Origin of the sequence: Bradyrhizobium sp. WBOS07 (assembly GCF_024585165.1) — a bacterium.
In the GTDB taxonomy this organism is placed as follows: Bacteria; Pseudomonadota; Alphaproteobacteria; order Rhizobiales; family Xanthobacteraceae; genus Bradyrhizobium; species Bradyrhizobium japonicum_B.
Genome location: NZ_CP029008.1, coordinates 1,408,147 through 1,521,519, shown reverse-complemented (window position 1 = coordinate 1,521,519; position 113,373 = coordinate 1,408,147). Strand labels below are relative to the sequence as shown.

Here is a 113,373-nt window from a genome sequence, read left to right as displayed (position 1 = left end):
CGTGGGCGCGGTTGACGGCCTCGTCGGTGTTGCGGGCATAGCGCGGCAGGCTAACCGCGCCGATCGAGGCGGTGACCGAGACCGGACCGGATTTGGTCGGCACCACCTCGTCGCGGATGCCGGCGAGGAATCGCTCGGCGGCGACATTCATGTCGTCGACAGTGCAGTTTTTCAGGATCAGGCCGAACTTGTTGCCGGAAAAACGGCCGAGCACGTCGCCGCCACGCAGCCGTGCGCGGATGCGCCTGGCGACGTCGAGGATCACGGCGTCGGCAACGTCGAACCCGAAAGCGTCGTTGACGCGGGCGAGGTGATCGATGCCGACCAGCATGAAGGCGGCGGTGGAGCGGAAGCGAGTCGTCTCCTCGATCGCCTCGGCCAGTGCCGCGATCAGATGCACTCGGTTGAGCTCGCCGGTCAGCGGATCGAGCCGAGCCAGCTTCGTCAGCTCCTCGTCGCGGGCATGACGCTCGTTGTTGATGCGGACCGAGCCGATCGCGCGCGTGGGGCGGCCGTCGGGGCCGGCGAACCAGCGACCGGTCTCCTCGATCCAGATCACGGGATCGGCGGCGCTCATGCGGACGCCGTACTCGATGCGGTAGGGCGTGCCGTCCGCGCCATGCACGGCGGACGTCTGCGCCAGCGCGGCGGTCCGCAGCGCCGGCCCGGGCTCGATCAGCTTGGCGAATTCGGCGCCGGTCGCCAGCCGCTCGGCAGGAATGCCGGGAAAAACGCTGGCGACCTGGTCACCCCAGACCATGGCATCGCTGGCGATGTCCCAGGCGAACACGGCCTGACCGAGCGCGGCCAGAATGTCGGAGGCTTGCGGCAATGCAGGGGTCAAAATCGCCTCGTTTCGGGACAGCGGGGAGTCCTGAGCCGGCACAGGATAGAGCCAGATTCGCCTCTGACCCTAGGCAAAGTTCATAAACAATTTGGAAACCACGTTCCCAAAGCACCCAGGAACCAATTAAGCTCGACCGGCATAGGCCTTGCGAGACCATCACATGCCCCGGCGCCAATGTCCCAAAACGCGCCAGTTCGAGCAGATGAACGGTGTTGCGATGGTGAACGCGGACGGATTGGAAGAGACGGAGCGGCAAGCCGGCACGGCCCTCGTGCCGCTGATGCCGACCTTGCGCTGGGTCCGCAAGGCGCCGCTGCCACGTCCCGATCCGAGCTTCGTCGCCCAGCTCATCGCCAATGCCGAGCAGCTGCCCCAAACGAGCCGGTTCCGCCGTGCTTCTTCTGAAGACGCGCAGATGGCCTATAGCAGCAAACGCCCGCTGCAAAGCGTCAGCGCACGGACACGTCAGGTGGCCTAAAGGCTGGTCAGCGCGGCGGCGTGTCGGAGGACGGCGGCGTGCCGTTGCCCGGCTGAAGCTGCGGCGAGGCAATTTCCGGCGAAGACGCGCCCTGCACGGGCTTGGGCGCAGGATGATCCATCAGCACGGATTCGGCGACGGATTGCGCCGACGCTGCGGGAGGCTCGACCGGTGCCGGCTGCGATGCAATCACCGGCTCGAACTTGCGCTCGGACGCCACATCCTCCGCCGGCGCGTCGGCCTGGCGCTTGGCCTTGCGCGGCGCCGGCACCGTGGTCTCGGCGACATAGGTGACACGGCGGCGCGTGCGCTGGGCAATGCCAGCGAAGAAGTCCGCCATCGCCAGCAGCACCAGCAGGAAAAAGGTGGAGTTGCCGAATTTGGGCCACATCACGAATTCGGCTGCCGCCGCGCCGAAGACGATCAGCGACAGCAGATGGTCCATCAGGAATTTCGATCCGGGCCGCGCACCCTTGACCACCTCCAGCAGCAGCAGAACCACGCCGAGCGCGAGCAGGAGATCGGCAAGCGTGACCGGCCAGGTCTCGCCCGTGACCATCGGCACCCTGAACAGCACGTCCGTGAAGGACACGGTCGGCATCAGGAAGGCGATGATGTTGTAGACCGCGAGCGGAATCAGAAGCAGCGGGAAACCGACCATCGGCAAAATGCCTCTCGATCATGATATCCGGACAGAACAATGCAGCGGCGAAGCATTCGCTCCGCCGCCGTCACCGTCTATCTCGTGAATGGGCCGAAACCAGGCAAGCCAGATCATCCTGCCCGAAGAAGGATCCTGACCTCAGGACTCTTTCTTCTTCAGGACCTGCCGGCCCTTGTACATACCGGTCTTGAGGTCGAGGTGGTGCGGACGACGGAGCTCGCCGGAGTCCTTGTCTTCCACATAGGTCGGCTTCTTGATGGCGTCTGCCGAGCGGCGCATGCCACGGCGCGACGGCGAGGTTTTTCTTCTCGGAACGGCCATTTCAATATCCTCTAGGGATTGGTGTCATCAGGGCATCGTCCGGAGGGGACGGCTCAGCACCCGCAATACGAGGCGAGCTGAATGCCGATCAAGGCCGGGCTTATAGAGGAAGGCTGGCCGTAAAGCTAGGCTCTTGGGCCGGAAAATACGCCCGGAACGAGCTCAAAATCAGCGATTTTCGCGCCAGCAGGTCGCGAGCGAACTCGCCTGCCCCCGCGCCATATAGGTGGCAGCCAGCCGCCGGACGCCAGGGCCCGGGGTTTTGGCGCTGCGTTTCACTGGATTCGGCAGGATCGAGGCCAGAAGCGCCGCCTCCCGGGGTGAAAGGTCCTCCGACGACTTGCCGAAGGCATGGGCGCTGCCAGCCTCGACGCCAAACTGGCCCTGCGGACCGAGCTCGGCGATGTTGAGGTAAATTTCCAGGATCCGCGGCTTGGGCAGGACGAGGTCGATCCAAAGGGCCAGCGGGAATTCCAGTGCCTTGCGGACGAAATCCCGCCCCTGCCAGAGGAACAGGTTTTTTGCGACCTGCTGGGTGATGGTGGAGGCGCCCCGGAACGGCGTACCGTCCTCCTGCGCATCATCGATCGCCTCGCGCAACGCGCCCCAATCGATCCCGTGATGCTTGCAGAAATGCGCGTCCTCGGCTGCCACCACTGCGCGCGGCAGATAGGGCGACATCGCGGCCAGATCGATCCATTCCCGCTGCATCGGCGCGCCGCGAAGCGAGCGCCAGGCCATCAGCGTCGAGACGGGATGGCCGGTGCGGTAGAATGGCGCGATCACATAGGGCGCGAGCAGCGCAACCGCGAGCACCAGAAGAAGGATTTTGACGACGCGCAAATCGACCTTTCCGGCGCAAGCTGAACCACGGCCACGGGCTGGAGCATTAAGTCTGTGATAATTCGGGCCTTTTCCAGCACTTTTTAGGCCTTCCAAACGATTGACTGAGGCGGGCGCATAAAGGATTGTCCCGCCGAATTTTAGTTCTGGAGCCCTCCTTGATGACCGGCACGTCCCCGTCCGATTTCGCCAAACGTCTGGACAAGACCGCTGATGATACCGAGGCCCTGCTCGGGCGCCTGCTGTCGGACGATATCCTGCACGATGAGATCGCCCGGCCCAAGCGACTGATGGACGCAATGCGCTATTCGAGCCTGAACGGCGGCAAGCGTTTGCGGCCGTTCCTGGTGGTCGAGAGCGCAGCAATATTCGGCGTACCACGCGAAGCGGCCCTGCTCGTGGGCGCGGCGCTCGAATGCATCCACTGCTATTCGCTGATCCATGACGACCTGCCGGCCATGGACAATTCGGACCTGCGCCGCGGCCGCCCCACGCTGCACAAGAAGACCGATGACGCCACCGCGATCCTCGCCGGCGACGGTCTCCTGACGCTCGCCTTCGACATCGTCACCCGCGACGAGATCCATCGCGACGCCAACGTGCGCCTGCTGCTGACGCGCGCGCTGGCGCGCTGCGCCGGCATCGGCGGCATGGTCGGCGGCCAGATCCTCGATCTCGCCGGCGAGGGCCGCTTCGGCGGCAACGAGCCGATCGATGTCGCACGTATCCAGCAAATGAAGACCGGCGCCCTGCTGCGCTACGGCTGCATCGCGGGCGCGATCCTCGGCCAGGCCTCGCAGAAGGAATATCAGGCGCTCGACGATTACGGCCGCGCGCTCGGCGAAGCCTTCCAGATCGCGGACGATCTGCTCGACGTCGAGGGCGATGCGGCAGCGCTCGGCAAGCCGGCGGGCGCCGACGCCGCGCTCGGCAAGACCACGTTCGTCACCCAGCTCGGCATCGAAGGCGCCAAGCAGCGCGTGCGCGAACTGCTCGCGCGGGCCGACAGTGCCGTCTCGATCTTCGGCGACCGCGCCGCCGTGCTGCAGGCGGCGGCACGCTTCGTCGCCGAGCGGAAGAACTAGCAACGCCGGGCTCCTTCACCTCTCCCGCTTGCGGGAGAGGTCGGCGCGAAGCGCCGGGTGAGGGCTCCCTCTTCTTGGGGGTTCTCGGTTGTGGAGACACCCTCTCCCCCGCCCTCCCCCGCAAGCGAGGGAGGGAGCGCACCGCCACTGTGGCGACAACGAGAGTTGAGCGAGAGGGCAGAAGCCATCATGGCCAACGGCAAGGAAGACCCCGCCCTCGCCCGCTTCCGCAAGATGTCGCGGCCGGTGCGGCTGATCTATGCGCGGCCGCGGACCTTCATCGCGGTCGGGGCCGGCATCCTGGTCGGCCTGCTGCTGCCGGGCTCGTACCGGCTGGTGACGCGGCTCCTGTTCGGCTGGGACGCGCTGATCGCGGTCTATCTCGTGCTGGTCTATGCGATGATGCTGTGCAACGACCACCACCACATCCGCCGCGCCGCCGCGATGCAGGACGACGGCCGCTTCGTGATCCTGCTGGTGACGGCGATCGGCGCCTTCGCCAGCATCGCGGCAATCGTCTCCGAACTCGGCACGCCCCATCGCGGCGTGCTGGAGTTGAGTATCGCCATCACCACCATCGCTTTGTCGTGGGCCGCCGTGCACACGACCTTCGCGCTGCATTACGCGCATGATTATTACCGCAGCACCACGCCGGGCGGCCTGCAATTCCCAAGCGGCGACAAGGAAGACCACGCCGACTATTGGGACTTCGTCTATTTCTCGTTTGTGATCGGCATGACCGCGCAGGTCTCCGACGTCGGCATCACCGACAAGACGATCCGCCGCACGGCCACCGCGCACGGGATCGTGTCGTTCATCTACAACACGGCCTTGCTGGCCCTGACGGTGAACATCGCAGCGAGCGCGATCTCGACCTGACATCGTCCGAGCCTTGCCGGACGACGCTCTTGACCACGCGTGCCCCTCAGCGACACACCTCGACATTGGCGTCGACGTGGGGGCCGCCGCCGCCGCGATATTCGAGATGGCAGCCGCGGTTGACGGGACGGCAACCGAGGCTGTTGCAGAATATCTGCCCGCCGCCGGACGGACGGCTGGCACCAGCCGCCGCAGTCATGCCGGCCGCGGCACCATAGCCGCCCGCCGTGCCAGCGGCAGCACCGCCGGCCTGACGACGCTGCCGGGCGGGACGCTCGTCACCGACGTCGCGCTTCGCCGTCGCCGGCTTGGCCGGCTTTGCGGCGCGCTGCTTCTCGCACTCATTGTCGTCGTTGACCGCATAGCCCTCGCGGCAGACGATCTTCGTGCATTTGTCGCCGTCGGCCTTGAAGCCGTGCTCGCAAACCAGCGGACAGACCCGCGCCGGCTTGGCCTTGACCGCATCGAGCGCGTCGGTGCTCGCGACCTTCACGTCGAGCTTGGTGCCGGCATAGCGATTGAACTGCGACAGCGAGCGCTGCGAGGACGTATTCCAGTTGCCGTCGGCCGAGCCCGAGAAGCAGCCGACGCGGCCGAGCTCGGTCTGCACCGACCGGTTGAGATCGGCCGGCGCGGTCGGCGGCGTCAGCGAGGCGACATTGGTGCCGGCCGGGCTCGCCGTGCTGGCCGGCGCGGCGCTCGGGGCCGCGGCGGCGAGGTTGACGCGCTGCTGCTCGGCGGCGGCCGCCTGCTGCTGCGCCTGCTCCTTCGCCTTCTGCGCGGCAAGCTGGGCCTGCTCGGCGGCTTTGGCGTCGGCCGCGGCTCTGGCCTGCGCGTCCTTCTGGGCGCCGAGGGCCGCGAGGCGATCGCGCTCGGCCTCGGCCTGCTTCGCCTTCGCGAGGGCCGCTGCGTGGGCCTGCTCGGCACCGAGCTTTTCGACCTGGAGCTTGGCGAGATTTGCATAGAAGCCATCGGGGTGCTGGGCGAGGAAGGCGTCCCATGCCGCCTTGTTGCCAACCTGCAGCGCGAGCTCATAGTCGCGGCGGATATCGGCCTGCGGGTTCGCCACCGGCGCGACGGGCGCGGCGGCCACCACCTTGACCGGAACCAGCGGCACGTCCTCGCCGCCGAGCGAGCCGTAGACGAACGGCTCCTGCTTGTTGGCGGTCGACTTGAGCACCTCGTCGCGCACGAAACCGAACGCGCGGCGGACATCGAGACCCGGCGTCGTCAGATATTTCGACAGCGCCACCGTAAAGGGGCTATTGGCGCCGTCGCCGTCCTGGGCGGTGAAGCCGGCCTTCGCCGAATAGGCGATCAGCGTGTTGGGGCTGGTCGGCTCGACTTGTGCGAGGCCTCGACCCATGGCGCGCGAGGCAATCGTGCGCTTCATCCTCTTGGCGAACGGATTGTCGCGGCAGGCGTCCAGGATCACCAGGCGGAGCTGCTTGGCGGGCTCGACGGCGACGAGAACGCGGTCGAGCGAGAGCGCCTCGTCATAGACGTCGGTGTCGCGCTCGAGCTTGGCGTCGACCGGGATCAGATAATTCGAGCCCTCGACCTCGATGCCGTGGCCGGCATAGTAGACCACGGCGATGTCGGCCGTGCGGGTCGCGTCGGCAAAATCGCGCAGCACGCGCCGGGTCTCCTGTGCGGACAAATCGTGCCGGGAATCGACGATATCGAAACCGGCCTCCTTCAACGTCTTGGCTATCACCGCACCGTCATTGACGGGGTTGGTGAGCGACGGCGCGTGCTGATACGCCGAATTGGCGAGCACCAGCGCGACGCGCTTTCCGGCGAACGCGGGATCCGCGCCGAATAGCAGCGCGGCGGCGAGGAGAAGCGGGCAGAGTCTGAGCAGATTGCGCATGACACGACTTCCGAAGTTCGGGGCGTCTCGAGCCCCCTTTGGGACCGCTTTAGCAGGATGTGGTGGCGATGCTTGTGATGGAGGTCACGAAGACCGCACCGACCAACTGCCCGAAAGCCCCCCAATGTTTGTCGCGCCAGACCGGCCGGGGTTCGCTGCCAGGCCGGCGTTCCGGCCGAGTTCCCTCAGCCGTCGCCGATATGCCCCCGATATTGCGGCAGATTGTCCGTAATTTCGTGCCAGGGCGCCTTCGAGCCTACGAAAATATGGGCGCTAGGCTGGATCGAAGGGGCATCGACCAGGGCTCCCATGGCGACGTGAACCCATTGTCCGTCGCGCACCCGGGAGTAAAGCAGCGAGCCGCATCGCTGACAATGGGCGTCATGGGCGGTGGCGTCGCCGAAAATGAGGCGCTGGTCGTCACCCCTGACGATGCGGAGCTCGTCCTGCGGGATGCCGGCGAACGGCTTAAAGGCCGAGCCGGTGGTGCGGCGGCAATTGGAACAGTGGCAGTTCATCGCATAGGAGAACGCGTCGGCCACCTCGAAGCGGACGGTGCGGCAGTAGCATTCGCCGATCAAGATACGCGCGTTCGAATTTTTTGATCCGGTCATGGCAAGCCTTGGCGCAAATGGCTGACACACCCATAGCGCATTTTGATGTCTACGACTAAGTTCGCCGCAAGCCATCATGCAAAAGGGTGATCCATGAGCCAGAACCGTTCGAGCGTCGAAGCCGTCGTGCAATCCTATTTTGACGGCCTTTACGAGGGCGACGCCGAAAAGCTCGGCGCCATCTTCCATCCCTCGGCTGATTTGCGCTGGGTCGAGAAGGGCGAGCTGCAGGTGCTGACTGTGCCCGACTGGCTCGATCGCGTGCGCAAGCGCCCCTCCGCCAAGGCCGAGGGCAAGCCGCGCGAGGATTTCATCGTCACCATCGACCGTTCGGACGAGAAGACTGCCTTCATCAAGGTCCGGTGCCAATTGCCGCCGCGCTACTTCACCGATTATTTGGTGGCGATGAAGCTCGCCGACGGCTGGCAGATCGTGTCGAAATCGTATCGCTATGACCTGAGGGAGTGAGGGAGTCTTCCCCCGCCTAACTTGCGAGGCACCCGCCTCCACTGTTCATCCGTACGAGCCCAACTCTCGCCACACGTCATTGCGAGGAGCTCGGCGACAAAATTGCGTGGCAATTTTGCGCAGATGCGACGAAGCAATCCAGAATCCTCCGCGGATAGATTCTGGATTGCTTTGCTTCGCTGCGCTCGCAATGACGACGCGGATGAAGCGTGCGCAATCTCTTCCCTCTCCGCTGACCCGAGAGTCTCCCATGCCGCTCGATCGCCGTTCTCTGCTCGCCTCGCTCTGCTGGATGGCAGCCTCTCCCGCGCTTGCCGCGGAGGCGCCGCCCGAGTTCGGAGCCTACGAGCGCGAGAGCGGCGGGCGGGTCGGGCTCCATGCGGAGAACCTTGCGACCGGCGCAAAGCTCAGCTGGCGCGCCGATGAGCGCTTCGTCATGTGCTCGACCTTCAAGGCCTCGCTCGCCGCGTGCGTGCTGGCGCGGGTCGATCGCGGCGAGGAGCAACTCGCGGCCATGATCCCTTACGGCAAGGCCGACCTGCTGGAATATGCGCCGGTCGCCAAGCAGAATCTCGCGGCCGGCACGATGTCGGTCGCCGACATGTGCAAGGCGATCGTCGAGCTCAGCGACAATACCTGCGCCAATCTGCTGCTGGCACGGATCGGCGGGCCGGCTGCCCTCACCGCATTCTGGCGGTCGATTGGCGATAGCACCTCGCGGCTCGATCATAACGAGCCAGAGCTCAACCGCTCGCTTCCCGGCAATTCCCAGGATACCACGACGCCAGCGGCGATGGCGGGCAATTTGCGCCGCCTGGTGGTCGGCGACGCCTTGTCGCCGGCCTCGCGTGCCCTGCTCACGGAGTGGATGGTGAACTGCAAGACCGGCGCGAACCGGCTGCGCGGCGGCCTGCCCGCAAGCTGGACCATTGGCGACAAGACCGGCAACAACGGCAAGGACGCTGCGGGCGACATCGCGGTCGTCTGGCCCAAACCCGACACGCCGATCCTCATCACGGCCTACGTCCAGGGCGGCGCGCCGAATGCGGCGCAGATCGAGGCCGTGTTCGCGCGGATCGGTCGGATGGTGGCTGAGCGGCTGGCGTAAGCCGCGCATTGACGCAGCGATCGCTTCCGGGTCAAGACAGATTGTCATGGAAGCGAAGTTTCAGATTTTCCTCATCCTGCTTGCCGTATTGGCAGGCGTGGCGTTGGCCGCACGCCGCTTCAACATCGCGCCCGCCATCCTGCTGATGCTGGCAGGCGTCGGCCTCGCCTTCGTGCCTGGCATGCCCCAGGTGGAATTGCCGCCGGAACTGGTGCTGCTGATGGTGCTGCCGCCGCTGATCTACTCGGCGAGCGTCGCCATGAGCTGGCGCGAGTTCAGGAAGAATCTGCGCCCCATCGTGCTGCTCGCGGTCGGCGCCGTGGTCTTCACCGCGGCGATGGTGGCCGCCGCGACGCACTACTTGATCGGCCTGCCCTGGACCATCGGCTTCCTGCTCGGCGCCATCGTCGCACCGCCCGACGTGGTGGCGCCGCTCGCGATCGCGCGCCGGCTCAACATGCCGCGGCGGCTCCTGGTCATCCTCGAGGGTGAAGGGCTCGCCAACGACGCCACCGCGCTGATCCTCTACCGCTTTGCGCTGGCAGCAATCATGGTCGGGCATTTCTCGCTGCCGCTTGCCGCCGGCGAATTCCTCCTCATCGTCGCCAGCGAGATCGCCTTCGGCATCGGCGTCGGCTGGCTCTCCCTTCGCTTCCGCAAATGGTCGGGCGATCCGCAGGTCGAGCTGACGCTTTCCTTGATCACGCCCTACGTCTCCTACTGGCTGCCCGAGCATATCGGCGGCTCCGGCGTGATCGCAACCGTCGCCTGCGGGCTCTATGTAAGCTGGAACGGCCCGCTGCTGATCTCGTCCGCGACGCGGCTGCAAGGCATCTTCTTCTGGGACCTCGTGATCTACCTGATCGAAGGCGTGCTGTTCCTGCTCACCGGCTTCCAGATGCGAGCGCTCTACGAGAAATCGAAGTCATTTCCGCTCGACGACATCCTGATCGCAACCGCATTGGTCCTGATGATCGTCGTGATCGCGCGCTTCGCCTGGCTCTATCCGGCAACCTATCTGCCGCGGATGCTCAGCAAGTCGCTGCGCCAGCGCGATCCATCGCCACCATGGCAATGGCCGTTCGTGCTCGCCTTCACCGGCGTGCGCGGCGCGGTCTCGCTCGCGGCCGCGCTGGCGCTGCCGTTCACGTTGCCGAACGGCGAGGCCTTTCCGTATCGCGACCTGATCCTGTTCGTCGCCTTCGGCGTCATCTTCGTCACGCTGATCGGCATCGGCCTCACGCTGCCGCCGATGGTGCGCTGGCTCGGTGTCGCGCAGGCCGGCCGCAACGAGCATGTCGCCGAGCACGAGGCCGAGATCGCCGCCCGCCGCCAGGCCCTCGATGCCGCATTGAAATCGCTCGAGGCCATGACAGCGGGACAGGAAGTCTCCGAAGAGGTGATGCGGCTGCTGCGTGCACGTCACGAGATCCGCGTCAACCAGCTGCCGGATTCACTCGATCCCGGCCACCACGACGTGTCCGCCGCCGGCACCGCACTGACCCGCGACTTGATCGCCGCCGAACGCAAATTCATTCACAACCTGCTGCGCGACGGCCAGATCACCGACGAAACGCGGCGGCGGATCGAGCGCGACCTGGATCTGGAGGAGGCAAGCCTGGCGAACCGGGAATATCGGGGCGGGCCGCTGTAACTTTTCGTCATTCCGAGCGCGGCGAAGCAATCTGCCGCCTCTCGCAGAACTGCCTCATCGCGGCCGCCACGGCTCCCGCGACGGCCTCGTGCCGCTCCGGCGAATTCAGCTCCATTTCCTCGTCGCGGTTGATGATCGAGCCGGCCTCCAGCAGCACCGCGGCGCTTCGCGTCCGCGACAGCACGACGAGCCCGTCATAGCGGTAGACACCGACATCCTTGTCGAGCAACTGGCGGCGGTAGCGGCCCATCACCGGCAATGTGTACTGGCTGGCATAGTCCAGGCCCTGCTCCTTCAGCTGCCCGCCGATCATCCGGGCCAGCATCAGGCTGGTCGCGAAGTGCGGATTCTGCCGCGACACGAACAGCGAGTGGCCCGAAAAGCGGTCGCTGAAGTAGCTCTTTGCGCCGTCGAACTCCCAGGTCTCGAGCAGCTTGTCCGGCACCGAGTCGTGATGGACCGACAGGAACAGATCGGCCCGGCCGTCATTCGCGGCACTGACCCGCTTGAACAGGCTCGGCCGCGCCTTGCCGTCCGTGACGAGCAGGCGGGTTGCCGCGAAGCCTTCAGACTGGAGCTTCGCTGTGATCAACCTGGCGAGACGGAAGTTGAAGCCGAACTCCGGATCGTTGCGCGCGCTGAGCGCGCCGTAAGAGTCCGGCGTGTGCCCGACATCCACGACGATCCTGAATCTCGGCATCTCGCATCTGGCCGGTGATTGCGGTTGCTTGGGCTTGGGTCTGGCTATCTTTCGCGCGGCAGCAGCCTCGCTGGCGTCGACAAGGGCGAGCGGCGACAGCAGGATCGACGCGACCAGCCCAGCGATGATCCTGCGCGATTGCCCCAAGCCCTGCTCCGCCGCTGCGATCCGCGGGCGGCCAACGAAGCCCGCGATTTGGCTTCGGGAAGATTGGCGCGGGAATCGGGGTGGGTCAACGCAAGATAGCGCTCGTGCCACGAAGAGCGATCAAACCGGCCGCTCGCCCTTCACTGTGACGCGCGTGCCGGAGCGGGTGTGCGGCCAGTAGTCCCACATCGCGCGGTGCTGGGTGCAGCGGTTGTCCCAGAACGCGATCGCGTTCTCGGTCCAGCGGAAGCGGCACTGGAACAGCGGGTTCTCGGCATGCTGGTACAGATAAGCCAGCATCGCATCGCTCTCGTCGCGGGGGATGCCGTTGATGTGGCGGGTGAAGCCGCGGTTGACGTAAAGCGCCTTCTTGCCGGTGACCGGATGCGTGCGCACCACGGGATGCTCGGCATGTGGATAGGAGGGCCGGTCGGCAACGCCGTAATTGGCATAGAGCCCGCGATAGATCGGCTCGCCGTCGTGGAGCGCGGTGAGGCCGTCGAGATAGGCCTTCATACGGTCCGACAAAGCCTCATAGGCGGCGTACATGTTGGCGAACAGCGTGTCGCCGCCGCGGGGCGGGCATTGCTTGATGTAGAGGATCGAGCCCATCGGCGGCTCGAGATCGCAGGACACGTCGGAGTGCCAGCCCTCGCCGTTGGCCCGCGGCGAGTTCTTGTCGGCGTAGATCTTCATCAGGGCCGGGTCTTCGTCCTCATGCGGCGCGGCGGGATGAAAATGCAGCTCGCCGAACTTGCGGCCGAAGGCGAGATGCTGCTGCGGGGTAATGTGCTGGTCGCGGAAGAAGATGACGAGATTTTCGGCCAGCGCGCGGTGGATCTCGTCCATCTGCCGGTTGGACGGCGCTTCGTCCGAGACGAGCTTGCCAATGTCCACGCCCGAGACTTCCGCGCCGATGATGGGCGTGAGCTTTTCGACCGCGATGGTCTCGTAAGGCGCGCCATCCTCGGCCGTGTGGCGATAGCGCGGACCCTGCTTGCCGGCGAGTGAGCTCATGGCGTGTCTCCCGATCATTATTGATTGGGAGCCATCGTAGCGTGCGCGTGCCGATGTGCAATCTGCACCGCAAACACAGCCGTCGTCCCGGGGCGCGCAAAGCGCGAGCCCGGGGACCCATAACCACAGGATTGCGTTTGACGAAGATCGGAGTGACAGCTCACCATAACCACGACGCCCTGTGGTTATGGGCCCCCGCCTTCGCGGGGGCGACGAGCAGAGCGCGGGCGACAGCGGAGTAAAATTACTCCGCCGCGGTCACTGGCAGCTTGGCGCCCTGGCCGTAACGCTGCTCGATATAGTCGATCACCAGCGCCTTGAAGTCGGCGGAGATGGTGGGGCCGCGCAGCGTGCGGAACTTCTTGCCGTCGACGAAGACGGGCGCGGCCGGCGCTTCGCCGGTGCCGGGCAGCGAGATGCCGATATTGGCGTGCTTGGATTCGCCGGGGCCGTTGACGATGCAGCCCATCACCGCGACGTTGAGCTCCTCGACGCCCGGATATTTCGTCTTCCAATTCGGCATCTCGTCGCGGATGAAATCCTGGATCGAGCGGGCCAGCTCCTGGAACGTGGTCGAGGTGGTGCGGCCGCAGCCGGGGCAGGCCGCAACCAGCGGCACGAAGGTGCGGAAGCCCATGGTCTGCAGCAGCTCCTGGCCGACCTGCACCTCGCGAGTGCGGTCGCCGCCGGGCTCAGGCGTCAGCGAGATGCGGATGGTGTCGCCGATGCCCTGCTGCAACAGGATGCCAAGCGCGGCCGAGGACGCCACGATGCCCTTCGAGCCCATGCCGGCTTCGGTCAGGCCGAGATGGATGGCGTAATCGGAACGGCTGGCGAGGTCCTGATAGACCGCGATCAGATCCTGCACCGCCGAAACTTTTGCGGAGAGGATGATGCGGTTCTTGGGCATGCCGAGCTCTTCGGCCCGCGCCGCCGAGAGCAGCGCGGACTGCACCATCGCCTCGCGCGTCACGGCGCGGACGTCGCGCGGATTGGCGGAGGCTGCGTTCTCGTCCATCAGCCTGGTCAAGAGCTCCTGGTCGAGCGAGCCCCAATTGGCGCCGATGCGGACCGGCTTGTTGTTCTTGTTGGCGATCTCGATGATGTCGGCGAACTGGGTGTCGCGCTTGTCCTTGAAGCCGACATTGCCGGGATTGATGCGGTATTTGGCCAGCGCCTCAGCGCAGGCCGGATAGGCCGCGAGCAGCTTGTGGCCGATATAGTGGAAGTCGCCGATCAGCGGCGTATTGATACCGCGCTTGGCGAGGCCGTCGCGAATGTGCGGGACGGCGGCCGCGGCTTCCTCGCGGTCCACGGTGATGCGGACCATCTCGGAGCCGGCGCGCGCGAGCGCTGCGACCTGGGCGATGGTACCGTCGATGTCGGCGGTATCGGTGTTGGTCATCGACTGCACGACGATCGGCGCACCGCCGCCGACGGCGACGTCGCCGACCTTGACCTGGGTGGTACGATGGCGCGGCGCAGGCCCCGCGATGTCGGAATCGATGCTGGTTTCGGGCTTGTTCATGGGGTCCAAATATCAGGTTTTGGTGACGTTCAGCAATGCATCAGCTGGCGCCGCAGCCGTTGAGCTCGGACGGTTAACCAGAAAAAGCCCAGCAATTACAAGGAGGGCAGCCGCCCCGAATGCCAGGCTTAGGGTGTCGTGCATGATGAAATAGCTACCCACCACGCCAAACAAAGGGGTGATGAAGGTAAAAGCCGACAATTTGCTGGCCGAATAGGCCTTCACCAGCGCGAACCAAAGCGTGAACGTGGTTCCAACCACCCAGATCGCCTGAAACGCCATCAGGCCGAGCGACAGCGGCGACGGCGTGTGCGTGATGCTCTCGCCGAACAGCCAGGCCGCGAGCCCCAGGATCGGGATCGAGATGGCGACCTGATAGCCCAGCGCCTTCTCAGGCGCGGCAAACCGCAGCCGCGTGCCCTTGGCCACCAGCGTGGTTGCCGCCCACAGCGCCGCGCCGCCGACGATCATGAGGTCGCCGAGCAGGACATGCGCATCGACATTGGCCTGCGGCACGCCGATCGCAAGCGCGACGCCGGCAAAGCTGATGGCGAGGCCCAGCCATTGCGGGGCACCGAGCCGCTCGCCGAGCACCTGGTAGGAGCCGAGCGCAACGAAGAACGGCGCGGTGTAGAGGAACACCACGGCGCGCGAGGCCGAGGTGAGGCGCAGCCCCTGGAAGATCAGCACGAATTCGATGCCGAACATCAGGCCGGCGATCAGGCCCGGCTTCCAGGTGTGATCGTTCTCGAAGAATTTGACGCCGCGAAACGTGCCGATGATGAACAGAACCGGCAGCGCGCCCGCCGAGCGGATCGTGGCCTGGAGCATCGGCGGGATGTCCGGCAGCACCAGCTTCACCGCGATCTGGTTGAACCCCCAGGTCAGGCACAGCATGAGCATCAGGGCGATGGCGCCGGCACTGAGGGGACGTGCGGCGGAGTGATTGGCTTGTGGTGAGGACATGTCTTCCCGAAAAACCGGCTTTGCGCCGTTGTTGCTCTATGCAGCTTTCTGGCAATGGGTGCAGACGCCCGTGATCTCCACCACGGACAGCTTCGGAGCAAAGCCCGAGCTGCGTGCCGCCGCATTGAGATCCCCGGCGAATGAGGCCGACGGGATCTCGCCGACCAGGCCGCAGCGCTCGCAAATCAGGAACGCGACCGCCGAGGTCGCGTCGTGGTCGTGGGCGGCACAGGCGAGGTAGGCGTTGCGGCTTTCGATACGGTGCACGAGACCGTTGGCCATCAGGAAATCGAGCGCGCGATAGACCGTGATCGGCGCCGGCCGCGACATCGACTTGGCGAGCTCGTCGATCACCTCATAGGCGCCGAGGGGGCGGTGGCTGGAGAGCAGCGCTCCCAGCACCTGGCGGCGGATCGGCGTGAATTTCTGCGCGCGCTGCTCGCAAACTTCCTCGGCATGCGCCAGCGCATCCGCGGTGCAGCGGCCATGATCGTGATCGGGCGCGGGAAATGCCGGCTTGGCGAGGGTCATGCATCGATAATCTTAGCATCCAGGCTCGGGAACCCAAAGCGCGACCATGCGAACGGCTGCCAGCCATGCTGTCGCTGCGGGGCAGCCCCACCGAACGCGCCATGGGAATAATCATAAGCTTGCTTATTATATTCCGAGCTTATTGGAGACCAAGCTCATGAGCCGCGGGTCCGTCGACCAGAACTTCCTGTTCACGCTGGGCGAGCTCTACCGCCTGTTGCGAGTCTATGCCGACAAGGAGGCAAGGCGGTTCGGCATTACCCGCGCGCAATGGGCGGTGCTGGCCAAGGTCGAGCGCAGCGAGGGCATGAAGCAGTCGGAACTCGCCGAGCTGCTCGAGATGCAGCCGATCACGCTGACCCGCATGATTGACAAGCTCTGCGACAATGACTGGATCGAGCGCCGCAGCGACGCTTCGGACCGCCGCGTCAAGCGCCTCTATCTCAAGAAGGCCGGCCGGCAATTGCTGGGTCGGCTGAGCGGGTTGAGGTCCGAGCTGACCGCCAATGCGGTCGACGGCATCACACCGGCGGACGCCCACCGCCTCCTGACCCAGCTCGAGACCATCAAGGAAAACGTGCGCACCGCGATCCAGGCATCCGGCGCTGAGCAAGCGCGCAAGGAGCAGCGCTATGGCTGACCAGGTCCTCAAGTTCCAGCCTGAGCAGAAGACTGACGGCGGCAAGCCCACCAAGAAAGCCGGCACCGACCCGCGCCGCCGCCTGGTGGCAGGCCTGCGCCGCTATCGCCGCTTCCTGCTCCTGGTCGTACTGCCTGTTGCCGCCGCCATCGGCGGCCTCACCTTCTACCTGCATGGCGGCCGCTATGTCGGGACCGACGACGCCTATGTCGGCGCCCAGAAGGTGCTGGTGACGCCCGACATCTCCGGCAAGATTTTGAAGGTGATCGTGAAGGAGGGCCAGTCGGTCAAGCGCGGCGACGAGCTGTTCGAGATCGACCCCGTTCCGTTCCGCCTCGCGGTGGACGAGGCCAAGGCGCAGCTCGCGCAGGCCCGCACGACCTATGACAACCTCGTCGCCAATATCAAGATCTACGGCGACATGCTCGATCTGGCCCAGCAGGGCATCGATCTGAAGAAGCGCGATGTCGAGCGCAAGCAGGCGCTGGTGAAGAACAATTTTGGCTCGCAGCTCGACCTCGACAACGCCTCGACGGCGCTGGTCACCGCCGGCGGGCAGGCGCAATACATCAAGCAGCAACTCTCCAACGCCAAGACGCAATTGCTCGGCAACTCCGAATTGCCGCTGGAGCAATTCCCGCCCTACGCGCAGGCGAAGGCCAAGCTGGACGACGCCCAGCGCAACCTCGACCACACCGTGCTGCGCGCTCCGATGGAAGGCGTGGCGACGCAGGTCGAGCAGATCCAGCTCGGACGCTACGTCGCGGCCGGCACGCCGGTGTTCTCCATCATCGACGTCGCCCACCCCTGGGTCGATGCCAATCCGAAGGAGAGCGACCTCACCCATGTCACCGAAGGGCAGCCCGTCACGCTCGAGGTCGACGCGTTCCCGAACCATGTCTTCAAGGGCAAGATCGGCTCGCTCTCACCCGGCACCGGCGCGCAATTTGCGATCCTGCCGCCGCAGAACGCCACCGGTAATTTCGTCAAGGTTGTGCAGCGCGTGCCGATCCGCATCTATTTCGACGAGACCGACAAATACGTGCGGAAGCTGAAGGCCGGCATGAGCGTCTATGCCACCATCGACACCGGCCATCGGCGCTCGCTCGCCGGCCTCTTCGGCCTGCCGGCGACCGCGAGCCAGGACAAAGACTAAACCAACAGGACAAAGACTGATCCGATGTCCGGTCCCAACGCCAATCTGATGGTCCCCGGCCTGCGCCGGAACATGGTGACGATCTGCGCCATGACCGCGACCATCATGCAGGCGCTGGACACCACCATCGCCAACGTCGCCCTGCCCTACATGCAGGGCACGCTGTCGGCCTCGCAGGACCAGATCAACTGGGTGCTGACCTCCTACATCGTCGCCGCCGCGATCATGACGGCGCCCGTCGGCTGGATCGCCAACCGGTTCGGCCGCAAGCGCATCTTCATCATCTGCTCGGCCGGCTTCACCATGGCGTCGGTGCTGTGCGGCCTCGCGCAGGACATCAACCAGATGGTGCTATTCCGGCTGCTCCAGGGTGTGTTCGGCGCCGCCCTGGTGCCGCTGTCGCAATCGGTCATGCTCGACTATTACACGCTGCAGGAACGCGCCAAGGCGATGTCGATCTGGGGCATGGGCGTGATGATGGGGCCGATCATGGGCCCCTCCCTCGGCGCCTGGCTGACCGAGACCTATTCCTGGCACTGGGTGTTCTTCGTGAACCTGCCGTTCGGCGTCATCACGGTGCTCGGGCTGATCGTCTTCATGGACGAGACCGAGACGAACATCAGCCTCAAATTCGACTGGTTCGGTTTCGCCGCCTTGGCGGTCGCGATCGGCGCGCTGCAGCTCGCCCTCGACCGCGGCGAGCAATTGGGCTGGCTGGAATCGAACGAGATCCTCGCCGAGTTCATCGTGTCGGCCGTCGCGTTCTACTTCTTCCTTGCGCACTCCTTCACGACTTCGACCCCGTTCATTCGCTTCGCACTGTTCCGGGACCGCAACTTCGTCACCGGCTGCATGTTCATGATCGTGATGGGGCTCGTGCTGTTCTCGACCATGGCGCTGGCCTCGCCCTACATGCAGAACGTGATCGGTTATCCCATCATCACCGCCGGCCTGCTGTTGGCGACCCGCGGTATCGGCACCTTCTTCGCCATGATGCTGGTCGGCCGCATGATGCGTTATTTCGAGGCGCGCACGCTGATCATCGCCGGGCTGGCACTGACGGCCGCCTCGCTGTTCCAGATGACCGGCTGGACCGAACTGACCCAGGTGCCGGAAATCGTGACCGTCAGCGTCATCCAGGGATTTGGCTTCGGCCTCGTCTTCGTTCCGCTCTCGACCGTGGCGTTCCTGACACTGTCGAACGAGCTGCGCACCGACGGCACCGCGATGCTGACCCTGATGCGAAACGTCGCCAGTTCGGTCGGCATTTCCATCGTCATCGCGCAATTGACGCAGGGCACGCGATGGACCTACGCGATCCTCTCCGAGCACATCAATCCCTTCAACCACGCGCTGCAGATGCCTGGAGTCAGCGGCCTGATCAATCTGTCGACCGACGCCGGCCGCGCCATGGCTGACCGAATGGTCAGCGTGCAGGCACAGATCATCGCCTTTTCCCATGATTACCAGCTGGTGATGATGTTCGTGCTCTGCACCATCCCGCTCGCGCTCCTGATCGGCTCGACCAAGGCCACGCTGCGCAAGCAGGCGGCCGGGCCGGAACATGCGGTGATGGAGTAATTGGCAGATCTCCTGCCCCGGACGCCATCAGTGCGTTTACGCGCGTCTTCGCCGCGCTATGGCAGCACACAAGTGATGCGCTGCTGAGCCGGGGCCCATGCCACGCGGCATGCTGGGTCCCGGTTCTGCGGCGCACCGCTACGCGCTGCACCGCGCCCGGGACACGAGAGCCTTACAACAATTCCTCGCAGCCCAAATCGTCCACCGCCGCCATCACCCGCTCCAGGTTGTTCCACCAGATCACCGGCGGGATGTCGATGCTCCACTGCCAGACCGGCCGCGTGATCTGCCAGAGCACCGCCCAGCGATAGTCGCGATCGAGCGCGCCGCGCGTGTAGCCGGTGATGCCGCCCTCGATCAGCGTGTCATGGTAGAGATTGAGCAGCGCGCGTTCGAGCGCCTGCCGACGCTCCGGATACCAATGCATCGCCATCATATAGGCGAGGTCGTGGGTTGGAACGTTGATGCTCCACAGATCGAAATCGAAGATCCGCACGGTGTCGGCGACGCCCGCGCGCGGCAGCAGGAAATTCCAGACATGGGCATCGCCATGGGTGATGCTGAGGTGGCGGCGTGAATGGTAGCGCTGGGACAGCCGATCCGATTGATCGATCAGGCGCCGATAGAGCGTGCGCCGCTCCTCGCTGAGGCGATCACCGAGATAATCGGCAAAGCGGTCGTAATGTCCGGCGAACGTCTCCATGCGCTCCGCGCTGTCCTCGGGGCTGGCGAAGGTGCCGATGGCATCGCCGAGGCCCGGATGGTCCCACCACGCCGCGTGCCAGCGTGCGAGCGTCGTCACGATCGCGATCGCCTGCTCGCGCGATGGCGGCAGCGGCCAGGCCGCCGCGATGGCGTGGCTGTCGGTGAGGTCCTCGAGCAGAAGATGCCAGGCGAGGCTGTCCTCGTCGAAATGTCCGTCGAAGCAGCGGGGCACGAGTCCCGGCGGCATGCTCGGCGTCAGCTGCGTGTAGTATTCCACCTCGCGCCGGCCGCCATTGGCAAGTTTCTCGGCGAAGGCGGAATTCGCGGTCTTCAGGATCAGCGATTGCGGGGCGCCGGCGGATTCGCCGACATAGCGCAGGCCAAGCCGGATGATGTGCGACACCAGGGTGTCGCGCTGGTGCAGCACCTTGACCTCGCGCACCGCGCCGGCGTCCAGCACGCCGCCGCGGCGCAGCGCGGCTGTCAGTCGGGCGGGCTCAACGACCGCCGGCAATTGTGGAGATGTCATGAACCACGATGCCCCTGTCCCGCGCCATCCTGCACGATTCGCACTCCCGGGCACCAGCAGCCGAAATGCCGCCGGGCTCAGGCTGCCGCGGTCGAGTCGCGCACGGTCCGCACCACGACCGAGCGCAGCTGTTCGAGATTGGCCGCCATGCCGGCGATCGCCTGCCTGACCTCGGCGGCGCGCTCGTTCACGGAGGCGGCGTCGCGGCTGACATTGCCGATCTTGGCCGAGACCTCCTTCGCCGCAGACGCCGATTCGGAAATCGACCGCGTGATCTCCCGCGTCGCGGCATCCTGCTCTTCCATCGCAGCGGCAACCGAGGTGGCCACGCCGTCGATCTCGACGATGTGACCTCCCATCGTCTCGACGGCATCGACCGCGGCCTGCGTCGAGGCCTGGATCTCGGCAATCAGCCGCGCGATCTCCTCGGTGGATTTGGCGGTCTGGTCCGACAGGGATTTCACCTCGGCGGCGACCACGGCGAAGCCGCGGCCGGCCTCGCCGGCGCGCGCCGCCTCGATCGTGGCGTTGAGCGCCAGCAGATTGGTCTGGCCGGCGATGCCGCCGATGAGGTCGGAGACCTCGGCGATCTTCTTCACCGATCCGGCCAGCGCCTGGATGGTCGAACGCGCCTGCTCGCGGCCGACAACCGCCGATTTCGTGACCGTGCTGGTCCGCGCGACCTGGCTTGCGATCTCGCGGATCGAGGCGCTCAGTTCCTCGGCCGCGGCCGAGACGGTCTGCGAACTTCCGAGGGCCTGGGTGGAGGCTGCGGCGACGGCCTGCGACTGCGCCGAGAGCGAACTTGCAATCTCGGACAGGCTGGTGGCAGCCCGCTCCACGCCTTGGCTCGCCGCGCTGGCGGTGTCGACCGAGCGGCCGGTCTCACGCTCGACGGTCTCCGCCATCTGTTGCAACGCACCACGTTTGGCCAGCGCCGCCTCCTGCTCCTGCCGCAACTGTTCCTCGCGCAGGCGGGAATTCTCGACCGCCGCCTGCTTGAACACCACGAGCGCACCCGCCATCGAGCCGACCTCGTCCTGGCGGTGGGCGAACGGAATGTCGGCGGCGAGATCGCCGGTCGAAAGCTTCTGCATCGTGTCCGTCATGCGCACGATCGGGCGCACCACGCCGACGGCAACGCCGAGCAGGCCGGCGGCAACAAAGGCCAGGACGGCAGCGGCGACGCCGAGGAGGATCCAAAGCATCGAGCTGTCGCGGTCCGCGGCCAGCTTCTCCATGGCGGCATTCTGCTTGTTGGCGCTCTCGACGATGCTGTCGATCACGGCGCGATGCGCGGTATAGGCCTCCTTGACCTGGGCATAGGCGCGCTCGGAGGCAGCCGTGTCCTTGGCCTTGAGGGCCGGCAGGAGTTGCTCGGACGCCTTCCAGAACTTCTGCACTTCGGCGTCGGATTTCGACACCAGCGCCGTCTTCAGGTCGGCCGCGAGGCTGGAGGAGACCCAGAAGGCCTTGCGCTCGTCGTAGTCCTTGCGGAGCTGAACCAGGCGCTCGCCGTGGGCCGCCAGCTGATCCGGCTCGCGCATGGCCAAGGTCGCCTCGAGATAGGCCTCGATGATATATTCCGGCGGCGGCAGGATGTCGGCGATGAGGTCGTTGCCCAGCTTGATGTCGGAATAGAGCGGCCCCCCGACCTTGAGCTCACGGAGCGTATAGAGGCTGGTGGAGACCACCGCCGCAAAGCCAATCGCGAGAACGATTCCGAATGCGAGGATCGCGGAGGACAGCGACAAACGAATTTTCATGAAATAATCCAGGGCGCGCGCCGAAACCGCGTGCAGCCTAGATCAATGTGGTAAATACGGACTTGCACCCCGGGGCGGTGCTGAAAGAAAGGCTCCGCAAGACTACGGAAATTGGTCGCCGGTCAGTCGGTTTTAGGTCAACGGGACTGACGCACCGGCAACCAGAGAGACGCATGCGGCCGGGGACCAAGGCCGCTCGCGCTGGACGAGACATGCGGTGCCGGCGATCTGGCGTCAGCGGCACCGTTGGCCTCACACGTCGAAGAACACCGTCTCGTTGTCGCCCTGAAGCCGGAGGTCGAGCCGGTAGACCGGCTTGCCAACCTCCCGCACGGCAATCAGCGTGGCGCGGCGATCGGCGGGCACCAGCGTCAGCACGGGATCGGCGGCGTTGCCGGACTCGTCGCTGAAATAGATGCGGGTGTAGAGATGCCGCAGCATGCCGCGGCCGAACACCGCGAGCAGGATGTGCGGCGCCTGCGGCTTGCCGTCGGGATCCGGCACCGCGCCCGGCTTGATGGTCTCGAAAGCGTAATTGCCGTCCTTGTCGGTGCCGCAACGGGCGAAGCCACGGAAGCTCGCATTCGGCAGCGCACGCTTGTCCTGCGGGTCGGCGAAGCGGCCTTGCGCGTCCGCCTGCCAGATCTCCAGCATGCAATCCGGCACGGCGACGCCGTCGCCGTCGAACACGCGGCCTTCGATCCGGACGCGATCGCCCGTGACGTCGGGGGTCAGCGTCGAGTTGGTGAACGCGTCGTTCCAGGCGTATTCGCCGTTCGGCGTCAGGCCGTATTTGAAGAACGGACCGATCGTTTGCGATGGCGTGATCCCGTCGGGCTTCACAGAGTCTTGCACTTAATGGTTCTCCATGGGGGTGGCGTTCTTGCCGCGCAGCACGATGTCGAAGCGGTAGCACAGCGCCCATTCGGGCTGGGTGTTCTCGAGATCGAACGAGGAGACCATGCGCGCCCGCGCCTTCTCGTCCGGCACCGAGTTGAAGATCGGGTCGAACGGAAACAGCGGATCGTTCGGAAAGTACATCTGCGTCACGAGGCGCGTGACGAAGGAATGGCCGAACACCGAGAGATGAATGTGGGCCGGCCGCCAGGCGTTGTGGTGATTGCCCCAGGGATAGGCGCCGGGCTTGATGCTGACGAAGCGGTAGTAGCCGCCGGCATCGCTCACGGTGCGGCCTGCGCCGGTGAAGTTCGGATCGAGCGGCGCCGGATGCTGGTCGCGGACGTGAACGTAGCGGCCGCAGGAATTGGCCTGCCAGATCTCGACCAGCGAGTTCGGCACGCCGCGGCCGTCCTCGTCGCGCACGTGGCCGTGGACGATGATGCGCTCACCGAGTGGCTCGCCGCTGTGCTGGCGGGTGAGATCGTTGTCGCCCTCGCGCACGGTCTCATGGCCGTAGACCGGACCGGTGAGCTCCGACAAGGTATGACGCATCGGGATCAGGGGCTTGTTCGGCGCACGCTTGATCGAGCTCTTGTAGTCGGGCGACAGCGGCAGCGGATGCGCCTTGTTGCTGTCGGTGGGATAGATCAACGTCATCGGCGAACTCCTCCCCGGCCATGTTACTCCGGTCGGTCAATGAATACCGCCGATCATTATAGGATATAACTAATTTGGGGAAGCCGGTTTCGCGGGCTTTCCGAAGCTGTCATTCCGGGGCAGCCCGCAGGGGCTGAACCCGGAATCTCGAGATCCCGGGTCGGCGCAAATGCACCGCCCGGGGATGACCGGAAGTTGCGCGTCCGGTCAGTTCAGCTTCTCAATCGCGACCGCGACGCCCTGGCCGACGCCGACGCACATGGTGGCGAGTGCGAGCTTGCCGCCACGCTTTTCCATGCCGTGGACGGCGGTGAGCGCGAGGCGCGCGCCGCTCATGCCGAGGGGATGACCGAGCGCGATGGCCCCACCATGCGGATTGACGAAATCGGCATCATCGGCGACGCCGAGCTGGCGCATGCAGGCGATGCCCTGGGAGGCGAAGGCCTCGTTGAGCTCGATCAGGTCGAAATCGCTGATCTTCTTGCCGAGGCGCTCCATCAGCTTGCGGGTCGCGGGCACCGGGCCAATGCCCATGATGCGCGGCGGCACGCCGGCCGAGGCCAGGCCCAGGATGCGGGCGCGGGGCGTCAGGCCATGCTTCTTCACAGCGGCCTCCGAGGCCAGGATCATCGCGGCAGCGCCGTCATTGACGCCGGAGGCGTTGCCGGCGGTGACGGTGCCCGGATTGCGCACGATCGGCTTCAGCTTGGCGAGGCCCTCCAGCGTGGTCTCGGGACGCGGATGCTCGTCCTTGTCGACGGTGATGGGGCCGGCCTTGCCGCCGGGAATGGTGATCGGCGTGATCTCTTCCGCAAAATAGCCGGAGGCGATCGCCTTGCCGGCGCGCTGCTGCGAGCGGATCGCGAAGGCGTCCTGGTCGGCGCGCGAGACCTGGAATTCCTCGGCGACGTTCTCGCCGGTCTCGGGCATGGCGTCGACGCCGTACTGCGCCTTCAGCAGCGGATTGATGAAGCGCCAGCCGATCGTGGTGTCGAAGATCTCGGCCGAACGCGAGAAGGCCTCCTGCGCCTTGCCCATCACGAACGGCGCGCGGGTCATCGACTCGACGCCGCCGGCAATGGCGAGCTCGATCTCGCCGGAGCGGATGGCGCGGCCCGCGGCGCCGACCGCATCGAGGCCGGAGGCGCAGAGCCGGTTCAGGGTCTGGCCGGGAACCGAATCCGGCAGACCTGCGAGCAGGAGCGCCATGCGCGCGACGTTGCGGTTGTCCTCGCCGGCCTGATTGGCGCAGCCGAAGAAGACCTCGTCCACCTGCGCCCAGTCGAGATTGGGGTGCTTGGCCATCAGCGCCTTGATCGGGGCGGCGGCGAGATCGTCGGCGCGCACCTTGGCGAGCGAGCCGCCGAAGCGGCCGATCGGAGTCCGCACGGCATCGCAGATAAAGACGTCACGCATCGTTGTTCTCCCTGAATGCCGCGGTTCGGCCCAAATTCTTCAATGACGGCGGAGTTTTAGGAGGGCGCCCGCGGCAGGTCAATTGACGGATTCGCAGGTGGCGTATTCGGAACTCCCTGTCATTCCGGGGCGCGCCATTTGGCGCGAACCCGGAATCCATTTGTCCGCGCGACCTGCGGCCCGATGGATTCCGGGCCTGCGCCTGGCGGCGCATCCCGGAATGACGACCGAGAATGTGGCAACCGCGTGCAATACACGGACAACGTGGAAAACCTGCTCTCTCCGGCCAAAGCGATAGGAGCAGGTGCCGAAATTTTGTAGGTTGCGCCGCCTATGACGATGCAGCAGCCGATACAAGCTCCGCCCCCCGACGAAGCGCCCGCACCGCCGGCGGAAGCCGCCGCGCGCGTCACGCCGATGATGGAACAGTACTTGGAGATCAAGGCGGCGCATCAGGGCCTGCTGCTGTTCTACCGGATGGGCGATTTCTACGAATTGTTCTTCGAGGATGCCGAGATCGCCTCCAAGACGCTCGGCATCGTCTTGACCAAGCGCGGCAAGCATCAGGGCGCCGACATCCCGATGTGCGGCGTGCCGGTCGAGCGCTCCGAGGATTATCTGCACCGCCTGATCTCGGCCGGTCACCGCGTCGCGGTCTGCGAGCAGACCGAGGATCCTGCCGCCGCGAAGGCGCGCGGCAACAAGAGCGTGGTGCGCCGCGGCGTGGTGCGGCTGGTCACGCCGGGTACGCTGACCGAGGACACGCTGCTCGACGCCCGCGCCAACAATTACCTGCTGGCGATCGCGCGCGCCCGCGCCTCCGGCGGCGGCGATCGCTTCGGCCTTGCCTGGATCGACATCTCGACCGCCGAGTTCATGGTCACCGAATGCGCGAGCGGCGAGCTCGCCGCGACGCTGGCGCGCATCAACCCGAACGAGGCGATCGTCACCGACGCGCTCTATAACGACAGCGAGCTCGGACAGACCCTGCGCGAGCTGCCGGCGGTGACGCCGCTGACCCGCGACGTCTTCGACGGCGCCACCGCCGAGAAGCGGCTGTGCGAGTATTTCGCGGTCGCGACCATGGACGGGCTGGCGCAGCTCACGCGGCTCGAGGCAACCGCCGCGGCCGCCGCGATCACCTATGTCGACCGCACCCAGGTCGGCAAGCATCCGCCGCTGTCGCCGCCCGCGCGCGAGGCCTCCGGCGCGACCATGGCGATCGATCCGGCCACACGCGCCAATCTCGAGCTGACGCGGACGCTCGCCGGCGAACGCCGGGGATCGCTGCTCGATGCGATCGACTGCACCGTGACCTCGGCGGGCTCGCGCCTGCTGGCGCAGCGGCTGGCGGCGCCGCTGACGGATGCACCCGCCATTGCGCGCCGGCTCGATGCGGTCAGCACCTTCGTCACGGATTCGGCCGCGCGCGAGGACATCCGCAGCATCCTGCGCGGCGCGCCCGACATGTCGCGGGCGCTGGCCCGTCTCTCGGTCGGCCGCGGCGGGCCGCGCGATCTCGCCGGCATCCGCGACGGCATCATCGCCGCGGACCAGGTGCTGACGCGGCTCTCCGAACTGGATGAGCCGCCGCAGGAGATCGCGGCGGTGATGACAGCGCTGCAGAGGCCCTCGCGCGAGCTGGCGGCGGAATTCACAGGCGCACTCGACGAGCAGCTGCCGCTGATCAAGCGCGACGGCGGCTTCGTCCGACAGGGCTATGAGCCCGCCCTCGACGAAGCGCGAAACCTGCGCGACGCCTCGCGGCTGGTGGTGGCCTCGATGCAGGCCCGCTACGCCGACGCGACCGCCGTCAAAGGCCTCAAGATTCGCCACAACAACGTGCTCGGCTATTTCGTCGAGGTCACGGCGCAGCACGGCGACAAGCTGATGTCGGCGCCGCTGAACGCGACCTTCATCCATCGCCAGACGCTGGCGGGCCAGGTGCGCTTCACGACCTCCGAGCTCGGCGAGATCGAGGCCAAGATCGCCAATGCCGGCGACCGTGCGCTCGGGCTGGAGCTCGAGATCTTCGAGCGGCTGTCAGCGAAGGCGATGGCGATCAGCGACGATCTGCGCGCCGCGGCGCACGCCTTCGCCCTGCTCGACGTTGCGACATCGCTCGCAAAGCTCGCGGTCGACGATCATTACGTGCGGCCGGACGTGGACGATTCCCTCGGCTTTGCGATCGAGGCCGGCCGCCATCCCGTGGTCGAGCAGGCCCTGAAGCGCAATGGCGAGCCGTTCATCGCCAATGCCTGCGATCTTTCGCCGGCGCCTGGCCAAAAGTCCGGTCAGCTCTGGCTGCTGACCGGCCCGAACATGGCCGGCAAATCGACTTTCCTGCGCCAGAACGCGCTGATCGCGCTGCTCGCCCAGATCGGCAGCTTCGTGCCGGCCACCCGTGCGCGGATCGGCATCGTCGACCGCCTGTTCTCGCGCGTTGGCGCCGCCGACGATCTCGCCCGCGGCCGTTCCACCTTCATGGTGGAGATGGTCGAGACTGCGGCGATCCTCAATCAAGCCGGCGAGCGCTCGCTGGTTATCCTCGACGAGATCGGCCGCGGCACCGCGACGTTCGACGGCCTCTCGATCGCCTGGGCCGCGATCGAGCATCTGCACGAGAGCAACCGCTGCCGCACCCTGTTCGCCACGCATTATCACGAGCTGACCGCGCTCTCGGCCAAGCTGCCGCGGATGTTCAATGCCACCGTGCGGGTGAAGGAATGGCAGGGCAATGTCGTGTTCCTGCATGAGGTGCTGCCGGGCTCGGCCGACCGCTCCTACGGCATCCAGGTGGCCAAACTCGCCGGGCTGCCGCCGGCGGTGATCACGCGCGCGAAGTCGGTTCTCTCCAAGCTGGAGGCACAGGACCGCGGCCAGACCGCGCGCGCGCTGGTGGACGACCTGCCGCTGTTCGCCGTGCCCTCGCGCGCCGCAGCGGAAGCCGCGCCGCCGAGCGAGGCCGAGCTGCTGATGGACGCGGTGAAGGCGCTGCACCCCGACGAGATGTCGCCACGCGAGGCGCTCGAAGCGCTCTATGCATTGAAGGCCAAGCTGCCGAAGCAGTGACGGTGCCGCAGGGTGGGCAAAGCGAAGCGTGCCCACGCGCATCTGCTGGATCGCGAAGAGATGGTGGGCACGGCGCGCGAGAGCGCGCCTTTGCCCACGCTACTGTCTTTGCTGCGATACTGTCTATCCTACGCCCGGTTGGCCATCGCCGCGGCTTCCGCCGCAGCGCGCTGCATGCTGGTCGACATCTCGTTCGTCACGGTGCTCTGCTCCTCGATCGCCGCGGCCGTCGACGTCACGTATTCGCTGACATTGTTGATGGCCTGCTTGATCGAGCCGAGCGCGCTGACGACGTCGCCGGAGATGCCGTTGAGGCTGCCGATCTCCGCGCCGATCTTGTCGGTGGCCTGCTTGGCCTGGTTGGCGAGGCTCTTGACCTCCGAGGCGACCACCGCGAAGCCGGCCGAGCGCGCTGACGACGTCGCCGGAGATGCCGTTGAGGCTGCCGATCTCCGCGCCGATCTTGTCGGTGGCCTGCTTGGCCTGGTTGGCGAGGCTCTTGACCTCCGAGGCGACCACCGCGAAGCCGCGGCCGGCTTCGCCCGCGCGCGCCGATTCGATCGTGGCGTTGAGCGCGAGCAGGTTGATCTGGCCGGTGATGTTGTTGATCAGCTCGACGATGCCGCTCATCGCCTGCGCGGCTTCCGTGAGGCGCTGCGCCTGCGCGTCCGCGGTGGCGACCTGATCCACCGCGCTCATCGCGGTCTCGCGCGATTTGGTCATCGCCTCGGAGATCTCCCGCACCGAGGCGTTCAGCTCCTCCGAACCCGCGGCAACCGATTCCATCATGCCGCGCACGCGCTCGTTGCCCATGCGGACCAGCACCTGCCTGGTGACGTCGGTGGCGTATTTGACGACCTTGAACGGCTTGCCGTTGAGATCCATGATCGGATTGTAGGAGGCCTGGATGTAGACCTCCTTGCCGCCCTTGCCGATGCGCTTGTATTCGGCCGCCTGGTATTCGCCGCGATTGAGCGCCGCCCAGAACTCGCGATAGGCGCTGCTGTCGCGCTCGCCGGGCTCGACGAACATGCTGTGATGGTGGCCCTTGATCTCGGCCAGCGAATAGCCGAGCGCGCCGAGGAAGTTGGCGTTCGCGGTGATGATCGTGCCGTCCATGTTGAACTCGATCACGGCCTGGGCCTTGTCGATCGCCGCGATCTGGCCGGCGAGATCGGCGTTCTTCAGCTTCTCCGCGGTCACGTCGGTCGCGAACTTGACGACGCCGTAGGGCTTGCCGTTCTCGTCGAGCAGCGGGTTGTAGGAGGCGAGGATCCAGACCTCGCGGCCGCCCTTGCCGATGCGCTTGAACTCCCCGGCCTGGTAGTCGCCGCGGTTGAGCTTGGCCCAGAACTCGCGATAGGCGGCGCCGTTGCGCTCGGCCTCGGCGACGAACAGGCTGTGGTGCTTGCCCTCGATCTCGGCCAGCGAATAGCCGAGCGCCTTGCAGAAATTCTCGTTGGCACTGACGACAGTGCCGTCGAGCCTGAACTCGATCACGGCCTGGGCGCGGCCGATGGCGGCGATCTTCGAAGCATCCGTCATGCTGCGGATCTTCTTCGCGGTGATGTCGGTCGCAATTCTCGTTGGCACTGACGATGGTACCGTCGAGCCTGAACTCGATCACGGCCTGGGCGCGGCCGATGGCGGCGATCTTCGAAGCATCCGTCATGCTGCGGATCTTCTTCGCGGTGATGTCGGTCGCGATCTTGGCGACCATCACCGTCTTGCCGTTGCCGTCGAGCACCGGATTGTAGGATGCCTCGATCCAGACCTCGCGGCCATCCTTCGCGATCCGCTTGAATTCCCGCGCCTGATACTCGCCACGGTTCAATGCGGCCCAGAACGCCTTGTACTCGGCGCTGTCGCGCTGGTCGGCCGGCACGAGCATGGAATGATGCTTGCCCTGGATCTCGTCGAGCCGATAGCCGAGGGCGTCGAGGAAGTTCTTGTTGGCCGTGATGATCGTGCCATCAAGGTTGAACTCGATCATGGCCTGCGAGCGGCCGATCGCATCAATCCGGGCTTGGGCATCGGGGCGGGTTTTACGGCCGAACATTTTGATAGCTCCGAAATTGATGCTCGTCTGCAGCGCGTGCGCGTGCAGACCGTTGCAATATTCATGATCTGACTCGGAATCCCGTGCGGACAATCGTTCGTCCGCTCCGCGACCCCGCACCATGCAGGAGGTATACGAATCGAATTATCAGAGTATTTGTCCGATCGAAGACACAATGGCCGGATTCTGCCAGTGCGATTAACCGGCCGGAGACATCCGGAGCCTTGCTGACACGCCGAGGCCTTGAATTGCGAACGCCGGCCTAAGATCGCTATCGGTATTTGGCAACGATCTGCATCGATCAATCATCCTTCCCTGCGCGACCGGGCATGTGCACAGGTCCAGACAATTTGTCGCATCCGATGCAAGTGCGCGCTCCAGGAAGACTCAAGCTGCGCCTGGCGACATCGATGCAATTTCCAATTGGTAGCGCCCGAATGGCGATGCACTAATTTCTCTCGTCAGAGGTTTCTGATTTGGGCTCCGTTTCTTTTCTCGACCGGTATCCATTGCTTCAGTCCCGCGACAGCGAGTTCGCACGCGACCGCCTGTTCGCCACGTATGGCGCCGACCGCTTCGAAAAGCATGGCGGTGAGTTCGGCATCCAGGCCAACTTTGCCCGCTTGCAATCGATCGGCATCGCCTTCTGTGCCTATGAAGGTGCAGCGTCGCTGTCCTTTCCCGAATCCTCGATCCTCCGCCAGTTCTTCTCCATTCAGGGTGCCGCGACTTTCAGGACCAAAGGACAGGGCCGGCCGATCTCGGCTTGGAGTCCGATCGTCTCCGGCGAAGCCAGGCTGGATCTCGACTTTGCGCCGGGCTACCGCCAGCTGGTGCTGAGACTGGAGGCCGGCGCACTTGAGCGTTTGCTGAAGGGAATGCTCGGCGACAGCAGCGACGTGACGCTGCGTTTCACCGAAGACGAAGCGGATCCGGCGGCAATGACGCAGGTGCGTCAGGACGTCTTCAGGTTTGCCGAGGAGCTGGAAAAATTCGGACGGGATTACTCTCCCATCGCCATCGCCGAGCTCGAGCGGGCGCTGATGGTCCGAGTCCTTCTGGCGCACCAGCACAATTTTACCGACCGGCTGCTGCGCCCCGTACCAGGCGCCAACCGGTCTGTCGTCGACATCGTGGAATCCTATATCGAGGCGCATTGGGACGAGCCTCTCGACCTGGAGAGGCTCGCGAGGATTGCCAATGTCAGCGTGCGGACGATTTTCCGCGAGTTCTCCGATGCCGGACGGGGATCACCCGGCCAGTGCGCGAGGCGTTTCAGGATTCAGCGGGCCGCGGAGTTGTTGCGGCGTCCCGACGAGCAGACCAGCGTCGTTGCCGTGGCGTTCAGATGCGGTTTCCAGAATCTCGGCCGCTTCGCCTCGGAATATCGGCAAGCCGTCGGTGAGCTGCCATCCGAAACTCTGAGGAACGCGAGAAGACGGCAGTGATGCGGCGACGCTGCCGCTGAGTTCGCAGCAAAGCCGCCTCAACCCTTCCCCATCGCAGCGATCGCGTCCGCGATGGCGATCGTGCGCCTGGCCATGTCGGCGTGCAGGCGCTCCACCATCGCGCCATCGAGTCGGATCGCGCCGCGCGAGGCATTCTCCGGCAGCTCGAACGCCGCGATGATTTTTCGCGCGCGCGCAACCTCCTCCTCGGGCGGGGTGAAGATCGCGTTGCAGGCGTCGATCTGCGAAGGATGGATCAGGGTCTTGCCGTCGAAGCCGAGATCGCGGGCTTGCGCGCATTCGGTGGCGAAGCCGTCGGGGTTGGCGATGTCGCTGTAGGGGCCGTCGAGGATCTCGAGGCCGTGAGCGCGCGTCGCCAGGATGCAATGGGTGATCATCGGAAGCATCGCAGCGCGGCCGGGCAGCATCCTGATCCGCGTCTCGCGCGAGATGTCGTTGGGGCCGAACACGAAGCCGGAGAGACGCCGCGACGGATCGCGCCCGGCCTCGGCCAGCTCCTCCGCATGCAGCACGGCGCGCGCGGTTTCGATCATGGCCCAGACCTTCACCGTCGGCGCGGCGCCAAGCTCGGTGAGGCGGAGGCCGATGGTGTCGAGATCCTCGATGCTTGAAACTTTTGGAACCAGGATGCCGTCGGGCGAGGCCTTGGCGGCCATGGCGACGTCGTCGGCCCACCAGGGCGTATCGAGGCCGTTGGTCCGGATCAGGATCTCGCGCTTGCCAAAGCCCTTGGCTGCGATCGCGGCGGCGATGCCGTCGCGCGCCACCGCCTTGGCGTCAGGTGCAACGGAATCTTCCAGGTCCAGGATCAGGCCGTCGGCGGCGAGGTGGCGCGCCTTTTCCAGCGCACGGGGATTGGAGCCGGGCATGAACAGATGGCTGCGGCGCGGGCGGGTCATGCGTGCGTTCCTTCCGGTTTCCTCGAACTTATTCTGGCCGGAGCCGATAGCATCTGGCCTGCTCATTCGAAAGGCTTGTTCGCCCCAGCGGTATATGATTAGGCATAGGCCATGATGACATTCCCGAAGCATTTGCTGGAAGGCTACAAGGCCTTCGCCACCCAGCGGCTGCCGACCGAGCAGAGCCGCTATCGCGAGCTGTCGGTAAAGGGGCAGTTTCCGGAAGTGATGGTGATCGGCTGCTGCGACAGCCGCGTCTCGCCCGAGGTGATCTTCGACGTCGGCCCGGGCGAATTGTTCGTCGTCCGCAACATCGCCAACCTGGTGCCGGTGTATCAGCCCGACGGCGCCGCGCACGGCGTCTCGGCGGCGCTGGAATATGCCGTGACGGTGCTGAAGGTGAAGCACATCGTCATCCTCGGCCACGCGCAATGCGGCGGCATCCGCGCCTTCGTCGACAAGATCGAGCCGCTGACGCCGGGCGACTTCATCGGCAAATGGATGCAGATGTTCATCAAGCCCGGCGAGGTGGTGGAGCAGCGCGACCACGAAACCATGGCGCAATTCGTCGAGCGGATCGAGAAGGCCGCAGTGTTCCGCAGCCTGGAAAACCTGATGACCTTCCCGTTCGTGCGCAAGGCCGTGGAGTCAGGCCAGATGCAGACCCATGGCGCCTATTTCGGCGTCGCCGAGGGATCGCTGTTCGTGCTCGACAAGGTCGCGAAGGAATTCAAGAACGCGAATGGCGAGTGACGCCGTAGGGTGGGCAAAGCGAAGCGTGCCCACCAATTCTTTCCCATAGCAAGAGATGGTAGGCACGGCGCGCGAAGAGCGCGCCTTTGCCCACCCTACCGGCAGCGTCAGGCCGCCTGCTTCTTCGCGCTGATCAGCTTGCGGTTGATCAGCACTTCCGCGATCTGGATCGCGTTGAGGGCCGCGCCCTTGCGTAGATTGTCGGACACGCACCACAGCACGAGGCCGTTCTCCACCGTGGCGTCCTCGCGGATGCGGCTGATGTAGGTGGCGTCCTCGCCGGCCGCCTCATACGGCGTGGCGTAGCCGCCGGGCTCCTGCTTGTCGATGACGAGGCAGCCGGGCGCCTTGCGCAGGATCTCGCGGGCTTCGTCGGCGCTGATCGGATTCTCGAACTCGATGTTGACGGCCTCGGAATGGCCGACGAACACCGGCACGCGCACGCAGGTGGCGGTGAGCTTGATCTTGGGATCAAGGATCTTCTTGGTCTCCGCCATCATCTTCCACTCTTCCTTGGTGTAGCCGTCCTCCATGAAGACGTCGATGTGCGGGATGACGTTGAAGGCGATGCGCTTGGGGAATTTCTTCGCGACCAGCTCGTCGTTGGTGTAGACGGCCTTGGTCTGCGAGAACAATTCGTCCATCGCGTCCTTGCCGGCGCCCGAGACCGATTGATAGGTCGAGACCACGACGCGCTTGATGGTCGCCTTGTCGTGCAGCGGCTTGAGCGCCACCACGAGCTGGGCGGTCGAGCAGTTCGGGTTGGCGATGATGTTCTTCTTCTTGAAGCCTTCGGTCGCAGCCGCGTTGACCTCGGGCACGATCAGCGGCACGTCCGGATCCATGCGCCAGGCCGAGGAATTGTCGATCACCACAGCGCCGGCGGCGCCGATCTTCGGCGACCATTCCTTCGAGACCGCGCCGCCTGCCGACATCAGGCAGATGTCGACGTCGGAGAAGTCGTAATGCTCGAGCGCTTTGACCTTCAGGGTGCGGTCGCCATAGGAGACCTCGACGCCCATGCTGCGGCGTGAGGCCAGGGCCACGACCTCGTCCGCGGGGAATTTGCGCTCATCCAGGATGTTGAGCATTTCCCGTCCGACATTGCCGGTCGCGCCGACGATTGCGACTTTGTAACCCATCGTTCACTCTCCGGTGAAAAAGCCCGTTCCCGAAGCTGACGCTTAAACAGGAAGAGCAGCGCTTCTATGCGAGAACCGGCCTCAAGACAACGTGGGACCATGCCTTAGGGACGTGGATGCAGTCGCCCGAGGCCAGCATGGCCGCAATCTCGACCCGGACCAGCCTCCATCTGGCGCTGGCGGCCTTCGCCGACGAGGTGGTCGGCACGCTGGCGCGGCTGATCGCCTATGTGGGGGCGCTCGCGCTCTTTGCCATCTTTGGCCTTGCGGCGCTCGGCCAGCTGCCCGATCTGCGCGACGACGAGCTGGCGCCGAAACCCGGCTGGAGCGTGGCCGACCGCTCGCAGCCGGCCTTCGCCCTCAGCCGACTTGATTCATCAGAGAAAACAGCCTCTTACACCATCCTTCGACATCCCGAAGGGGGCCGCCGCGACGTCATGCGCTGGACCGGCGCGGCAGACAAGGTGCTGGCCGAGCTCGAGATTTACCGGGAGGGCGGTGAATTCGACGTGACCCGTCCCGTCGCAATGGACCTTGCCGTCCAGATGGGCCTGAACGCGGCGACCCCGCTCGAGCAGGCCGGCCTGATCGAGACGAAATTCGGCCCGGTGGCGCTGTTCCGGCCGACCGGCACGACGCCATCATGCCTCGGCTACCTCAAACGCAGTGAGGAGCCGGCCTTGCAGATCTCCGGCTTCTCCTGCCAGGGCGACACCCTGCCCGCCCAGCGCGCCGCCATCGCCTGCACGCTGAACCGGCTGACGCTGTTGACCTCCGGCAACGAGCCGAAGCTGGCGGGCCAGTTCGCCCAGGCCGAGCTGAAGCGCCGTGCTTGCGACCTCCAGGGCTCGCCGGACTGGCTGCTGGGCGCCGCGAATGCGCAATTGCGCGGGGCACTTTGAGCGGCATCAAGTCCAAGTGGCTGGTATTGATGCAACTTTTACCGACGCCCACGATTATTCCGCGCCGGTGTGACCCAATAGACCTAGTTGCGCTGACCCCGGCCGGGCTAGTATGGGGTGAAATCGACTGGCGGTGCGCCGCTTGAAGGGGACGTGATGAGCTCGAAATTCTCTGCCAAATTGGCGACCTTGTTTGCTGCGGGCGCCGTGATTGCCATGTCCTCTGCCTTGTTCCTGGCGACGCCGGCCTCGGCCGACAACAAGACCAAGCGCTATGACGAGCGCGGCCGGCCCTATTACGGCCCGAGCGGTCCCAACGCGGTCTACCAGCAGGGCCGCACCCGCATCTATGTCAGCAAGCGCTCCTGGCTCGATGGCGGCACCGAGGTCAATCCGGGCGACCGCAAGTACAGCGATTACGCCTTCCCGCCGGCGGTGGGCTATCCGTCCTTCGCCCGCGAGAATCTCAACCGTCCGATCGACCGCCAGCCGCTCTCGCCGCCGCAGGATGTCGGCGGCTATCCGCAGAATTTCCCGCTGTACTGAGCGGATACGTATCGAAGCAAAATGGCCGGGCTCACGCCCGGCCATTTTTGTTTGGGAAGGTGCTTAGGTGCGTAGGGTGGGCAAAGGCGCCCTTGCGCCGTGCCCACCACCTCTCTCGGTCGCAAAAGATACGTGGGCACGCTTCGCTTTGCCCACCCTACAATGGCGCTGCTTGTGGCTACGCGTGCAGCTTCTGCAATTCCTTCAGGATCGCTTCGCCCATCTGCGTGGTGGACGCGGCCGTGGTGCCCTCCGACTTGATGTCGGCGGTGCGCAGGCCGCTCGCCAGCACGGCGGCGATTGCCTGATCGACCTTGTCGGCGAGCGCGCCCATGTCGAAGGAATAGCGCAGCGCCATGCCGAAGGACGAGATCATCGCAATGGGATTGGCGAGGCCTTGGCCTGCGATGTCAGGCGCCGAGCCGTGCACGGGCTCGTACAGCGCCTTGCGCTTCCTGGTCTTCACATCCACTTCGCCGAGCGAAGCCGAGGGCAGCATGCCGAGCGAGCCCGTCAGCATCGCCGCGATGTCGGACAGCATGTCGCCGAACAGATTGTCGGTGACGATGACGTCGAACTGCTTCGGCCATTTCACCAGCATCATGCCGCCGGAATCGGCGAGCTGGTGCTCGAGCGTGACGTCGGGGTATTCGCGCTTGTGAACGGCGGTCATGACCTCGTTCCAGAGCACGCCCGACTTCATGACGTTGCGCTTCTCCATCGACGTCACCTTGTTCTTGCGCTTCCTGGCAAGCTCGAAGGCGACGCGGCCGATGCGCTCGATCTCATAGGTGTCGTAGACCTGGGTATCGATGGCGCGCTTCTGGCCGTTGCCGAGATCGGTGATGGTCTTGGGCTCGCCGAAATAGACGCCGCCGGTGAGCTCGCGCACGATCATGATGTCGAGGCCCTCGACCGCCTCGCGCTTCAGGCTGGAGGCATCGGCCAGCGCCGGATAGCACACCGCGGGACGGAGGTTGGCGAACAGCGCCAGATCCTTGCGCAGGCGAAGCAGGCCGGCTTCGGGGCGCACCTCGTACGGCACGGCATCCCACTTGGGACCGCCGACCGCGCCGAAGATCACGGCGTCGGCGTCCTTGGCCTTGGCCATGTCGCCCTCGGAGATCGACACCTTGTGCGCATCATAGGCGGAGCCGCCGACGAGGCCGGTGTCGGTCTCGAAGCTGGCGATCCCGGCCGAATTGAGCCAGTCGATCAGCCGCTTCACCTCGCCCATCACCTCGGGGCCGATACCGTCGCCGGGGAGCAGCAGCAATTTGTGGGTCGCCATGGTCGTGTCCTTTTCGATCCTCTCTCGTCATTCCGGGGCGCGAGCAAAGCGAGCGAGCCCGGAATCCATCAGGCCACAGCGCAGGCGGGGAAATGGATTCCGGGCTCGCGCTGCGCGCGCCCCGGAATGACGGATGGCCGGAGTGCTAGAGCGGCGTTGCGCGCTTGGCAAGACACCATTGCCGGGGTGCGGCTGTGCAAGGCGGGCGGGGCCTGCCACACTGCGATACGCCGGAGTACCCCCTTGCACGCACCCGACCGCGCCCCGCCCTACGCGCATCCCGCGCGGCTGATCCTGACGCTTTCGCTGGCCGCCACCGTCGGGCTCGGCATCGGCCGCTTCGCCTATGCGCTGGTGCTGCCCGACATGCGTGAGGACCTCGGCTGGTCCTACTCGGCGGCCGGATTCATGAACACCATCAACGCCGTCGGCTATCTCGTGGGCGCGCTTGCAGCGTCCCGCCTGATCCAGCGCGTCGGTTGGGCGGCGGCCATCCGCGGCGGAACCCTCGCCTGCGTCGCCGCGCTCGCGACCTGCGCGCTGACGGAGAATTTCCTCGCGCTGAGCCTGGCGCGGCTCGTGCTGGGCCTCGGCGCCGCGGCCGGCTTCGTCGCCGGCGGCGCGCTCGCCGCCACCATTGCCCAGACGCAGCCCGCGCGGGCCAATTTTCTGCTCAGCCTGTTCTATGCCGGACCCGGCATCGGCATTCTGTCCTCAGGGCTGATCGCCCCGTTCACGCTGCAATATTTCGGGCCGGGCTCGTGGTGGATCGTGTGGTGGGCGCTGACGATATTGTCGGTCGCGATGACGATCCCGCTGTTCCTGATCCGGATCGAGAGCGATGTCCGCTTCTCGGACGGCGGTCAGGCCTCGTTCGCGATCCTGCCCGTGCTGATCTACCTCGCCAGCTATTTCCTGTTCGGCGCCGGCTACATCGCCTACATGACCTTCATGATCGCCTATGTGCGCGACGGCGGCGGCGGGGCCGCGGCGCAGGCGGGATTCTGGGGCCTCATTGGCCTCAGCGCCTTCGTCACGCCCTGGGCCTGGCGCGGCGTGCTGGCGCTCGATCGCGGCGGGCTTGCCACCGCGATCATCCTCGGCACCAACGCATTGGGTGCCGCCCTGCCAATGCTCGGGCATTCGCCGGCATGGCTCGCGGTCTCGGCGATCGTATTCGGCGTCGCCTTCTTCGCCGTGGTCGGCTCGACCACCGCCTTCGTGCGCTTCAACTATCCGCCAGAGGTGTGGCCGACCGCTATAGCGGCGATGACGATCTCGTTCGGCGTCGGCCAGACGCTGGGCCCGATCGTTGTCGGCGCGATCACGGATGCGCTGGGAAGCCTGAGCTACGCGCTCAATGTATCGGCGGCGCTGCTGGCGCTGGGCGCCGTCGCGGCGCTGTGCCAGCGGAAGGTGGCCAAACAGCCGGTGCCGTAGGGTGGATTAGCGAAGCGTAATCCACCAACTTCGTTCAGCGAACGCTGAAGCATGGTGGATTACGCCAAGCGACTGCGCTTCGCACAGCCGCTCGGCTAATCCACCCTACGGCCACGGAGTTCGAGGCTAGCTCCCGCTGAACGAATTGTAGCCCTGATCTTCCCAATAGCCGCCTTTGTAATCGTTGGTGACTTCCATCGAGACCACGTATTTCGGGTTCTTGAAGCCGAGCTTGGTCGGCACGCGGATCTTCATGGGAAAGCCGTAGGCGCGCGGCAATATCTCGTTCGCGTATTTGAACGTCATCTGGGTCTGCGGATGCAGGGCGCTGCGCATGTCCAGCGGCGAATTGTAGCCGTCCTTGTCGGCGCACTGGAACCAGACGTATTTCGCGCGCGTGTCGGCGCCGATCAATTTCAGGAAGTCGCGCATGGGCGTGCCGGTCCAGCTGCCGATCGCGCTCCAGCCTTCGACACAGATGTGACGGGTGATTTGCGTGACCTGCGGCAGCTTGTGGAGCTCGTCCAGCGTCCATGACTTCTTGTTGTCGACGAGGCCGCGCACCTCGAGCTTCCAGTCGGCGGCATCGATATCGGGCGCGTCGTCGAGATCGTAATAGGCGTTGAACGGGAACGGCTTGGTGATCGCGCTCTCGGGGAAGGTCGGCGCCAGCGCGTCGGGATTGAACATCCAGGCCTGCACGGCGTCGTTGAACTTCGAGACCTTCGCCAGCATGGTCTCGGCCGAGGACGAGTCGATCACGTCGCAGCCGGTGAGCAGCGTCAGCGCGCCCAGGCTGGCGCCGCCCGCGATGAAGCGGCGGCGGGTGACGTCAGGCATGGTCTTGAGGGAATCCTTGATGAGGAGCCGCCTGTCGACGCCTGGAATCAGGAACGGGCGCTTCGCCATAGTCTCCTCCTCAGCGGCCGATGATCATCGCGCGCAGGCTCTTCGGCACGAGCAGCGCGAGCAAGACGTGAACGACCAGGAACGCGCAGATTGCGGCCATGCAGAAGAAGTGGACATAGCGCGCGGCAGGATAGTCGCCGAACAGCATCACGAGATAATAGAGCTGCACCGGCTTCCATATCGCAAGGCCCGACAGCACGATCAGCACGCCGACCACGATGATGCCGGCATAGAGCAGCCGCTGCACATAATTGTAGACGGTGAGATCGTCATGGCCGAGCTTGAAGGTCAGGGCGGCCCTGACGTCGCGGAGCACCCCCGACGCCGTGATCGGGAACAGTTTCTTGCGGAAGCGGCCGGTAACGAAGCCGGTGACGAGGTAAGCGAGGCCGTTGATCATCAGCAGCCACATCGCCGCGAAATGCCAGAGCAGGCCGCCGCCGAGCCAGCCGCCGAGCGTGTATTCGCGCGGGAAGCGGAAGTCGAACAGCGGCGAGGCGTTATAGATCTGCCAGCCCGACAGGATCATCAGGATCATGGCAAGGGCGTTGATCCAATGCATGACCCGGACCCAGGCCGGCTGGATCACTTTGGCCGGGGTGGCTCCGACCTGCTCGTCGGTGACTGTGAGGCTCGCCATGATGGTTCCGTCCTGAACGTCCGTGCGACAGCAATTATACGCCGGTATTTCGCTTTTCGTTACGCCCAGCCGGCCATCGAATCGATGCCGCCGGGCTATTGTGGTCACAAAAAAGCGAGCCGGGTATCCCCGGCTCGCGGTCTGAAACCATCCTATTCGGGGATGAAACAGGATCGTCTGGTGTTACGTCGCCGGCATCAGCACGGTGTCGACCACATGGATGACGCCGTTCGACTGGTTGACGTTGGAGATCGTCACCATCGAGGTGCCGCCCTTGGCATCGACGATCCAGACCTTGCCGTCCATCTTCTTGACCGTCAGCTCCTCGCCCTCTGCGGTCTTAAGCTTCTTGCCGTCAGAGAGGTCGGCGGCCGCGAGCTTGCCCGGCACGACGTGATAGGTGAGGATCTTGGTCAGCGTCGCCTTGTTCTCGGGCTTGACGAGGTTGTCGACAGTGCCGGCCGGCAGCTTGCTGAAGGCGGCGTTGGTCGGTGCGAACACCGTGAACGGGCCCTTGCCTTCCAGCGTCGGCACCAGGCCCGCGGCCTTCACCGCCGCCACCAGCGTGGTGTGATCCTTCGAGTTGACCGCGTTCTGCACGATGTTCTTCGACGGGAACATCGCGGCGCCGCCGACCATGACGGTCTTCTCCTCGGCGCTCACGGGCGCGACGATTGTCGCGGTGATGGCCAAGGTGCTGAAGGCGGCGGCAGCGAGATAGGCAATGCGCTTCGACATGGAGAGTCTCCCGATTGAATTGTTGCCGGCGATGGCCGGCGTTGAGTTGGGGCAACAACGGCAGCTGCGACAATCGAGGGGTGATGCAGCAGCGCCGTCGTTGCACGAACTACGGGAGGGTTTGGGTTGCGGTTTCGGGGAAAAATTCTTTGTGATGCGTGAAACTATCGGCAGGAATGTTCGTGCGGGGCGCGACATTCCGCAAGCAGACGATGCCGTAGGGTGGGCAAAGGCGCAGAGCGCCGTGCCCACCATCTCTCTCCGTAATTACGAGTGGTGGGCACGCTTCGCTTTGCCCACCCTACGGCAGCTGCGACGCGCTCAAATGTCGTCCCGGACAAGCGAAGCGCAGATCCGGGACCCATAACCACAGGAAGATGTTTGGCGAAGACCCGGAGTGACCAGTCGCGCCCACAATTTCTGCCTGTGATTATGGATCCCCGCGTTCGCGGGGATGACACCGAATGTGGCTCGCGCGCCCGCCTCAATCCCTGTTGTTCGGCGTCTGGATGAAGCCGCGATTATGCGTCGGGCTGATCAGCACTTCGTTGATGCAAACGCGCGCCGGCATGCTCGCGATGAACGCGATGGTGCGGCCGAGGTCTTCCGGTTGCAGCATCTTCGCCTGCTCCTCCTTGCTCGGCACCACCGGGCGCAGCTCGAGGATCGGGGTCGCGACCTCGCCCGGCATCAAACAGCAGGCGCGCAGGCCGTTGACGCATTCGTCCATGTTGAAGGAATGGGTCAGCGCCAGCACCGCATGCTTGGTGGTGGTGTAGGCCGGGCCCGGCATCTTCGAGACGTGGCGACCGGCCCAGGACGAGACGTTGATGATCGCGCCGTCTTGCTGCTTGCGCATCGTCGGCAGCACGGCGCGCATGCAATAGAGCACGCCGTTGAGGTTGACCTGGACCAGCTTGTCCCAGCCCTCCAGCTCCATGTCCTTCCAGCTTCGCTTGGGAACATTGATGCCGGCATTGTTGACGAGCAGGTCGATGCGGCCGTGCCTGGCGACGATCCGGTCGGCCGCCTTCTGGGCTTCGGCCGCATCGGAGACGTCGAGTGCAATGGCCTCCGCGGCTCCGCCCGCCTCGATGATCTTGGCCACCACGGCATCCAGGGCCGACTGCCGGCGGCCCGAGACCACCACTATCCAGCCGTCGGCTGCTAGCGCCTCGGCGCCGGCCTCTCCGATCCCGCTGCCACCGCCCGTGACCCAGGCCACGCGTTTCCCAACTCTGGTCATGCAAACTGTCTCCGTTGCTTCTGCGGGGCGGTTTTTGCTAATCCAGCCCTCGGTTTTGACCGGCCTTGTCCAACAAGCCTTGTCGTACAAGTCCCTGCGGTCGAGGAAATCTTGCATGAACCCAGCAGCGAACGCCAACCTGTTTTCCCGCCTGTTCGACGGCCTCGACGATCCCAAGCGCCTCGCGATCGAGACGCATGACGGGGGCCGCATCAGCTATGGCGATCTGATCGCGCGGGCGGGGCAGATGGCGAACGTGCTGGTCGCGCGCGGGGTGAAGCCGGGGGACCGCGTCGCGGTGCAGGTCGAAAAATCCGTCGCCAACATCGTGCTGTATCTCGGCACGGTGCGGGCCGGCGCGGTCTATCTGCCGCTCAACACCGCCTATACGCTGAACGAGCTCGACTATTTCATCGGCGACGCCGAACCGTCGCTGGTGGTGTGCGATCCCGCCAAGGCCGAAGGCCTCGCCCCGATCGCCGCCAAGGTGAACGCTGGGGTCGAGACGCTCGGGCCCGACGGCAAGGGCTCGCTGACCGAGGCTGCCGACAAGGCCGGCAGCGACTTCACCACGGTGCCGCGGGCGAACGACGATCTCGCCGCGATCCTCTACACCTCGGGCACGACCGGCCGCTCCAAGGGCGCGATGCTGAGCCACGACAATCTCGCCTCGAACTCGCTCTCGCTCGTCGACTATTGGCGCTTCACCGACAAGGACGTCTTGATCCACGCGCTGCCGATCTATCACACCCATGGGCTGTTCGTGGCGACCAACGTGACGCTGTTCGCGCGGGCGTCGATGATCTTCCTGCCGAAGCTCGATCCAGACCTCATCATCAAGCTGATGGCACGCGCCACGGTGCTGATGGGTGTACCGACCTTCTACACGCGGCTGCTGCAGAATGCGGCGCTGTCGCACGAGACCACCAAGCACATGCGACTGTTCATCTCGGGCTCTGCGCCGCTGCTGGCCGAGACCCATCGCGAATGGTCGGCCCGCACCGGGCACGCGGTGCTCGAGCGCTACGGCATGACCGAGACCAACATGAACACGTCGAACCCCTATGACGGCGAGCGGGTGCCCGGCGCGGTCGGCTTTCCTTTGCCGGGCGTCTCGGTGCGCGTCACCGACCCCGAAACGGGGAAGGAATTGCCGCATGAAGAGATCGGCATGATCGAGGTGAAGGGGCCGAACGTCTTCAAGGGTTACTGGCGCATGCCGGACAAGACCAAGGCCGAATTCCGCCCCGACGGCTTCTTCATCACCGGCGATCTCGGCAAGATCGACGCCAAGGGCTACGTCCACATTCTCGGTCGCGGCAAGGATCTCGTCATCTCCGGCGGCTTCAACGTCTATCCCAAGGAGATCGAGAGCGAGATCGACGCCATGCCCGGCGTGATCGAGTCCGCCGTGATCGGCGTGCCGCATGCCGATTTCGGCGAGGGCGTCACCGCGGTCCTGGTGCGCCAGCCCGGCGCCAGCATCGACGAAGCCGCGGTCCTGAAGGGCCTGGACGGACGCCTCGCCAAGTTCAAGATGCCCAAGCGCGTCTTCGTCGTCGACGAGCTGCCGCGCAACACCATGGGCAAGGTGCAGAAGAACATCTTGCGCGAGACCTACAAGGATATTTACGCGAAGAAGTGAGGCGGCGCGGACGTCAGGCAAAACTGCGCCACACCGTCTCCGTCATGCCCCGCCTAGTGCGCAATTGCGCACGAAGGCGGGGCATCCAGTACGCCGCGGCTTCTCGTTTCAATCACTGTGATCTCTGGAATACTGGATTCCCCGCCTTCGCGGGGAATGACACTGAGTGCGTAGGGCGTAGCGCCCCGAACTATCACAGCCCGCCCAACAAGCTCAGCACGAACCGGCTGCCGACGATGAGCAGATAGCACCCGAACGCCACTTCCAGCCTGCGCTTCGACATCGCATGCGCCGCCCTCACGCCCAGCGGCGCGGTGACGAGGCTCATCGGCATCACCAAGACGGCGCCGATCAGCGAGACGTAACCGAGCGCGAACGGAACTTGCAGGGCTGCGATGGCCGGATAGGCCGCGGCCGCCGGCCAGCCGGCATAGATGTAGCCGATCGCGCCGGGAATCGAGATCAGCACCGCGAGCGCCGATGAGGTGGCAACCGCCTGATGGATCGGGCGGCCGTAAAAGGTCATCAGCAGGTTCGAGAACAGCCCGCCGCCGATGCCCATCAGCGTCGAGAGAATGCCGACGCAGAAGCCATAGGCACGCATCAACGGCCCCTCCGGCAGATCCTCGCCGAACCTCCAGCCTTCGCGCGCGAAGATCAGGCGCGCCGCCGCGGAATAGGCGACGGCAACGAAAACGATCTTGAACAGGCGCTCCGGCGCGTAGCGCGCGATCACGGCGCCGGCGGCGACGCCGATCACGATCGGCAGCCACCACCTGCGCAGGATCGTCATGTCGACGGCGCCGCGCCTGTAATGCGCCTGGAACGAACGGATCGAGGTCGGGATGATCACCGCGAGCGAGGTGCCGACGCAGAGCGGCATGCGCACCTCGAGCGGCACGCCGGCGATGCGGAAGCATTCGTAGAACACCGGCACCAGGATCGCACCGCCGCCGATGCCGAACACGCCGGCCAGGAATCCCGAAAGCGCGCCGGTTGCGATCAGCAACACCGCGAGCTCGACAAGCTCCTTGATATCGAGTCCTGCAATCACCCCTGACCTGCCCCGGCGACCTGGTCGCAGCGGCTCGGCTCAGAGGCTGCATCCGGGAGCATTAGGCGATCTGATTCCCGCGGTCGACACGCCGGGCTTGCCGGCTGGGGTGGAATGCAGGGGGCGCATATCCAGAACCGATCGCGCGGAGGACGCAGAATGGCATGCGGCTGCGGGCGGCACCCGGGCCGTCCAAGTTTGAACGGCATGTCCCGCTTAGATGCGTTCCAATAGTAATTTCAACGAACCTCGCTTCGCCCACAAAAAGTGGATTTTTATTCATTGCTTCGCTGGCGGACGCATGTGCTGGTATACCAAGGCCCTGATTGGCCTTGCATCATCAAGGCTCTAGAGCTGAACGAAGGTTCGATTTATGGCGATTTGGTGATTGCGCGGGCCAGATCGACTCCGTAAATAGAGCCGACCTTTCCGATCCCCGCGCGCCCCCTGTTGGGCCGCAACACAACATCAAAGCCCATGACCGCACGGATCGAACGACCGCTTTCGCCACACATGCAAGTCTACCGCTGGACGCTGACGATGGCGCTGTCCATCGTCCATCGCGCCACCGGCATCGCCCTTTACGTCGGAACGCTGCTGCTGGTCTGGTGGCTGGTCGCGGCGGCTTCCGGCCCGGCCGCCTATGCCCATGTCCAGGCCTTCGCCGGCAGCATCATCGGCCGGCTGATCGTGTTCGGCTACACTTGGGCGCTGATGCACCACATGCTCAGCGGTATCAGGCATTTCGTCTGGGACCTCGGCTACGGCTTCAAGGCCAATGAGCGGGAGGCGCTGACCTGGGGCGCGCTGATCGGCGGCATCGCGCTGACCGTGCTGGTCTGGATCATCGCCTATGCGATCGGAGGCGGACGATGAGCTTCGACGAATCCCACGGCTCTCCGAAGCGTCCCTCGATGCGGACCCCGCTCGGCCGCGTCCGCAATCTCGGCGCAGCGCATTCCGGCACCTCCGATTTCTGGCGCCAGCGCATCACCGGCGTCGCCATGACGCTGCTGATGATCCCGGTGCTGGTGATCATCATGATGCTGCTCGGCCGCAACCAGGTCGGCGCGGCGCAGATCCTCAGCTCGATTCCCGTCGCGGTGATCCTGCTGCTGTTCATCTTCGCCAGCACCTGGCACATGAAGATCGGCATGCAGGTGGTGATCGAGGACTACGTTCATAACGAGAAGCTGAAGCTCATCTCGATCATGCTCAACAACTTCTTCTCGGTCGCCGTGGCGCTCGCCTCGACCTACGCGATCCTGAAACTTTCCTCCGGAGTGTAAACCCATGGCCAATACAACGAATGGCTCGGGCAACGGCGCTCCCGCCACCAACGGCAAAGCCTATCCGATCGAAGACCACACCTACGACGTCGTCGTGGTCGGCGCCGGCGGCGCGGGCCTGCGCGCCGTCGTCGGCTGCAGCGAGGCCGGCCTGCGCACGGCCTGCATCACCAAGGTGTTTCCGACCCGCTCGCACACCGTCGCGGCGCAGGGCGGCATCTCCGCCTCGCTCGGCAACATGCACAAGGACGACTGGCGCTGGCACATGTACGACACCGTGAAGGGGTCGGACTGGCTGGGGGACCAGGACGCGATCGAATACATGGTGCGCAACGCGCCCGCGGCGGTCTACGAGCTCGAGCATTGGGGCGTGCCGTTTTCGCGCACCGAGGACGGCAAGATCTATCAGCGTCCGTTCGGCGGCATGACCATGGACTTCGGCAAGGGCCAGGCGCAGCGCACCTGCGCCGCTGCCGACCGTACCGGCCACGCCATGCTGCACACGATGTACGGCCAGTCGCTGCGCCACGCGGCCGAGTTCTTCATCGAGTTCTTCGCCATCGACCTGATCATGGACGACCAGGGCGCCTGCCGCGGCGTGATCGCGCTCAAGCTCGACGACGGCACGCTGCATCGCTTCCGCGCCCAAACCACGATCCTGGCCACCGGCGGCTATGGCCGCGTCTACGCCTCCTGCACCTCGGCCCATACCTGCACCGGCGACGGTGGCGGCATGGTGCTGCGTGCCGGCCTGCCGCTCCAGGACATGGAGTTCGTCCAGTTCCACCCGACCGGCATCTACGGCGCCGGCTGCCTCGTCACCGAAGGCGCGCGCGGCGAAGGCGGCTACCTCGTCAATTCCGAGGGCGAGCGCTTCATGGAGCGCTACGCGCCGTCGGCCAAGGACCTCGCCTCGCGCGACGTCGTCTCGCGCGCGATGACCATCGAGATCCGCGAGGGACGCGGCGTCGGCAAGAAGAAGGACCACATCTTCCTGCATCTCGACCATCTCGATCCCGCTGTGCTGGCCGAGCGGCTGCCCGGCATCTCCGAGTCCGCAAAGATCTTCGCAAATGTCGACGTGACGCGCGAGCCGATCCCGATCGTGCCGACCACGCACTACAACATGGGCGGCATTCCCACCAACTACCACGGCGAAGTGCTGACCAAGCGGGACGGCGACGACAATGCCGTGGTTCCCGGCCTGATGGCGCTGGGCGAAGCCGCCTGCGTCTCCGTGCACGGCGCCAACCGGCTCGGCTCCAACTCGCTGATCGACCTCGTCGTGTTCGGCCGCGCCGCGGCGCTGCGCTGCGCTGCGAAGCTGACGCCCAACGCCGAGCAGCCGGAACTGCCGGCGAACTCGGCGGAGAAGGCGCTCAGCCGTCTCGATCATTACCGCTACGCCTCCGGCGGCACCCCGACCGCGAAGCTGCGCGAAGGCATGCAGCACGTGATGCAGAACAATTGCGCGGTGTTCCGCACCGGCGAAGTGCTGAGCGAAGGCCAGAACCTGATCGCGAAGGTCCACAGCGGCATCACCGACATCGCGGTGTCCGATCGCTCGCTGGTGTGGAATTCCGACCTCGTCGAGACGCTGGAGTTCGACAACCTGATCGCGCAGGCGGTGGTGACGATGAACTCGGCCGCCAACCGCACCGAGAGCCGCGGCGCCCATGCCCGCGAGGACTTCTCCGAGCGCGACGACAAGAACTGGATGAAGCACACGCTGGCCTGGCTCGACGATGCCGGCAAGGTCCAGATCGACTACCGCCCGGTCCACGACTACACCATGACCAACGACGTGCAGTACATCCCGCCGAAGGCGCGTGTGTACTGAGCGAACAGCGAAGGCCTTATCGAAATGGTTGAATTCGCACTTCCGAAGAACTCCAAGATCACCGGCGGCAAGACCTGGCCGAAGCCCCCGGGCGCGACCGAGCTTCGCGAGTTTCGCGTCTATCGCTGGAATCCGGACGACGGCAAGAATCCGAGCGTCGACACCTATTACGTCGACACCAACGATTGCGGTCCGATGGTGCTGGACGGCCTGATCTGGATCAAGAACCACATCGACCCGTCGCTGACCTTCCGCCGCTCCTGCCGCGAAGGCGTCTGCGGCTCCTGCGCCATGAACATCGACGGCCAGAACACGCTGGCCTGCACCCGCTCGATGCACGACGTCAAGGACGGCGCGGTGAAGGTCAATCCGCTGCCGCACCAGCCGGTGGTGAAGGACCTCGTCCCCGACCTCACCAATTTCTACGCGCAATACGCCTCGGTCGAGCCGTGGCTGAAGACGTCCTCGCCGACGCCGCAGAAGGAATGGCGCCAGAGCCACGAGGACCGCGAGAAGCTCGACGGCCTCTACGAATGCATCCTCTGCGCCTGCTGCTCGACCTCGTGCCCGAGCTATTGGTGGAACAGCGAACGCTATCTCGGCCCCGCCGCGCTGCTCCAGGCCAACCGCTGGGTGTCCGATTCGCGGGACGAGGCGACCGGCGAGCGGCTCGACAATCTCGAGGATCCGTTCCGGCTCTATCGCTGCCACACCATCATGAACTGCGCCAAGGCCTGTCCGAAAGGCCTCAACCCTGCCGAAGCCATCGCCGAGCTCAAGCTCAAGATGGTCGAGCGCCAGGTCTGAAGACGACGTTCATGCTTCGCGTTCCGGCCGGACCGGCCGGGACGTTCCGAGATCGCGGTCAATTCGAGGAGAATCTTCTCCATCCGCCGCGCGCGCAAATATTTGGGACCACAACCACCGGTTCCCGCATTAGCTGCTTCCTTCCTCGCGCGAGATTCAGTTAAGCTTCCGTCAGGGACGGAGCGACTGTGCAGAGGGCGCAACGCAACTCGCTGAGGCTGTTGCAGTGGATGATGGCGGCATCCCTGGCGCTGCCGGTTGCGCTGTTCGTGATCGCGGCCAGCATCTCCTACAGCTCGACCAGGGCCATCGCCGACCGGGAGATCGAGCGCACGCTCGACGTCGCGCACGAGCACGCGCTCAAGGTGTTCGAGACCATCGACCGCAGCCTGGCCGAGCTCAACGAGGTGGTCCGCGGCCTGTCCGACGACACCATCCGCGCGCGCGAGCCGGCGCTGCACCGCCGCCTGAAGCGGCTGACCGACGCGCTGCCGCAGCTGAAATCGGCCTGGATCTTCGACGCGGACGGAAAGGCGCTGGTCAACAGCCTCGTCTCGCCGCCGCCGGAGCTGAGCTTCGCCGACCGCGACTATTTCTACGCCCATGTCGACCAGGCCATCGGCACGTTCATCGGCGCGGCGCTGACGCCGCGTCCGCCCTATCAAGGCGCGCGCTTCTTCGGGGTGAGCCGCCGGCGCGATTCCGACGACGGCCGTTTCATCGGGGTGATCCAGGCCTCGGTCCTCCCCGAATATTTCGAGAGCTTCTACGCCCGCATCGGATCGGATCCCGGCAGCTTCTTCGCGATGGGCCGCACCGATGGCGCGATGCTCACGCATGTCCCGCGGCTCGACCGCGACCTCAGGCTCGATCCGAGCGGACCGGTCGGCCGGGAGATCGCGGCGCGCCCCGAGCACGGCCTCATCACCATCGCCTGGCCGTCCGACGGGATCGAGCGTCGGATCGGCTACCGGCGCGTCGCGGAATACCCGATCTATGTCAGCGCCGGGCTCGAGACCTCGGCGATCCGCGCGCGCTGGCTGGCCACGATCGGCCAGCATCTGGTGTTCGGCCTTCCCGCTACCGCGCTGCTGTTTCTGCTGCTGGCGCTGGCGTTGCGGCGCACCCAGCAGATTCAGGCCGAAGCCGCCAAGCGGCGCGAGGCCGAGGAGGCGCTCAAGCACAGCCAGCGCCTGGAGGCGCTTGGACAGCTCACCGGCGGCGTCGCGCACGATTTCAACAATCTGCTGACGGTGATCCGCGCCTCCGTCGACTTGCTGAACCGGCCGCAGCTGACGGAGGAGCGCCGCCAGCGCTACATCACGGCCATTGCGGATGCGGTGGCCCGCGCGGCCAAGCTGACCTCGCAGCTGCTCGCCTTTGCGCGGCGTCAGACCCTGAAGCCGGAGGTGTTCGACGTCGGCGAACGGATGCAGTCGCTGCGCGACATGCTGGCGCCCCTGCTGGGACCGGCCATCGAGGTCGCCATGCGCCTGCCCACCGAGCCCTGCCTCGTCCGTGCCGATGCCGGCCAGTTCGAGACGGCGCTGATCAACATGGCAACCAACGCGCGCGACGCCATGCAGGGCAAGGGCAGGATCACCTTCAAGGTCGAGCCCACGACCGCCATTCCGGACACGCTGACCGGCCAGAACTTGGGCGGCCAGAGCTCGGCCAACCATGGCTTCGTCAGCGTGACCGTCAGCGACACCGGCATCGGCATTCCCGCCGCCCGATTGGGGCGCATCTTCGAGCCGTTCTTCACCACCAAGCAGGTCGGTCACGGCACCGGCCTTGGCCTGTCCCAGGTGTTCGGCTTCGCCCGGCAATCCGGCGGCGAGGTGACGGTCACGAGCGAGGTGGGACACGGCAGCACCTTCTCGCTCTATCTGCCGCGCGTGCCACCCGAGCTGCTGCCGCAGCGGCAGGCGCCCAACACGGCGCCGGCGGTGGCTGGCAGCGGCATGTCGGTGCTGGTGGTCGAGGACAATATCGAGCTGGCCAATTTCGCCGCCGATGGCCTCACCGAGCTCGGCTACAGCATCACGCTGGTCGACAATGCAACCGATGCGCTCGCGGAGCTCGTCCTTGATGCGGACCGCTTCGACGTCGTGTTCTCGGACGTGGTGATGCCGGGGATGACCGGGCTCGATCTGGCGCAGGCCATCTGCGACCGCGGCATCGACGTGCCGGTCGTGCTGACCACGGGCTACAGCCAGGCTCTGTCGCAAGAGGGCGCGGCCGGCTTCGATCTGGTGCAAAAGCCCTATTCGATCGAGGAATTGTCGCGCGTTCTGCATCGCGCGGCCCGAATCCGGCGCGTGCGGGACGGCGCCGCCGAATAGATCGCCCCTGGGGAACCCGAGGGAACCGATTGATTTGTCTCGCGTTGTCCGCGCATGAACAAGCCGGCCGCCAAGCGCGAACAGCACAAGCCGCCGATCGTCGGGATCAAGGGCGAGAACGGCGACGAGGTCGAACCGCCGCCGCCGGAGCTGCTTGAGCCCGATCCGGAGCTCTCCCCCGAGGAGGCCGAGCAGGCCCGCAAGGATTATCTGCTGACGCGGTTCTGGATCAGTGCGCGCGGCTTCTGGGGACGCAGCGGCGATCGCCTCGCTTGGCCGTTCTCGATCGGCCTCGGCCTCTTGATCGTTCTCACCGTCGGCTTCCAGTACGGCATCAATGTCTGGAACCGCGCGATCTTCGATGCGATCGAGAAGCGCGATGCGGGATCCGTCTTCCATCTCACCGCGGTGTTCTTTCCGCTCGCGATCGGCAGCATCGTGCTCGGCGTCGCGCAGGTGTTCGCGCGGATGGGCATCCAGCGGCGCTGGCGGGCCTGGCTGACGGCGAGTGTGCTGACGCGGTGGCTCGCCAACGGACGCTATTACCAGCTCAACCTGGTCAGCGGCGATCACCAAAACCCCGAATACCGGATCGCGGAAGATCTGCGCATCGCCACCGACTCCCCGGTCGATTTCCTCGCCGGCGTCACCTCGGCGCTGCTGTCGGCGGCGACCTTCATCGTCGTGCTCTGGACCATCGGCGGCGCGCTCACCGTCACGCTCGGCGGCACGAGCATCACCATTCCGGGCTTCCTCGTGATCGCCGCGATGCTCTATGCCGCAATCGCCTCGAGCTCCATCCTGGTGATCGGCCGCCGCTTCGTGCAGGTGTCCGAGGACAAGAACCAGGCCGAAGCCGATTTCCGCTACACGCTAACGCGCGTGCGCGAGAATGGGGAGAGCATCGCGCTGCTCGGCGGCGAGGAGGAGGAGCGCGACGGCATCGACCGCAACTTCACCAGCGTGATCCGGCAATGGGCGCGGCTCGCGGGCCAGCATATGCGCACCACGCTGGTGTCGCAGGGCTCGAGCCTCGTTGCGCCCGTGGTCCCTCTCCTGCTCTGCGCGCCGAAATTCCTCGACGGCAGCATGACACTGGGGCAGGTGATGCAGGCGGCCTCCGCCTTCACCATCGTGCAGAGCGCGTTCGGCTGGCTGGTCGACAATTATCCGCGCCTCGCCGACTGGAACGCCTGCGCGCGCCGCATCGCCTCGCTTATGATGTCGCTCGACGGCCTCGAGCGCGCCGAGCAGGGCGATGGTCTCGGCCGCATCAAGCGCGGCGAGACGCGCAACGACGCCATGCTCGAGATGAAGGATCTCTCGGTCACGCTCGATGACGGCACTGCGGTGGTTGGCGAGACCGAAGTGGTGATCGAGCCCGGCGAGCGGCTGCTGGTGGCCGGCGAATCCGGCACCGGCAAGAGCACGCTGGTGCGTGCCATCGCCGGCCTCTGGCCCTGGGGCGGCGGCAGCGTGAATTTTCATCCCGACCGGCGGCTGTTCATGCTGCCGCAGCGGCCTTACGTGCCCTCGGGATCGCTGCGCCGCGCGGTCGCCTATCCCGGCGCCGCCGACCACTGGACCGTGGACGAGATCGGCGACGCCCTGCACAAGGTCGGGCTCGATCATCTCAAGGAGAAGATCGAGGAGGAAGGTCCTTGGGACCAAACGCTGTCGGGCGGCGAGAAGCAGCGCCTCGCCTTCGCGCGGCTCCTGCTGCACAACCCCGACATCGTCGTGCTCGACGAGGCGACCTCGGCGCTCGACGAAAAGAGCCAGGACAAGATGATGAAGATGGTCACCGACGAGCTGCCGAAGGCGACCATCGTCAGCGTCGCGCATCGCGCCGAGCTGGAAGCCTTCCACAGCCGCAAGATCGTGCTGGAGCGGCGCAAGGGCGGCGCCAAGCTCGTCAGCGACATTGCCCTGATCCCGCGCAAGGGCAAGCGCCGGCTGCTCGGCCGATTCCTGCGGCAGCGGAAAGCGCCGAAGAAGGCGGCGTAGCACAATTTCTCCGTCATCCGGGACAAGCGCGCTATAAGCACGCGGATCCGGGAGCCATACCCATAGCGAGAAATCTGGCGAAGACTCGGAGTGGCATCTCGCGTCAAACTCCGCCCTGTGGTTATGGGTCCCCGCCTTCGCGGGGACGACACCGAGTTTGTAGCGCGCTGTGCGCCTCGGGACGGCACCGCGGTTGTGGCTTGCATCGAGCGTTGGAGTCCTCCTCAAAACCGGCTATGCATGCGCCGCCTGCAATGAGGATCTGCTGCTTGACGACCGACAACATTCCTTCGTCCGCGCCGTTCGGCGCGTTTGCGCCGAACGCGGCGCAGGCCGCGATTATCCGCCTCGCGACGCAATCGGGGCTGAAGCGCGGCGCATTCCGCCCGTGGATGTCGCGGCTGGTCAACCTGCTGCGCAGCGGCCCCGTCGATGTGCAATATCAGGGCGCCTCGTTCCGGCTCTATCATCAGGGCAGCGCGACCGAGCGCGGCGCATTGTTCAATCCCGATTACAATCTCGACGAGCTCGATTTCCTGCGCCAGCACACCCCTTCGGGCGGCACCTTCGTCGACGTCGGCGCCAATGTCGGCACATTTGCCCTGGTGATGGCGCGACAGGTCGGCAGCACGGGCAAGGTGATCGCGATCGAGCCGCATCCGCTGACGTTTGGACGGCTCTCCTTCAACCAAGCCGCATCGAAGGCTGCGCAGGTGCGCCTGGTGCAGGCCGCGGCCGGCGACAGCGACGGCGAGTTGATGATCGAGAGCGGCGGCGGCAATCTCGGCGCCACCCATGTCGTCACCGGCACCGCCGGCGCCGACGCGATCAAGGTGCCGTCGCTGCGGCTGACGCGCATCCTCGACGAGGCCGGCGTCACCCAGATCGATTCGCTCAAGATCGACGTCGAGGGCTTTGAAGACCGCGTGCTGATCGGCTTCTTCCGCGACGCGCCGCCGTCGCTGTGGCCGCGAGCGGTGGTGATCGAGCACCTGTCGCAAGACGAATGGCAGCAGGATTGTATCGCCGACATGGTCGCGCGCGGCTTTGCGATCGTGCGCAAGACACGAAGCAATACGTTCCTGTCACGCTGACGAGAAACGAACAACGGAGCTAGCGATGATCGACCATTTGGGTTTTTCCGTCTCCGATTACGAACGCGCGAAGGCGTTCTACACCAAGGCGCTGGCGCCGCTCGGCTACGGCCTGATCATGGAAGTGACGGCCGAGCAGACCGGGCACGCTGCGGCCGCGGGCTTCGGCGCCGACGGCAAGCCCGACTTCTGGTTCGGCGCGGAAGGCGCCATGAACAAGCCCGTGCATATCGCCATTCGTGCTGACGACCGCGCCACGGTCGACGCGTTCTACAAGGCGGCGATCGCGGCCGGCGGACGCGACAATGGCCCACCCGGCATCCGCCCGCATTACCACCCGAGCTATTATGGCGCCTTCGTGCTCGACCCTGACGGCCACAATATCGAGGCGGTCTGCCACGCGCCGGAATAGCCAGGTTCCTGCCGGAACCTCGTATCTCGCGGGCCGTTATCGTTGCTTGCAACAAGGAGCACGACATGGCCAACGACAATGACCGCGACATCGATCGCGCCTGGGATCTGATGAAGAAGATCGGGTTTGCGATGCTGGTGACGCGCGACGGCGACAAGCTGCGCGCGCGACCGATGAGCGCTCATCTCGACCGCGAGGCGAACACGATTTTCTTCCTCACCGACGCACGTCGCCACAAGGACGAGGAGATCGCACGCAATCCCTCGATCAACCTGTCGTTCGCGGATGCCGGCAGTCAGAAATATGTCTCGCTGACCGGTACGGCCGTCGTCTCCAACGATCGTGCGAAGATCAAGGAGCTGTTCTCGACGCCGGCGAAAGCATGGTGGGACAGTGCCGAGGACCCCAACATCCGCGTGCTCAAGGTGACGCCCGACGACGCCGAGTTCTGGGATTCGCCAGGCACTGTGATCTCTTACGTGAAGATGGCTGCGGCGGCGGTGACGAACACGCGGCCCGACATCGGAGAGAACCGCAAGGTCACGATGTGATGCCGATCGAGCCGCCCGAGATTCCACCCTCGACACCGGGCACGCCAACCGAGCCGCCGCCGGGAATTCCGCCCGGCAATCCGGAGCCCGAAATCGCGCCGCCGGTGCGCGAGCCCGGCGAATCCCCGCGGCCCGACGAATTGCCCGGCCGCATGCCTGAAGAGATTCCATCGCGCGGGCCGAACGGCCCGCTCACGCCCAATCCTGCGACGGATGCAAGTTCGCCGCAGGATCGCGCATGAGGCGGCATCGCATGTGTGGCGATTGCAACCTGCGTCTGAATGCGCAATGAACGTCATCATAATGAGTCGATTTTCGTGCAGAAATAAATCGGGCCGCGACCGCTTCGCCCGCCACAATCCGGCCTAACGCGTAGCCGTTCATCGAACACACTTCGTCAAAGAACCTTCCGGGGAAGTTCGCCACCATGACCAATCTTCGTTTCGTGCTGCTTGCGACGACGGCTCTGACCGCGATGCAATTCGCAAGCTCTGCATCGCAGGCGCAAAGTGCGCCGCCGCTCGTGCTCGCGCAGGCCCAGCCGCAAGACACGGGCCCTGACGGAAAACCGAAGCAGCCGCCGAAGGGACCGCCAGCAGCGCGCCGTTGACCGAGCCGATCCGCCAATTCCTGAACATGCCGCTTCCCGCTTCGCCTGCCGTTCGCCTTCAATCGAAGGCTTTGCGGGGAGCTAACGCGCATCAGACTGTGGCGGCGGCTGCAGCACCCACGCCGCCGCCTCCGGCACCGTCCGGCGCGCGCCCCGCTCCGACTCCCCCGGCTCCGCCTCCCGCAGCAGCTCCTCAGAGCCGTCCTGCGCCGGCACCGACGGCGACACCTTCTCCTGCGCCGGCAGCGCCGGGCGCACGACCGGGAGCGCCGGCGCCGGCTGCCACTCCTGCTCCGACGACAACACCCGCGCCGACCACAACACCGGCGCCGACCGCGACGCCGGCTCCGGGCAGCACGCCTGGTGCGGCACCGGCCGGCCGCCCCGGCACGCCGCCGCCCGGTCGTCCCGGCGCGCCTCCTCCGGCAGGATCACCGGCTCCCGGTGCCACGCCCGCGCCGACAGCGACGCCTTCTCCAGGTGCTACGCCGACGCCCCCGCCCGGGCGCCCGGGTGCAGCACCGACACCCGCGCCCGGCGCGACCCCGGCACCGACTGCGACGCCGACCCCCGGCCAACAAGGCGCAACGCCTCCTGCTGGTGCGCCGGCTGCCGGAACTCCGCCCGCAGCACCGCAAGCTGGCACCCTGCCGCGACCGCCTGCACCTCCCGCCGGCGCCGCGGCACCGACGGTCGTCCCCGGCACGCCGGCCGCTGCCCCGCCGCCCGACAGGGCGCAGTACAGACCGCCGACGGTTGCGCCGGCTTTCCGAGCCGCGCCGACGGTCGCCGCGCCCTTGCCGCCGCCGCCGCGTCCGCCGCAGCGTGACCTGACGCCGCTCGCGATCGGTGCAGGCGTGGTGGCCGGCGCCGTCATCGGCGCCACCATCGCCGACCTCCACAACCAGCGACGCGAGACCATCGAAGGCGGCCGCACCGTCTACACCGAGCCGGACCGCATCATCATCCGCGATCCGGGCGGCCAGGCCTATGTCCGCGGCAACGATCTCTATCGCTTCCGCTATGGCGCTCGCGACATCCGCACCGACACGGTCGGCGGGGAAACCCGCACGGTCGTGATTCGTCCTGACGGCAGCGAGATCATCACCATCGTCGGTGCCGACGGCCGGCTGATGCGGCGCATCCGCAGGGATCCCCGCGGGCGCGAGCTCATCATCATCGACAACACCTACCGCGATCCGCGGGCGGTCGGCGGCTTCTATGTCGACGTGCCTCCGCCGGTCGTGAACATCCCCTACGATCGCTACATCGTCGACGCCCAGGAAGCGTCACCTGATGTCATCTACCAGACCATGGTGGCGCCGCCGGTGCAGCGGATCGATCGGCGTTATTCGCTCGACGAGATCCGCTACAGTCCGAATGTTCGCATGCAGATGCCGAGCATCGACGTCAACACGATCATCTTCGAGACGGGATCGTGGACCATCCCGCCGGACCAGGCGGCCCGGCTGCAGGTGATCGCCGACGGCCTCAACCAGGCGATCCAGCGCAATCCGCGCGAGGTCTTCCTGATCGAGGGACACACCGACGCGGTCGGCAACGAGGTCGACAATCTGTCGCTGTCTGACCGTCGTGCGCAAGCCGCGGCCGAACTGCTGACGCAGCAGTTCGGTGTGCCCGCCGAGAACCTGACGTCGCAGGGCTACGGCGAGCAGTACCTGAAGGAGCAGACGCAGGGGCCGAGCGCGATCAACCGTCGCGTCACGATCCGCAACATCACGCCGCTGCTCAACGGCGGCCAAGCCTCGCTGCCGCCGCCCCCGCCCGGCACCGCGCCGCCGCGGTAACGGTACACAAAAATGCAAAATGGCCGGGAGCGATCCCGGCCGTTTCTCTCACATCACGTCTTTCATATTACGTCTTGCACATCACGCCGTCATCGCTTCTGACGGCAGGCAGGCCTCGCAGACGGCGGCAACATGCCGGTGGTCAGTGCCGCAACAGCCGCCGAGAATGCGCATGCCGGGAAACGCGCGCCTGAGCGAGAGGTAGCGGCGGCCGAGATCGACGGGGTCGCCGCTGTCGAGCGTCTCCGACTCGTCGAGCTCGGCATGGCTCTTGGCCGACGCATTGGCCCTGATGCCGTGGATGCGCTGGACCCACGCTTCGCCGCTCGCGAGCGCACTCTCGAAATGGCTCGGGTGCGCACAATTGATCAGGAAGTATTCGCAGGCACGTTCGGTTGCCTCGTCGACCGCTTCGATCGCCTCGCGCAATGACTCTCCCCTGACGAGGCGGCCATCGGTCTCGACCGTGAAGGAGATCGCGACCGGAATCTCCTGCGTCTTGGCTGCGCGCACCACGCCAATCGTTTCGTTGATGCTGTTCAGCGTGAACGCGGTCACCATGTAGGCGCCTGCCTCGGCGAAGGCCGCGATCTGGCCTGAGTGGTAGGCTTCCGCCTCCGCCGCGTCCATGTTGCCGGCCTTGTAGCCGTCGCCGCGCGGACCGATTGCACCGTTGATGACGCAGGGCGTGCCGGGGGATTCCCAGGCGCCGCGCAATTCGTCGAGGAAGCGGATGGCGCGCTTGTTGATGGCATCGAGCGCGGCCGCATCATAACCGAGCTTGGCACCCCAATCCGGGTTGGCGCGCCAGGTCGGAGTGTCGAGCACGAAGCCGAGCCCATGCTGCCGGGCGATGCGCAGATAAGATTCGTAGTAGCGCTTCAAATGCCCGCGGCCATCCGCGCTGTCGAGCAGCACGAAGGCCGCGAAATGGGGCAGTTCCAGCCCCTCGTGAAAGATCAGGGAGGTTTCCATGCCGCCGTCGGTCAGGAAAATGCCGCCGCCATGTTGCGGCAGACCATGTCTATATCTGGTCATTGATCGCTCCATCATTTGGACCGGCCCGCTCTCTTCATTCGGTCGCGCCATGCCCGTCTTTGGTCTAGGCATTTGGTGCCGCATAATGTCGCGTCGCTCTAGAAGCCCCGTGGTGCGGCTGAACCGCCACCCGCAAGCAGAGACAAATCAAAGACTTGCCTAGTCCATTCGGAGTGGCCGTCGGCCGTCGGCGGCAAATTCTGCACCGCCGGTACGGTTTTGGAGAGATCGATGGGAAAAGGAGAAGCGACGCGCGAGCGCATTCTCGAGATCGCGGAAGCGGCAGTGCTCGCAAAGGGCTTCGGCGCGACTTCGATCGACGAGGTCATCGCCGAGGCTGGACTGACCAAGAGCGGCTTCTTCTATCATTTCAGAGACAAGAACGCCCTCGCACGGGAGATGCTGCGCCGCTACGTGGAGACGAACGATCGCTTGTTCGACGAGATCTTCAGGCGCGGGCGCGAGCTCTCGGACGACCCGCTGCAATCGTTCCTGATTTCGCTGAAACTGCTTGCCGAAGTGATGGCCGACCTGCCGAACGGCCATCCCGGCTGCCTGATCGCCAGCATCTGCTATCAGGAGCGCTTGTTCGACCGCGAGGTCCGCGACCTGACCGCGCAATCGGTCCGGGGCTGGAATGCGCACTTCCGCGCGATCCTCGACGGCATCGCCGCCGCTTATCCGCCCCGCGAGCCGGTCGATCTCGACGATCTCGCGGAGATGATCTCGTGCGTGGTGGATGGTGCGATCATCATGTCGAAGACTCTCAACGACCCGAAGCGGCTGGAGCGGCAGATTCTGCTGTTCCGCAGCTTTGTGAAGCTGATCTTCACGCCGCCGCCTGCTCCGTGAACCGATGCATCATTGCCCCGCAGCCAAGCCCAGCGCGTCGACCATGACACGAAAGACCTCGGTGTTGTCCATCGAGCCGTGCACGCGCTCACTGCCTGGACCGGTCGCTGTCAGGATAACGTCCTCGCCCGAGTGCACGCTGGCGCCGATCATCGCCGACAGATTGCCGGGCCGGAGCACGGCGCCTGGGACGTCCCTATATTTGTCGTTGGCCTTGAAGGTCCCGTCACCGCCGGCCTTGACGGTCGGCTCATTGGGATCGTCGAGCTTCGGGCGGAACGTCTCGTAGTGATCCGGCAGGCTGGCCGAGAAGATGGCGAGCCGCCGGCTCACGTCGACGCGCGCCGGATAACCTTCCGCATCAGGAGCCGGATAGTTGGGAAATCCGGCTTGATCGTAGACGCCGACGCGCTCGCGCAGCGCTACGTTGGGCGTCGTGCCCATGTCGTCATTCACCGTGCCGACGAGACTGTTGGGGTGATTGTGGTCAGCGAGCACCAGGATAAGAGTGTCGTCGCCGCGCGCCTGCGCCCATTCGCGCGTCTGGCGTACCGCGTTGTCGAGCATGATCGTGTCGTAGACGGCCCGCTCCATGTCGAGCAGATGCGCGTATTTGTCGATCATGCCGGATTCGACCATCAGGAAGAAACCGGCCTCGTTGCGCGATAGCAGCTTGAGCGCGGCCTGCACCTGCTCGGTCAGGTCGGGCTGCTCGGGGAATTTCTTGACGCCGCCGCCCTTCAGGAATTTGCGGTCCAGCGCACCGTCCATGTTTCCCGTGGCGAACAGGCCGAGCAGCTTGCCGGTCTCCGGTTTTGCCGAGAGAGCACCGAGCTCACCCGCGGTGGTCGCCACCTGATAATCTGCATCGCGGAACTTGGCGATGTAGTCGGTCTCGTCCTTGCGTTTCGAGCCTGCGGCCGACTTCGGCATGAAGTTCGCACTACCCCCGCCCATCAGCACATCCGGTTTCGCCGCGAAAAACTGCTCCACGATCTCGTCATAGGCGGCGCGCCGGCGTGTATGCGCGACCATTGCCGCCGGCGTCGCGTCTTCGACCTCGGTGTTGGTGACGACGCCGATCGCCATGCCGAGCCGCCGTTTGGCGAGGCTGGTGATGGTTTCGACCCGGGGATCGTCGAACGGGCTTGCGCTGCGATCCGCATAGACGCCCATGGCGTTGACGGCGCTCTTGTGCCCGGTCGCATAGGCGCTGGCCGAGTTCGCGGAATCGGTGATGATCGAATCCGAGCCTGCGGTCGCCACCAGCGCCATATGGGGCATGTCGTCGATGGCGAGCTTGCCGCGGCTCTTGCCCTCCGAAATTCCCTTGGACAGGATTCGCGCGGCAACACGATGCGCCGGCGACATGCCATCGCCGATGAACAGGATGACGTTCTTGGCCTTGCGCAGACCGGTATCGTAGACCGTCCATGTGATGCTGCGCTGGCGCGTGCCGTCGTTCACCTCAACGGTCACGCTGCCCGGCTTGGGCAGCGTGACATCGCGCAGGACCAGGGCCGACTGATCCTTGCCATTCTCGCGGTCGATGAAGGTCCCGGCGCGGCCGAACGCGGTCGCATAGTCCGTGCCGTTCACAGTGATCTTCAACTTGGCCGGATCAACCAGTCCGGGGAATTCGACCTTGAAGTCGAATCGCGCTCCGGCCAGAACCTCGGCGCGATCGATCGGATAGACCGTCTGTGCCGACAGTGACGATGTCCAACAGAGCACAATGAGAGAAGCGAGTACCGATATCCTGACCATGCGCAATGCTCCGCAATCCCGATTCGATAGGAAGCGTAACGATCGAGAATGACACCCTCATTAAGCTCGTTGGCTCCATCCGAGCTACGAGCAATCGTAGGGTGAGCAAAGCGGAGCGTGCCCACGTATTTTTGCGACCGAGAGAGATGGTGGGCACGGCGCTGGGGCGCCTTTGCCCACCCTACGACTTTGCCTACCTACGACAGTGAGAACCTCAACCCTTGTCGCTCTCGAGCCGGAAGATCTGCGAGCCTTCGCTGCCGGAGAGCAGGCCGGTCTTCGAATAGAGGCCGAGCTTGGTGCGGGTGTCGGCGATGTCGAGGTTGCGCATGGTGAGCTGGCCGATGCGGTCGGCGGGCGTGAACGCGGCGTCCTCGACCTTCTCCATGCTGAGCCTTTCAGGCGCATAGGTGAGGTTCGGGCTTTCGGTGTTGAGGATCGAATAGTCGTTGCCGCGGCGCAATTCGAGCGTGACCTCGCCGGTGACCGCGCGCGCGACCCAGCGCTGCGCGGTCTCGCGCAGCATCAATGCCTGGGAGTCGAACCAGCGGCCCTGATAGAGCAGGCGGCCCAGACGCATGCCGCTGATACGGTATTGCTCGATGGTGTCCTCGTTGTGGATGCCGGTGACGAGGCGCTCATAGGCGATGTGCAGCAGCGCCATGCCCGGCGCCTCGTAGATGCCCCGGCTCTTCGCTTCGATGATGCGGTTCTCGATCTGGTCGCTCATGCCGAGGCCGTGCCGGCCGCCGATGGCGTTGGCTTCCAGGAACAGCGCGACGGGATCGGCGAAGGTCTGGCCGTTCAGCGCCGTGGGCTGGCCTTCCTCGAAACGCACCACGACCTTCTCGGCCTTCACGGCGCAATCGTCGCGCCAGAACGGCACGCCCATGATCGGGTTGACGATCTTGATGCCGCTGTCGAGGCTTTCGAGATCCTTGGCCTCGTGGGTGGCGCCGAGCAGGTTGCTGTCGGTGGAATACGCCTTCTCGGCGCTCATCTTGTAGGCGAAGCCCTGCGCGGTCATGAAGGCCGACATCTCGGCGCGGCCGCCGAGCTCGTCAATGAACTGCTGGTCGAGCCAGGGCTTGTAGATCTTCAGGCCGGGATTGGTGAGCAGGCCGTAGCGGTAGAAGCGCTCGATGTCGTTGCCCTTGAAGGTCGAGCCGTCGCCCCAGATGTTGACGCCGTCCTCCTTCATCGCCGCAACCAGCATCGTGCCGGTCACCGCGCGCCCCAGCGGCGTGGTGTTGAAATAGGTGATGCCGCCGGTCGAGATGTGGAAGGCGCCGGACTGGATCGCGGCGATGCCTTCGTGCACCAGCTGCGTGCGGCAGTCGACCAGGCGCGCCTTCTCGGCGCCGAACTCCATCGCCTTGCGCGGGATCTCGTTGTAATCGGCCTCATCAGGCTGGCCGAGATTGGCGGTGTAGGCGTAGCAGCGCGCGCCCTTCTGCTTCATCCAGAGCAGCGCCGCGGAGGTGTCGAGGCCACCCGAAAAAGCGATGCCGACTTTCTCACCCTTGGGCAGGCTTTTCAGGATCGTGGTCATGGGGCTTCCAATCGGATCTCAAGGGGCTGATGGAGGGTTCGAACTTGACCGCGCGAATATCAAATTTCGCAGGGATCGGCACGCATTTAATGGCTCAAGCCGACGGCTCGGGGCCGGTCTTGCGGCCGAACAGGCGCTGGCGGAGCCGGTAGGCCGGCATGTTGAGCCGGGTCAGGGCGGCATCGACCGCTTCGTCGGAAAACCGCGTCCGCGGCCAGCGGTAAATCAGCGCGTAGGCGAACCAGATCACGACGAAGGTGACGAGGCCGGCGATGGCCACGTCGGTGAAGAAGTGGCCACCGAAGGCCATGCGCAGCCCGCTCGTCAAGGCGCCGAACGTTACGGCGGCGGCATAGGCGAGCGGCCGCCACGCCGGCGGCGCCAGCGCGGCCGGCGCCAGCGTCCAGAACGCGGTCGCGCCTTCGCCCGAGAAGAACGAGCAATTGCGGGCGCAGCCGCCGCGCGGATCCCACCACGGCACGAATTGCTGGTCGCCGGCGAACTCCGTCACCACCACCGGGCGCGGCCGGCCCCAATATGTCTTGAAGGTGAGGTTGGTGAGAATGCCGGCGGACATCGTCATCGTCACCAGCAGGAAGATGATCGTGCGCCCCCGCACCATCAGCGGCCGGTCCGGCCGGATCATCTTGACCACGAGCGCCACGATGGACGGCAGCACGAAGGCCCACGCGACCCACATCGCAGCGTCACGCGCGAAGCTGGCCCAGCCGTTCAGCTTGAGCGGAAACGTCTTGGTCGCGGGATCGAAGAACAGCGACGCGAGCTTGAGATCGAGCTCGGGATAGAGCCCGAAAACGACGCCGATCACGAGCCACAGCGCGAGGCCGATGAAGAGTCCGGTACGGTTCATGGCGCGCGGTTTAGCGGAGTGGGGAGGAGATGAAAACCCCGGAGAAAGTGCCCATCCTCCCCTGGAGGGGGAGGATCGGTTCGCATGTAGCGGAGCGCAATGCGAGCCGAGGTGGGGTGAAGCCACGCGCACCGCTATCGCGGATAGTCTGTCACCCCACCCCGCTCGCGCTATGCGCAATCGACCCTCCCCCTCCAGGGGAGGGTAAGAACTCACCGCGCATCCGGCCGCGATTGCGATGGTAGCGGTGGTGGCGGCATGCGGGTGGGCGGCGGCTCGCGCCAGGCACCGGCGTTGCGGCCGGCGATCAGCCAGTAGACCATGCCGGCGACGATGCCCGCACCGGTCATGATCTCCAGGTGCCGCCGCACGATGCCCTCGAATTGGAACGTGTCGGGGTGGAACGGGACGAGGCCGAGATAGCAGGCGAGCCCGACGAGGCCCCCGCCGACGGCGTAGGCAAGCGCGCTGCGGATGTAGAGCGCCTCGGTGATGGCGACGATCACCGCCGCCGGCACCAGCGCAAAGCCCGAGACGAAGACGAAGCCGAAGCCGAGCAGGATGTCGATCGTGCCCTGGTCGACGGGACCGGCGCCGAGATCGGCGAATTCCGGAAACAGCAGCGCGACGACGACGATCATGCCGCCGACGAAGCAGGCGGCGAGAAAGCCGATGAAGATGACGATGAGGCGGCCGATCAGGGACATTGCGCCACCCTCACCGTCATTGCGAGGAGCGTAGCGACGAAGCAATCCAGACTGCCGCGGCGGAAAAGCTCTGGATTGCTTCGCTTCGCTCGCAATGACGGGGATGCGAGAGCGCGGGCACGCATCCGCTAGTCCGTCATCGCCATGGCGCGGAGCGCCTGGCGTTCGCGTGCGCTGAGCTTTTCGGTCTCCGACTTGAGCTGGCCGCAGGCGGCAAGGATGTCGCGGCCGCGCGGGGTGCGTACCGGCGAGGAATAGCCGGCGTTGAAGATGTATTCGGAGAACTTTTCGATCTGGTCCCAGTCCGAGCATTCATAGGCGGTACCGGGCCATGGGTTGAACGGGATCAGGTTGATCTTGGCGGGAATGCCCTTGAGCAGCTTCACCAGCAATTTCGCGTCGTCGAGCGAATCGTTGACGCCCTTGAGCATCACATATTCGAAGGTGATGCGGCGGGCGTTGGAGGCACCGGGATAGTCGCGGCAGGCCTGCAAGAGCTCCTTGATCGGGTATTTGCGGTTGAGCGGCACCAGCTCGTTGCGCAGCTCGTCGCGCACCGCATGCAGCGAGATCGCGAGCATGACGCCGATCTCCTCGCCGGCGCGCACGATGTTGGGCACCACGCCCGAGGTCGACAGCGTGATGCGGCGGCGCGAGATGCCGATGCCTTCATTGTCGCCGACGATCAGAAGCGCATCGCGCACCGCGTCGAAATTGTAGAGCGGCTCGCCCATGCCCATCATCACGATGTTGGTGACGCGGCGCGTGCCGTCCTCGCGATCGGCCCAATCGTTGAGGCGGTCGCGCGCGACCATGACCTGTCCGACGATCTCGCCGGCGGTGAGATTTCGCACCAGGCGCTGCGTGCCGGTGTGGCAGAACGAGCAATTCAACGTGCAGCCGACCTGCGAGGAGATGCAAAGCGTGCCGCGATCGGTTTCGGGGATGTAGACGCACTCGACTTCATGCGCCTTCTGGATGTTGTCGCCGCTCGGCAACCGCAGCAGCCATTTGCGGGTGCCGTCGTTGGAGATCTGCTCGGCCACGACCTCGGGACGGTCGACCGTGAAATGCTGGGCGAGCTCGGCGCGGATGCCCTTCGAGATCGAGGTCATGTCGTCGAAGCTCTGGGCGCCGCGGAAATAGAGCCAGTGCCACAGCTGCTGCACCCGCATCTTGCGCTGCGCCGGCGCGACCCCGATCTCGCCGAGCCGATCGGCAAGCTCGGTGCGCGACAGGCCGATCAGCGACGGCTTTGCCGGCGGCACATAGGTTTCGAGTGGCGTCTTCTCCACTGGGATTGCGTTGCGCGGCTCGGTCGTCGGTTGCATCGGTTGCCCAAAGTAGTTGCTGTCTCGTCATGCCCGGGCTTGTCCCGGGCATCCACGTTCTTGTCGCCTGAGTTAGCACGTGGATGCCCGGGACAAGCCCGGCCATGACGACTGAAATTGTGGAACCGGCTCTATATAGCAACCGGACCGTCCGATTGCGACCTTCTCGCCCGCAGCCTTAACGCCTGCGCTCTTACCGCTTGCAATCCTGCGCGATCTTGTCGAGTGCCTGGGCGAGCCCCTTCAGCGAAAACGTGTCGGTCGTCTCGGTGCCCTTGGCCGAGACACCCTTGACCACGAGCTCGGCGGATTTGCGCATGGCCTCGACCATCCGCTCCTCCTCGGCCGCATTCTTGATCCAGAGGCCGTCGCCCTGCGTGTACATCGCGTAAGCAGCGCCGCCGACCTCCACCGTCGATTCCGAGCCCGGCTTCAGCGCGTAGCCGATCATCACCGAGACCTCGTTGTTCACCTTCTCGGCCGGCCGGGTCGAGACGAAGGCATAGGCGGGATCGCGCGGCCGATTGGGCGGATTGGTCTTCGACGACGACGGCTTGGCCAGCGCGAAGCACACCTTCTTGCCGTTGGGCGTCGCCGAATAGGCCCCCCAGGTGCCGAACTGACCGATCAGGGTCGGCTCCGCGCCCCCTGCAACCGAAGCGGGCGGGGCCGCCGGTTTGCTCTCCGGCTTTGCCGTCGACTTCCCATTCGTCGGGGCTGCCGGCGCCGCCGGTTTCGGTGCTTCTCTTGGGTTTGGCGCGGATTTCGGCGTCGGTTGCGCCGTCTGCGCCCGCGCAGAGACAGCGATTCCCCCGGCCGCCACGCCAGTCATCAAAGCTAAAATCAGCACCCGCCACATGCTGGAGTGGTTCCCTCAATATTGTGACTGGAAGATGGCCCGGCCGCGCTTTGTCCCTGTGGCAGGGATAGCCGGGAAAGCCCAGTTTGGGAAGGCAGTTAGCAGTATCAGCTTTTGGATCGCGCGGCGCGCTGGGCGGCCCATTGCGCCTCGGTCCAGAGAAGCAAATCCTCGGCGCCGGAACTGCGCAAATGCGCGCCACCGTCGATGACGACCATCTCGCCGTTGATGTAGGCGGCACGATCCGAGACCAGGAAACTGGCGAGATCGGAAAGCTCGCCATGCTCTCCGGTCCGGCCCAGCGGATTGCGCGCGGTCCAGCCTTCGTCTCGGCCTTCGGGGCGAAGCTGCCCCGAGGCACCCGCGGTCGGGAACGGACCCGGCGCAATGGCGACGGTGCGGATGCCTTTCGGCCCCCATTCCACCGCAAGGCTCCTGGTCATCGCCAGCAGCGCCGACTTCGCCATCGCCGACGGCACGGTGAAGGCGCGGCCGGTGATGGTCGAGGTCGAGAGAATCGAGAGCACGACGCCGCGATGCCTGCCCTCGATCCAGCGCCTGCCGGCCGCGAGCGTGCAGTACATCGCGCCATGCAGCGTCGGCGCCAGGATCGCATCGGCTGCCCGGAACGAGAGATGCTCGCTCTGTGCGATGAACGTGGCGGCAGCGTTGTTGACGAGGATATCGAGCGGCGCCTCGCGCCAGATCCGGTCCATCATGGCGTCGACCGCGACACCGTCGCGGATATCGCAGGCGATCGTCGTTACCTTGCCACCGCTCTGCGCGCGCATCTCCGCGGCCGTCGCTTCCAGCCGGTCGAGCTTGCGGCCGCAAATGACGAGCTCGGCGCCGAGCGTCAGAAATCGGTGTCCCATCGCGGCGCCAAGACCCGAGCCGCCGCCGGTGACGAGGATGCGCTTGTCCCTGAGCAGGCCTGTTTCAAACATCGTTTGAATCCTCGCTGTGTCCACATACGCCGTCATTGCGAACGCAGCGAGCAATCCAGAGTCCGTGCCGCGGAAATTGCCTGGATTGCTTCGCTTTGCTCGCAATCATGAGGATAGGCCGAGGCGTGGCCTCAGACAAAGAATCCGGATTGTCGCCCGTGTCTAAATCCGGCAGAAACGGCCCAACTATAATTCCACTCGAAACGCCCCCAGGTGCCGCCATGAAAGCCATCCTCTGCTCGCAATATTGCCAGCCCGACGATCTCGTGCTCGCCGAGGTGCCGGATCCGGTGGCGGGCCCCGGCGAAGCGGTGATCGCGGTCAAGGCCGCGGCGCTGAACTTCTTCGACATCCTGATGATTCAGGGCAAGTATCAGATCAAGCCGCCGTTCCCGTTCTCGCCGGCCGCGGAGGTCGCGGGCGTGATCGAGAGCATTGGTCCTGGCGTCACCGATCTGAAAGTCGGCGATCGCGTCGTCGCCTCCTGCGGCCACAACGGCGCGCGCGAGAAGATCGCGCTGCCGGCGGCCTCCATCGTGAAGATCCCGGACAATCTCGACTACGACCGCGCGGCCGGCATCATCATCATCTACGGCACCGCGCTGCATGCGCTGGAGGATCGCGCCAGCCCGAAGCCGGGCGAGACGCTCGCCGTGCTGGGTGCGGCCGGCGGCACCGGCCTTGCCGCCTGCGAGCTCGGCAAGCTGATGGGATTGAAGGTGATCGCCTGCGCCTCGTCGGACGAGAAGCTCGAATTCGCCAAGGCGCATGGCGCCGAGCTGACGCTGAACTACGCCAAGGAGGATCTGAAGGAAGGCCTGCGCAAGCTCACCGGCGGCAAGGGCGTCGACATCATCTTCGATCCGGTTGGTGGCGCTTACGCCGAGCAGGCGCTGCGCTCGATTGCCTGGGAGGGCCGCTTCCTCGTCATCGGCTTTGCCGCCGGCGACATCCCGAAGATGCCGCTGAATCTCGCGCTCTTGAAGGGCTGCGATATCCGCGGCGTGTTCTGGGGCGCATGGACGCGGCAGAATCCGGAAAAGAACCGCGCCAACCTCGAGAAGCTCGTGAAGTGGACGGCGGAAGGCAAGATCTCATCGCATGTCGATCGCACCTTCCCGCTGGCCCAGACCGCAGACGCGCTGAAGGTGCTGGCGGGACGCCAGGCCATGGGCAAGGTGATCTTGCATCCGTGAGGATGCGAGGAACGCACTCGCCATACGCTCACTGTCGTCGCCCGGCTTGACCGGGCGACCCAGTATTCCACAGACAGTTGCGATTGAATTGACAGGCCACAGCGTACTGGATGCCCCGGTCAAGCCGGGGCATGACAGTGTGCTTGTAGCGCAAGCTATTACGCGACTTCCCCCGCCTCATCCACCCCACGCTTCAGCGCGGCACGGGCGGCTTCGCGATGCTCGCTCGTGATGTGGCCGGCGACCATGCGGATGGCGGTGGCGAGCACGGCGGCGTCATCGGCGAAGCCGAGCATCGGCATCACGTCGGCGACGAAGTCGAACGGCAGGACGAAATAGGCGATCGCACCAAGCAGCGAGGCCTGGACGTGGCGCGGCGTCTGCCGGTCGAACGCGCAGTAATAAGCCGCAAGCAGGTCTTCGGCGAAGGGCAGATGCGCGGCGACACGCTTCAGCTTGCGCCAGAAGCGGCGGCGCACGCCTTCGCGATCTTCCGCGAGCCGATCGGCCGGCTCGAAACCGACGCTGTGTTCGGCAGCCATGTTCGACAAACTCCCCGTTCAGCCCAAGGCGGCGGACCGCCGCATCCTGGCTGATCACAAGATGGGGATGTCGGCTGTCCCTGCAAGACGTCGGCAAGGTCTCAGCCCGCGATCGCGTTCATCGCCTTGGCCAACGCGACGTCGAGCGCCGTGACGCCGCCGGCGTCGTGGGTCGCCAGCACCACCTCCACCGTCTTGTAGACGTTGCGCCATTCGGGGTGGTGATCCATCTTCTCGGCGACCAGCGCGGCGCGGGTCATGAAGCCGAACGCCTCGTTGAAATCCTTGAAGATAAAGGTCTTCCCGATGGCATCCCGGCCCTGAACCTCGGTCCAGCCCGGAAGTCCGCCGAGCGCCTGCTTGCGCGCCTCCGCCGAGAGCCGTTCTGCCATGGTCATCTCCGTCCTTCAGGGGAACTTTACCCTAACACCTTGCGTACGGCCCGGGTTCATACGGGGATTTCGGCCATCCGCTAACCATGACGGAGATGTAACCCCGCCGGACAAGAAATTTGCTACAATTGCGGGCGTAAATCGCCGGCCAAGATGAAACTGAGCCTCAAGCGCCTGTTTGGGAGATCGATGACCGGGGGATTGGACCTGGCCGAAGCGCCCCCTCCGCCTTCGCCGCGATCTGCGGCGCGGAAGACGGCCCTGGTGTCTCTCGCATTCGTGCTTGCGATCGTCGGCACGCTCGCCGGCGGCTATTACTTCGCGATGCGTCCGGTGACGCTGAAGATCGCGGTCGGCCCCGCCAACAGCGACGACGTCAAGGTCGTGCAGGCGCTGACGCAGGCCTTCAGCCAGAGCAAGGGCCAGGTGCGACTGCGGCCGATTCAGACCGACGGCGCCACGGCCAGCGCCAATGCGCTCGCGGAAGGCAAGGTCGATCTCGCCATCGTGCGCGGCGACGTCGATGTGCCCAAGAACGCGCAGGCGGTCGCGACCCTGCGCAAGAACGTCGTGGTGCTGTGGTCCGTCCCGGGCAAAGGCAAGAAGCGCGGCGCGAAGATCACCAGGATCTCGCAGCTCGCCGGCCATCGCGTCGGCGTGGTCGGCCGCACCCAGGCCAACGTCAATCTGCTCAAGGTGATCCTGCAGCAATACGGCGTCGATCCAGCCAAGGTCGAGATCGTGCAATTTCCGGCCAACGAAGTTGCCGAGGCGATCAAGGGCCAGAAGGCCGATGTCTATCTCGCCGCGGGCCCCGTCAACAGCAAGATCACGGCGGATGCGATCGCCGCCTCCAGCAAGGATTTCGGCGCGCCCAGCTTCATCGCCATCGATTCGGCGGATGCCATCGCGCAGAACCACCCGATCTACGAGGCGTCCGAGATTCCCGCCGGCACCTATGGCGGCTCGCCCGCCCGCCCGGAGGACGAGATCAAGACCATCGGCTTCTCGCACCACGTCGTGGCGCGCAAAGGCGTGTCCGAAACCACCATCGCGGCGTTCACGCGCCAGCTGTTCGCCGTGCGTCAGCAATTGGTGACCGAATTCCCGCTCGCGGCGAAGATCGAAACGCCCGATACCGACAAGGATGCGGTGATCCCGGTGCATCCGGGTGCGGCCGCCTTCGTCGACGGCGAGGAAAAGACCTTCCTCGACAAATACAGCGACTACATCTGGTGGAGCCTGATGGCGCTGTCGGCCATGGGCTCGGTCGGCGCCTGGTTCGCGGGCTACCTGAAAAAGGATGAGCGCGACAGCAACAATCATCAGCGCGAGCGCCTGCTCGACATGATCGCGGCCGCGCGCAAGTGCGAGACGACCGAAGAGCTCGACCAGATGCAGGCCGAAGCCGACGACATCCTGCGCGACACGCTGCGCTGCTACGATCACGGCGCGATCGAGGAAGGCGCGCTCACCGCCTTCAACATCGCGCTGGATCAGTTCCACTCCGCCGTTGCCGACCGCAAGGCGGTGCTGTTCAGCCTGCCGCCGAACCTGCAGCGCGCGGGCACGCAGTTCCGGGCCGCCGGCAACGCCTGAGCTCCGGCGCGCGTAGTCGCGGCGTCACATTGCCTCGATATTGGTTTGCCGTCATTCCGGGATGGTCCGAAGCACCAGACCCGGAATCTCGAGATTCCGGATTCCCGCTTCGCGCGCTCCGGAATGACAGCGAGAGATCCGCGAGCCAGCCATGAACATCAAATTCTCCCGTCGCCGCTTCCTCGCCACCGGCGCGGGTGCGCTCGGCACCATCGCGATGCCTTACCTGTCGCGCGCGGCCGATCGGCCAAGGGTCACTCACGGCGTACAGTCAGGCGACGTCACGGTCGATGGCGGCGTGGTGTGGGCGCGCACCGACCGGCCGGCGCAGATGCTGGTCGAGGTGGCGACGACTGACACGTTCAGGGATGCCCGCGCGCTGCCGCCGATCGCGGCGCTCCCCGAGAGCGACTTCACCGCAAAGATGCTGATCGAGAACCTGCCGGGCGGCCAGGACATCTTTTACCGCGTCCGCTTCCGCGATCTCGCGCACAGCGCGGTCGAGGGCGAGGCGGTCGTCGGCCGTTTCCGCACCGCGCCGGCCGACCGCCGCGACGTCAGCTTCGTCTGGGGCGGAGACGTCGCCGGCCAGGGCTGGGGCATCAATCCCGACGACGGTGGCATGGTTACCTTCGCGACGATGCGCAAGCACCGGCCGGACTTCTTCCTGCATTCCGGCGACACAATCTACGCCGACGGCCCGATTGCATCCGAGGTGAAGCTCGCCGACGGCAAGATCTGGAAGAACGTCACCATCCCCGAGAAGGCCAAGGTCGCCGAGACGCTCGACGAGTACCGCGCCGCGCACAAATACAATCTCACCGACGACAATCTGCGCGCCTTCAATGCCGAGGTGCCGATCTTCGTGCAGTGGGACGATCACGAAGTGACCAACAATTGGTCGCCCTCGAAAGAGCTGCCGGCGGCCTACAAGGAGCGCGACATCGCGCTGCTCGCCGCGCGCGGGGCGCGCGCCTTCCACGAGATGTATCCGCTGCGCGAAAGCATCCATGAGCCCGGCCGGGTCTATCGCCAGATTTCCTATGGCCCGCATCTCGACGTGTTCATGCTCGACGAGCGCAGCTATCGCGGCGCGAACGGCCCCAATCTCGAAACCGCTTACGGCCCCGCCAGCTATTTCCTTGGCCCGGACCAGATCGCCTGGCTCAAGCGCGGCCTGCTCAATTCGCGCGCGACCTGGAAGGTGATCGCCTCCGACATGCCGCTGGGCCTGATCGTATCGGACACCTCGAAGGGCGGCTCGGAAGCCGTCGCGCAAGGCGACGGTCCGGTGCGTGGCCGCGAGCTCGAGATCGCCGACATCCTGCGCTTCATCAAGATGGCGCCGATCAGCAACACGGTGTGGCTGACCGCCGACGTGCACTACGCCGCCGCGCATTATTACCATCCGAACAAGGCGCAGTTCCAGGATTTCGAGCCATTCTGGGAATTCGTGTCGGGGCCGCTGCATGCCGGCACATTCGGTCCGAACGCGCTCGACAACACCTTTGGACCCGAGGTGCGCTTCGTCAAGGCGCCGGGCAAGGACAGCCAGAACCTGCCGCCCTCGGCGGGCATGCAGTTCTTCGGTCACGTCAAGATCGACGGGACCTCTGGCCAGATGATTGTGACGTTGCGCGACCGCGCCGATGTCGCGCTGTGGTCGACGACGCTCGATCCGAAGCAGAGCTGACGGCTAGAGCCCTCAAAACGGGTCTAATCGGCGTCGCGCGTGCGCAACGCCGCCTCCAGCGCATCGCTCGAACACGGTTTCTGCAACCGTGGCTGACCGGAGAATTCGGGCGGAATGCGCGCCTCGGCGCCATAGCCGGTGACGAACACGAACGGGATCTTCAGGGCGAGAAGCCGTTCGGCGACCGCAAAGCTGGTCTCGCGGATCAGCTCGACATCGAGCAGCGCGAAGTCGGGCGCACGCTCGACAATGGCGCCCAGCGCCTGAGCCACCGACCCGACGGTCCGCACAACGGCGACGCCAAATCCAAGCAGGCGATCCTCGAAATCGATCGCGATGATGGGGTCGTCTTCGACAATCAGGACGTCGGCCGGCCGGCCTGTGCCATCGGGAACTAGGGGTGCCATGATCAGATCTTGGAGGTGGGGGGTTTTGGATCAGGACTGCCGCGACACGATGCCTGCCTGTAGCGCATCGGGGGGTTCCCGGAACGAAACCCACCACATCGCCGTTCTCCAGTCTGTTCACTTGTGCACGCAGGAACGCGACGGAACTCGCTAAGATCCGGAGGAGAAGGGGGTTCACGATGGACGCGCGCATCAACAAGACGATCGAGGTCGAGAGCCGGCCGGCCAACAATCTGCTGCGGCGTTTGAGCCAAGCCGACTACGCTCTGCTCGCACCTCACGTCTCCGTCGAGGACTGCGCGGCAAGCGAGCTGCTCTACAATCCCGGCGATGACGTCCAGGTCGTCCACTTCCCCTGCGGACCGTCGCTCGCGACCTTTCTCGTTCCGAACGAGGACGGCCGCGACGTCGAAACCATCCTGGTCGGCCGCGAAGGCGCGGTGGGCGGTATCGTCAGCGAGGGCTACCTGCCGGCCTATACCCGGATCTGCGTGAAATTCGGCGGGCCGTTCGCGCGCGTTCATGTCGCCAAGCTGGAAGCGGCCAAGCTGCGCTCGGCCTCGCTGCGCAACATCTTTGCCCGCTATGCCGATTGCATGCTGGCGCAGATCTTCCAGTCGACCGCCTGCAACGCGATCCATTCGATCGAGCAGCGGACCGCCAAATGGATTCTGGCGGCGATGGAGCGGACCGGCGACGAGAGCAGCGTGCCGCTGACCCACGAGCAGCTCGCGACGCTGCTCGGCGTCGGCCGCTCCTATGCCAGCCGCGTGCTTCAATCATTCAAGGCCGAACGGATTCTCGACACGCGGCGCGGATCGATCCTGGTTCGCAACCGCGACGGCCTGAAGCTTCGCGCCTGCCTCTGCAACGACGCGGTGAAGATGCACTTCGAAGAGGTGCTGCGCGGCGTCTACCCGACCGAGGAGCGGGAGGCGGGGTAGCGAGTTCTTCCCCGGCACAAGACGCGCGGGCGCACTATCCCGCGCGGCCGGAACTTGGCTAGTATCCCCGGCATGAGCGGGGCTTTGCTTCACACCATCTTCGACGTCTTGGCGTGGCTGGGGGCGGCCGCGGCCGCCTACGGGCTGGCGCGACGGGGTTTGCGGTTTCCGGCGCAATCCTCGGCGCTGCCCTACATCGCCGCTCTGGTGTTCGGCGCGGGCCTCGGCGCCTATCTGTTCGGCTCCGCCAATCTGTGGCTGTCGGGTCAGAGCGGCATTGCGCGCTCGGTCGAGGGCGCGCTGGCCGGCGGCATCGTGGCGATCGAGCTCTACAAATGGACCGCCGGCATCACCTTGCGCACCGGCGCGCGGTTTGCGCTGCCGCTGGCCGTCGGCATCGCGATCGGCCGGCTCGGCTGCTATTTCGCAGGCCTCGACGACTTCACCTATGGCACGCCGACCACGCTGCCTTTCGGCCATGATTTCGGCGACGGCGTTCTGCGCCATCCCGTCCAGCTCTACGAGAGCGCGGCCATGGCCCTGTTCGCGCTCGTCTATGTGCTGGCGGTCTTGAACCGGAACGCGTTCACGATCACCAATGGTTTCTACCTGGCGCTCGCCTATTATGGAGCGCAACGCTTCCTATGGGAATTCCTCAAGCCCTACGGCACGCTGATCGGCCCCTTCACCCTGTTTCACCTGCTGTCGTTGTCCATCCTGCTCTACGCCGGCGTCATGCTGGCGACGGCGTCCAAAGCGAGACGCTTGCAAAGTGAGTTACTTGCATGAACGCGCCGTTGCGTAAGTCGCGTCCCTATATTTTCTGGGGCCAGACCCAATCTCTCTGCGAAACCTGCCTGCAGCTGGTGCCGGCCAAGATCCAGATCCAGGACAACGAGGTCTGGTACGAAAAGCGCTGCAGGGAGCACGGCGTCCAGTCCACGCTGGTGTCGACCGATGCCGCCTATTGGCGCTTGTGCAAGGATTTCATCAAGCCCGGCGATCGGCCGCTGCAATTCCAGCAGCGCACCGAATTCGGCTGTCCCTATGATTGCGGGCTCTGCGCCGACCACGAGCAGCATTCGTGCCTGGCGTTGATCGAGATCACCGAGCACTGCAACCTGACCTGCCCGGTCTGCTTTGCGGAATCCTCGCCGGCACGAACCAAATTCACCCCGCTCGCAACGATCGAGAAGATGCTGAACGCGCTGGTCGCAAGCGAGGGCGAGCCCGATCTCGTGCAGATCTCCGGCGGCGAGCCGACGCTGCATCCGGATTTCTTCGCGATCCTGGACGCGGTGCGCGCACGTCCGATCCGCCACGTCATGATCAACACCAACGGCCTGCGCGTCGCGCGCGACAAGGATTTCGTGGCGCGGCTGGCCGAGAACAAGCGCGGGCTGGAGGTCTATCTCCAGTTCGATTCGCTGCAGCGCGACGCGCTGGTCGATCTGCGCGGCGCGGATTTGCGCAGGATCCGCCAGCAGGCGCTGGAAAATCTCGAGCATTACGGCGTGTCGACCACGCTGGTCGCGACCATCAAGCGCGGCGTCAACGATGCCGAGATCGGCGACATCGTCCGCCACGCACTCACCTGGAAATGCGTGCGCGGCGTCACGCTGCAGCCGGTACAGGACGCCGGGCGCAACGACAATTTCGACGGCAAGACCGACCGCATCATGCTGTCGGAGATCCGCAAGCGCGTGATCGAGACCGGCGTGTTCGGCGACAAGGACATGATTCCGCTGCCCTGCAATCCCGAGAGCATCTCGATCGGCTATGGCCTGCGCAACGGCGAGAAGGTGCTGCCGCTGACTTCGCTGATCCCGCAGGAACAGCTGGTCGCGGTGATGCCCAACACCATCAGCCCGGAGAAATATCCGATGCTGCGGGAAAAATTCGTCGATCTGTTCTCGCTGTCGTCGGGGCCTTTGAACACGAGCGAGCGCGTCTGCGAACTCCTGTGCTGCCTGCCGAGCTTTCAGGTGCCGGACGGGCTGTCCTACGAGAACGTCTTCCGCGTCACCATCGTGCAGTTTCTCGACCGCTTCAATTTCTGCGTCGGCAACGTCAAGCGCAGCTGCATCCATTTCGTGACGGAGCAGGGCGCGATCATTCCGTTCGACACCTACAATCTGTTCTACCGCAACGGAAAGATCGACGGCATCCGCGCGGCGCTGGCCGCGCAGGCAAGCGAAGGAGTCATGCAGGCATGAGCATCAGCGACCCACCGCCGCCGGCTCCTTCGGGGCCGCCTCCTGCCCCGAAGGAAAAGCGCAGCGGCTGCCTGACCGCGTTGATGGCGATCGCCGGGATCTTCATGCTGTTGCCGGGGCTGTGCGCGCTCCTGTTCGGCGGAATGGCGGTGGTCGACGGTGGCCGGATCCCCTCCGACATGGCGTCGCTGGTGTTCTTGGGGCTGGTCATCGGCATCGGAGGCGTCGTCCTGATCTGGGCGGCCATCATGGGGCGAAAGGCCCCGCCGGCCCGCAACGATCGCTAAGCCCCGGAGATTCCCGGGCAAAATTCAGTCAACCAAGGCCCAAAGAACGCATTGTTTTTTGGCGGTTTTTGCATATATTGCGCCGCAACGCGCAGGGCGCCCGGTCAAGATGGCCGGGCTTCCTTTTTGGGCGGAAAGCGCCCCGTTTCCAGTCTTCCAGCGTTGTTTCGAGAAGAGGTCCCGGTCTGACCGGCGAGATCGCGCTTAACCCATTGTTCGACCGCAAAGAAGCTCACTCATGAATCTTCGTAACGTTGCCATCATCGCCCACGTCGACCACGGCAAGACGACCCTGGTCGACAAACTCCTCCAGCAGTCCGGCACGTTCCGCGAGAACCAGAAGGTGACGGATCGCGCCATGGATTCCAACGACCTGGAGCGCGAGCGCGGCATCACCATCCTGGCCAAGGCGGCCTCGGTGCAGTGGAAGGACACCCGCATCAACATCGTCGACACCCCCGGCCACGCCGATTTTGGCGGCGAGGTCGAGCGCATCCTGAACATGGTGGACGGCGCCCTGGTGCTGGTCGACGCCGCAGAAGGCCCGCTGCCGCAGACCAAGTTCGTGGTCTCCAAGGCGCTCAAGGTCGGCTTGAAGCCGATCGTCGTCATCAACAAGGTCGACCGCCCCGACGCGCGCCCGACCGAAGTCATCAACGAGGTGTTCGACCTGTTCGCGGCGCTCGATGCCAGCGAGGAGCAGCTCGACTTCCCGATCCTCTACGGGTCGGCCAAGCAGGGCTGGATGGCCGACAGCCCTGAGGGTCCGAAGGACAAGGGCATGGAGCCGCTGTTCGACCTGATCCTGCGCCACGTCGCGCCGCCCAAGGTCGAGGAAGGTCCGTTCAAGATGATCGGCACCATCCTGGAAGCCAATCCCTATCTCGGCCGCATCATCACCGGCCGCATCTCCTCCGGCGTGCTCAAGCCGAACCAGCAGGTCAAGGTGCTGAACGCCGACGGCAAGCTGGTCGAGTCCGGGCGCATCACCAAGATCCTGGCCTTCCGCGGCCTCGAGCGCACGCCGCTCGATGAAGCCGAAGCCGGCGACATCGTCGCCATTGCCGGCCTGACCAAGGGCACCGTCGCCGACACCTTCTGCGATCCGACCGTCGAGGTGCCGCTGCCGGCGCAGCCGATCGATCCGCCGACCGTGTCGATGTCGTTCATCGTCAACAACTCCCCGCTCGCCGGCACCGAAGGAGACAAGGTGACGAGCCGCATGATCCGCGACCGCCTGCTGCGCGAGGCCGAAGGCAATGTCGCGCTGCGCGTGGTCGAAGCCGCCGACAAGGACGCGATGGAAGTCTCGGGCCGCGGCGAATTGCAGCTCGCGATCCTGATTGAGACCATGCGCCGCGAAGGCTTCGAGCTCTCGGTGTCGCGCCCGCGCGTCGTGTTCCAGAAGGACGAGGCCACCGGCGCCACCCTGGAGCCGATCGAGGAGGTCGTGATCGACGTCGACGAGGAGCATTCCGGCGTCGTCGTGCAGAAGATGAGCGAGCGCAAGTCCGAGCTGATCGAGATGAAGCCGTCGGGCGGCAACCGTCAGCGCCTGGTGTTCTACGCGCCGACCCGCGGCCTGATCGGCTACCAGGGCGAATTGCTCACCGATACCCGCGGCACCGCGATCATGAACCGCCTGTTCCACGGCTACGCGCCGTACAAAGGCGAGATCCAGGGCCGCCGCAACGGCGTGCTGATCTCCAACGACCAGGGCGAAGCGGTGGCTTATGCCATGTTCAAGCTGGAAGATCGCGGCCCGATGATGATCGAGCCGGGCTGGAAGGTCTACAAGGGCATGATCGTCGGCGAGCACACCCGCGACAACGATCTCGAGATCAACGTGCTCAAGGGCAAGCAGCTCACCAACATCCGCACGACCTCGAAGGACGAAGCCGTACGCCTGACCCCGCCGATCCGCATGACGCTGGAGAAGGCGCTCGCCTATATCGAGGATGACGAGCTCGTGGAGGTCACCCCGAAGTCGATCCGCCTGCGCAAGAAGCACCTCGACCCGAACGAGCGCAAGCGCGCGGAAAAGGCCAAGGAAGCGGTGGCGTAAGGCTGCCGCTCTCATTCACTGTCATGCCCCGGCTTGACCGGGGCATCCAGTACGCCGCGCTCTCTCGGCCCTATAACGACTGCCTCTGGAATACTGGTTCACCCGCTTTCGCGGGTGATGACACCTGGTGTGTGATGCCTTTAGCGCGTATCCCGAACGTGCTAGAGCCCGCCCATGAGCTCCCTCCCCTCCTCCGTCGACGTCGCGATCATCGGCGCCGGTGCCGCCGGCCTCGGCGCGGCGCATGCGCTGGCGGACTCCGGCCTCTCGGCGATCGTGCTGGAGGCGCGTGACAGGCTCGGCGGCCGGGCCTGGACGGTGCAGGCCTCGCCCGAGGTCACCTTCGACGTTGGCTGCGGCTGGCTGCACTCTGCCGACAAGAATTCCTTCGTCGCGATCGCACGGCAGCTTGGCTTCGAGCTCAATAAGGACCTGCCGCCCTGGCGCGAGCGCGCCTATGGCAACGCGTTTCCGCCAGCCGAGCGCGACGATTTCATGCGCGCGATGGACGCGTTCTATGAGCGCCTCTGGCAAGCCGCGCAAAAGGGCCAGGACGAGCCCGCGAGCCTGAGCCTCGAAGTGGGCAATCGCTGGAATCCCATGATCGACGCGATCTCGACCTACATCAACGGCTGCGAGCTGAAGGACATGTCCACGCTCGACTGGGACGCCTATGAGGACACCGACCTGAACTGGCGCGTCCGCCGCGGCTATGGCGCGCTTGTTTCGGCCTATGGCGCACCCTGCCCGGTGGCCCTGAACTGCAACGTCACGCTGATCGATCATTCCGGCAAGCGCATCCGCATCGAGACATCGCAGGGCGCGCTGACCGCGGACAAGGCGATCGTCACCGTACCGACCAACCTTATCGCCGATGAGACGTTGCGCTTTTCGCCGCGATTGCCGTCCAAGGTCGAGGCAGCAGCCGGCCTGCCGCTCGGCGTAGACGACAAGGTGACGCTGGCGCTCGAGGACCCCGAAGCCTTTCCGAAGGAAGCCAATCTGCGCGGCGCCACCATGCGCACCGAGATGGGCACCTACCACATCCGTCCGTTCGGCCAGCCCTGCATCGAAGGCTTTTTCGGCGGCAGCTTTGCCCGCGCGCTGGAGGATTCCGGCGAAGGTGCCATCGCCGCGCAAGCCATCAGCGAGATCGCGGGCTTCCTCGGCAACGATATCCGGCGCAAGCTGAAGCCGCTCTACGCGTCACGCTGGGCGCGCGATCCGTTCGCGCAGGGATCGTATTCGCACGCCCTGCCCGGCCACGCAGGCGATCGTGCCGTGCTGGCCGCGCCGGTGGACGGGCGGCTGTTCTTTGCCGGCGAGGCGACGTCGCCGACGTTCTTCACGACGGCGCATGGCGCACGGGACAGCGGGGAACGCGCGGCTGCGGAAGTGCTGGCTGCAATCGGGAAGCGCTAGCCTCCCTACCAATGTCGTCCCGGTCGCGTCACTCGATCACTCGGCCCCGCAAATCACCATCAGGCACGAAGCAGGCCTCGTACTTCCCGAAAATGCGATAGCGGTTGCGCGCGACGAGGCTGTAGATGACGTCGCGCAGCGGCTTCGGCACCGCGAAAAGCGCCCGCACCCAGCGCCAGCCGGGAAGCTGCGAGAGCACGGTCAGTGCGGCGTCGGACTTCGTGAATACTTCGCCGCCGTGGACGACCGCGTTGGTGTCGGGATCAGCGGGGTCGATGCCGAATGTGCGCGCCAAACGTGCGCCATAGTCCGACTGGATCGGCGTGAAACGAAACCGCTTCCGGGTGTCGCGCTTGGCCACGAAGCGGACCCAGCGCGAGCAGAAGATGCAGACGCCGTCGAACAGGATGACGTCGTCGTCGCGCCATTGGGGCATCAGCGATTATCCAGCATCAGGAGGCCGACCAGCATCAGCACGATCGCTGGACCGGTCTTGACCAGCGCGCCGAGCGGCTCGATCCAGAGGTCGGGCGTCAGGATCGCCGCGCCGACCATATAACCGAGCGAAGCGACGATGCCCGCAACGAGGCCCGTGGCCGCGGTGCGGCGGAAGGCGATCAGCACGCCGATGCTCATGTCCATCAGGCTGGTGCCGACAGTGATGGGATCGACCAGCGCCGGCGGAAAATCGTGCGCGGTCAGGATGCCGGCGGCGGCCCGATAAGATACGAACAGCGCGATGAAGCCGGAGACGAGCCAGAACGCGACCAGGCTCGCGAAGATCAGCGCCTTGATCAGGAACAGGCGGGCGAACCATTTGTCCTGGATGGTGGCGGCATGACGGCCGATCGTCTCGGCAAGCGCCTTCGGCCTGATGCCGGTGGCGGCGATCCAGGCCGAGGGATCGCCGCGCACGCCCCGGCGCAACTCGGCAATCGACGTCGTGCGCATCGTCGGCATCCAGCCGAGATAGCTGGCGAGATCGCCGATCCTGGCGCCGAGATCGAGCAGGATCGTCGGCATCGCGATGCGCGGCCAGCCGGATGTGCCGAACGCGCGACGAAATTGCTCGATGACGCCAGCCATCGTGACCGGCTCTGCCTGCATCAGATCCCAGCTCACCGCGTTCACGGACGCGTCGTCGATGTCCCGCGCGGCGAGCCAGGCGATGGTGGCCGAGATTTCCTCCACCGCGACCGGCTGGAACGGTGTTGCCATCTCCTTGCCTGGAAGATCGAACGGGAAGGCCGCGAGCGCGCGGAGCAAGGCGCTGCCGCCGTAGGCCGCGGGCGCGATGACGAAGCCGGGCCGCAGGATGGCGTGGGCAATGCCGGACGCCGCGATCAGGCGCTCGGCCTCGCGCTTGGTCGTCGCAAACGCAGTGCGGTCGGCCTCCGCCGCTCCCGGAATTGAGGTGTGCACCAGCCGGATCGCGCGGCCGCTGTTACCGATCGCGGCAAGGAGCCGCGCGACGAAATCGCGATGCACGGCGCCCGTATCGCTGCCTGGTCCGTCCTGAAGCACGCCGAGGCAATTTACGACAACGTCGACGGCGTGCTCGCGCAGGAGCCGCGCCAGCGCAGCTGCATCCAGCGAAAGGATCGGCAGCTCGATGTCCAACGCGCTCATTCTTTGCGACGGCGACAGGCTGCGCGCCACGCCGACGACGCGGAATCCCCGCGCGCGGAGATCGTCGGTGACGAAGCGGCCGATCAGGCCGGAGGCGCCGAGCACCAGAATGGTTCGCTCACTCATCTTGCTTCTCAAAACGGTTTTGCGATCATCAGCCAGAGGATCAGCATCGTCGCGCCGAAACCGGGAAAGCCGAATGCGAACCACCGGCGGAACAGCACGAAATAGCGCGGCGGCAGCGCACTGCGCTGATCGGCGGCAGCCTGGCGCGCAAGATCCCGCATCTCGATCTGCATGAATACGACGGGAATCCAGAACAGGCCGGCGACGGCGTAAAGTGCCAGCGAGGCGAGCAGCCAGTGCTCCGTGATCGGTATCGCCGAGAGCATCATCAATAGGCCGCCCGTCACCGGCTGGAGCAGCACGGCGGAGAACGTGAAGATCGCATCCGCAATCACCACGACCGATGCCGTGCGTGCGATGAACGCCACATCGTTGGTACGATGCGCCATCAGCATGAAGAAGGCGATGCCGGTGCCTGTGCCGAGGACGACGATGGCGCCGAGCACATGCAGAAACTTGACCAGAACATACGGCGTCATGGCTTCTTGGTCGCCTTCGGCCGGTCCGGGTTCAGCGCACGCGCGAGATCCCCGCTTGCGGCTTTGACCCCGGCTTCGCTCTCGATCATCCAATGCCCCTCGCCGCCGAGCGCCGGCAAGGTGCGGAAGTCCACCTTGCCGCCACCCCCGCGAAACGCCTCGGCCAGGCTCTTCGAAAATGCCGGCGCGAAGTAGCTGTCATTGCCCGCAACGAGCCATGTGACGGGGATACGCGCGCCTCTGCCGAACTCCGCGGCAGCGGCAAGCAGCTTGGCTGGTGCGCAGATCCGGTTCGGCTCATCATTGGCATGGCCGCCGCGCCCCGGCGCGAACACCGCGATGGCGGAGATCGTCTTCGGGTCGGCATCGGCGAGCGCCAGCGCGCCCCAGCCGCCGGCGGAATGGCCGATCACGATCGCGGCCTCCTTGCGAATGAAATCCTGCTTTCGCAAATGGTCCAGCGCGAGCCGGATCTGCCCGGCCGTTGCACGGCCCGAACGCGCATAATCGGCCTCGTCACATCCGCCCTGATCCTCGACATAGCGGCCGCCGGTCGCGCCATGGCCGAGCCGCTCCGGCACCAGCACGGCATAGCCGCGCGCGACGAGATAGGCGGCAAGCGGACGGTATTCCGGCTGTGGCATCTGCGCCCGACGCAAGCCATTCTGCGTTGAGGCGTGCGCGATGACCGCAAGCCGGAACGGACCTGCGCCGGCGGGGCGAAACAGCACGGCATAGGCGGCGATGCCGGTATCCGGCGAGGGGACAAGCCATTTCTGTCGGCGAAGCGGCTCGCCCTCTTCGCCGGACGGGCCAGACGTGACCTGGGCGCACAGAGGCGACGCAGCCAGCAAGGCCAGCAGAGGCAGGAGCGGGATGATCTTGAGGAGCCGCATGAATGGCCGAGGGCGACACGAGAAGCGACCGCCACACTAGTTGGAACGAATCACTCTGGGCGGACTTTTTGCCCTGCCATTGTCGTTCATTCATTCCCGCAGAACGAGTTTTGCACCGACGCACGGCGTGCCGAGGCGATTTGAGTCGGCATCCTGTCTTTTTTCGGCACAACATGGTTAAGACACTGATGCACAAAGTCCACACGTTAACCGATAATTAACGATAGGACTTGCCGCCGAGGCGGCGACTTGGTTTGATTGTGTCCATGAGCACAACCCTGATCGAGGTCCGGCCGGCCAAAGCTGCAGATGCAACTGCGGTGGCGTCCACGCATGACGAAGCCTGGCGCTCCGCCTATCAGGGCATCATTCCCGGTGCCGAGCTGGAAAAGTTGATCAACCGCCGCGGCCCGCAATGGTGGGACAGTGCGATCCGCAAGGGCAGCCGCGTCAGCGTGCTGGTGTTCGGCGACAAGATCGCGGGTTATGCCAATTACGGTCGCAACCGCGCCCGCAGCCTGCATTTCGACGGCGAGATCTACGAGCTTTATCTGCGCCCGGAATTCCAGGGCCTCGGCTTCGGCCGTCGCCTGTTCGCCGCCGCTCGCCGCGACCTGATGCAGAGCGGGCTGAAGAGCATGGTGGTGTGGGCGCTCTCGGACAACGACCCCGCGACCGAGTTCTACCGGGCGCTCGGGGGCCGTATGGTGGCGCGCTCGTCGGAGCGATTCGGGCCGAAGGCGCTCGACAAGGTTGCCTTCGCCTGGACCAACTAGATTTGGACCAATTGAGCTGCTGAAAGCAGAAACGGCAGCGTTTCCTGTCCGTCGATACCGCTGCCTTTGCGCCGGTGATTTCCGGATTCATTATTTCACAAAAACGCGATGGATCAGCGGGCCAAGCCCGCGTATGACAGCGCCAAAATCGGCTGCCGGGCGCGATTTTACCTCGGCAACAACGGAGCCTTGAATGCGTATCGATGCGATCTCGATCGGGAAAAACGTGCCGCACGAAGTCAACGTCCTCATCGAAGTCCCCGTGGGCGGCGAACCGATCAAATACGAGATGGACAAGGAGGCCGGCACGCTGGTGGTCGACCGCTTCCTTTACACGCCGATGCGTTACCCCGGCAATTACGGTTTCATCCCGCACACCCTGTCGGATGACGGCGACCCCTGCGACGTCCTGATCGTCAACACCCGCGCCATCATTCCCGGCGCCGTCATGAGCGTGCGCCCGGTCGGCGTGCTGTTCATGGAGGATGAAGCCGGCGGCGACGAGAAGATTCTGGCGGTGCCGTCGTCGAAGCTCACGCAGCGCTACGACAAGGTGAAGTCCTACTCCGACCTGCCCGACATCACGCTGCAGCAGATCCAGCACTTCTTCGAGCACTACAAGGATCTCGAGAAGGGCAAATGGGTGAAGATCCTGCGCTGGGGCGGCCCTGAGGAGGCGCACAAGCTGATCCTCGAAGGCATGGACCGCGAGAAGAAGAAGAAGGGCTGAGGCATCCGTGTCCCGGACGCGATGCGGCACGTCCCGGCGATGCGAAGCATTGTCCAGCGTGACGCGTCGCAGCGCCGGGACCCACGCCGCCACTGGGCCCCGGCTCAGCGGCGCACCGCTACTGGACGATGCTTCGCATCGCCAAGGAAGCGCTGCGCTGCGTCCGGGGCACGAAAACTCACACCGCAGGCTTCGGCAGCCCCGCGATTGCGCAGGCCGCGCGCAGCGTATTCACCAGTAGGCAGGCTACCGTCATCTGACCGACGCCGCCCGGCACCGGCGTGATGGCGCCGGCCACCTCAAGGGCTTCCTGATAGGCGACGTCGCCGACGAGGCGCGTCTTGCCGTCCTCCTTCGGGATGCGATTGATGCCGACATCGATCACGGTCGCGCCCGGCTTCAGCCAGTCGCCGCGCACCATCTCGGGCCTGCCGACCGCGGCATAGACGAGATCGGCCTGCTTCACGAGCCCGGGCAGGTCGCGCGAGCGCGAATGCGCGATCGTCACCGTGGCGTTCTCGTTCAACAGCAATTGCACCAGCGGACGGCCGACCAGATTGGAGCGGCCGATGACGATGGCATTCATGCCTTCCAGCGAAGCGTGCACGCTCTTGGTCAGGATGATGCAGCCGAGCGGCGTGCACGGCGACAGCGCCTGGAAGCCGCCGGCGAGCCGGCCGGCATTGTTCGGATGCAGGCCGTCGACGTCCTTTGCGGGATCGATGGCGTTGATGACGGCTTCCGTGTTCAGACCCTTCGGCAGCGGCAGCTGCACCAGGATGCCGTGCACGGCGGGATCCCGGTTGAGCTTTTCGACCAGCGCCAGGAGGTCTGCCTGCGAAACGTCGGCCGGCAGCTTGTGCTCGAATGAGGCCATGCCGGCGGCTTGGGTCTGGGTGTGCTTGGAGCGGACATAGACCTCGCTGGCGGGGTCGTTGCCGACCAGAACCACCGCAAGGCCCGGCACCAGATTGTGCTCGCGCCTGACCCGGGCGACCTCGTCGGCGACGCGGGCGCGCAGCTCGGCGGCGATGATTTTTCCATCGATAATCTTGGCGGTCATGTCAGTTCCCTCAGTCTTTCGATTTGGCCGCGACGAGCTGGTGTAGGGCTTCGCCGAGCCGTGCCGGATCGCCGTCGACCGCGATCTGCTTCAGCCGCGAGGTGGCACCGGACAGCAGTCTCACGCTGGCCTTGGGAACGCCGAGCGATTTCGCCAGCAGGACCAGCACGGCCTTGTTGGCCTCGCCGCCATCGGCGATGGCGCGCACCCGCACCTTGAGCACGCTGCGGCCATCGGCCAGCTGCTCGATCCCGTCGATGTCGTCGCGGCCGCCGCGCGGCGTCACCCGCAATGCGATGCTGATTCCTGCGGCCGCGTAGCGCCAAGGCTCCTTGCCGGCTTCTCGGGCAACCAAGGCGCTCCAGCCCGCTCAGACCACGTTGGGGTAGATGTAGTACAGGATCACTCGCTCGATGAACATGATGATCAGGATCAGGATGATCGGCGAGATGTCGAGGCCGCCGAGGCTGGGCAGGAAATTGCGAATCGGTGCCAGCACCGGCTCGGTGATCCGGTACAGGAACTCCGCCACCGCCGACACGAACTGGTTGCGCGTGTTCACGACGTTGAAGGCGATCAGCCAGGACAGGATCGCGGAGGCGATCAGCAGCCAGACGTAGAGGTCGAGCACGATGATGACGATGTCGAGAACGGCACGCATGGCGTTTGAAGACTCTGGCTTTTGATAATTCGGGCGGCGGTCGGATGACGCCTTTTGCTAGATATCGGTTCCCCCCCGCCCAAACAAGGGAGTCGCGCCCCGAATGGCTAAAACCGGGTGACACCCGTCCTTGACTTGACCTTGGCGGGGACTTAAATGGCGCCCGGTTGTCGGCCGCATTGACCAGAGCGGCCAGCAAAAGGGGCCATAGCTCAGCTGGGAGAGCGCGTCGTTCGCAATGACGAGGTCGGCGGTTCGATCCCGCCTGGCTCCACCACGCTTCGCCCTGCGGGCTACGCGTGGCGCAGCCACGAGAGAGCCTGAAGGGCGAAGCGTGGTGTCCGGCGTAGCCCGCAGGGCGAAGACGGACCGGCTCAGCAAATCCAACATGTCCAGCCAAACCATTCCGCGCTACGCGTGGCGCAGCCACGTCGGAGCCCGCAGGGCGAAGCGTGGTGTCCGGCGAAGCCCGCAGGGCGAAGACGGACCGGCTCAGCAAATCCAACATGTCCAGCCGAACCATTCCGGGCTACGCGTGGCGCAGCCACGACGGAGCCTGAAGGGCGAAGCGTGGTGTCCGGCGTAGCCCGCAGGGCGAAGACGGACTGTTTACCAAAACCTCCCCCTACCTCCCCGTAAATCTCGGCGGCCGCTTTTCCATGAAGCTCGCCACCCCCTCCCGGAAATCGCTGCCGGCCAGCGCTACCATCATCTCCCGGTTGGCTTCGATCGTCGCCTCGGCCAGGGTCTGGAACGGCACCTCGTAGAGCTGGCGCTTGATCACGGCCATCGCACTCGGCGAGACGACATCGGCGAGATCGCGGGCATAGGCGTAGGTCTCCTCGCGCAGCCTTTCAGGCGAGCAGAGCCGGTTCACCAGCCCGATCCGAAGGGCTTCCTCGCTCGACACGCGCCGCGCCGAAAGCAGGAGATCCATCGCATTGGCATGACCGACGATGCGCGGCAGCATCCAGCTGATGCCGTGCTCGGCGATCAGTCCGCGCCGCGCGAAGGCTGTGGTGAACACCGTATTGTCGGCGGCAAAGCGCAGATCGCAGTAGAGCGCGTGGACGAGGCCGATGCCCGCGGTGGCGCCATTGAGCATGGCGATGACCGGCTTCTTGATCGAGGGATAATAGCCGTAGCGCGTCTGCCAGTCCGGACGGCGGTTCATGTCGAAGGGCGGCAGGTTCGAGGCGCGCCTGACGTCGTCAGGGTCGAGCCCCTTCAACGCATCCATGTCGGCGCCGGCGCAGAACGCGCGGCCCGCGCCGGTGAGCACGATGACGCGGACATTGTCGTCGGCGCTTGAGGCTTCCATCGCATGACGCACGTCGCGCTCCATGGTCGGCGTCCACGCATTCATGCGATCAGGGCGATTGAGCGTGATGGTCGCGATCTTGTCGCTCACCTCATAGAGAATGTGCTCGTAGGCCATGACGCTCTCCCTTGTTTGCCGGTACGCATTGGTGCGCGCTCGTTGGCGGAGAGCCTAGCATATCAGGGAGCGGCGCGAGGACTTGCGCCAAGAGCCTGCGTGAAGGGCGCAGGTTACTCGGCGGCTTGGGCCAGCACCGGCCGCCGCGCCAGCCAGCGGTCGATAAAGTGATCGAGCCAGGCGCGCTCTGCGGCATCGTAGACCGCACGATCCGCGAAATGATGATGCCGCTGCCGCGCTCCGGGCGCGCTGAAGCCGTCGTAGCCACGCGTGGTCCAGCGATGCATCATCGCGTAGGTCACGTCAGGATGAAACTGCACCCCGAAGGCATTGCGAGCGCGGAACGCCTGCACCGGAAAATCGTCGCCCTCCGCGAGCAGCTCGGCGCCGGCCGCCAGCTCGAATCCCTCGCGGTGCCAGTGATAGACCTGAGCCGGCCAGGCCGGGCAGAGCGCGCGGCCCGCGGCGGTCGGGCGGATCGGGTAGTAACCGATCTGGGTCAGCGCATCGGCATGCGGCGCGACGCGGGCACCGAGCTGCATCGCGAGCATCTGGGCGCCAAGGCAGATGCCGAGGAACGGCCGCTGCTCGCGCAGCGGAATCTCGAGCCAGTCGATCTCGCGCCGGATGTAGTCGTCGGGATCGTTGGCGCTCATCGGGCCGCCGAAGAAGACGGCGCCGGCATGCTCGTCGAGCGTCTCCGGCAGCGGATCGCCGAAGCGGGGACGGCGAATGTCCAGGGCGTGGCCACGCGCGCGGAGCGCATTGCCGACCCGGCCCGGGGTCGAGCATTCCTGATGCAGGACGATCAAGACCGGCAAACGGCTTTCGGGTGCGGCAGCGCTCGGCGCCTTCTTTCGGAAGGGCACCAATTCTGCGCCACCAAACCTGTCCGTCCGGAACGACATGGCCTCTGCGAGTGCTATCGGTTCAGACCGCCAGCATAGCTAAGCGACGGTTAACATCGTGTGAGTTCGCGCACAGATCGAAGGTGAAGCAAGCTCCGGGCCATTACGGGAGCTCCAGGATTCTCTAATGCCTGCGCCTCTGGAACCGGCTCGTCGCGGCCAGGATGAAGCCGCGCGGGAAGAAGCGCAGCGCCAACGGCACAATCTTGATGCCGAGACCGGGCAGCACTGCCCGTTTGTTGGCCATCAGGCCACGATACGCCTCCTGCGCGACATCGGTGGCTGAAACATTGAGAAGGGCGGTATCGTGTTGGGACCCGACGCCGGCGCGCGCCTGGAATTCGGTGGGCACGGGGCCCGGGCAAAGCACGGTAACGCGAACGCCGCGCGGCGCGAGCTCGGCCCGGAGCGCTTCGGTGAAGGAAATCACGTAGGCCTTGGAGGCATAATAGACGGCCATGCCGGGACCGGGCAGGAAGCCCGCGACCGAGCCCACGTTGAGAAGACCGCCCTTGTTCCTGATGAGCTGATCGGCAAAGCGCAGCGACAGATCCGTCAGGGCCCGCACGTTGACATCGACGATCCCGATCTGCTCGTCGCGGTCGCGCTCGATGGCATCGCCGAACACGCCGAAGCCGGCATTGTTGACGAGGTGGTCGAGCTCGACGCCCTCGGCGGCGAGCGCCGCCGCGATCGTCTCGCCGGCGGCGGGGTCCTCGAGATCGCAGGCGATCACGATCGGCTTCTTGCCGCCCTTGGCCGCGAGTTCGCGCGCGAGCGCCTCCAATCGATCCGCGCGCCGCGCCGTCAATGCCAGGCGATGTCCGTTGGTGGCGAATACGCGCGCCAGCTCCGTCCCTATGCCCGCAGAGGCCCCGGTGATCAACGTTACCCGCTCAGTCACGATCGAAGTCTCTTGAATGGAAGTCTTTGGCCCCGCAATGGCTGAACGAGAGCATAAGCCGAGCGCGACAGGCAAGCGGCGCCGGCGGAATGGCGGCTTGAGCGGGCGACAGGGGAGCAGGAAGGACAGGCATTCGCGGGCGAATCAGCCAAGCAGGGCCGCCCGGCCCACCTTAAAGTTTCGTCATGTGGCTCGCGTGGGAAGCAATCCACCAGGCGGGATAGGGTCAGCCGTCGACGGCGCATCCTTCCCCTGGCCACCGACACGCTCGGCCACAATATGCTTCAGCTCGATCCGGTCCCGCTGGGAAATCCCGAGCAGATCGGAGGCGCGCCAGACGACGTTGTCTTCGAACTCGCTGACCTGGCCGTCGGCAAAGACCAGCTCCCACATCATCCGAACGATGCGCTTGCGACCCTCCTCGTCGAGCGAGCGCATGATGATGCTGGTGAAGTGATAGAGGTCCACCGCCTCGCCCTCGACCTCGGTGGCGTCCGCGATCAGGCGATCCGCAGCGCCGTGATCGAGCCCAAAATGGCTTTCGATCAGACTGTGCAGCTTGCGCCGCTCGGCGGCCGTCGGCTGGCCGTCCAGTGAGACCACGTGGACCAGCAGCGCGGTCGCCGCCAACCGATAGTCGCTGTCAGCGAAGGTGCGGCTCTGGTCATGGGGGGCGACAATGTCGGCGATGAATTGGCGCAGGCCGTCGAGCATAGTGGTCCTTCGAAATCGATGCAGCCGCGAGGAGCGCGGGCTGTTACTGGTATTATATGAGCAGGAAACTCAACCGGCGCAACGTGCGTCAGTTCCCCGCACTGCATTACGTTTCGGCAATATGACCGCTGCGCATCGGGCGCGAGTAGTGCGACTAGCCTTCAAATGTCGCCCCTGCGAACGCAGGGACCCGTAACCACAGACCGAAGTGTGGCGGCGACTTGCGCATTCAGCATCCTGCCCATTCCAGAAATCACGCGATATAGGTCCCTGCGTTCGCAAGGGACGACAGCAACTCACGGAATCTCGTACACCACTATCTTGTCGGCGATGCCGCGCAGCGCCGCCTGTTTCTGGATCGGCTTGATCGCGCGCTGCTCCAGCACTTCCGCGACCGCGGGCGCGTCGAGCACCGGGCCGGTGATGTGGATTTCCTGCGCTGTCGACAGGCTCTGCACGCGGGCGGCAATGTTGACGGTCTGGCCGAAATAATCCTGCCGCTCATTGAGCATCACCGCGAGGCAAGGGCCTTCATGGATGCCGATCTTGACGATGAGATCGTCGGTGCCGCGCTGCTTGTTGAGCTCGTCCATGGCCGCGCGCATCCGCAGGCCAGCGACGATGGCGTGCTCGGGACGGACGAAGGTCGCCATCACGGCATCGCCGATGGTCTTCACCACCGCGCCCTTCTCGGAGGAGATGATCCCGAGCAGAGCATGGAAATGCGCGCGCACGAGGTCGAAGGCGGCGAGATCGCCGACCCGTTCATAGAGCGCGGTCGAACCCTTCAGATCGGTGAACAGGAAGGTGAGCGAGGTGATCTGGAGCCGCTGATCGAGACTGAGATTGTCCGCCTTGAACACGTCGCGGAAGGTCTGGTTCGACAGCATCCGCTTGGCGGTCAGGAACGGCTTGCGCTTGCCGATGAGATGGTGGAGCGCTTCGGCCGCGATGAACACCGACGGCAACACGCGCACGCCGGCTTGGTTCTCCAGCGACAGCCGCAGCGGGCCGGGTCGCATGGTCGTGGTCCCGGTTGGGGCCTGCACCTTGTTGTACATGATGGCGAGCTGCTGCCGGTCCTTGGTCGGCTCGCCCTGAACGTCGATGAAATGGGCGGCGTGCGTCACCGGCTCGAAGATGATGACGAAGTCGCTCGGCAGCTGCAGCGACATGGTCGCCTTCTCGCCTGCCGGCAGCTCCATCGTGTCGAGCGTCACCTCGTTGGCAAGCGTCGCGAACGATTCCTTGTTGAAGTCGACACCGGAGCTCCAGAACACCTGCTTGAAGTAGTCCCACACCGGAAGCGTATCGGGGTCGTGCGCCGCGATGCGCCGGACACGCGGGTTGACGGTGAAGGAGACCTCGACCTGATCGTCGACGGAGGCCTTGTAGCCGCAGGCGCAGAGTGCGCAATGATAGTCGTCGGGCTTGAGCGCCTTCAGGGTCGAATGCGCGCCGAGCACGCCGCCGCATCCCGGGCACAGCACGTTCCAGCCGAGATCGAACAGCCCGAGCCGCGCCGAATGCAGGAAGGCGGAGATCGCGCGCTCCTCATCGAGGCCGTGCTGCGTGGAGAAATCGAGGACGTTGACGCGGTTGAGCTCGTGATCCTCACCATTCTCGATGAGGCGCACGATCGCATCGACCACCTTCGGATCGGCGGTCTGCTTCAGAACGGAAAACTGGGCCTGGATGTCGCTCATGGCGGGACTCTATCTCGGATCGATCACGCCGCCGGCCAAACAGTCGCCTGTTACCGACGCGTGATGCGGAACATGGGTGAGTGGTCCGGCTGGGTCGTGACGACGCCGAGCGGGACCACGGGATTTGCGGTATCGGCGAGTTCGACCCGGAAGGCACCGATCAGCCGGGCCAGCGCCAGCACGGATTCGGCTTGCGCGAACGGCGCGCCGACGCAGACGCGCGGTCCCGCGCCGAACGGCAGGTAGGCGAAGCGGTCGGGCGCCTCGTTCGACAGGAAGCGTTTTGGAATGAACGCGTTCGGCTGATCCCACAGCTTCTCGTGCCGGTGCAGCAGCCAGGGCGCGATCATGATGATGTCGCCCTTGCCGATCTCGATTCCGGCCGCATTGTCCTTGTCGCGCGCGGCGCGTGCGACCAGAAACGCCGGCGGATAGAGCCGCATGGTCTCGTCGATCACCGCGCGGGTGAGCTTCTGCCGGTCGATGTCGGCCATGCTGTCGAGATGCTCGCCGCGCGTTTCAGAGGCGACCTCCTCCTGCGTGTCGGGATCGAGCGCGAGCAGATAGAGCGCCCAGAACAGCGCCGTCGCCGTGGTCTCGTGACCGGCGAGGATCATGGTCGCAACCTCGTCGACGAGCTGCTCGTCGGAAAAACCCCTGCCGGTCTCAGGATCGCGCGCCGCGTCCATGAGATCGAACAGGTCCCGCGGTGGCGCGCCGTCCTTCTTGCCGGCTGCGCGCCGCTCGGCAATCAGCATGGCGACGAACTCGGTCCAGCGCTTGCGGAAACGGGCGCGGGCGAAATCCATCGGGCTCGGCCAGGACACCGGCAGCACCATGTCGAGCAGATACGGCCGTCCCAGCCGAGCGGCATATTCCATGATGAAGTTGCGCAGGGTCGCGCCATGCCGATCCATGCCGAACGAGAACATCGTGCGCCCGGCGATCTCCAGCGTCATGCGCTGCATGATCTCGCGCAGGTCGATGTCTTCCCCCACGCGCGCGTCCAGCTTGGCAATGGTCTCGTCGAGCACCGCCGTCATATGCGGAACGAGGTTCGCGGTGGCGCGCGGCGTGAAGGCCGGCGCGAGGGTGCGGCGCTGGAACGTCCAGGAATGCCCCTCCGCGATCAGGAGCCCGTCACCCAGCACCGGCCGCAGCATGCGGATGCCCGCCGACGTGCGCGTGTAGTTCTCGTAATTGGTGAGCAGGACGTGCCGGATCGCGTCCGGCTGGTTCAGGATGAAGCTGTTGCGGAGGAAGAAGCGGCCCTTGATGACGCCTTCCTCATAGGCGCGCTGACCCCAGGTCGCGATCATGTTGCGCCGGATCACGGCGAGACGGCCGAAGAACGACATGTCGTCGGGCGCACGCGGAGGAGCCGGAGGGATGATGGGCCGACGCACGCTGGCGATATTCATGGCTCTCTCCCGCAGGGTGTACGCAGGCAAACAGCTAGTAAGTCAGCTCGGCAATCGCAATCCTGTTCTCCTGGGCGGCCCAGGCCCGCGCCACAATCCGTTCTTCGCCGAATTGAGCCACGATGTTACGTCCAACCTCGCCGGCTGCAAGCCGCAATGTTGCCGCCGAATCGGTCGGCACGCCCGGCTTGACGTCGGCCGGCTCCTTGCCATCCAGCAGCACCACGTCCCGCGGCCGGCCGAAATAGCCGCGCGGCCGCGACATGATGACGACCGCGCCGGCGTCCTTGTCGGACGGCCCGAGCGGCCGTGCGGCGCGCAAATGGACGACGTCCGACGAGCGCGGGAAGGGCGAGCGATAGATGTGCGTGATCGGCGCGCCCGGCGACGTCAGAACGAATTCGAGCGACCAGGACGGCTCGACCTGCGCCGGCCCCCAGCGGCCGTCGGCGCCCGTGGTCGCGCTGTGCAAGGCGCCGCCCTTGCGCTCACCGGTATCAGGATCGACGCGGAAGATATCGACGGTTGCGCCCGCCACCGGCCGATTGGTCGGCACGCCGCCGGGCGTGCCGGTGACGAGGCCGCTCAGCCTGACCACCGGCTCCGGCACGATTGCGATGCGCGCGGGTTCCCGGCCGGCGATGAACTTGTAGATCTCGCGGAATGCCCTGGGGTGAAAGGCCACCTCGCGGTGGTCGAGCGCACCGAGCACGAGGTTGGTGGCGCCCTTCAGCTCCGGCCCTTCGTTGGTGACGCCGGTCGGCGTGCCGGGCTTGCCGATGAAACGGCCGTCGGCCTGGGCGTATTTGTCCATGCCGTCGCTGCGCAGCGTCAGGAAGGCGACGCCCGGCGTCACCTCGCTCTCGCCCTCGTTGAGCGCACGCAGGAACGCACCGCGGCCGTTGAATTCGTTGTTGGGCTGGTCGTCGGTTGCAAACACGCCGTGGTTGGGCGTGCCGCACAAGACGGCGTGGCTGACGTCGCCGGCGCCGCCATTCTTGATCACGTTGCGAATGGCATAGCCGCCGCGCGAGCTGCCGACCAGCGCGACACGCGCCGCTCCGGTCCGGCGCTTGAGCTCGGCGATGGCAGCCGTGAGCTCACGGCGCTGGTCCTCGGTCGAGAAGCGGTTCGCCTGCTCGACCTTGTCGTCGGTGCGCGCATTGGGATCGGTGAAATTGATCGCGGCCATGTGCTCGCGCGGAACGCCGTTGGATTCCATCCGCCACAAGGTCGTCATCCAGAGCGCGTCATAGTCGCCATTGCCGTGCACGAACAGGATCGGCGGCACCTCGTTGCCCGGCGCAGCAGCAATGGTCTGGGCGATTGCGCCCGTCCGCAAGCTCGCACTTGCGAAGGGCAAGCTGCCGGCCCCCAGCAAGATCATCCGTCGCGACAGCTTCATCTGTTCCTCCCCGGCAAACCGTCTCTTTGCACCGCTTATAGCGGCCTAACCACTGGACAGCGAACGACTTTCGCAGGCATCAAAGAATTTGCCGGAATCGGCCAAAGATCGCCCAGGACCGCTTCTGCCAGCCCATTTGGAAGGGGATATGACCGAGCAGCCAAACCGTCAGAAGATGGCCGCCGACGGCATCACCGCGCCGCTGCGCTACACCGTGTTCCGGCGCATCTGGCTCGCCAGCCTGCTATCCAATCTCGGCCTGCTGATTCAGGGCGTCGGCGCAGCCTGGGCGATGACACAGATGTCGGCATCGGCCGACCAGGTGGCGCTGGTGCAGACCGCCCTGATGCTGCCGATCATGCTGATCTCGATGCCGGCCGGCGCCATCGCCGACATGTATGACCGCCGCATCGTTGCGCTGATCTCATTGTCGATCGCGTTGGTCGGCGCCAGCGCGCTCACCGTGCTGGCCGGATTCAATCTCATCACCCCGGAAACATTGCTGGCGTTCTGCTTCGTGGTCGGCAGCGGCAACGCGTTGTTCGGCCCGGCGTGGCAGTCTTCGGTCAACGAACAGGTGCCGCCCGACGCGCTGCCTTCGGCCGTCGCGTTGAACGGCATCAGCTACAATATCGCGCGTAGCTTCGGTCCCGCGGTCGGCGGCGTCATTGTCGCCGCGCTTGGCGCGGTGGCCGCGTTCGCCTGCAACGCGATCCTCTATCTTCCGCTGCTGGTGGTGCTGCTGCTCTGGCGCCGCTCGGTCGAGCCTTCACGGCTACCGCGGGAAAAGCTCAACCGCGCCATGGTCTCGGGCTTCCGCTACATCACAAATTCACCGCCGATCAAGATCGTGCTGTTGCGGACCCTGGTGATGGGCCTGATCGGCGGCGCCATCATGGCGCTGATGCCGCTGGTCGCGCGCGACCTGCTGCATGGCGGCGCGCAGACCTACGGCATCATGCTCGGCGCCTTCGGCATGGGCGCCGTGATCGGCGCGCTCAACATCCACGAACTGCGCAAGCGCATGAGCGGCGAGGCCGCGATCCGCGCCTGCACCATCTCGATGGCGTTCGCGATGGCCGCGCTGGCCCTGAGCACGGAGCCGGTGCTGACGGCCGCGGCGCTGGTGCTGGCCGGCGCGGTCTGGATGGCCGCGATTGCGCTGTTCAACATCGGCGTGCAGCTCTCGGCGCCGCGCTGGGTCGCCGGCCGCTCGCTCGCGGCGTTCCAGGCCGCGATCGCCGGCGGCATCGCGATCGGCGCCTGGGGCTGGGGTCATCTCACCGACTATGCCGGTGTAGAGATCGCGCTGCTGACCGCAGCCGGCCTGATGCTGATCTCGCCGCTGCTCGGCATCTGGCTCACGATGCCGCGCGTCGGCGCCCGCAACGAGGATGCGGACATGCTGGCCGATCCCGAGGTGAAGCTGTCGCTGACGGGCCGCAGCGGCCCGCTCGTGGTCGAGATCGAATATCGCGTCGCGCAGGAGAACGCGCGCGCATTCCACAACGTGATGCAGGACGTGCAGCTCTCGCGGCAGCGCAATGGCGCCTATGGCTGGTCGATCGCCCGCGACATCGCCGATCCTGAGCTGTGGACGGAGCGCTACCACTGCCCGACCTGGTTCGACTACTTGCGCCAGCGCAACCGCTCGACCCAGTCGGAACGCGCGCTGCATCAGCAGGCGATCGGTTTCCACGTCGGCCCCGAGCCGGTGCGGATCCGCCGCATGCTGGAGCGGCCGTTCGGCTCGGTGCGCTGGCAGGAAGAGACGCCGGATCGCGCCAGCGGCGAGGTGCTGCCGGTGGTGGCGACGGCGGCGGGGAGCAGCACGTAGGTTTGTAAGTCCGTAGCCCGGATGGAGCGCAGCGCAATCCGGGGCAGGCTGCCCGCGGGGAAAGAACCCGGATTTCGCTTCGCTTCATCCGGGCTACAAGTGCTGCTACTGCCCGTGATCGGTCAGCACCTTGTCGCAGCCTTTGCTCAGCCGCGTTCGATTCTGCTTCAGGCACGCGAGCACGGCGCCGTCGCCGTTGTTCATCACGGCGCGGCAGAAGCGCGTGACGTCGCGCGCGCAGGCATCGTGGCCGGGCTGCTGCTGCGCGGATGCGACCGAGGCGCACAGGAGCAAAGGAATGATGAAAAGAAATCTGGTCATCGCGTAATGCCTCTTACCCGGAAAGACGTGCGGGGAAGCTAGTGCGACGATCCCGCACCTGCAACGGCTTTATTGCCGGGCGGAAGGGTGCCGCCGCGGAGCCCCGGCATGACGCCGGGGTCCATTGCGGGCGGGGAGCTGACCGGCGCGACGATCGTTGTCGTCGCGCGTTGTTACTGGCTGTCGCTGTTACTGGCTGTCCTGGGCGTCAGCGACCTTGCGCGAGGCGCCCTTGGCGAGATTCTTGTCCATCACCGCGCGGCAGCCGGCGCTTAGGTCCGAACGATGCTTGATCATGCAGGCCGTGATCTTCGGGATGTTGGGGATTTCCGACGAGCACAGGCGGAAGGCATCGCCAGTGCACATCTGCTGCGCCTCGGCCGAGAAGGCGAAGCTCGAGCTCGTCGAAGCGATCGAGACGATGGCGGCAATGCCCAGAGCCAGGCTGGCGTCGCGGAGACTGGCAGAGAAGGACTTGGTGCTCGAAGACTTGGTCATTTGAAGCTCCCATTGGCACCGCGCAGAGCGGGCCCGTTGTTGATGGGAACGACGATGCTCCGGCAAAACAGTTTCCACCGTGATGACCGTCACGCGGCCCACCTCGACTGTGACGTCGGTCACGTTGGCGCACCGCCCTGAAATTCCTGCACAACCGCCGTCGCGTTGGTGTCACGTTAACTGTTACTTCGCATTAATGGCGTGTCGCGCGGGAAATTCCGCAGGTTTGGTTGCGTAATTGGAAAGAGTAGCGATGCGTAATGCGTTGGGCCTGATGCTGGCCAGTGTAGTTGCGGCGGTCGTGATCGCCGCCGGCGGTTGGTTTTATTATTCCGCGCGCGCCGATCAGGGCGCTCCCAGGACAGTTGCTGCCCGTGCCGCCGACCCATTGCCGGCACCGGCAAAGCTCGCCGCCAGGGATGACGTCGAGACCACCGCGACGGTGGCGGCCAAGCCGGCGGCAACCGCCCCGGCGCCCGCTCCCATGCCGGCGCAGCCGAAGCAGGCCTGCGCCAACCCGAACGCGCTCGGCGTCTCCCGCGTGGTCGAGATCGACACGACCGGCGGCCCCGGCTTCGGCTTCGATCATTTCAAGCAGTTCGACTTCCTCACCGAGAAAGAGGTCGTGCTGACCTTCGACGACGGTCCCTGGCCGGTGAACACGCCCGCGGTGCTGAAGGCGCTGGCCGACGAATGCACCAAGGGCCTGTTCTTCTCGGTCGGCAAGCACGCGACCTACCATCCGGAGATCCTGAAGCAGGTGCTGGCCCAGGGCCACACGGTCGGCACGCACACTTGGTCGCACGTCAATCTCAACGGCAAGAAGATGACCGAGCAAATGGCCAAGGACGAGGTCGAGAAGGGCGTCAGCGCTGTGAAATTCGCGCTCGGTGCCAACCCGGCTCCGTTCTTCCGCTTCCCGCAGCTTCAGCACAACCCGGCGATCGTGAGCTATTTCGGCACTCGCAACGTCGCGATGTTCTCGACCGACGTCGACTCCTTCGATTTCCGCAAGGGCGCCACGCCGGAGAAGATCATCGAGACGGTGATGACGCGGCTCGACAAGCTCGGCAAGGGCATCATCCTGATGCACGATTTCCAGAAGAACACCGGCATAGCCCTGCCGGCGCTGCTCGCGCGCCTCAAGGCCGGCGGCTACAAGGTCGTGCAGATGAAGGCCAAGACCACGATGCAGACGCTGCCGGAATATGACGAGGCGCTGATGAAGGACATGAAGGTGCCGACGGCAGGCACGAATACGCGTCCGATCGCGAGTGTCGTGCAGACGATCTCGCAGTAAGCGCGTCAAATTCAAATTGTTGCGTCATGGCCGGGCTTGTCCCGGCCATCCACGTTTTGGATCAGGCGCGAAGACGTGGATGCCCGGGTCAAGCCCGGGCATGCCGGCGAGATCGGGGCAAAGGTCTGCGGCTTACCAATAGATGCCGTGGCGGTGCAGCTCGCTGATGATGCGCCGCTCGGTCCAGCTGCGCTTGGGCTTGGGCTTGTTTGAACTTGCCGTGCTCTTGGATGCGGGCTTGGCCGTCGTGACCGGCGCGGACGCCGTCGTGGGTGCGGTCGCGGTCGGAGCGGCCGGCGCAGCTGGCGCGGAGAGCGACACCGCCGGCGGACGATCGGAGTATTTCGGAGCCTCGGTGGCTGGCGCAGCTTCGCTGAGCTGCGTCATCCCGGTGCTCGCCGACATCGTGGTTTGCGGAGCGGAGACCTGCTCGCCCGCCGCGGCCAAGGACAAACCGCGGGACCCTCCTGCCTGGGCGGAGGCAGAAGCCAGGAGCATGGCAGCAACCAGAATAATCTTGCGCATGTGAAGTCTCCCCGTGTTGGCGTGACCGGGACATTATGAGCAACGTGCCGGGGGTTAAGTGATTGGCCTCACATAAGCGCGGCACAATTTCGAACCGGCCAGCCCAGGTCTACCCGGGGCCGACAGACGGGCAGCTCACGTCTGAAAGGTTCATGCTGCCGAGCACGCAGCCGGCGTTCCCCGTGTCCAACCCTGGCTCGCAAGGAGCGCTCATCCCAGCTGATATCTGCTGACAAGGACCGCCGTTCGTACCCCGGTAGGACTTCATCAAGTTAGAGGAGCAGGCCAAGCGGCACAGGTCGCCCTAGCGGCAAAGGGCTATCAATAAAAACGGTTCGCGCGGCTTGTGGCAGGACTCAGCCAAATTCTGCGAATGGGGACTTGTGCTCGCCGAACGGTTGCATGATGCTCGCGCACATATCTTCAGGGGCGAATCATGGCGAAGGTATCAACAAAAGTCGCTACTCGGATTACCACCCAGCTTAAGAGGTACCAGAGCGTACTAGCAGGGCTGCTGAAGCGCGATGTCAGCGAAGCCGATACTGTCACTGTCATCAACGATATGCTTTCCGACATTTGCGGCTATGACAAATACTTACATGTTACGAGCCAATATGCGATCCGCGGGACCTATGTGGACCTTGCTGTGAAGGTCGACGACGAGATCCGGTTCATCATCGAAGTCAAGGCCATTGGAATTGATCTCAAGGACGCGCACGTCAAGCAGGCCATCGATTACGCTGCTAACGAGGGCATCGAGTGGGTAGTGCTTACTAACGGCGCTCACTGGCGGATCTACAAGGTGCATTTTGGCCAGCCAATCGAGAAAATCCTCGTTTGCGAGCTGGATGCGATTGTGGCCAGCGCCAAGAGCCCAGAAGCCCTGGAGTGTTTTGGAAACTTGAGCCGCGAAGGGTTCTCTAAGGGCACGATGGCGGAGTTTTTGTTACACAAACAGGTCACGAACAAGTTCACTGTAGCAGCCGTTCTGCAAACCGACTTTATCCTGGAGGTTCTGCGCCGCGAGATTCGTCGGATGAGCTCCGGCGTCAAGGTGGAAGTCGACTATCTGAAGGCCTTGTTGCGCGAGGAGGTCATCAAGCGCGACTTGGTTGACAGCGAAGAGGCGAAAGCGGCTCTCCAGAACATCAGGCGTTTGCAGCGGGCTGCCACCCGGAAAAAGGCCGCACCGAAAGCTGCCGATGAAGAAGCACCGATAGTTGCCCCAGTTGAGGATGCTTCGTCCTCCCCGCCGCGAGCAGTCGCCATTCCTGATTAAGCGTTCGGTGTACGACTCTCTAACCAGCGGACTTTAGTCACTTATCTGCCTTGTTGTCGGAGCGCGGCGTCAGGGAAGCGAAGCGCCTTGCGTTTTTTCGTCCTCGCAAGCTTTCGTCTTCGCGGTTCCGGCGGCCCGGAGCAGACTACGGTTGAGTGACTTCAGCTGGTTGTCTCGCTGCGTCACTATCACAGCCCCAGGGCGCCACCAGACTAAGTCGCTCCTGAGCACTCGTGGTTTACGGGTGAGGTTCCTACAGCAGGAACCCTAATCGGCCCGAAAAACGCGCGCCCAATTCAAATTGGACAGCTGGTGCCGCAAGAGGGATTCGAACCCCCGACCCCGTCATTACGAATAACGGATATAGTCCAAACGGCACCGAACACTTTCGAACACAAATTCCGCGTTAACCTCCGTATTTAAAAGGGTTTTTGTTGAGTTGTGGGGCCAAGAGCCCAACGCTATCTAACACCCTAATCCGGCCAATCGTGTTACCCCTAGCTTACCCCGGCCGCTTGATAGGGTTCCGAAATGAGCGAAGGCGCAGTCATCGAGAAGAAGCCCCGCGGCCCGGCCCGAGCGTTGCCAACCCTCACGGCCAAGACGGCCGCGAGCGCCAAGGGTGACCCCGCAGGGCGCTATGAGCTTCGGGACGCCGGCAAGGACCACGTACGGGGCCTAGGGCTGGTCGTGCAGCCCTCCGGCAGCAAGACATGGGTTCTCCGCTACGAAGCGGCAGGCGTGCCCCGCAAGCTCACGCTGGAGCCCTACAGCGACGAATTCGGGCTGTCCGCCGCCCGGAAGCTGGCCAGCCGGTTCCGCGTCAAGATCGCCGAAGGAGCCGACCCGGCCGCCGAGAAGGCGGAGGCCCGGCGCAAGGCCGCCGCCGGTATCGACCATGGGGCGATGTTCTCGACGGCATGGACCGATTGGACGAACGCCCCGAAGCCCAAGAGCCGCAGCAAAAGGGGGTGGCGGCCATCCACGGCCTTGCGAGCCAAACAGGACTATGAGCGCCGCCTTGAGCCGGTATGGGGCAAGCGGCGGCTCGACGAAGTAACCAAGGCGGACGTGTCCGCGTTGCTCGACGGCATCGCGAAAAATCACCCCCAGGCCGCAGCGCGGCTGCATCGGGTGCTCGCCTCGTTCTTCAATTGGTGCGTAGCGAAGGGGCGCATTCAAAAATCGCCCTGCGAAGGCTTGGAGTCGGCAAAGCGCATCAAACGCAAGCGCAAGCTGACAGACGCCGAATTGCGTTGGCTATGGCTTGCTTGCGCCAAAGAGCCGTTCCCGATGGGCTATTTTGTGCGCTTGCTGATTCTAACGCTCGCACGCCGCAACGAAGTCGCTGGCATCCGCAAACGCGAACTGCATATGGGGAATCGCCGCACGTGGATCATTCCCGCCGAGCGAACGAAGAATCACCACGAACACGAAATCTTCCTGACCGACGCAATGCTTGACGTCATCAAGGCGATTCCGACCATAAAGAACGATACCGGGTATCTGTTCTGCACCGATGGGGAAAACGCCTTCTCGGGATTCTCGAAGGCCAAAAGGCGACTCGATGCCGCCATGCTGGAAATTGCCCGAGTGGAAGACTCGGAGGTCGAATCGATTCCGAATTGGACTCTGCATGATCTAAGGCGAACCGGCTCGACACGGATGCAACGCCTTGGCTTTGACAACGAGGTCGCTGAAGCTTGCCTCAACCATGTGGACGATGACGCCTATCTGCAACACGACTTCTACGAACAGAAGGTTCGTGCATTCGAAGCATGGTCGGCCGAAGTTCTCCGAATTGTCGGACTCTCGCCGAGTCCGTGACAAGTGTTACTTGGACAAAAAGTGACGAACTGTTAGCTTATGTCTAACAACGCTCGTAGGTCGGACACGGAACGCGGATAGCGCACGGGACGCCTTCCGGACCCGCAAGCGACGAAACCGAACGGGGCGGCGCTCAGACGCCGGTAAGGCCGTGATTGCGCTTCACTGCGACCGCTCTACGAGGGCGGCGCGATGGAGTCGCGTCGATGACCTACACTCCCCGCCCCGGCGATGACGCCGAATATGTAACGTCCGCCACGATCAAGCGCCGATTCGGTGGCGCTTCAGATATGTGGATTCACCGTCGCATGCGCGACGACCAATTCCCGAAACCAATCTATCTCGGCACACCCACGCGCTATTGGCGCATGTCCGACATTGTCGCTTGGGAAGCGGCGATGATTGCCCGCGGCTGCACCCCGAATAAGCGCCGCAAGGTGCGGTCATGAACCCGCCCCGCACATTGGAAGAAGCTCGCGCCGCCTTTGTTGATGAAGTTCTGCGGCGCGAGGCGGAGCAATCCACGCGGCGCAGGCAGATGGAAACGGAACGTCGCCGCGCCACCCTCCGTTTGGTGCGGCTATGAAGCGCACACCTCATTGTATTAGCGACGGCTATCGTCGCTGGCTTGCATTCAGCGAGACCGACGGCATCGCAGCGGAAAATCACACGCTGCCTATCGTCTTTGCCGACAAACCATCGCGATCAAAACGCATTGCGCAGGCCTATGCGACAGCATTCTTCCTGCGCAAGTTGGGCACCACGGAAACGATTATTCAACTGTGTTTGGATCGATTCTATTTCCCGAATGCAACTGAGCGCCGCAAGCGTCGCAACAGCAAAGCCAATTCACCCGATGCACATCAAGGCGACGAACACACCGGCGCTCACAAAGCCATGTATGGGCCGCGCTCTAGCAGCGAAACTGATCATGGCGAGGAAATTATTCGCCAGATTGATGGTCAAGCCTGCGAGGCTGCGCATCTGCAACAACTTCAGCGCATCTTCGAGCCGGAGTTATCCATTTTTCCGGATATCGACTCCAAGAGACTCAGTTGCCATCGAGCATGTAGCTCTAAGTCTGTCGAAGATTCGAAACCCCGGAGCTAATCCCATGCCCTCAGAGTCCGTCATCCATTTTCAGAGCAAACCCGGCGCAACGCCGCCGACTCCGTACGACAATCTACCCATTCTCGCGCGCAAGCTTTACAAGCATGAAGAGGACTTGGCAGCGCAGTCTTTCGCTCGTTACGAAGCTAAGCTGGCCGGTGCGACAGAAATTCGCCGTCAAATCGCCGAAGCGCGGCTTGAAGCGCTTCAGAACGAGCGCGAGCCGAAGCCATCTGAGGAGCTTGCGAAGGATTGTGCTCGGCGTATTGCTGAGGGAGAAGCCGAGCTGGCTGCGCTCGATAAACTCTATGAGGACGAAAATCGGCTTCTACCCGGGGGATTTCGGCAAAATGTGTGGGACTTCGCCAAGGCGAACGCCCTTCGTCCGCTGAAGTCGCACAACTTCGAATGCGAGCTTGGCGACGATCTGGTCGCAGAGCATGAGGCCTGTCGTGCCGCTCGCGCCGCCAAGCTCGAAGAAGCGGAAGCCGTCAGACGTGCACACGTGCCCGCTGCCGTGATCGAGTCAGCCATCGATCGCACTTACTCGGAGGCATCGACGAGCGTTCAGCACGCCCTGCGCAAGCTTCGCACGCCTAATGGATTTTCGTCGGGCCGCTTTTCCACACCCTCACTCGAACTTCCAATGCTGACGATCCCGAATGGTGCTGGCGGTCTCTCTCGCCTGAACGACACCGCTACATTGCTCTTTGCTGTCTTCGGCACTGAGATTCGCGAGCGGCTGAAGGCGATGGCTCTGGCCCGCCACGACCCCGAAAACGCCATTCCAATCGCCGACCGGCCCGCCATGCTGAAGAAGATCGAAGCTGAGATTTTGGAAATCGAGCGGAAGGCTGAGTTCATCTACCGAACCGGCCGGGCTCGCGGCATCAACACGGGCCCGCGCTTGGCGGCGAGTCCGCTCGCCATCCTAGACATCGACTTCGCGTGACACCTGATGCTCCGTGCTGTGGTTGAAAATCCTCTCGTTGCCGCGCGGAGCGTTGGGAAAGCTGCGGTTCTAGCCAGCCGCAGCAAACGGCAGAGAGTCCACCGATCGTCAAAGATTGGTGTGAATGCAGCGGCGGCGGACTCGATGCTTTCAACGTTAATCAACTAGGAGATTCGACAATGAGTGACGATCTGGATTCTAACCCCAAGCTGCCCATCCTGCACGCCCACGCCGCCGCTGTTTTGCGAGTGGGCAAGGACGCGGCCGACGCCGTGCTTGTGAAATTCGGCGGCCGTGGCGGCCCCGGCGGGTATCGCGCGGTGCCGGCACCGAAGCAGATGGCGTGCATCGAAGCCTTGGAGCGACTAGCCGCAGGCCCGGCGAATAGCAATGAAGCAATCGAGCGCAACCTAAAACGCCTTTCACCGGCAGCGATGGCGAACTTTGGCAATGGGAAGCCGAAGGCACCGCGCGCCCCGAAGAGCTTCGACGATCTCTCGAAGTCCGCATGGGATCGATTCAATAACCCCCCACCTCAGGGCGGCGCCGAGTGACGCAGGAGGGCGGCGCTCCCCACGCTCCCCAACAATGTAGGTGCTATCATGTCTGAATACTCCAAATGGCCACCACTAATCGGTAAGCAGCGCGTCCGAGTGCTTTGTTACCTTTTTGGTTCCACGGATGGCACGCTTCGCGGTATTGCGAACCCGTTCGACCGCCGCCGCTGCGAAGCTCGGATCGAGTATGAACGTGGTTACGCTCGCATTTGGCAGAATGACGCGACGCGCAGTTGCGAAACCGCCGAAGACCTCGAAGAGCAGAAGCGCCTAGCCCACCTGAGTTTCGCAACCTTGCGTGCCAGCAACGCCGAGCTTTTGAAGCGACCCATTCTATTGCGCGGCCGTGGCCGGGATTTCTGCGAGCCGTTCAAAGATTGGATGCCGCTCGACGACTACGATGACGTCGGTTTCCCTAGCGACCTCGCCACCACGCCCAAATTTGTGCTGAACGACGCGCGGAAGGAATATCTGGCTGTGCGATGGCATAGCCCGGATGGCACCGCGCGGAATGTACCCGACGGTTATCGATCGGCATTCGACGAGCAGATGGAATATCACACGCAGGCGCTTGAAGCGAACCGCGAGGACATCGCGAAGCATTACGGCTCGCCTTACGGCAGTTGGCGCGGCATTCCGCAGGCCCGTCTCGCAGCGGCGAACCGTTATGCGCGACTCTGGCTGGGAAGGTTCGAATCTCGGTGTGAGTTCGAATTAGCTCTTTTGCGCGTGACGATCGACGAGATGGACGCCGAAGAGCTCGACCGGAAGGCCGACGAGCTTATTGAGAGTATCGAGCGCCAGATCGAGGACGTGGCGCAGGACATTCTGCAAAACATCTTGGATGAACAAGGCGCAACGTCATGACGAATGAATTTCGCGACAGCAGACTCGCCGTGATGGAAGCGCTGTACGCCCGCTCGACACCTCTTCACCGAGCCACGTGGCGAGTCTTGACCCCCGGAATGTATCTTGCGGAGCGCGCAACGGCATGGCCGTTCAACGTCTCCGCGAACAATCGTCTCCATCTCGCGGCGATCTTCAACACTATGCTTCGCGCGCGCGGCGAACTGTAGGAGGATCATCATGTTCGCGCCGCCGATCGCGCTCGATATCGACGCCGCTCGCCTGCATGTTGAGACGCTGTTCGGGACGCCCGACGCAATCGTCAATATCCGGACTACCCCGGAATCGGAAGCTTGTGTCGCCCGCGTGTTCGGCGGGTCGAAGTCACAGGCCAACAAACAGCGGCACCGATTTGAGTTTAAGGGCCGGCTCGACGATCTGTCGTCGGTCCTGCAAGCGCGCAATTCGAACGGTTGGGCGATCTTCATCACGCCCAACGACACCGACGGCAGGGGCGTCAAGAAAGAGAACATTACCCGCGTTCGCAATGTGGTCCTGGACCTTGATGGCGCGCCATTACCGCCGCGTGGCTTCCGAATTCAGCCGCATATCATTGTCGAGACGTCACGCGGCAAATATCAGTGTACGTGGTGCGTCGAGCCAACGACTGACATTGCTGCGGCCGAAGACATCTCGCGCCGCCTCGCCCTGCGCTATAATGGCGACCCAAAGGTTTGCGACGCCTCGCACGTCTTCCGCCTCGCCGGCTTCGTGCATCAGAAGCCGGGCCGCAAACCCTTCGTCTCGCGTATCCTTCACGTCGGCTTCGAACCGCCCGTCAAGTCGTCTCGGTTCGACTTCCTGCCTTTATGTCCGGAACAACCGCACCGGCCGTCTGACGGTGGGCTTGGCATTATCGACGCAAAGTCGGCGGCCCTTCTGTTCAAACACTTCCCCGTTGAAGGGCTCAATAGCAACGACGCATGGCTCACGTTCGCCATGGCACTTCACGCGGCATGCAATGGCGACGGAGAAGTTGCGCGGCTCTTCTTCGATTTCTGTTTATCTGACCCGACCTACTGCAACGACTACGACGACGCGTTGAATCAAAGTCGGTGGGATTCCTTCGATCCTGATCGTGAACGCGGTTTGACCGCTGGCACGCTGCGCAAGCTATGTCGCGACAATAGAGTCCCCGGCGACGTGATCTTCAGAATTTTCAATGACGCTGCGAAGGACTTCGAAAATGTCTAGGTATTCGGAATTTGACGCCCATTCCGACTTCGACTGGGATGAACCGCTGTGGCCGCGTGAAGTCGGCTATGACCCTTCGAAGCATGCGAGCAACAATGCGCATCGATTCCTCTGTGCCCGCGAGGAGCACGCGCCGCTTATCTGCTCTGATGGCGACCTATACACGCTGGAGCCGAACAATGTCTGGCGTCTTATTGCCGACTCGGAAGTGGCCGCTGAAATCCGCAAGACTGACACTGAGATTCGGCTAGACATTTCCAAACTTGAGGCAATGGTCCGCGAAATGAAGATTGCGCGCGGCGTCAGCGCTCGCCCCTTCGAATGGATCAAGGCGCGCGGGGACGCGCCTTCGCCGAACGACCTGATCTTGTCCAACAGCGGAATCTTAAACGTTGCGACGGGCGAATTGATCGACTTGACGCCGGACTACTTCGCAACCGGGGTTCCCGATTGGTCGTTCGAGCCTGACGCTGACTGCCCATTGTGGGAGTCGAAGCTCAGTGAGTGGCTTGACCCATCCTTTCATCTGACCTTGCAAGAATGGTTCGGCCTAAACCTTGTGCCCGATACCAGCTTCGAGAAGATTGCCGCCATGATCGGCGCGAGCCGCGGCGGCAAGGGCACCATCAAAGGCATCCTGGAGCAGCTGGTCGGCCGGCATCATAGGGCGTCTATCATGCTCAACGACCTGGGAGGAGATTTCGGGCTTCAGGCAATGATCGATAAACGCCTGATGATCATTCCCGATGCATCCGACACCGAATTGTCGAAGCGCAGCATGGCCCTTGAGAGGATGAAGAGCATTAGTGGCAACGACGCCGTCTCTGTGAACCGAAAGAACAAGCCAATCCTGTCGCTCCGTATCCCGGCGAAGATCACGCTGTTGGCAAACAAACACCCAAAGTTCATCGACGAGTCCGGCGCGCTTGCGATTCGCGAATTGATGTTCGTGTTTGACCGATCCTTCGCGGGGAAGGAAGACCTGACGTTGAAGACCCGCCTGACGGATGAATTGCCGGGCATCGCAAATTGGGCAATCGAGGGCCTGAAGCGGCTCCGGCGAAATGGCAAGTTCACGATTGGGGAGCGTGGCCGGGTCGCGCAAGAGCAACTGACCGACTCGCAGTCGCCTGCGCTGCGGTTCACCAAAGAGTGCCTGACCGCAACCGGCGACGAAGGCGACGTGCTGCCCGTTGCGCTTGCGTTCGATGCCTACCGCGAGTGGGCAGACCGGGAATCTCTTGGCATGCGCGAACGACGTAACCGCAGCGACTTCAAGGATGATATGCTTGCAGCCCTGCGAGCGCGCGGCGTGCGATATGCATCAAATCAAGTTCGGTGGCGCGACCCCCACCTGTCGAAACCCGGCAAGGGCGAGCGCGTCAAAGCGCGCTTCGTGGGCCTAAAGCTGAAGCGGGAATTCCACCCGGAGCTTCAGTCACCCTAAGTGTCCCCCGTCGGGTCACCTCAAGAATGCAAGAAGCGCCTGTGTCGCAGTGACTTCTCGGTCTGTCACCGCGTCACCCCACTTTTTCAGGTTAGCGCCTACAGGCGTACCCACAATATAGGGCGCGCCCGTGCTGTCCCCCTATATACCTTTTTAAATATCTATAAGAAAAAGGTGACAGATGACAGTTTGTCCGTGAAATAAAGGGGTTTCACGCGTCACCCTGATGGGTGACTTTCGGGGGACAGGGTGACGCTTGCAAAGTGACACCCCTCCCCCAGTGGGCAGCGGTCAGTCATTTCGATCAAAGACGCAATGATGTGCGCCATCTCTGGTCGGGCCGCGAGCGCTCGGCTAATGCACTACACTTCGCGCCCTTCGGTGATAGTGCGCGCCCAATTACCGTGGTTCAACAGCACAGTAGAAGAATGGCGCTGAGCGGCGGCTAAACGTCCATAGTCCTTCGAGCCCAAGTACTTAGAGAAATATTCAGTACGGCAGATGCGCTCTGCTCAACTCAACGAATGGTGTGCGCAACGTGGCCGACAACGTTGAGATCGCGCCTCAGGATAAGACAAGAGAAATTATTCCGAACGTGAGAGAGTGATTCTCCGGTCCAACAAGGCATTCGCGGTTAAGAAATTTCTCTAGGTTCTTCGGGGCGCGCAAACCTCTTGAGGGAAGAGCGTAGCCGCATCACGTCAGCGCACATGTAGAGAAATATTTTTCTGCACCAACGATGCTTCGCCGTGTAGCCCGACTCGCAAATTCATCGTTGTGCGTGTAGCGTCGGCGCCGCCGACGCGCGAGTGTTTGTTACTTTGACTCTTGAGCGCCACCGCTCCTAGGGTTCGTCCGACATTAAGGATGAACCGATGACTCGCGCTGAACTCCAATCGATCTATCACGACTTCGCAGAGTGCCACGGCCACGACATGGCTCGCAGAGTGGTGCGCTGGCGAGCGATGACGGGCAGCGCGAGTCTCAACAGCGTCCATCCGCAGAACTATGCGGCGCTCGCGCGGGCCTTCGCGGATGTGGCCGCCGGTCGCGACCGCTTGCCGGCATACACACCCGCCGACGATCGCTTGCAACGTCGGACGGTCCCGATGAATTACGCGTTCGATCGCGGCGCAATCACCCCCAAGATTTGAGGAGTCTCCCCATGGCAAAAACCAAATACCCGGAGTTCGAGTCGATGGAAGCACTGCCCTATACGCCCGTTCCCCATCCCGATCGTACTGGCCCCGGTGCAACGATGACGAAGCAAGAGTTCTGCCGAACCTTCGGCATCGCTCGATATGATCTTGATCGCGCAATCGAGAATGGCGGGCCCATCCTGAAGCGGGGGACACAATTCGAGCCGTGGCAGATTCCTGCTGGCGACATGTTGCGTTGGATGATCGAGGACAAGGCAAAGACAACCGCTGACCCGGACCTGTCGCCCCTGCGTCGGAACCAGATTAAGCTCATTCTGTCGCAAGTTGAAAAGCTGGAATTGAAGAACGCCGCGGCTCGCCGCGAGCTTGTCACCATCGACGAAGCCGTAACGCTTTATCGCGAAGAAGCCGACGTCATCCGGAGGCATCTGCGCGCCCTGCCTGACGCCGTGGCGATGGCGCTTGGCGCGCTCGCCGAGTCAGACCCCGTTGGACGCAGGGACTCCGCGGTGGTCGCAAGGGTGATTGAAGACGTCGTAGACGACACACTACGGGCGATCTCCGGGGAGGAGGACTCGCATGTCCAAGCTGCATGAACGCCCGAACCGCTTGGGCAAAAGCCCGTCCAGGATCACTGTACGCCTACGGGCGGATCAGGCGAAAGCCATCGCGCGGTTATCGGGACCGCCACCGTGGAAAGCCAGCGAGTCGGAAGTCGTCCGGCGACTGATCGACGCCGGCCTAAAGGCGACTCAACGATGATGATGCCAACTTGCGGGCATTGTGGCCAACTGTTCGCGCCGGAACGCCGCCACCGGAAGTATTGCTCTCAGGATTGCCTCGGCGCCGTACGCCGGCAGCAGAGATGTGCGCAATATGCTGCGCGACATCGACGGCCGGGCTTCATCCCGCCCGATCGATTTCCGAACTGCATTGTGTGCGACACGCCGCTTCACGACTTGCAGCGCAAGTTCTGTAGCAACCGCTGTAGGCGCATCGACTTTAAGCGGCGGCACACCGACGAAACGCCGCTCGACGCGGAGGGCGAGATTCTAGTTCGGGACTTGGAAGATTGCCCGCGCCGACTGAGGCTTGCGCGGTTCGTTGATAGGTTCGAGGGCGGCCGGATGTTCTATCAAGGGCCGCTGCGCCCGTCGTGGCTTAGTGCGCCGCGCGCGGGGCGTTAAGAGTTGATTTAATATTTTCTCTGCGTGGAACAAAGGTTCTGATTTTGTTCTTTACAAAGCGGTGAGATTCTGGCTTCAGTATGTCGATTCGTCCGATGGTCGCTGTTATTCCAAAATCAGACGCCGCTCGCGATTTCACCGGGAAGCCCATGCTCATTTATCGCCGTACAAGCCTTCTCGAGTCCACCGCCCAGACGCTGGTTAACACGGTCAATTGCGTTGGCGTCATGGGGAAGGGTATCGCGAAGGACTTTAAAGAGCGCGAGCCTCAGATGTTCGTGGCTTACAAACGCATCTGCGATCAGAAGCTTCTTTCCCCTGGAAAACTTTGGCTTTGGAAGGGGGCGACGTCGTGGGTGCTCAACTTTCCCACTAAACAGCACTGGCGGAATCCCTCCAAGATACAGTGGATCGAAGCGGGATTAGAGAAATTCGTCGGGCACTATGAAAGCTTGGGCATAACTGAGATTTCGTTCCCGCGTTTGGGTTGCGGGAATGGCGGTCTCATGTGGGATGATGTGCGCCCTGTGATGGAGCGTCATCTGAAAGACCTCCCAATTCAGATCTTCATCCACGACTACACCGTCGATATTGGCTTGCCCGAACACATGGAGTCCGTAGCGAGCCAGCTCAAAGAGGAGGCCGTAGACTCTTCTTCCTTTGATGCGTTCATCGGAGCTCTTCAGCGCGCCGTAGAGTTGAGCGATGAGAAATTCGTCCAGTTCGACAACCACCAACCTGTTCAAGCCTCAATCGGTGAAGACAAGATTCTAAAACTCCAAGCGAACGATGCGGAATGGAGCTTAGAGGCGGAGGACCTTTGGGGCGTGTGGGTTGGCCTTCAAAAAGGATTGCTAACGCAGGACAAAGCCGCGTGGACTCAGAAGGGCGCGGGCGAACCGCTGCTGTCGGTTTTGAGCGTCTTACCCCACGTTCGCCCAGTGCAGATTCAGGGCATCAAGAAAGATGCGGAAGTTGCACTCGAATATCGCCCGGGCGAGCGCGGGAGCGAAGTCGCACCCTCCTCCAAGCCCCAACTTGAACTAGCCTATGGCGCTGACGACTGACTTTATTCAGGCGCATATACAAAAATGGGAAACGGCTCTAACGAGTCCGTGGCGTCCCTATCGTAGCAAGTGGCCCAGTCGTCTATTTCATCACGCGCCGATCGAGAACGCCGTTGGTATTCTTCTAGATGGGAATCTCCGATCTCGCGATGACCCAGCCAATAAGAAGGCGAAAGACGTTGCGGCTCCCGGGGTAATCGATGGGCGAAATCACGCTCATGGTTCAGCGCGTCTCTACTTCCGGCCGCGAACTCCTACTCAGTATCACATCGAGGGCATTCGTAAGAAAGGCGAGTGCCAATACGGTGACGAATCTCACGCCCCAGTCTTTGTGATGATGGTTTTCAATGCAAGCAATATACTTGCATTACCTGGTACCAAGTTTTGCGACCGAAACATGCAGCTTGGAAACGCCGAACCGGGTGACTCGGAGGACTATTTTTCAAAAATCCCCTTCGACAAGGTCTTTCACGAAGGTGGTACCGGCGGGGACAGAAGCATCATCGAACATCGGTGTGCAGAAGTGTTGGCTGAGTCGCCACTTCCGCTTGTTAACAATCTCCAATGGATTTATTGCCGCACAGCTGCCGAGCGAGACACGCTGCTCTACCTGCTTGGTGATAAAGGCCCCGAATGGGCGCCCCGCGTGCTAATATCGGACGACTTACTGCTCTTTGAACGTCGCTTTGTTTTCGTTGAATCTGTTTCTTTGGCTTCGAACGGGATAAATTTCCAACTCAACCCGCGCGCTGATCTAAAAAATATTGCCATCAACGTGTTCGCTTGGGACAGCAAAGGTGGGATGATAAGGAATTTTTACAATGCGGACATCGCCGCGCGTCCTCCAGCACCAAGCACGAACACGCGTTGGCGCGTCCAGGTCGATTTAGCCAATGGCACATATCTGGTTCAAATTGATCTAGAGGGGCACCTAGCTTTCAAAGGCTATCTCACGTTGGGTGAACGCCTCGTATGACATGCAGCAAAACGGCCCACAGACGTTCGTCTGGGGCCGTCCGCTG

At 64.5% G+C, this 113,373-nt stretch carries 106 protein-coding genes, 1 tRNA gene and 3 pseudogenes (1 of these 110 only partly in view); 56 read left to right on the top strand and 54 right to left on the bottom strand.

The window, feature by feature from the left end:
- Positions 1-844, bottom strand: partial view of a bifunctional diguanylate cyclase/phosphodiesterase gene (locus DCM79_RS07160; RefSeq protein ID WP_257179269.1) — the start only. Its footprint begins 851 nt before the window's first position; the window shows 844 of its 1,695 coding nt (coding positions 1-844); its start codon is at positions 842-844; its stop codon lies beyond the left edge, outside the window.
- 220 nt (positions 845-1,064) lie between these two features.
- Between DCM79_RS07160 and DCM79_RS07155 the strand changes: the two genes are divergently transcribed.
- The gene (locus DCM79_RS07155) at positions 1,065-1,325 is read left to right on the top strand and encodes a hypothetical protein (protein ID WP_257180713.1); all 261 of its coding nucleotides are present in this window, start codon (positions 1,065-1,067) and stop codon (positions 1,323-1,325) included.
- A gap of 7 nt (positions 1,326-1,332) precedes the next feature.
- Here the strand turns inward: DCM79_RS07155 and DCM79_RS07150 are convergent, their stop codons facing one another.
- The 3 genes from DCM79_RS07150 to mtgA all read right to left on the bottom strand — a co-directional run bounded on the left by DCM79_RS07150 (position 1,333) and on the right by mtgA (position 3,153).
- A complete protein-coding gene (locus DCM79_RS07150) occupies positions 1,333-1,986 on the bottom strand; it encodes a hypothetical protein (RefSeq protein WP_028133812.1) in 654 nt (217 codons plus the stop codon).
- A gap of 141 nt (positions 1,987-2,127) precedes the next feature.
- Positions 2,128-2,310, bottom strand: coding sequence for a 50S ribosomal protein L32 (gene rpmF / locus DCM79_RS07145; RefSeq protein ID WP_007598106.1), 183 nt, complete (start codon positions 2,308-2,310; stop codon positions 2,128-2,130).
- A gap of 168 nt (positions 2,311-2,478) precedes the next feature.
- A complete protein-coding gene (gene mtgA, locus DCM79_RS07140; protein ID WP_257179267.1) occupies positions 2,479-3,153 on the bottom strand; it encodes a monofunctional biosynthetic peptidoglycan transglycosylase in 675 nt (224 codons plus the stop codon).
- Between the two features lie 161 nt (positions 3,154-3,314).
- Between mtgA and DCM79_RS07135 the strand changes: the two genes are divergently transcribed.
- Together DCM79_RS07135 and DCM79_RS07130 are read left to right on the top strand one after the other, a co-directional pair.
- Positions 3,315-4,238, top strand: coding sequence for a polyprenyl synthetase family protein (locus DCM79_RS07135; protein ID WP_257179266.1), 924 nt, complete (start codon positions 3,315-3,317; stop codon positions 4,236-4,238).
- A gap of 189 nt (positions 4,239-4,427) precedes the next feature.
- Positions 4,428-5,117: a DUF1345 domain-containing protein gene (locus DCM79_RS07130; RefSeq protein WP_257180712.1), complete on the top strand. Its 690-nt coding sequence runs from the start codon at positions 4,428-4,430 to the stop codon at positions 5,115-5,117.
- Positions 5,118-5,163: 46 nt separating this feature from the next.
- Here DCM79_RS07130 and DCM79_RS07125 read toward each other — a convergent pair whose 3' ends face one another.
- A complete protein-coding gene (locus DCM79_RS07125) occupies positions 5,164-6,990 on the bottom strand; it encodes a caspase family protein (protein WP_257179265.1) in 1,827 nt (608 codons plus the stop codon).
- A gap of 185 nt (positions 6,991-7,175) precedes the next feature.
- The gene (locus tag DCM79_RS07120; RefSeq protein WP_257179264.1) at positions 7,176-7,604 is read right to left on the bottom strand and encodes a GFA family protein; all 429 of its coding nucleotides are present in this window, start codon (positions 7,602-7,604) and stop codon (positions 7,176-7,178) included.
- A gap of 93 nt (positions 7,605-7,697) precedes the next feature.
- Between DCM79_RS07120 and DCM79_RS07115 the strand changes: the two genes are divergently transcribed.
- The 3 genes from DCM79_RS07115 to DCM79_RS07105 all read left to right on the top strand — a co-directional run bounded on the left by DCM79_RS07115 (position 7,698) and on the right by DCM79_RS07105 (position 10,834).
- Positions 7,698-8,072 (top strand): nuclear transport factor 2 family protein, encoded by a 375-nt coding sequence (locus tag DCM79_RS07115; RefSeq protein WP_028133806.1) that lies wholly within the window; start codon positions 7,698-7,700, stop codon positions 8,070-8,072.
- Between the two features lie 250 nt (positions 8,073-8,322).
- Positions 8,323-9,180, top strand: coding sequence for a class A beta-lactamase (gene bla / locus DCM79_RS07110; RefSeq protein WP_257179263.1), 858 nt, complete (start codon positions 8,323-8,325; stop codon positions 9,178-9,180).
- Positions 9,181-9,226: 46 nt separating this feature from the next.
- The gene (locus DCM79_RS07105) at positions 9,227-10,834 is read left to right on the top strand and encodes a Na+/H+ antiporter (protein WP_257179262.1); all 1,608 of its coding nucleotides are present in this window, start codon (positions 9,227-9,229) and stop codon (positions 10,832-10,834) included.
- Positions 10,835-10,841: 7 nt separating this feature from the next.
- Here the strand turns inward: DCM79_RS07105 and DCM79_RS07100 are convergent, their stop codons facing one another.
- From DCM79_RS07100 to DCM79_RS07080, 5 genes are all read right to left on the bottom strand, one after another.
- The gene (locus DCM79_RS07100; protein ID WP_257179261.1) at positions 10,842-11,681 is read right to left on the bottom strand and encodes an N-acetylmuramoyl-L-alanine amidase; all 840 of its coding nucleotides are present in this window, start codon (positions 11,679-11,681) and stop codon (positions 10,842-10,844) included.
- 120 nt (positions 11,682-11,801) lie between these two features.
- Entirely contained in the window at positions 11,802-12,698 is an 897-nt protein-coding gene (locus tag DCM79_RS07095; RefSeq protein WP_257179260.1) for a TauD/TfdA family dioxygenase, read from the bottom strand.
- 244 nt (positions 12,699-12,942) lie between these two features.
- Positions 12,943-14,226 carry a flavodoxin-dependent (E)-4-hydroxy-3-methylbut-2-enyl-diphosphate synthase gene (gene ispG, locus DCM79_RS07090; protein ID WP_028133800.1) on the bottom strand — a complete coding sequence of 428 codons (1,284 nt, stop codon included), beginning with the start codon at positions 14,224-14,226 and terminating at the stop codon, positions 12,943-12,945.
- A 12-nt stretch (positions 14,227-14,238) separates the two neighbouring features.
- The gene (locus DCM79_RS07085) at positions 14,239-15,192 is read right to left on the bottom strand and encodes a DMT family transporter (protein WP_257179259.1); all 954 of its coding nucleotides are present in this window, start codon (positions 15,190-15,192) and stop codon (positions 14,239-14,241) included.
- 36 nt (positions 15,193-15,228) lie between these two features.
- Positions 15,229-15,723, bottom strand: coding sequence for a Fur family transcriptional regulator (locus DCM79_RS07080; protein WP_257179258.1), 495 nt, complete (start codon positions 15,721-15,723; stop codon positions 15,229-15,231).
- Between the two features lie 157 nt (positions 15,724-15,880).
- Between DCM79_RS07080 and DCM79_RS07075 the strand changes: the two genes are divergently transcribed.
- From DCM79_RS07075 to DCM79_RS07065, 3 genes are read left to right on the top strand one after another with little or no spacing between them, the layout of a single operon-like run.
- Positions 15,881-16,363, top strand: coding sequence for a MarR family winged helix-turn-helix transcriptional regulator (locus DCM79_RS07075; RefSeq protein ID WP_257179257.1), 483 nt, complete (start codon positions 15,881-15,883; stop codon positions 16,361-16,363).
- Positions 16,356-17,519, top strand: a complete 1,164-nt coding sequence (locus DCM79_RS07070) for an HlyD family secretion protein (protein WP_257179256.1) — start codon at positions 16,356-16,358, stop codon at positions 17,517-17,519. Before DCM79_RS07075 ends, DCM79_RS07070 begins: the two co-directional genes overlap by 8 nt.
- 24 nt (positions 17,520-17,543) lie before the next feature.
- Positions 17,544-19,100, top strand: coding sequence for an MDR family MFS transporter (locus tag DCM79_RS07065; protein ID WP_257179255.1), 1,557 nt, complete (start codon positions 17,544-17,546; stop codon positions 19,098-19,100).
- Positions 19,101-19,272: 172 nt separating this feature from the next.
- Here the strand turns inward: DCM79_RS07065 and DCM79_RS07060 are convergent, their stop codons facing one another.
- From DCM79_RS07060 to pcaF, 5 genes are all read right to left on the bottom strand, one after another.
- Positions 19,273-20,334 (bottom strand): ecdysteroid 22-kinase family protein, encoded by a 1,062-nt coding sequence (locus DCM79_RS07060; RefSeq protein WP_257179254.1) that lies wholly within the window; start codon positions 20,332-20,334, stop codon positions 19,273-19,275.
- A gap of 77 nt (positions 20,335-20,411) precedes the next feature.
- The gene (locus tag DCM79_RS07055) at positions 20,412-22,100 is read right to left on the bottom strand and encodes a methyl-accepting chemotaxis protein (RefSeq protein WP_257179253.1); all 1,689 of its coding nucleotides are present in this window, start codon (positions 22,098-22,100) and stop codon (positions 20,412-20,414) included.
- Between the two features lie 252 nt (positions 22,101-22,352).
- Positions 22,353-22,955, bottom strand: a complete 603-nt coding sequence (pcaG, locus tag DCM79_RS07050) for a protocatechuate 3,4-dioxygenase subunit alpha (RefSeq protein ID WP_257179252.1) — start codon at positions 22,953-22,955, stop codon at positions 22,353-22,355.
- A complete protein-coding gene (pcaH, locus tag DCM79_RS07045; protein WP_257179251.1) occupies positions 22,956-23,657 on the bottom strand; it encodes a protocatechuate 3,4-dioxygenase subunit beta in 702 nt (233 codons plus the stop codon).
- Between the two features lie 207 nt (positions 23,658-23,864).
- Positions 23,865-25,073: a 3-oxoadipyl-CoA thiolase gene (gene pcaF / locus DCM79_RS07040; RefSeq protein ID WP_257179250.1), complete on the bottom strand. Its 1,209-nt coding sequence runs from the start codon at positions 25,071-25,073 to the stop codon at positions 23,865-23,867.
- A gap of 333 nt (positions 25,074-25,406) precedes the next feature.
- On the opposite strand from pcaF, the gene mutS reads away from it, so the two are divergent.
- Positions 25,407-28,145: a DNA mismatch repair protein MutS gene (gene mutS, locus DCM79_RS07035; protein WP_257179249.1), complete on the top strand. Its 2,739-nt coding sequence runs from the start codon at positions 25,407-25,409 to the stop codon at positions 28,143-28,145.
- A 128-nt stretch (positions 28,146-28,273) separates the two neighbouring features.
- On the opposite strand, the pseudogene DCM79_RS31830 reads toward mutS, so the two are convergent.
- Positions 28,274-28,504 (bottom strand): annotated as a pseudogene (locus DCM79_RS31830) (histidine kinase); the annotation flags it as partial.
- Positions 28,505-28,730: 226 nt separating this feature from the next.
- A pseudogene (locus DCM79_RS07030) lies at positions 28,731-30,204 on the bottom strand (PAS domain S-box protein); the annotation flags it as partial.
- A 476-nt stretch (positions 30,205-30,680) separates the two neighbouring features.
- Between DCM79_RS07030 and DCM79_RS07025 the strand changes: the two are divergent.
- Positions 30,681-31,652 carry an AraC family transcriptional regulator gene (locus tag DCM79_RS07025; protein ID WP_257179248.1) on the top strand — a complete coding sequence of 324 codons (972 nt, stop codon included), beginning with the start codon at positions 30,681-30,683 and terminating at the stop codon, positions 31,650-31,652.
- Positions 31,653-31,690: 38 nt separating this feature from the next.
- On the opposite strand, the gene DCM79_RS07020 is transcribed toward DCM79_RS07025, so the two are convergent.
- Positions 31,691-32,572 (bottom strand): CoA ester lyase, encoded by an 882-nt coding sequence (locus DCM79_RS07020; protein WP_028133316.1) that lies wholly within the window; start codon positions 32,570-32,572, stop codon positions 31,691-31,693.
- Positions 32,573-32,683: 111 nt separating this feature from the next.
- On the opposite strand from DCM79_RS07020, the gene DCM79_RS07015 reads away from it, so the two are divergent.
- Positions 32,684-33,325: a carbonic anhydrase gene (locus DCM79_RS07015; RefSeq protein ID WP_257179247.1), complete on the top strand. Its 642-nt coding sequence runs from the start codon at positions 32,684-32,686 to the stop codon at positions 33,323-33,325.
- A 107-nt stretch (positions 33,326-33,432) separates the two neighbouring features.
- Here the strand turns inward: DCM79_RS07015 and DCM79_RS07010 are convergent, their stop codons facing one another.
- On the bottom strand, positions 33,433-34,467 hold the full coding sequence (locus DCM79_RS07010; protein ID WP_257179246.1) for an aspartate-semialdehyde dehydrogenase: 1,035 nt from the start codon (positions 34,465-34,467) through the stop codon (positions 33,433-33,435).
- 116 nt (positions 34,468-34,583) lie between these two features.
- Between DCM79_RS07010 and DCM79_RS07005 the strand changes: the two genes are divergently transcribed.
- Both DCM79_RS07005 and DCM79_RS07000 read left to right on the top strand, forming a co-directional pair.
- Positions 34,584-35,369, top strand: a complete 786-nt coding sequence (locus DCM79_RS07005; protein ID WP_257179245.1) for a hypothetical protein — start codon at positions 34,584-34,586, stop codon at positions 35,367-35,369.
- 156 nt (positions 35,370-35,525) lie between these two features.
- Positions 35,526-35,915, top strand: coding sequence for a hypothetical protein (locus DCM79_RS07000; RefSeq protein ID WP_257179244.1), 390 nt, complete (start codon positions 35,526-35,528; stop codon positions 35,913-35,915).
- Positions 35,916-36,093: 178 nt separating this feature from the next.
- On the opposite strand, the gene leuB is transcribed toward DCM79_RS07000, so the two are convergent.
- Positions 36,094-37,206: a 3-isopropylmalate dehydrogenase gene (leuB, locus tag DCM79_RS06995; protein ID WP_257179243.1), complete on the bottom strand. Its 1,113-nt coding sequence runs from the start codon at positions 37,204-37,206 to the stop codon at positions 36,094-36,096.
- Positions 37,207-37,449: 243 nt separating this feature from the next.
- Between leuB and DCM79_RS06990 the strand changes: the two genes are divergently transcribed.
- The gene (locus tag DCM79_RS06990; protein WP_257179242.1) at positions 37,450-38,646 is read left to right on the top strand and encodes an MFS transporter; all 1,197 of its coding nucleotides are present in this window, start codon (positions 37,450-37,452) and stop codon (positions 38,644-38,646) included.
- A 126-nt stretch (positions 38,647-38,772) separates the two neighbouring features.
- Here the strand turns inward: DCM79_RS06990 and DCM79_RS06985 are convergent, their stop codons facing one another.
- The 4 genes from DCM79_RS06985 to DCM79_RS06970 all read right to left on the bottom strand — a co-directional run bounded on the left by DCM79_RS06985 (position 38,773) and on the right by DCM79_RS06970 (position 42,179).
- Complete coding sequence (locus tag DCM79_RS06985; RefSeq protein ID WP_257179241.1) at positions 38,773-39,555, bottom strand: molybdopterin-dependent oxidoreductase; 783 nt, start codon at positions 39,553-39,555, stop codon at positions 38,773-38,775.
- A gap of 10 nt (positions 39,556-39,565) precedes the next feature.
- On the bottom strand, positions 39,566-40,195 hold the full coding sequence (locus DCM79_RS06980; protein WP_257179240.1) for a cytochrome b/b6 domain-containing protein: 630 nt from the start codon (positions 40,193-40,195) through the stop codon (positions 39,566-39,568).
- A 183-nt stretch (positions 40,196-40,378) separates the two neighbouring features.
- Positions 40,379-40,933, bottom strand: a complete 555-nt coding sequence (locus tag DCM79_RS06975) for a fasciclin domain-containing protein (protein WP_257179239.1) — start codon at positions 40,931-40,933, stop codon at positions 40,379-40,381.
- Between the two features lie 484 nt (positions 40,934-41,417).
- Positions 41,418-42,179: an SDR family oxidoreductase gene (locus DCM79_RS06970; protein ID WP_257179238.1), complete on the bottom strand. Its 762-nt coding sequence runs from the start codon at positions 42,177-42,179 to the stop codon at positions 41,418-41,420.
- Between the two features lie 115 nt (positions 42,180-42,294).
- Between DCM79_RS06970 and DCM79_RS06965 the strand changes: the two genes are divergently transcribed.
- Positions 42,295-43,824 (top strand): malonyl-CoA synthase, encoded by a 1,530-nt coding sequence (locus DCM79_RS06965; RefSeq protein WP_257179237.1) that lies wholly within the window; start codon positions 42,295-42,297, stop codon positions 43,822-43,824.
- 193 nt (positions 43,825-44,017) lie between these two features.
- Here DCM79_RS06965 and DCM79_RS06960 read toward each other — a convergent pair whose 3' ends face one another.
- The gene (locus tag DCM79_RS06960) at positions 44,018-44,878 is read right to left on the bottom strand and encodes a sulfite exporter TauE/SafE family protein (RefSeq protein WP_257179236.1); all 861 of its coding nucleotides are present in this window, start codon (positions 44,876-44,878) and stop codon (positions 44,018-44,020) included.
- Positions 44,879-45,355: 477 nt separating this feature from the next.
- Here DCM79_RS06960 and sdhC point away from each other — a divergent pair, with 477 nt between their 5' ends.
- The 11 genes and pseudogenes from sdhC (at position 45,356) to DCM79_RS31825 (ending at position 57,641) form a co-directional block, all read left to right on the top strand.
- Positions 45,356-45,754 (top strand): succinate dehydrogenase, cytochrome b556 subunit, encoded by a 399-nt coding sequence (gene sdhC, locus DCM79_RS06955; RefSeq protein ID WP_028133330.1) that lies wholly within the window; start codon positions 45,356-45,358, stop codon positions 45,752-45,754.
- The gene (gene sdhD / locus DCM79_RS06950) at positions 45,751-46,167 is read left to right on the top strand and encodes a succinate dehydrogenase, hydrophobic membrane anchor protein (RefSeq protein ID WP_257179235.1); all 417 of its coding nucleotides are present in this window, start codon (positions 45,751-45,753) and stop codon (positions 46,165-46,167) included. The genes sdhC and sdhD overlap by 4 nt, the downstream gene beginning before the upstream one ends.
- A 4-nt stretch (positions 46,168-46,171) precedes the next feature.
- Positions 46,172-48,007, top strand: a complete 1,836-nt coding sequence (gene sdhA / locus DCM79_RS06945; RefSeq protein WP_257179234.1) for a succinate dehydrogenase flavoprotein subunit — start codon at positions 46,172-46,174, stop codon at positions 48,005-48,007.
- Positions 48,008-48,031: 24 nt separating this feature from the next.
- Entirely contained in the window at positions 48,032-48,814 is a 783-nt protein-coding gene (locus DCM79_RS06940) for a succinate dehydrogenase iron-sulfur subunit (protein ID WP_257179233.1), read from the top strand.
- Positions 48,815-49,002: 188 nt separating this feature from the next.
- The gene (locus DCM79_RS06935; RefSeq protein ID WP_257179232.1) at positions 49,003-51,159 is read left to right on the top strand and encodes a hybrid sensor histidine kinase/response regulator; all 2,157 of its coding nucleotides are present in this window, start codon (positions 49,003-49,005) and stop codon (positions 51,157-51,159) included.
- Between the two features lie 54 nt (positions 51,160-51,213).
- On the top strand, positions 51,214-53,166 hold the full coding sequence (locus tag DCM79_RS06930) for an ABC transporter ATP-binding protein/permease (protein WP_257179231.1): 1,953 nt from the start codon (positions 51,214-51,216) through the stop codon (positions 53,164-53,166).
- A gap of 269 nt (positions 53,167-53,435) precedes the next feature.
- On the top strand, positions 53,436-54,260 hold the full coding sequence (locus DCM79_RS06925) for an FkbM family methyltransferase (protein WP_257179230.1): 825 nt from the start codon (positions 53,436-53,438) through the stop codon (positions 54,258-54,260).
- Positions 54,261-54,285: 25 nt separating this feature from the next.
- Entirely contained in the window at positions 54,286-54,672 is a 387-nt protein-coding gene (locus DCM79_RS06920) for a VOC family protein (protein WP_257179229.1), read from the top strand.
- Positions 54,673-54,737: 65 nt separating this feature from the next.
- The gene (locus DCM79_RS06915) at positions 54,738-55,223 is read left to right on the top strand and encodes a pyridoxamine 5'-phosphate oxidase family protein (protein WP_257179228.1); all 486 of its coding nucleotides are present in this window, start codon (positions 54,738-54,740) and stop codon (positions 55,221-55,223) included.
- Positions 55,223-55,465, top strand: a complete 243-nt coding sequence (locus DCM79_RS06910) for a hypothetical protein (protein ID WP_028133340.1) — start codon at positions 55,223-55,225, stop codon at positions 55,463-55,465. Before DCM79_RS06915 ends, DCM79_RS06910 begins: the two co-directional genes overlap by 1 nt.
- 185 nt (positions 55,466-55,650) lie before the next feature.
- Positions 55,651-57,641 (top strand): annotated as a pseudogene (locus DCM79_RS31825) (OmpA family protein).
- A gap of 81 nt (positions 57,642-57,722) precedes the next feature.
- On the opposite strand, the gene DCM79_RS06900 reads toward DCM79_RS31825, so the two are convergent.
- Complete coding sequence (locus DCM79_RS06900) at positions 57,723-58,679, bottom strand: homocysteine S-methyltransferase family protein (RefSeq protein WP_257179227.1); 957 nt, start codon at positions 58,677-58,679, stop codon at positions 57,723-57,725.
- A gap of 231 nt (positions 58,680-58,910) precedes the next feature.
- On the opposite strand from DCM79_RS06900, the gene DCM79_RS06895 reads away from it, so the two are divergent.
- Positions 58,911-59,531 carry a TetR/AcrR family transcriptional regulator gene (locus tag DCM79_RS06895; RefSeq protein ID WP_257179226.1) on the top strand — a complete coding sequence of 207 codons (621 nt, stop codon included), beginning with the start codon at positions 58,911-58,913 and terminating at the stop codon, positions 59,529-59,531.
- 9 nt (positions 59,532-59,540) lie between these two features.
- Here the strand turns inward: DCM79_RS06895 and DCM79_RS06890 are convergent, their stop codons facing one another.
- The 7 genes from DCM79_RS06890 to DCM79_RS06860 all read right to left on the bottom strand — a co-directional run bounded on the left by DCM79_RS06890 (position 59,541) and on the right by DCM79_RS06860 (position 67,565).
- The gene (locus DCM79_RS06890) at positions 59,541-61,298 is read right to left on the bottom strand and encodes an alkaline phosphatase (RefSeq protein ID WP_257179225.1); all 1,758 of its coding nucleotides are present in this window, start codon (positions 61,296-61,298) and stop codon (positions 59,541-59,543) included.
- A 214-nt stretch (positions 61,299-61,512) separates the two neighbouring features.
- A complete protein-coding gene (argG, locus tag DCM79_RS06885) occupies positions 61,513-62,850 on the bottom strand; it encodes an argininosuccinate synthase (protein ID WP_257179224.1) in 1,338 nt (445 codons plus the stop codon).
- 94 nt (positions 62,851-62,944) lie between these two features.
- Complete coding sequence (locus tag DCM79_RS06880; RefSeq protein WP_257179223.1) at positions 62,945-63,721, bottom strand: phosphatase PAP2 family protein; 777 nt, start codon at positions 63,719-63,721, stop codon at positions 62,945-62,947.
- A gap of 212 nt (positions 63,722-63,933) precedes the next feature.
- Positions 63,934-64,428 (bottom strand): hypothetical protein, encoded by a 495-nt coding sequence (locus DCM79_RS06875; RefSeq protein ID WP_257179222.1) that lies wholly within the window; start codon positions 64,426-64,428, stop codon positions 63,934-63,936.
- Between the two features lie 128 nt (positions 64,429-64,556).
- Positions 64,557-65,759, bottom strand: coding sequence for a 23S rRNA (adenine(2503)-C(2))-methyltransferase RlmN (rlmN, locus tag DCM79_RS06870; RefSeq protein WP_257179221.1), 1,203 nt, complete (start codon positions 65,757-65,759; stop codon positions 64,557-64,559).
- A gap of 193 nt (positions 65,760-65,952) precedes the next feature.
- Complete coding sequence (locus DCM79_RS06865) at positions 65,953-66,618, bottom strand: invasion associated locus B family protein (protein ID WP_257179220.1); 666 nt, start codon at positions 66,616-66,618, stop codon at positions 65,953-65,955.
- 107 nt (positions 66,619-66,725) lie between these two features.
- Entirely contained in the window at positions 66,726-67,565 is an 840-nt protein-coding gene (locus DCM79_RS06860) for an SDR family oxidoreductase (RefSeq protein WP_257179219.1), read from the bottom strand.
- Positions 67,566-67,786: 221 nt separating this feature from the next.
- On the opposite strand from DCM79_RS06860, the gene DCM79_RS06855 reads away from it, so the two are divergent.
- Positions 67,787-68,761, top strand: a complete 975-nt coding sequence (locus DCM79_RS06855) for an NADPH:quinone oxidoreductase family protein (protein WP_257179218.1) — start codon at positions 67,787-67,789, stop codon at positions 68,759-68,761.
- Between the two features lie 158 nt (positions 68,762-68,919).
- Here the strand turns inward: DCM79_RS06855 and DCM79_RS06850 are convergent, their stop codons facing one another.
- Together DCM79_RS06850 and DCM79_RS06845 are read right to left on the bottom strand one after the other, a co-directional pair.
- Positions 68,920-69,303 carry a YkvA family protein gene (locus tag DCM79_RS06850; protein WP_257179217.1) on the bottom strand — a complete coding sequence of 128 codons (384 nt, stop codon included), beginning with the start codon at positions 69,301-69,303 and terminating at the stop codon, positions 68,920-68,922.
- Between the two features lie 101 nt (positions 69,304-69,404).
- Complete coding sequence (locus DCM79_RS06845; RefSeq protein WP_257179216.1) at positions 69,405-69,695, bottom strand: 4a-hydroxytetrahydrobiopterin dehydratase; 291 nt, start codon at positions 69,693-69,695, stop codon at positions 69,405-69,407.
- Between the two features lie 153 nt (positions 69,696-69,848).
- On the opposite strand from DCM79_RS06845, the gene DCM79_RS06840 reads away from it, so the two are divergent.
- Both DCM79_RS06840 and DCM79_RS06835 read left to right on the top strand, forming a co-directional pair.
- The gene (locus tag DCM79_RS06840) at positions 69,849-71,294 is read left to right on the top strand and encodes a TAXI family TRAP transporter solute-binding subunit (RefSeq protein WP_257179215.1); all 1,446 of its coding nucleotides are present in this window, start codon (positions 69,849-69,851) and stop codon (positions 71,292-71,294) included.
- Between the two features lie 151 nt (positions 71,295-71,445).
- Complete coding sequence (locus DCM79_RS06835; RefSeq protein WP_257179214.1) at positions 71,446-72,987, top strand: alkaline phosphatase; 1,542 nt, start codon at positions 71,446-71,448, stop codon at positions 72,985-72,987.
- Between the two features lie 23 nt (positions 72,988-73,010).
- Here the strand turns inward: DCM79_RS06835 and DCM79_RS06830 are convergent, their stop codons facing one another.
- On the bottom strand, positions 73,011-73,394 hold the full coding sequence (locus DCM79_RS06830) for a response regulator (RefSeq protein WP_257179213.1): 384 nt from the start codon (positions 73,392-73,394) through the stop codon (positions 73,011-73,013).
- Positions 73,395-73,573: 179 nt separating this feature from the next.
- Between DCM79_RS06830 and DCM79_RS06825 the strand changes: the two genes are divergently transcribed.
- The 6 genes from DCM79_RS06825 (at position 73,574) to DCM79_RS06800 (ending at position 80,328) form a co-directional block, all read left to right on the top strand.
- Positions 73,574-74,338: a Crp/Fnr family transcriptional regulator gene (locus tag DCM79_RS06825; protein WP_257179212.1), complete on the top strand. Its 765-nt coding sequence runs from the start codon at positions 73,574-73,576 to the stop codon at positions 74,336-74,338.
- Between the two features lie 72 nt (positions 74,339-74,410).
- Positions 74,411-75,127: a prolipoprotein diacylglyceryl transferase gene (locus DCM79_RS06820; RefSeq protein ID WP_257179211.1), complete on the top strand. Its 717-nt coding sequence runs from the start codon at positions 74,411-74,413 to the stop codon at positions 75,125-75,127.
- Entirely contained in the window at positions 75,124-76,554 is a 1,431-nt protein-coding gene (locus DCM79_RS06815; RefSeq protein ID WP_257179210.1) for a radical SAM protein, read from the top strand. The genes DCM79_RS06820 and DCM79_RS06815 overlap by 4 nt, the downstream gene beginning before the upstream one ends.
- On the top strand, positions 76,551-76,841 hold the full coding sequence (locus DCM79_RS06810; RefSeq protein WP_257179209.1) for a hypothetical protein: 291 nt from the start codon (positions 76,551-76,553) through the stop codon (positions 76,839-76,841). The genes DCM79_RS06815 and DCM79_RS06810 overlap by 4 nt, the downstream gene beginning before the upstream one ends.
- A 238-nt stretch (positions 76,842-77,079) precedes the next feature.
- A complete protein-coding gene (gene typA / locus DCM79_RS06805; RefSeq protein ID WP_257179208.1) occupies positions 77,080-78,906 on the top strand; it encodes a translational GTPase TypA in 1,827 nt (608 codons plus the stop codon).
- Positions 78,907-79,080: 174 nt separating this feature from the next.
- Positions 79,081-80,328: an NAD(P)/FAD-dependent oxidoreductase gene (locus DCM79_RS06800; RefSeq protein ID WP_257179207.1), complete on the top strand. Its 1,248-nt coding sequence runs from the start codon at positions 79,081-79,083 to the stop codon at positions 80,326-80,328.
- 28 nt (positions 80,329-80,356) lie between these two features.
- Here the strand turns inward: DCM79_RS06800 and DCM79_RS06795 are convergent, their stop codons facing one another.
- Genes DCM79_RS06795 through DCM79_RS06780 form a run of 4 tightly spaced genes read right to left on the bottom strand, consistent with a single transcriptional unit; the run spans position 80,357 to position 83,458 of the window.
- A complete protein-coding gene (locus tag DCM79_RS06795; protein WP_257179206.1) occupies positions 80,357-80,764 on the bottom strand; it encodes a thiol-disulfide oxidoreductase DCC family protein in 408 nt (135 codons plus the stop codon).
- The gene (locus tag DCM79_RS06790; protein ID WP_257179205.1) at positions 80,764-82,083 is read right to left on the bottom strand and encodes an SDR family oxidoreductase; all 1,320 of its coding nucleotides are present in this window, start codon (positions 82,081-82,083) and stop codon (positions 80,764-80,766) included. The genes DCM79_RS06795 and DCM79_RS06790 overlap by 1 nt, the downstream gene beginning before the upstream one ends.
- Positions 82,084-82,091: 8 nt before the next feature.
- Positions 82,092-82,562, bottom strand: a complete 471-nt coding sequence (locus tag DCM79_RS06785; RefSeq protein WP_257179204.1) for a DUF2269 domain-containing protein — start codon at positions 82,560-82,562, stop codon at positions 82,092-82,094.
- Complete coding sequence (locus tag DCM79_RS06780) at positions 82,559-83,458, bottom strand: dienelactone hydrolase family protein (protein WP_257179203.1); 900 nt, start codon at positions 83,456-83,458, stop codon at positions 82,559-82,561. The genes DCM79_RS06785 and DCM79_RS06780 overlap by 4 nt, the downstream gene beginning before the upstream one ends.
- A 266-nt stretch (positions 83,459-83,724) precedes the next feature.
- Here DCM79_RS06780 and DCM79_RS06775 point away from each other — a divergent pair, with 266 nt between their 5' ends.
- Positions 83,725-84,234 (top strand): GNAT family N-acetyltransferase, encoded by a 510-nt coding sequence (locus tag DCM79_RS06775; RefSeq protein WP_024338772.1) that lies wholly within the window; start codon positions 83,725-83,727, stop codon positions 84,232-84,234.
- Between the two features lie 193 nt (positions 84,235-84,427).
- On the top strand, positions 84,428-84,964 hold the full coding sequence (gene ppa / locus DCM79_RS06770) for an inorganic diphosphatase (RefSeq protein WP_194405349.1): 537 nt from the start codon (positions 84,428-84,430) through the stop codon (positions 84,962-84,964).
- 178 nt (positions 84,965-85,142) lie between these two features.
- On the opposite strand, the gene folD is transcribed toward ppa, so the two are convergent.
- Genes folD through DCM79_RS06755 form a run of 3 tightly spaced genes read right to left on the bottom strand, consistent with a single transcriptional unit; the run spans position 85,143 to position 86,688 of the window.
- On the bottom strand, positions 85,143-86,027 hold the full coding sequence (folD, locus tag DCM79_RS06765) for a bifunctional methylenetetrahydrofolate dehydrogenase/methenyltetrahydrofolate cyclohydrolase FolD (protein WP_257179202.1): 885 nt from the start codon (positions 86,025-86,027) through the stop codon (positions 85,143-85,145).
- Between the two features lie 10 nt (positions 86,028-86,037).
- Entirely contained in the window at positions 86,038-86,382 is a 345-nt protein-coding gene (locus tag DCM79_RS06760; protein WP_257179201.1) for a DUF167 domain-containing protein, read from the bottom strand.
- Between the two features lie 15 nt (positions 86,383-86,397).
- Complete coding sequence (locus tag DCM79_RS06755) at positions 86,398-86,688, bottom strand: YggT family protein (RefSeq protein ID WP_028133372.1); 291 nt, start codon at positions 86,686-86,688, stop codon at positions 86,398-86,400.
- 201 nt (positions 86,689-86,889) lie between these two features.
- Between DCM79_RS06755 and DCM79_RS06750 the strand changes: the two genes are divergently transcribed.
- A tRNA-Ala gene (locus DCM79_RS06750) sits at positions 86,890-86,965 on the top strand.
- 348 nt (positions 86,966-87,313) lie between these two features.
- Here DCM79_RS06750 and DCM79_RS06745 read toward each other — a convergent pair.
- The 7 genes from DCM79_RS06745 to DCM79_RS06715 all read right to left on the bottom strand — a co-directional run bounded on the left by DCM79_RS06745 (position 87,314) and on the right by DCM79_RS06715 (position 95,184).
- Positions 87,314-88,126 carry an enoyl-CoA hydratase gene (locus tag DCM79_RS06745; protein ID WP_257179200.1) on the bottom strand — a complete coding sequence of 271 codons (813 nt, stop codon included), beginning with the start codon at positions 88,124-88,126 and terminating at the stop codon, positions 87,314-87,316.
- A gap of 113 nt (positions 88,127-88,239) precedes the next feature.
- Positions 88,240-89,034, bottom strand: coding sequence for a glutamine amidotransferase (locus tag DCM79_RS06740; protein WP_257179199.1), 795 nt, complete (start codon positions 89,032-89,034; stop codon positions 88,240-88,242).
- 124 nt (positions 89,035-89,158) lie between these two features.
- Entirely contained in the window at positions 89,159-89,938 is a 780-nt protein-coding gene (locus DCM79_RS06735) for an SDR family oxidoreductase (RefSeq protein ID WP_257180711.1), read from the bottom strand.
- Positions 89,939-90,121: 183 nt separating this feature from the next.
- A complete protein-coding gene (locus DCM79_RS06730; RefSeq protein WP_257179198.1) occupies positions 90,122-90,652 on the bottom strand; it encodes a TerB family tellurite resistance protein in 531 nt (176 codons plus the stop codon).
- A 296-nt stretch (positions 90,653-90,948) separates the two neighbouring features.
- Positions 90,949-92,358: an adenylate/guanylate cyclase domain-containing protein gene (locus DCM79_RS06725; RefSeq protein WP_257179197.1), complete on the bottom strand. Its 1,410-nt coding sequence runs from the start codon at positions 92,356-92,358 to the stop codon at positions 90,949-90,951.
- A 50-nt stretch (positions 92,359-92,408) separates the two neighbouring features.
- Positions 92,409-93,779: a cytochrome P450 gene (locus tag DCM79_RS06720; RefSeq protein ID WP_257179196.1), complete on the bottom strand. Its 1,371-nt coding sequence runs from the start codon at positions 93,777-93,779 to the stop codon at positions 92,409-92,411.
- A 34-nt stretch (positions 93,780-93,813) separates the two neighbouring features.
- Positions 93,814-95,184, bottom strand: coding sequence for a hydrolase (locus DCM79_RS06715; RefSeq protein WP_257179195.1), 1,371 nt, complete (start codon positions 95,182-95,184; stop codon positions 93,814-93,816).
- A gap of 148 nt (positions 95,185-95,332) precedes the next feature.
- On the opposite strand from DCM79_RS06715, the gene DCM79_RS06710 reads away from it, so the two are divergent.
- Entirely contained in the window at positions 95,333-97,021 is a 1,689-nt protein-coding gene (locus DCM79_RS06710) for an MFS transporter (RefSeq protein ID WP_257179194.1), read from the top strand.
- 105 nt (positions 97,022-97,126) lie between these two features.
- Here the strand turns inward: DCM79_RS06710 and DCM79_RS06705 are convergent, their stop codons facing one another.
- Both DCM79_RS06705 and DCM79_RS06700 read right to left on the bottom strand, forming a co-directional pair.
- Positions 97,127-97,342, bottom strand: coding sequence for a cysteine rich repeat-containing protein (locus DCM79_RS06705; protein WP_257179193.1), 216 nt, complete (start codon positions 97,340-97,342; stop codon positions 97,127-97,129).
- Between the two features lie 189 nt (positions 97,343-97,531).
- Positions 97,532-97,840 (bottom strand): hypothetical protein, encoded by a 309-nt coding sequence (locus DCM79_RS06700; protein WP_257179192.1) that lies wholly within the window; start codon positions 97,838-97,840, stop codon positions 97,532-97,534.
- Positions 97,841-98,093: 253 nt separating this feature from the next.
- On the opposite strand from DCM79_RS06700, the gene DCM79_RS06695 reads away from it, so the two are divergent.
- Complete coding sequence (locus DCM79_RS06695) at positions 98,094-99,140, top strand: polysaccharide deacetylase family protein (protein ID WP_257179191.1); 1,047 nt, start codon at positions 98,094-98,096, stop codon at positions 99,138-99,140.
- A 132-nt stretch (positions 99,141-99,272) separates the two neighbouring features.
- Here DCM79_RS06695 and DCM79_RS06690 read toward each other — a convergent pair whose 3' ends face one another.
- Positions 99,273-99,665, bottom strand: coding sequence for a hypothetical protein (locus DCM79_RS06690; protein WP_257179190.1), 393 nt, complete (start codon positions 99,663-99,665; stop codon positions 99,273-99,275).
- A gap of 436 nt (positions 99,666-100,101) precedes the next feature.
- Between DCM79_RS06690 and DCM79_RS06685 the strand changes: the two genes are divergently transcribed.
- From DCM79_RS06685 to DCM79_RS06620, 14 genes are all read left to right on the top strand, one after another.
- Positions 100,102-100,944 carry a type I restriction enzyme HsdR N-terminal domain-containing protein gene (locus DCM79_RS06685; RefSeq protein ID WP_257179189.1) on the top strand — a complete coding sequence of 281 codons (843 nt, stop codon included), beginning with the start codon at positions 100,102-100,104 and terminating at the stop codon, positions 100,942-100,944.
- Positions 100,945-101,475: 531 nt separating this feature from the next.
- Positions 101,476-102,771: a site-specific integrase gene (locus tag DCM79_RS06680; protein WP_257179188.1), complete on the top strand. Its 1,296-nt coding sequence runs from the start codon at positions 101,476-101,478 to the stop codon at positions 102,769-102,771.
- Between the two features lie 206 nt (positions 102,772-102,977).
- Positions 102,978-103,220 (top strand): AlpA family transcriptional regulator, encoded by a 243-nt coding sequence (locus DCM79_RS06675; RefSeq protein ID WP_257179187.1) that lies wholly within the window; start codon positions 102,978-102,980, stop codon positions 103,218-103,220.
- Positions 103,221-103,353: 133 nt separating this feature from the next.
- Positions 103,354-103,881: a hypothetical protein gene (locus DCM79_RS06670; protein ID WP_257179186.1), complete on the top strand. Its 528-nt coding sequence runs from the start codon at positions 103,354-103,356 to the stop codon at positions 103,879-103,881.
- 4 nt (positions 103,882-103,885) lie between these two features.
- Entirely contained in the window at positions 103,886-104,833 is a 948-nt protein-coding gene (locus tag DCM79_RS06665) for a hypothetical protein (RefSeq protein WP_257179185.1), read from the top strand.
- Positions 104,834-105,012: 179 nt separating this feature from the next.
- Positions 105,013-105,387 (top strand): hypothetical protein, encoded by a 375-nt coding sequence (locus DCM79_RS06660; protein WP_257179184.1) that lies wholly within the window; start codon positions 105,013-105,015, stop codon positions 105,385-105,387.
- Between the two features lie 48 nt (positions 105,388-105,435).
- Entirely contained in the window at positions 105,436-106,257 is an 822-nt protein-coding gene (locus DCM79_RS06655) for a hypothetical protein (RefSeq protein WP_257179183.1), read from the top strand.
- Positions 106,254-106,466: a hypothetical protein gene (locus DCM79_RS06650; protein ID WP_257179182.1), complete on the top strand. Its 213-nt coding sequence runs from the start codon at positions 106,254-106,256 to the stop codon at positions 106,464-106,466. The genes DCM79_RS06655 and DCM79_RS06650 overlap by 4 nt, the downstream gene beginning before the upstream one ends.
- A gap of 10 nt (positions 106,467-106,476) precedes the next feature.
- Positions 106,477-107,490, top strand: a complete 1,014-nt coding sequence (locus DCM79_RS06645) for a DNA-primase RepB domain-containing protein (RefSeq protein ID WP_257179181.1) — start codon at positions 106,477-106,479, stop codon at positions 107,488-107,490.
- On the top strand, positions 107,483-108,937 hold the full coding sequence (locus DCM79_RS06640; protein WP_257179180.1) for a phage/plasmid primase, P4 family: 1,455 nt from the start codon (positions 107,483-107,485) through the stop codon (positions 108,935-108,937). The genes DCM79_RS06645 and DCM79_RS06640 overlap by 8 nt, the downstream gene beginning before the upstream one ends.
- A gap of 875 nt (positions 108,938-109,812) precedes the next feature.
- Complete coding sequence (locus tag DCM79_RS06635; RefSeq protein WP_257179179.1) at positions 109,813-110,091, top strand: hypothetical protein; 279 nt, start codon at positions 109,813-109,815, stop codon at positions 110,089-110,091.
- 11 nt (positions 110,092-110,102) lie between these two features.
- Complete coding sequence (locus DCM79_RS06630; RefSeq protein ID WP_257179177.1) at positions 110,103-110,693, top strand: hypothetical protein; 591 nt, start codon at positions 110,103-110,105, stop codon at positions 110,691-110,693.
- Between the two features lie 686 nt (positions 110,694-111,379).
- Entirely contained in the window at positions 111,380-112,351 is a 972-nt protein-coding gene (locus tag DCM79_RS06625) for a macro domain-containing protein (protein ID WP_257179176.1), read from the top strand.
- Positions 112,335-113,327, top strand: coding sequence for a DUF4433 domain-containing protein (locus tag DCM79_RS06620; protein WP_257179175.1), 993 nt, complete (start codon positions 112,335-112,337; stop codon positions 113,325-113,327). Before DCM79_RS06625 ends, DCM79_RS06620 begins: the two co-directional genes overlap by 17 nt.
- The last annotated feature ends 46 nt before the right edge of the window (positions 113,328-113,373 follow it).

Bases quoted from the DNA above. Each gene is read 5' to 3' on its own strand.
- DCM79_RS07155 (WP_257180713.1), top strand. From the start codon at position 1,065: ATGGTGAACGCGGACGGATTGGAAGAGACGGAGCGGCAAGCCGGCACG.
- DCM79_RS07150 (WP_028133812.1), bottom strand. From the start codon at position 1,986: ATGGTCGGTTTCCCGCTGCTTCTGATTCCGCTCGCGGTCTACAACATC.
- rpmF (WP_007598106.1), bottom strand. From the start codon at position 2,310: ATGGCCGTTCCGAGAAGAAAAACCTCGCCGTCGCGCCGTGGCATGCGC.
- DCM79_RS07135 (WP_257179266.1), top strand. From the start codon at position 3,315: ATGACCGGCACGTCCCCGTCCGATTTCGCCAAACGTCTGGACAAGACC.
- DCM79_RS07130 (WP_257180712.1), top strand. From the start codon at position 4,428: ATGGCCAACGGCAAGGAAGACCCCGCCCTCGCCCGCTTCCGCAAGATG.
- DCM79_RS07125 (WP_257179265.1), bottom strand. From the start codon at position 6,990: ATGCGCAATCTGCTCAGACTCTGCCCGCTTCTCCTCGCCGCCGCGCTG.
- DCM79_RS07120 (WP_257179264.1), bottom strand. From the start codon at position 7,604: ATGACCGGATCAAAAAATTCGAACGCGCGTATCTTGATCGGCGAATGC.
- DCM79_RS07115 (WP_028133806.1), top strand. From the start codon at position 7,698: ATGAGCCAGAACCGTTCGAGCGTCGAAGCCGTCGTGCAATCCTATTTT.
- bla (WP_257179263.1), top strand. From the start codon at position 8,323: ATGCCGCTCGATCGCCGTTCTCTGCTCGCCTCGCTCTGCTGGATGGCA.
- DCM79_RS07105 (WP_257179262.1), top strand. From the start codon at position 9,227: ATGGAAGCGAAGTTTCAGATTTTCCTCATCCTGCTTGCCGTATTGGCA.
- DCM79_RS07095 (WP_257179260.1), bottom strand. From the start codon at position 12,698: ATGAGCTCACTCGCCGGCAAGCAGGGTCCGCGCTATCGCCACACGGCC.
- ispG (WP_028133800.1), bottom strand. From the start codon at position 14,226: ATGAACAAGCCCGAAACCAGCATCGATTCCGACATCGCGGGGCCTGCG.
- DCM79_RS07085 (WP_257179259.1), bottom strand. From the start codon at position 15,192: ATGTCCTCACCACAAGCCAATCACTCCGCCGCACGTCCCCTCAGTGCC.
- DCM79_RS07080 (WP_257179258.1), bottom strand. From the start codon at position 15,723: ATGACCCTCGCCAAGCCGGCATTTCCCGCGCCCGATCACGATCATGGC.
- DCM79_RS07075 (WP_257179257.1), top strand. From the start codon at position 15,881: ATGAGCCGCGGGTCCGTCGACCAGAACTTCCTGTTCACGCTGGGCGAG.
- DCM79_RS07070 (WP_257179256.1), top strand. From the start codon at position 16,356: ATGGCTGACCAGGTCCTCAAGTTCCAGCCTGAGCAGAAGACTGACGGC.
- DCM79_RS07065 (WP_257179255.1), top strand. From the start codon at position 17,544: ATGTCCGGTCCCAACGCCAATCTGATGGTCCCCGGCCTGCGCCGGAAC.
- DCM79_RS07060 (WP_257179254.1), bottom strand. From the start codon at position 20,334: ATGACATCTCCACAATTGCCGGCGGTCGTTGAGCCCGCCCGACTGACA.
- DCM79_RS07055 (WP_257179253.1), bottom strand. From the start codon at position 22,100: ATGAAAATTCGTTTGTCGCTGTCCTCCGCGATCCTCGCATTCGGAATC.
- pcaH (WP_257179251.1), bottom strand. From the start codon at position 23,657: ATGACGTTGATCTATCCCACCGACAGCAACAAGGCGCATCCGCTGCCG.
- pcaF (WP_257179250.1), bottom strand. From the start codon at position 25,073: ATGCGTGACGTCTTTATCTGCGATGCCGTGCGGACTCCGATCGGCCGC.
- mutS (WP_257179249.1), top strand. From the start codon at position 25,407: ATGACGATGCAGCAGCCGATACAAGCTCCGCCCCCCGACGAAGCGCCC.
- DCM79_RS07020 (WP_028133316.1), bottom strand. From the start codon at position 32,572: ATGACCCGCCCGCGCCGCAGCCATCTGTTCATGCCCGGCTCCAATCCC.
- DCM79_RS07015 (WP_257179247.1), top strand. From the start codon at position 32,684: ATGATGACATTCCCGAAGCATTTGCTGGAAGGCTACAAGGCCTTCGCC.
- DCM79_RS07010 (WP_257179246.1), bottom strand. From the start codon at position 34,467: ATGGGTTACAAAGTCGCAATCGTCGGCGCGACCGGCAATGTCGGACGG.
- DCM79_RS07005 (WP_257179245.1), top strand. From the start codon at position 34,584: ATGCAGTCGCCCGAGGCCAGCATGGCCGCAATCTCGACCCGGACCAGC.
- DCM79_RS07000 (WP_257179244.1), top strand. From the start codon at position 35,526: ATGAGCTCGAAATTCTCTGCCAAATTGGCGACCTTGTTTGCTGCGGGC.
- leuB (WP_257179243.1), bottom strand. From the start codon at position 37,206: ATGGCGACCCACAAATTGCTGCTGCTCCCCGGCGACGGTATCGGCCCC.
- DCM79_RS06985 (WP_257179241.1), bottom strand. From the start codon at position 39,555: ATGGCGAAGCGCCCGTTCCTGATTCCAGGCGTCGACAGGCGGCTCCTC.
- DCM79_RS06980 (WP_257179240.1), bottom strand. From the start codon at position 40,195: ATGGCGAGCCTCACAGTCACCGACGAGCAGGTCGGAGCCACCCCGGCC.
- DCM79_RS06975 (WP_257179239.1), bottom strand. From the start codon at position 40,933: ATGTCGAAGCGCATTGCCTATCTCGCTGCCGCCGCCTTCAGCACCTTG.
- DCM79_RS06970 (WP_257179238.1), bottom strand. From the start codon at position 42,179: ATGACCAGAGTTGGGAAACGCGTGGCCTGGGTCACGGGCGGTGGCAGC.
- DCM79_RS06965 (WP_257179237.1), top strand. From the start codon at position 42,295: ATGAACCCAGCAGCGAACGCCAACCTGTTTTCCCGCCTGTTCGACGGC.
- sdhC (WP_028133330.1), top strand. From the start codon at position 45,356: ATGACCGCACGGATCGAACGACCGCTTTCGCCACACATGCAAGTCTAC.
- sdhD (WP_257179235.1), top strand. From the start codon at position 45,751: ATGAGCTTCGACGAATCCCACGGCTCTCCGAAGCGTCCCTCGATGCGG.
- sdhA (WP_257179234.1), top strand. From the start codon at position 46,172: ATGGCCAATACAACGAATGGCTCGGGCAACGGCGCTCCCGCCACCAAC.
- DCM79_RS06940 (WP_257179233.1), top strand. From the start codon at position 48,032: ATGGTTGAATTCGCACTTCCGAAGAACTCCAAGATCACCGGCGGCAAG.
- DCM79_RS06930 (WP_257179231.1), top strand. From the start codon at position 51,214: ATGAACAAGCCGGCCGCCAAGCGCGAACAGCACAAGCCGCCGATCGTC.
- DCM79_RS06920 (WP_257179229.1), top strand. From the start codon at position 54,286: ATGATCGACCATTTGGGTTTTTCCGTCTCCGATTACGAACGCGCGAAG.
- DCM79_RS06915 (WP_257179228.1), top strand. From the start codon at position 54,738: ATGGCCAACGACAATGACCGCGACATCGATCGCGCCTGGGATCTGATG.
- DCM79_RS06910 (WP_028133340.1), top strand. From the start codon at position 55,223: ATGCCGATCGAGCCGCCCGAGATTCCACCCTCGACACCGGGCACGCCA.
- DCM79_RS06900 (WP_257179227.1), bottom strand. From the start codon at position 58,679: ATGACCAGATATAGACATGGTCTGCCGCAACATGGCGGCGGCATTTTC.
- DCM79_RS06895 (WP_257179226.1), top strand. From the start codon at position 58,911: ATGGGAAAAGGAGAAGCGACGCGCGAGCGCATTCTCGAGATCGCGGAA.
- DCM79_RS06890 (WP_257179225.1), bottom strand. From the start codon at position 61,298: ATGGTCAGGATATCGGTACTCGCTTCTCTCATTGTGCTCTGTTGGACA.
- argG (WP_257179224.1), bottom strand. From the start codon at position 62,850: ATGACCACGATCCTGAAAAGCCTGCCCAAGGGTGAGAAAGTCGGCATC.
- DCM79_RS06880 (WP_257179223.1), bottom strand. From the start codon at position 63,721: ATGAACCGTACCGGACTCTTCATCGGCCTCGCGCTGTGGCTCGTGATC.
- DCM79_RS06875 (WP_257179222.1), bottom strand. From the start codon at position 64,428: ATGTCCCTGATCGGCCGCCTCATCGTCATCTTCATCGGCTTTCTCGCC.
- rlmN (WP_257179221.1), bottom strand. From the start codon at position 65,759: ATGCAACCGACGACCGAGCCGCGCAACGCAATCCCAGTGGAGAAGACG.
- DCM79_RS06865 (WP_257179220.1), bottom strand. From the start codon at position 66,618: ATGTGGCGGGTGCTGATTTTAGCTTTGATGACTGGCGTGGCGGCCGGG.
- DCM79_RS06860 (WP_257179219.1), bottom strand. From the start codon at position 67,565: ATGTTTGAAACAGGCCTGCTCAGGGACAAGCGCATCCTCGTCACCGGC.
- DCM79_RS06855 (WP_257179218.1), top strand. From the start codon at position 67,787: ATGAAAGCCATCCTCTGCTCGCAATATTGCCAGCCCGACGATCTCGTG.
- DCM79_RS06850 (WP_257179217.1), bottom strand. From the start codon at position 69,303: ATGGCTGCCGAACACAGCGTCGGTTTCGAGCCGGCCGATCGGCTCGCG.
- DCM79_RS06845 (WP_257179216.1), bottom strand. From the start codon at position 69,695: ATGGCAGAACGGCTCTCGGCGGAGGCGCGCAAGCAGGCGCTCGGCGGA.
- DCM79_RS06840 (WP_257179215.1), top strand. From the start codon at position 69,849: ATGAAACTGAGCCTCAAGCGCCTGTTTGGGAGATCGATGACCGGGGGA.
- DCM79_RS06835 (WP_257179214.1), top strand. From the start codon at position 71,446: ATGAACATCAAATTCTCCCGTCGCCGCTTCCTCGCCACCGGCGCGGGT.
- DCM79_RS06830 (WP_257179213.1), bottom strand. From the start codon at position 73,394: ATGGCACCCCTAGTTCCCGATGGCACAGGCCGGCCGGCCGACGTCCTG.
- DCM79_RS06825 (WP_257179212.1), top strand. From the start codon at position 73,574: ATGGACGCGCGCATCAACAAGACGATCGAGGTCGAGAGCCGGCCGGCC.
- DCM79_RS06820 (WP_257179211.1), top strand. From the start codon at position 74,411: ATGAGCGGGGCTTTGCTTCACACCATCTTCGACGTCTTGGCGTGGCTG.
- DCM79_RS06815 (WP_257179210.1), top strand. From the start codon at position 75,124: ATGAACGCGCCGTTGCGTAAGTCGCGTCCCTATATTTTCTGGGGCCAG.
- DCM79_RS06810 (WP_257179209.1), top strand. From the start codon at position 76,551: ATGAGCATCAGCGACCCACCGCCGCCGGCTCCTTCGGGGCCGCCTCCT.
- typA (WP_257179208.1), top strand. From the start codon at position 77,080: ATGAATCTTCGTAACGTTGCCATCATCGCCCACGTCGACCACGGCAAG.
- DCM79_RS06800 (WP_257179207.1), top strand. From the start codon at position 79,081: ATGAGCTCCCTCCCCTCCTCCGTCGACGTCGCGATCATCGGCGCCGGT.
- DCM79_RS06795 (WP_257179206.1), bottom strand. From the start codon at position 80,764: ATGCCCCAATGGCGCGACGACGACGTCATCCTGTTCGACGGCGTCTGC.
- DCM79_RS06790 (WP_257179205.1), bottom strand. From the start codon at position 82,083: ATGAGTGAGCGAACCATTCTGGTGCTCGGCGCCTCCGGCCTGATCGGC.
- DCM79_RS06785 (WP_257179204.1), bottom strand. From the start codon at position 82,562: ATGACGCCGTATGTTCTGGTCAAGTTTCTGCATGTGCTCGGCGCCATC.
- DCM79_RS06780 (WP_257179203.1), bottom strand. From the start codon at position 83,458: ATGCGGCTCCTCAAGATCATCCCGCTCCTGCCTCTGCTGGCCTTGCTG.
- DCM79_RS06775 (WP_024338772.1), top strand. From the start codon at position 83,725: ATGAGCACAACCCTGATCGAGGTCCGGCCGGCCAAAGCTGCAGATGCA.
- ppa (WP_194405349.1), top strand. From the start codon at position 84,428: ATGCGTATCGATGCGATCTCGATCGGGAAAAACGTGCCGCACGAAGTC.
- folD (WP_257179202.1), bottom strand. From the start codon at position 86,027: ATGACCGCCAAGATTATCGATGGAAAAATCATCGCCGCCGAGCTGCGC.
- DCM79_RS06755 (WP_028133372.1), bottom strand. From the start codon at position 86,688: ATGCGTGCCGTTCTCGACATCGTCATCATCGTGCTCGACCTCTACGTC.
- DCM79_RS06745 (WP_257179200.1), bottom strand. From the start codon at position 88,126: ATGGCCTACGAGCACATTCTCTATGAGGTGAGCGACAAGATCGCGACC.
- DCM79_RS06740 (WP_257179199.1), bottom strand. From the start codon at position 89,034: ATGTCGTTCCGGACGGACAGGTTTGGTGGCGCAGAATTGGTGCCCTTC.
- DCM79_RS06730 (WP_257179198.1), bottom strand. From the start codon at position 90,652: ATGCTCGACGGCCTGCGCCAATTCATCGCCGACATTGTCGCCCCCCAT.
- DCM79_RS06725 (WP_257179197.1), bottom strand. From the start codon at position 92,358: ATGAGCGACATCCAGGCCCAGTTTTCCGTTCTGAAGCAGACCGCCGAT.
- DCM79_RS06720 (WP_257179196.1), bottom strand. From the start codon at position 93,779: ATGAATATCGCCAGCGTGCGTCGGCCCATCATCCCTCCGGCTCCTCCG.
- DCM79_RS06715 (WP_257179195.1), bottom strand. From the start codon at position 95,184: ATGAAGCTGTCGCGACGGATGATCTTGCTGGGGGCCGGCAGCTTGCCC.
- DCM79_RS06710 (WP_257179194.1), top strand. From the start codon at position 95,333: ATGACCGAGCAGCCAAACCGTCAGAAGATGGCCGCCGACGGCATCACC.
- DCM79_RS06705 (WP_257179193.1), bottom strand. From the start codon at position 97,342: ATGACCAGATTTCTTTTCATCATTCCTTTGCTCCTGTGCGCCTCGGTC.
- DCM79_RS06700 (WP_257179192.1), bottom strand. From the start codon at position 97,840: ATGACCAAGTCTTCGAGCACCAAGTCCTTCTCTGCCAGTCTCCGCGAC.
- DCM79_RS06695 (WP_257179191.1), top strand. From the start codon at position 98,094: ATGCGTAATGCGTTGGGCCTGATGCTGGCCAGTGTAGTTGCGGCGGTC.
- DCM79_RS06690 (WP_257179190.1), bottom strand. From the start codon at position 99,665: ATGCGCAAGATTATTCTGGTTGCTGCCATGCTCCTGGCTTCTGCCTCC.
- DCM79_RS06685 (WP_257179189.1), top strand. From the start codon at position 100,102: ATGGCGAAGGTATCAACAAAAGTCGCTACTCGGATTACCACCCAGCTT.
- DCM79_RS06680 (WP_257179188.1), top strand. From the start codon at position 101,476: ATGAGCGAAGGCGCAGTCATCGAGAAGAAGCCCCGCGGCCCGGCCCGA.
- DCM79_RS06675 (WP_257179187.1), top strand. From the start codon at position 102,978: ATGACCTACACTCCCCGCCCCGGCGATGACGCCGAATATGTAACGTCC.
- DCM79_RS06670 (WP_257179186.1), top strand. From the start codon at position 103,354: ATGAAGCGCACACCTCATTGTATTAGCGACGGCTATCGTCGCTGGCTT.
- DCM79_RS06665 (WP_257179185.1), top strand. From the start codon at position 103,886: ATGCCCTCAGAGTCCGTCATCCATTTTCAGAGCAAACCCGGCGCAACG.
- DCM79_RS06660 (WP_257179184.1), top strand. From the start codon at position 105,013: ATGAGTGACGATCTGGATTCTAACCCCAAGCTGCCCATCCTGCACGCC.
- DCM79_RS06655 (WP_257179183.1), top strand. From the start codon at position 105,436: ATGTCTGAATACTCCAAATGGCCACCACTAATCGGTAAGCAGCGCGTC.
- DCM79_RS06650 (WP_257179182.1), top strand. From the start codon at position 106,254: ATGACGAATGAATTTCGCGACAGCAGACTCGCCGTGATGGAAGCGCTG.
- DCM79_RS06645 (WP_257179181.1), top strand. From the start codon at position 106,477: ATGTTCGCGCCGCCGATCGCGCTCGATATCGACGCCGCTCGCCTGCAT.
- DCM79_RS06640 (WP_257179180.1), top strand. From the start codon at position 107,483: ATGTCTAGGTATTCGGAATTTGACGCCCATTCCGACTTCGACTGGGAT.
- DCM79_RS06635 (WP_257179179.1), top strand. From the start codon at position 109,813: ATGACTCGCGCTGAACTCCAATCGATCTATCACGACTTCGCAGAGTGC.
- DCM79_RS06630 (WP_257179177.1), top strand. From the start codon at position 110,103: ATGGCAAAAACCAAATACCCGGAGTTCGAGTCGATGGAAGCACTGCCC.
- DCM79_RS06625 (WP_257179176.1), top strand. From the start codon at position 111,380: ATGGTCGCTGTTATTCCAAAATCAGACGCCGCTCGCGATTTCACCGGG.
- DCM79_RS06620 (WP_257179175.1), top strand. From the start codon at position 112,335: ATGGCGCTGACGACTGACTTTATTCAGGCGCATATACAAAAATGGGAA.